Source organism: Parcubacteria group bacterium, assembly GCA_016181765.1.
Taxonomy (GTDB): domain Bacteria; phylum Patescibacteriota; class Patescibacteriia; order UBA2169; family UBA2169; genus CG10-46-32.
Genome location: JACOYR010000006.1, coordinates 1 through 106,147, shown reverse-complemented (window position 1 = coordinate 106,147; position 106,147 = coordinate 1). Strand labels below are relative to the sequence as shown.

The following is a 106,147-nucleotide window of genomic DNA, read 5'->3' as shown; positions in this document are numbered from 1 at the left end:
CGTTCGGACACTGGCCAGGCATCAGTCCCTATACATCAGCTTGCGCTTTCGCAGGGACCTGTGTTTTTGGTAAACAGTCGCTTGAAATCTTTAGCTGCGGCCCGCATTGCTGCGGGCAGGCCTTATCCCTAAGTTACGGCCGCTGTTTTGCCGAGTTCCTAAACGAGGGTTGTCTTGTACGCCTTGGTCTTCTCGACCTACTCACCTGTGTTGGTTTGCGGTACGAATGGTACGCGCTATGCCCGTATGCGTTTTCTTGGCAGCTCGCACGCCTGAATTGGAGCCGCCCGAAGGCTTTTCCTCTTCGCGCCCTGGCCCCGAAAGGCCGTGGCGCAAACGTTTCAATCCAAAAAAACGTTCAAGCAGTTAAAACTGCGTCAACATACGGAACGCGCGCACCAGGGACGGAATATTAACCGTCTCATCCATCGCCTACGCCCTTCGGCCTCGGCTTAGGATCGCCTCACCCTGGGTCGAATATCGTTGCCCAGGAACCCTTGAGTTTTCGGCGGACAGGGTTTTCACCTGTCTTTTTGCTACTCATGCCAACATTCTCACTTCCAGTCGCTCCACGCCACCTCGCGGTGTACGCTTCAGCGCAACTGAAACGCTCCTCTACCGCTCGCCGATAAATCGGCAAGCCCGTATCTTCGGTGCATAGTTTAGCCCCGTTAAATTTTCGGCACAAAAGGACTGGACTAGTGAGCTGTTACGCTTTCTTTAAAGGATGGCTGCTTCTAAGCCAACCTCCTAGTTAGATGACGGTCTGGGCTGTATCCCTTTTGACCAATGGAGCTTCGCCCCCACGGTCTGACTACGTTGCTCAAAGCCGCAGTATTCGGAGTTTGGTTAGGATAAGTAGGCTTGCGCCACCTCATCCCATTCAGTGCTCTACCCCTGCGGGTATACAACGTGCTAGTCCTAAAACTATTTCGAGGAGAACCAGCTATTGCCGAGTTCGATTAGCATTTCACCCCTAACCACAGCTCATCCCCTAGCGTTATACGACTAGTGGGTTCGGGCCTCCGCTGCTTGTTACGGCAACTTCACCCTGGCAATGGTTAGCTCACCCGGCTTCGGGTCTTGTACGTACTATAATAATGGAGCACCCATAAAATGCTTGCGCATTTTATGGGAACCCGCTTTCGCCCGTTAAGACTTGGTTTCCCTGTGCCTGCGCTCCAGAGGAGCTTAAGCTACAGTACGTACAAACTCGTTGGCTCATTCTTCAATAGGAACACCGTCACCCGCCTTGCGGCAGGCTCCGGCTCTGTGTAAGTAAACGGTTTCAGATACTATTTCATCCCCCTTCCGGGGTGCTTTTCACCTTTCCCGCCGGATTCCCACGGGGTTTCTCGGGCCCCGAGGTACTCGAGGGTTAGTATAAAGAGTGCTAACCCCTTTCGCGTACGGGGCTATCACCCGCTCTGGCCCTGTTTTCCAACAGGTTCTGCTAGGGAAGTTAAACAATGCTCTCTCTAAACGTTTGCGCGTTTAGAATATACTATCCTCACAACTCCAATCAGGCATGTGGCCGCAAAGCCTTCCATCGCGATCCGCTTACTAAAAGCAAGCTTCACGCAATTTCAGCCTGAAAGGTTTTAGCTTCTCCGCTTTCGCTCGCCGCTACTTACGGAATAGAACACGATCCTTTACCAGCAACTCATGATGCTTGCTGGTAAAAAATCGTGCGTGTGTTTCTTTCTGTTCCTCTGGCTACTAAGATGTTTCAATTCGCCAGGTTACCTTCAACTGCCCTATGTATTCAGGCAGAGATATCTAGATCTTCCATCTAGATGGGTTTCCCCATTCGGACATTCCCGGGTCAAAGGTTGCTTGGAACCTCACCGAGACTTTTCGCATCCTGCAACGTCCTTCTTCGGCTTCTTGTGTCGAGGCATCCACCGTTTACACTTGAGTGTGCGCAACCGCTTAAATGGTTAAGCAGATTGCTTTGTCCTGCGTGCGGCGCTATTGAATCGCCTCAAACAGGTAATCCTGCCGCTATGCCGCAAATAGCATATTGGCAGGTGATGCTCGTTTCCCGTAGCCTTCCATACTGGTTTATGATATGGAGGCTACATGAATTTTTAAACTGCTATCAACTGACTTCCACAGAGCAATCTTGCGCGACTATTCTCTAGAAATCAATTTTTTTATGGCTGGGACTAAAAAATCCGCTAATCTTAGCGGATTCTTACTATTTTTACAACAATAAGCACTCTTATCCGCTAAGCTTTTCGTTTAATGTTAGCCCTTTTCTCATATATGTGTTGATAAAACTGTGGATTACGCGTTGATAACTGCGTATGTAGATCAATATCTATGCATAATTATAGTTCAAGATAAGATAGATGTCAAATATGGACATTTTTGGCTAATTGTTGTATATTTTGATTGTATTTACGCGCCGGAGTGGTGAAATTGGTATACACGATAGGTTTAGGACCTATTGCCGCAAGGCGTGAGAGTTCGAGTCTCTCCTCCGGCACCAAAAAAGGCTCCATCATGATGGAGCCTTTTTTTTATTTAAACGCATGAGATGCGCTTACGCGGCCATGCGCTCTTCTTCGGCTGGAGCCTCCTCCGCCGAGCCTCCGCTTTCCTCGCTATCCTCGTCCACTTCCGTTCCTTGCCGCAAATAATCTCCTTCCATATCAACGCGGAACTTGGGGGTGCCATCCGGATTTAACTCCTCAACATAGTATTTGTCTCTCCAAAGCCTTTTCTTGGCGACCCGAATCCTCCTGCCGTCAGGAAGTTCAATGAGCTGGCCACGCGCGAACTTTTGCGTTTTCTTTAGTTCTGCGCTTTTTGCATCAGCCCCGGCCGGGGCTGATGCAAAATCAATTGTTTCGGTTTGTCGCTCCTGGTCCGGAGAGGCGATAAAACTTGGCAGTGCGCCTGGAACAACTTCGTCCGGCCTATATCGTTCTGCAGCCGGGGGCCAATTTTTTTCATCAAACGGATTAACGCCTTTGTTTTGGGATTCCTGGGGAGACCCCTGCGCTCCGGCTGGTTCGGCCGCCGCCTCGCCTTCACCGCGGACAAAAGCATATCTATCTGACTCTAGAGCATGGAGCAGGCTTTCCTGAATCTCTAGCGCCTTTTCGGCGCGTGTGCGGGCCGAACTCGTGGCCGCGCTTTTCTGCGTTTTTTCAAGCCGCTCAATTTCCGCGCGTGAAGCCTTAATGTTCCCGTCAAACCGGCGCACCGCTTCATCATACGCGGCTTCGGCCTGCTTGCGATCCCATTCTGCCATAAACGCGGCAGCTTGGTCGGTCCATGGCTCAATCCCGTTCCGCCTAAGCATGGCATCAACAGTTTCACCGGAAATCTCCTGGCTCCAACGCTTATCAAAAAAAATCTGCGCGGTCTCCGTTACGAACTGCGCCTTGCGTTCGGCTTCCTGCGCACGAACCTGCTCCGCGTTCTCTTCTTGGGCCACCATTGCATCCAACGCTTCAACCGAAGTAGAAGAGGGATCTGTCTTTTGCATGGCAACTTCCATCTGGCTCGGTAATCTACCCTCTTTTGCTGATTTTGGCCTGCGCACCGTGTCGGCCGGCGGCTCCGGAACATTAAAGCTCCTGAGTATGGCTTCACGCGCGTTCAGGATGTCTGGCGCGGAAACATATTCCGGACCAGACGCGGAAAGCGCTTCTTGGTTAATGGCATGTATTTCGGCCTCGCTCGGCCGGTATCTTTCTGTTTCCATATAATTTACGTTATATGCTCAATACCCCTTCTGATACGATAAGTATAACAAATCAAGACTACACGTCTATATTGGCCGGATGCTTTGTGTGGTACAATACGTATGGTATGGAAAATCATCGGACAAAGACACTGGCGCCGAGAAGCGCGCTTGTCCTGATTCTTGCGGGTGGCTTTTTTGTTTGGGCAGGCAGTGCTGCTGCCGCGGCAAGCGACATTGTATTCACGGAAATCATGTACAATCCGTCTGGCACGGACACTAAAACCGAGTGGGTTGAAATTTTCAACAGCGGCACAGAAGAGGTTACACTGATTGAGGGGAGCGGCAACGATTCATGGCGGTTCAATGACGGCTCCAACCACACGCTGACGCTCATCCAGGAAAGTTTGACCGTTCCTGCGGGAGGGTACGCGATCCTCGCAAGCGACGGGCAAACGTTCCTGGATGCGCACCAAGGGTACACTGGCACGGTGATTGATACGGTGATGTCGCTCAACAACACGTCTGACACCATACAGCTTTCCAGCGACAAAGGGGAAAGCTTTTTTAGCGGCGTGACATACGAAAACACGCAAGGCGCGGACGGGGACGGAAACTCATTGCAGTTTTTGGATGGCGCGTGGGTTGCGGCTTCTGAAACGCCGGGAAGCGGGGCGATTCCGCCAGCGCAAAACGAGCAACAAGAACCGCAGGAATCAACAGGCAGCGGATCATCCGGGTCATCGGGCGGAACGCCTGAATCATCAACATCCAAAGCCGCAACCCCGCAAGGCGACCCGGACAAAGTTAAAATCACTGAAATTTTCCCAAACCCGGAAGGAGACGAAAACAATGAGTTCATTGAGCTCTGGAACAACCAGGACAAATCAATATCTCTTGAGGGGTGGAAAATTGCGGATGCTGCGAAAATAAAAACCCTGGCAGGCATAACACTGGTTCCTGGGGAGTACTACTCGCTCTACCGCAGTTTGACCGGGATTGCGCTCAATAATGGAAGCGAAACCATCTACCTGTATGATGCAAACGGGAACCTGATTGACACGCACTCCTATACAAGCACCACTGAAGGATACTCGCTCTCGTATGACATCGCGAAAGACGCGTTCCTGTGGTCCGGCGCCAAAACCCCGTCCCAACAGAACAGCATCACCACGCCCAATGAGCCGCCCATTCCGGCAATTACGTTCAAATACAATCCCGTTGCCCCGCGCGAGCAGGCATACGTATCCGGCCTTGATTCAACAGACCCGGATGATGACAAGCTCTCGTACTTCTGGGCCATTGGTAAAAGCTTTCAGGCATCCGGACCGACATTCAGTTATGCATTTGATGAACTCGGAGAGCACCTCATCTATTTGATAGTCAGCGACGGGCAACATGACGCGGCCGCAACCGCCACCATTGACGTGTTAGACGCCGTTGACGTGGTGTCATTGCGCAGCACGCAATCACCAGGCAGCGTCTCGGCCGCTCAATCCCTGAACGCGGCCACAACCGGCCAGATCTTTATCACTGAAATTTTTCCGGATCCAGCGGGCGCAGATGACGCGGAATGGATTGAGCTCTACAACCCGAACGAGTTTGATGTCGTCCTGGACAACTGGGTGATTGATGATGAAGAAGGCGGTTCCAAGCCGCACACTCTTAGTGAACGAATCATCAACGCACAATCATATCTTGCGCTCGGCAAAGAGGAAACCAAGCTCACGCTCAACAACACGAGCGACGAGGTGCGATTGTTTGACCCAAGCAACGCGCTGATTGATAGCGTGCTGTATGAAGACGTGCAGGAAGACGAATCATACACAAAATCTGATGATGATTTTTGGTACTGGTCTGCGAACAAGACACCGGGCGAACCCAACACAGAAAGCGGCCGCGACGCTCCTGTCGGCGCGGACGTGTTCGATTTCACACTACCACCCCCTAACCCCCTCCTCGGTTATGAGGAGGGGGAATTGGTGGATATTGATCTTCCCAACATTCGCGAACTGGAGCTTGGTACTGAAGTGCGGGTGCAGGGAACTGTGGCTGTGGAGCCGGGAGTGCTTGCAAAAACCTATTTCTACATCACCGGAAGCCCTGGCATCCAGGTGTACTTTTCCAAAAAAGACTGGCCAAAGCTTGCGCTCGGGGATGTGATCGGCGTCATCGGCGAACTCACTGAAACCGGCGGCGAGATGCGCCTCAAGGTAACGGCAAAAGAGGATATTGCGGCGCTCTACGAATCTGAACCGCCCTTGCCGCAAGAAACCGCAACAGGAGATATCGGAGAACTCATGGAAGGCGCGCTCGTCCTGCTTACCGGAGAACTGGCGGAAAAAAAGGGCGCTAGCTGGTTCATTGATGACGGGAGCGGGGAAGCAAAAATCACGTTCCAAACAACTGCGGCAATCCAAAAGCCCGCCGCAAAAGCAGGCGACTGGCTTGAGGTGATAGGATTGGTGAGTGAAACCGCAGGCGGATATCGGGTGCTGCCGCGGTACCAGGATGACATCAAACTGCTGGACAAAACAGAAGTGGCAGAAACGAAGAATCCCCAGGTTCTGGGAGCAGAGACCGGGCCAGCCGATGAGTTAAGCCGGTTCCGCATTCCCGAAAACAACGAGCCGCAGAAGCTACTCATGTACCTGCTCGCAACTTCGGGTACACTTATTTTAATTCTCATCATCCTAATTGCGCGCATGCGGTCCGAAATTCAGAAGCGGCTCGCGGAACTGGAGAAAAAGCGTTAAAGCCGGATGCCGTGGATTTGCGCGAACTCGCGCAGCACCCCGGTCTCAAGCGTATACCGCGCAATGGTGTCCGCGATGATGATGACCGATGCAAACACCGCAATCATGAGAATGGTCAGTACGCTCTTCTGCGGCTTCGTGTAAGGCGACTGCCAAATTTTCGGCAAAAGGAAAATGGCATACCAGGACGTAAAGAACGGCACGAGCACGGTAATCATAAACACCACGCCCCACAACGCAAACTCCAGGCCGAGCTGGCGGGCGCTGGTTGAGAACGTGAAAAACGCGAACTTGAACGCCACGAACAAATTGTTCGCGTAAAAAATCACCAGATAGGCAACCGCAATCAAATAGTGCGCCGCGAGCGCGGTCTGCCACCGGGACTGGAAATAGAACTTCCAGATGGATTCTTGCTTCTCTTCGTCTGCCATACCATTTACTTTCTCCCCCCTTAGTCGGGGTCCCCAGAAACTGCCGAAGGCATTTCTGGGGTGATATGTAAGGGGGAGACTAAGAGGGGGTAGGGGGGTGGTTGATGTTGAACCTACTTGTTTATCATACCACACTATTTTTGTCAATAAAAAGGGGGCGGCCGTCCCGAAAGACGAACGCCCCCTTGTACCATACCGCCCTGAACGCTGTTCAGGCGGCAAGGTCGGTTAGTACCGCACGCAGTGCTCCGACTTTGTCGTCGGACTTCATGATGGGGCTTCCGCACACCACAGCCTTTACACCCGCCTCCTTGGCTGCCCGGGGCGTAATCTCCTCCGAGTGCCGGTCATCCGAATACCATGGCGGCCGAACACCTGGAACCCACGGGTCAATCGCAATGTCCGCGACCGCGCCAAGGGTAGTGCCTGGAAGTATGACGCCGCGACACCCGGCATCAAGGGCAACTTTCGCAAGGTGCCCCACGGTATCTAGCAGCGACCGGAGGAAGTGCCTACGGCAGTAGGCATCGTCGTAGTGCGTCAGCACGGTCAGTCCCAGCACCTCGGTGTTGGTTCCCTCGGCAGCCCTCACGGCGTGCGCCAGCTCCTTGTCCGCCAGGGCGTAGCCGTTCGTGTAAGCAACACCGAGCTGAGCTAGGCCCGCAACAACGGAAGCCATAGTCCTGCCGCCGTTCCACATCTTGAGGTCCACGAAAATCGGTCGGCCGAACTGCCCGACGGCAAGCACCGCAGCCTCACAGCCCACGGCAAGTACGTAGTCCAGGTTGATCTTGAACCCGAAGTCCCCATCAACAGCCATGAACAGCTCTACTTCTTCTAGTGTCTGTCTGGTCTTCTCCTTGATACCATCCAGCGCCACGAAGAGCTGGGTGCTCATCGGGTTCCCCCGTCTTTGACCGGCTCCAAGCCGTGGCGCGCCTGCCATCCCAGTGGATCCTTAAGGAACTCGCGGTAGATGTCCAACTGGTGCGGAGTGTGGGTGTGGTGAAGACCTGCCACGTCCAGAAACTCCCGCAAGGTGAACAGGTACACCATCTCCAACCCCGTCTCGCGAAGCGCCTCAACCGACTTGGGATTGCCGTAGAAGAGAATACAGCAGGCGTGGGTGACGTTGTACCCGCTCGCACGGAGCGCCTCGGCGCCATTGCATGTGGTCTGCGCGAAGTTCACGAGCTCCTCCACGACGACCGCGGTGCCACCCTCCACGACATCCGGATTGTCCAATCCAGTGATGAGCTCGCGCTGGCCTCCCTTCTTGCGCGTGTCCCGAATGTACACGAACGGAACGCGCCTACCCATGAGATTCTCCAGCGCTTCACTCAAAATCCAACCCGGAACCACGCCGCCGGACACGTTGCCCGCCACGAAGTCGAGATCGGGAACAGCTTCCGCGACCCTGATGGCAAGCTGGTACGCAAACGGAACGATGATGGACTTCTGCCCAACCTTACCCTTGATGGTCACATACCCGGGACCATGATTGCCGGAGGAATACAGAAACGCCTGCTCTCCGGCCTGCACGTCCCGAATCTCCATCGCGTTCGTCGCGAGCGCCGCGAGCATGACTCGCTCCTGGTACATCGGCCGACCTGGCATCGTTAAACTCCTCAATTGATAGAGAACAATGAACCCAGCCCCTCCTTGAGGCTGGGTTTTGTGAACTATTAAAACTCTAGACTATTTGCCCAAAAAACGCAAGCAAAAGAAAAAGCCGTGCCGCAGACCCTACATCCTGTAGTAGTCCGCGGCACGGCCGCGCAGCTTCAGAAGCTGCTAGTGGTTGCTGAATCCCCGGTGGTCCGAAGGGATGAACGCAACGCGCATCTTGTGTTCTGCGAAAAACGCCTTGACCTCGGCAAGCCTGACGCCATCCGCTTGAACCACGCCTCCTCTGCAACCGGCTTCAAACAAGAGCTCCGGCCCATCCGGCGGATCACTGTCGCGATTCCGTGTTGCGAACGGAAAGAACGCGTCCGAGGCAAAGAAGGAACCAGTGGTTGTGTGACCGGCGGCTTTGGCGCGCTCAATCCCGAGCTTGCAGCAGAAACGGCGGTCCTGCTGGCCCACGCCTGGGCCAATGAGCTTGAGGTCGCGCGCGAGCACCACGCAGTTGCTGTTGGAGCGCCACGCCACTGCCCAGGCCAGGATGATGGTCGCGAGGTCGTCAGACGAGAGCGTGGAACGGTCAAAGGCCCAGTCTATGCCTCCATCTCCGAACACATACACCGGAGCCCGCTGACACAAAGGTCCGCCGCGCGCCGGACGGAGGACCCATTCGTACCGCGGCATGAACGGCTGCCCTAGCGCCGGATTCACCAGCAGCCTGCGCTTTTCGCGCTTGCCCAAGAGTGCCACGGCTTCATCGTCAAACGCAGGAGCGAAAACCACGTCAGGCCCCCAGAACTTCCTGCCGACCGAATCCTGGAGGTGATCCGGAATCAGGTAGATGATCTCCGCGACCTCGCCAGTCACCGGAAAGTTGACCATCACCTCGGCGCCCATCACAGCGCTCGGGTCCCCGTCCATGGCCTTGAACACGGCAACCACCGGATCGCGCCAGTCAATGGCCGCGCCGCATGGATTGCCGTGCTTGCAGGCAATGGCGATAAACGGAAACTTGCCCGGGAACTGCCGCTTGAGGGCTTCGTGCATGAGGCACAGCACCTGCAGCGCGCGGTCGCAGTCCGCCATGTTGATGTAGCCCGGCGTGCCGGAGACGACGGCGAACTGGTGCAGGGCAAGCGGGTCATCGCTGCCGTCGGAGCACACGAACGCCGGGGACTGATCGCGGTTCTCGCCGTAGGCGAGCTCGCTTGCCACCCGGAACGTTACCGTGAACTCGTCGCCAACCTTCAGAGACTTGGGTATGACGCTCATGGCGCACACCTCCCTAAGTTTAGAGGGAACTGCTGTTTGGTTGCTACTGGCTACCTTAATTCCAATTCTGACGATTGTCAACCAAAAAGAAAAGCCGTGCCGCAGACCCTACATCTCTGTAGTAGTCCGCGGCACGGCCAAGGCGCTGGCAGAGCGCCCGCTAGACGTTCTGCTTTTCCAGGTATTTCGCGACAACGCCGTAGTACTCGGAAGCGTATCGGAGCCCGGTGGTAGCGAAACTCATGCGCCAGCGCAGCGGAACCGTGCCGCTATTCTGTTCCAGGAGGCACGCGACAGTATCGTAGTCTCCTGGGTCGGGAACAAGAACCACGTGCGCGTGGTTCTTGGCAGCGGCCGCGAGCATGGCCGGTCCGCCGATGTCAATCTGCTCCACCGCCTCCTCAAGCGTAGCACCTGGCCGCCCAAGGGTCTCCACGAACGGGTAGAAGTTCGCGACCACAAGTTCAATGGGCTTGATGCAGTGCTGCGCGAGGTCGCGCATGTGGCCTTCGTCATCGCGCTTCGCCAGAATCCCGCCGTGAATCTTTGGATGCATGCTCTTGACCCGGCCGCCGAGGATTTCCGGAAACCCAGTCACCTCGGAAACGTCGGTAACCGGAATCCCGGCTTCCCGCAGTGTTCGGGCCGTGCCGCCGGTTGAGATGATCCGGATGTCTAGGGCAACGAGCCGACGTACAAACTCCACGAGGCCGGTCTTGTCCGAAACGCTGATGAGCGCCCGCTCTACTCGGTTCATTCCACAATCCTCCGGTTTTCCGGCCAAATCTTGGCCTCGGTTAACAATGAACTGCGTGAATGTTGTTTTGCAAATCCTCATCAAACCCTACCTAAAAAACGCAAAAAGCGCAAATTGGTTGACGCAACCAATTCATTCTGGTATACCAATGGGTACCGCACATTGAATCCAACAACCAACCGACAAACAAACGACCATGAGGCACAGATGCGCCGGATAAAGATAGTGGAAAGGGAAAAAAGAGCTCTTGAAGCAACACTTGCGCAAGCATCAGGGGCGCTCCAAAAAGCGCAGGAACAAATAGCGCTCCTCCAACAAAAAGTGCGCACCCTGAAGGAAAGGCTGCGCACGGTAGAGGGCAAAAAGCTCTGGGAGCTTCTGGAGCAAACAGCCACACAAGGCGAGGATGGACGCCGAATCTATGAGTTGGCGCAAAAGCTGGAACTCACCGATACTGGCGCGCAGGAGCGCGAAGAACTGCGCGCGCGGCTTCCCAAGGCCGTACATGACGGCAGGGCTATGCAGTATGAAGACCGATTTCTGCGCGACCTGCAAGGCCTCCAGGAGCGCGAACGCCTGGAAGTGGTTGAAGCGCTACATCGGTTTGCCGCACATGGGGAGCAATACTCCTCGTTCAAGACCAAGCGGCGGCAAGGCCTGGACATAACCGGCATTCCGGGAGGAAGTTTTGAAAGCCGCTCAAACAGGGAGTACCGGTTCTTCTGGAAACAGGGCGACAACGGCATCATCATGTTTTTCCGTGTTGGCCACCACACGGAATTCAGCTCATCCGAATGGTAGTGCCCGTATCCGGGTACGCCGAACAGCCTCGCACGATGCTCCGTGCGAGGCTGCTTTTTTTATGTGGTGCCGGGAGCGGGACTCGAACCCACATGCGCATAGCGCACGACATTTTAAGTGTCGCGTGTATACCATTCCACCATCCCGGCACGCACCATCACTGTAGCCGGGAATTGAACCCGTATCTCCACCTTGGCAAGGTGGCATAATAGCCATTATACGATACCCGCTCGTCAGAGTCGGACTACAGCCTCCGCATGCTCACTGCGCGAGCCTGCTTCGGCTTTCGTCCGCCTCTTCCTCTCAAAATTTCCGTTAACTTCGCTTCGCTCAGCCCAACGGAAATTTTGTATATTTAAGACAAAAAAAGTATATCAAATCATGCCTTTTTGTAAAGGTATGCTGTCCGGAACTTCCAAAACTTTCTCACGCGATGTTTCGCCCCGGACAATGCGGATGCTTTGCCTGGAAACTCCCCACGCGTCCGCCAAAAACTCAACCAGGGCCCTGTTGGCCTTGCCCTCAACCGGGGGCGCGGTAATGCGCACGCGCAAGATGCCGTCTTTAAGCCCGATAATTTTGTTCTCTTTTGAGCGTGGCGTAACTTTTACCGTGATGCGTTGCGGCATAACCACCCCCTAACCCCCTCCTCAATACAGGAGGGGGAATAATTAAGAAACCTTTTCCGCCAGTGCCTTAAAAATTTTCCGGCTCACCAGCATGTTGCGCACATAGTCGCGGTAGCGCGGACTCTCAAGCTCTGCCGCCAGTTCGGGCTGGGATGCATACGCCTTTTTGGCGATGGCAAGCTCCCGCGCGACATCATCATCGCTGATCTTGATTTGTTCCCGCTTGCCGAGCTCGCGGCCCACCAGGCTGACTTTGACCCGATGCTCTGCCTGGGGCCGGAACTCGCGGGCCAAATCATCTTTTGGCTTTTTGATGCTCTCAAGATAATCCTCAAACTTCATGCCCTGGCGGGCAACATTCTGCTCAAGCTCGGCGAGCATCTTCCGTGCCTCGCGTGCAATGAGCTGATCCGGAATCTCGCCAAACTCCGACCGCCTGACCAGCTCGTCCATGGCCGCCATTTCAAAGCGCTCCCGCTCTTCACGCTCTTTTTCGTACTGCAGGCTCTCGCGGATCTGCGTGCGCAAATCATCCGCAGTCTGGCTGTGGCCAAGCTCTTGTGCGAATGCATCATCCATTTCGGGTACAGTGCGCTCAAATACTTGTTTGATGGAAACCGCAAACTGCGCAGGCTTGCCTGCCAAAGACTTCTCGTAGTACCCGTCCGGAAACATTAATTCAAATTCTTTCTTGTCCCCGGCTTTCAAGCCCATGATCTGCTCTTCAAATCCCGGGATGAATCTTCCCTCGCCCAGGACCAGCGGAAAATCTTTTGACGCCCCATGCTCAATGGCCGCGTTAGCGCGCTTCACTTCCAAATCCAAAACCACGCGGTCGCCGTGCTGTGCCGGCCGGTCCGCTGCGGCTTCTGCGGCGTGCAGTTCGCGCAAATTACTGATGACTTTCTCAACCTCGGCATCGCTTGCTTTTACTTCTTTTTTCTCAAGCGTAATGCTTGAAATATCCCCCAAGGTAACGCTCGGCAGTAGGACAATGGCTGCTTTGTAGGCAACACCAAAAGGCGGCACCATCTTGGTGATGCTGATGTCGGGCTCGCCTGATGCGTCCATATTCCGCTCGCGAACAGCCGCCCCCAGGGTGCGGCCTACAATGGACTGCAATGCCTCTTCGTAAATCTTTGCTTCCCCGCCGATGTGGCGCGCAAGCACATCATAGGGAGCTGTGCCTTTGCGGAAACCCGGAATCTCAATGTGCTCGGCGATATGTTTTGCCGCGCACTGCAAATCCTGCTCAATGTCGCCCCGCTCAAGGTCAAAAACCAATTCAAGAACCGATGCTGATAGTTTGTTCTCGCTAATCTGCATGAATGGCTAGCATACTCTACCCGCTGTATTCGTGCAAGCGGGGCCGCTTTCCGCACAATGCTCCAATGGCGGCCATGATATCGTCCGTGGCGCGGTACAAAAGTTCGCGCGTGACCTGCTTGCCGTAGCACGCGGAGAGGTCAACCGCGCGCCCGAACGACAGAGTGGCGGCATTCCGCTTGAACGCAAACTCCCGGATAACGTCCCAGACCGTTGCAATGGAGGGCCCGGCGTACCCGACCGGTATCACGGGCGCGGAGGAAGCGAGCGCCAAACGCGCCACGCCGGTCTTGCCCAATGCCAAAGCGCGCGCGTCCGTGTTGCGCGTCCCTTCCGGGTACATGCCGACCACGCCCCCCTGCTCAAGCACCCGTTCGGCCTCTTTGAGCACGGCGCTCGGATTGCGCCAATCAACCAAGAGCGTTGCGAGCGCGTTCTTAATAGGTTTTGTCCACCATGTGCCCCACCAGTAGTCATCCCGCGCAACATACCACACGGGCTTGCGGATCTTGCGATACACCAGAGCAGCCAAGACCCACTCAAGCGGGAATGTTATCCAGCCCGTGCGCAGACTTGAGGAAAAAAGCATTCGTGGCCGGGAATGTCCACGCTACGTACGGGTAGATTGTTTTTTCCATACTATACCAAAAATCCAACAATCAAAAGCGCGACAATATTGATCACTTTGATCATGGGGTTGATGGCTGGGCCTGCCGTATCCTTGTACGGGTCCCCAACCGTGTCCCCGGTGACCGCGGCCGCATGCGCTTCCGAGCCTTTGCCGCCGTGCGCGCCCGCCTCAATGAGCTTCTTGGCGTTGTCCCACGCGCCGCCGCCCGTGGTCATGGAAATGGCCACGAACAAGCCCGTAACAATGGAGCCGACAAGCATGCCGCCCAGGGCAACCGGCCCCAAGAGCCAGGCAACGATAACAGGAGAAAGCACGGGAATGAGCGCCGGCACAAACATCTGCCGCAAGGCGTCCTTGGTGACAATGTCAACGCACGTGCCGTAGTCAGGCTTGGCGCGGCCTTCCATGATGCCTTTGATTTCCTTAAACTGCCGGCGCACCTCTTCCACCACTTTGCCCGCGGTCTTTGACACCGCTTCCATCACCAGGGCGCCAAAGTAGTAGGGCAAGAGGCCGCCGATGAACAAGCCGATGATGACGAGCGGGTCAGAGAGCCTGAACAGGAGCTCTCTGCCGTGCAGGACAAATTCCTGGGAGTATGAGGCGAACAGGACAAGCGCGGCCAAGCCCGCAGAGCCGATGGCATACCCTTTGGTGACTGCCTTGGTGGTGTTGCCAACCGAATCCAGTTTGTCTGTAACGTCACGGACATCAGCGGGAAGGCCCGCCATCTCCGCAATGCCACCCGCATTGTCCGTGATGGGCCCGAACGCGTCAACCGCAACAATCATGCCGGCAAGCGAGAGCATGGAAACCGCCGCAACCGCAATGCCGTAGAGCTCCGCGAACGCGTACGAGCCCCAGATGCCGAGGGCAATCACAATCACCGGCAGGGCGGTTGCGCGCATGGACACCGCCAAGCCCGCAATGATGTTGGGGCCGTGCCCTTTGGTTGAAGCGTCCGCGATCCCTTTGACCGGGCCGTACTTGTCCGAGGTGTAGTAGTCAGTAATGGCAACCAAGCCGGCAGTCACCCCAAGCCCGACCAAAGCCGCGTAGAACACGTTCAGCGGCACAAAGTGCCCGTTTCCCTCCATGAGCCGGAGCGTTGCATAGTAAAATCCGGCCGAGGCAAGCACGCCGGTCGCAACCAGCCCCTTGTACAGGGCTGCCATGATGTTTTCGCGGCTTCCGAGGCGCACGAACAAGAGCCCGATAATTGACGCGATAAGGGATATGCCGCCCAAAACGAGCGGGTACAGGACCGCATTCTCAAAATCAGGAAACAGGAGCGTGCCAAGGAGCATGGCCGCAACCATGGTTACGGCATAGGTTTCAAACAAATCAGCGGCCATGCCCGCGGTGTCGCCGACATTGTCGCCGACATTGTCCGCGATCACGGCCGGGTTGCGGGGGTCGTCTTCGGGAATGTTCTTTTCCACCTTGCCTACAAGATCCGCGCCCACGTCAGCCGCCTTGGTGTAGATGCCCCCTCCGAGGCGCGCGAAAATGGAAATAAGGCTCCCGCCGAACCCGAGGCCGATGAGCGCGTTCACATCCTTATTCAAAGAGTAGAACCCGGCAACGCCGAGCAAGGCCAAGCCCGCAACCAAAAATCCGGTTACTGCCCCGCCGCGCACCGCGACTGCCATTGCCTTGGAAAGCCCGCGGCTTGCCGCGTGCGCAACCCGCACGTTCGCGCGCACGGCCACGTTCATGCCCGCATACCCCGCAACCGCGCTGAACACCGAGCCGACCAAAAAGCCCCACGCCATGTTCCAGGACAGCCCAAAGCCAATCGCGAAAAATGCCAGAAACGCCACAACCGCAATGGTCCGGTACTGCCGGTTGAGGTACGCCTTTGATCCTTTCTGGATCGCAACGGCAATCTCCTGCATTTTTTGGTCCCCTGCTTTGCGCCCGAGCACCCATGCCGCAAGCACGGTACCCGCAAAAATGGCGAGCACCGAGGACGCGAGTGAAAAAAGAAGATACGTAGACATAGTAGGTATCCCTTAATTATGTATCTGACGTTGGTTCCTCCTTTGGCTTGGGCACTTCCGGCTTGGGCACTTCCACGTGTTCGGCTTCCCCGTTTGAGCGTGCGGCCTCTTCTTTTTTTCCAGCCTCTTCCGGCGCTCCGGGCTCTTGGGGCCCCTTTGCCGGAGCTTCGGGGGCGGCAACGCCTTGGGCTGGCTTAATATCAATCCTCCATCCGGTCAAGCTGGACGCGAGCCGGACGTTCTGTCCCTGCTTGCCGATGGCCAAAGAAAACTGGTCAGCGGCCACGAACGCTTCCGCGGTCCGGGCTTCCTCGTGCAGAGCAACATCAGCCACCTTTGCAGGGGAAAGCGCGTTCTTAATGAACTGGATGTCGTCCGCGTCCCACTCAATAATATCAATTTTTTCTCCGCCCAGCTCGTTGATGATGAACTGCACGCGCGTGCCGCGCTGGCCCACGCACGAACCCACCGGATCCACATTATCTGCGGAGGTAGTAACCGCTATCTTTGAGCGGCTCCCCGGCTCGCGGGCGATTGACTTGATGAGCACGGCACCATCCGCGATTTCCGGAACTTCCATTTCAAACAATCGGCGCACCAGCTCGCGCGCGCTGCGCGAAACAATCACCTCGGGCCCGCGGCTTGAGGTTGCGACTGATTTGATGAAAAAGCGCAGCTGCGATCCGGAAGAGTAGTGTTCGCTCCGCACCTGCTCGGAAGGCGGCATGATGGCCGTTGCCTGGCCAATGTCAACCAACACGTTGCCCGCCTCAATGCGCTGGATCGTGCCGTTGATGAGCGTTCCCTCTTTGTCCTTGTACTCGTTGAACACGACCTCGCGCTCTGCCTCGCGCAGGCGCTGGATAATGACCTGCTTCGCGGTCTGCGCGGCCATGCGGCCGAACTCGCCCGGAACCTCAAGCTCCTGCACCAGCTCCTCGCCGAGTTCAGCGCCCGGCTTAATCTCGCGGGCTTGCGAAATCATAATCTGCGTCTTTGGGTTGAACCGCTCTTCTTCCTCTTCGCCCTCAATTGCCGCAGAAGCTTGGCCCTCTTTTTTCTCTTCGGGCTTCTCTTCCGTCTTTTCAATGGTCTCGCCTTCTGCGCCGATCACGTTCCCCTCTTCGTCCAGTTCCTGATCCTCTACCACGGTTTTTACGTCATAGACCTTGATGGCCATGGTTTCCGGATTAAAATCAACCTTCAGGTTCTGCATGCGATTCCCGAAGTCTTTGCGGAAAGCGGCGGCCAGCGCCTGCTCAATAGTGGAAAGCACGCTCTCCACGGAGATGTGCTTTTCGTCGCAAATGGCTTTGATGGCTTGTAGCACTTCTTTTGACATAGGCTTTTGTAGGTAGAAAAAATAGCTAGTCTACCTTTCGTATAACTAGCCTACTGGTATGGTAGCACGTTTTTGGGAAATGGCAAGCGCAACAACACGCCCCGCTCCAAGAGCGGGGCGTGTATTCATCAAAACATCGGCGGAGGCGGGGGAGGCAGGTCATCGGGCCCGTCAAACCGCGGGGGCATGTCATAGCGCGGCAACTCCGGGGGAGGCGGGGTATTATCCGGTTTTCTCTTTTCGCCTTCTTTCTTTTCCTCTTTGTCCCCGGGCAAACGGGTCACATTAACGTTTACGGACTCATCATCCTCCTTAAAAATGCTCACCACGCGCTCCCCGAGCTGGGAGCGCTTTTCCTGGATGTACCACACCAAAATAGAGAGCAAGAGGAATACAAGGATCACAATGCCGATAACCAGGGATGTGTTGAGTGTAAATTCACTTGCCGCGCCGTCAGTCTGCCGCACCACGGCCCCTGGCGCAATCTCCGTAACTTCATCGTCTTCGGCCCCAGCCTCTTCGTCCGCCTGCGCAAGCTCTTTAGGCCCATCCGCAGCGCCGAGTGAGCCCTCGTCATCAGCAATAATGCGGCCCGCGGGCGTTTGCGGGACCAATGGCGCCTCGGGCAGTGCATCCGGAACAACCGGCTGTTCGGGCTCTCCGGGTTCAGCCAGCAGATCAGTCACCGTCAAAGGGGTTGGTTTCTCGGGTTCGGAAACCGCAATCGGGGACTTTGGCTCCTCGCCCTGGTTCTCTGTTGCCGCAGGCTCCTCGGCTGGCACAGGCTCCTCATCATCAATTATGCCTGCGCTCGGCACCGCATCGCCAACCTGCCAGTAAATCGGCAATGAATTATTGGAGAGTTTGCCGCGGTCAGACGCGAACGTTTCAATGGTGTGTCTGCCCAAACCGAGAGCAAGCCGCGGCTGGTACGCAAAGCTGATAACCCCGGATGGATCCTGGCCGAGCGGGATCTGCTGCAAAATTTTTCCGTCAACCACGATTGAGACCACAAATCCGTTCTTTGCGATCCCCGTGATAAACGGCCGCTCAATGCCTGAATCAGCGTTTACAACGGGCCTGAACAGGACCGGCGCCGGGGTGGGGGGAAGGATGTTGATGGTGAGCGCATGTGACGCGAAGCTCTCTTTTCCGCGGGAATCGCGGGCAACGGCAGTGATGGCGTGCTCCCCGAGCCCTAAGCCCTTGAGCTCTGTCCCGAAGCTTGCGGTACCGGATGCGTGGTCTTTGGCCTGGGTGCGGGCGCGCTCAACCCCGTCAACCAAAATCCGGACCAAGGAGCCGTTAGCCGCAACCCCGCCGACCCATGCGCGGTCAGCTCCGAGCTTGGCTCCTTCTGAAGGGACCAAAAGCGCGGGAGATGGATTCGGGATAACTGTAATGAGTGTTACCAGGCTCAACTCTGAAAGCTCTCCGCTTGCCGCATCGCGCGCCTGCAGCTGGATAGCATGCCCGCCTGACCCAAGCGGCAAAAACGGGACATACAAAAACCGGCTGTCGGTGACTGTTGCGGCGCCATTGAGTACACTATCTATGAACACCAATACCTCGCTCGCTCCCTGCGCGGTTCCCGCCAAAACCGGCGCCGGGGCGGTGAAGCTCTGCCCCTGCTCCGGGCTTGCCAGAATCGGTGCAGAAGCTGCCTCTACTCCCTGGGATCCGGACAGCGCAAAAACCGCGCTTGCGATTATGGCGAGTCCTGCTGCAATTAGAGTATGTTTTGCGCTCCTGTTGGTAGAGCCCCAAAACCGTGTGTGCTGTTGTGGCGTGGCCATAGTGTGGCCGAATGCTCATGCCTCTTCCTGTTTCTGATTGATGAAGAGAAATGAGGTCTAGGCTGCTTGCCTCCTGCGTACAAGCTATGGCCGATTGAATGAACTTAAGTATATTGTAGCGCAAAAAACCAAAAAACAAAACATCAAAAAAATATCCTAAAACAAGGGGTGTGGGTAATTCTGTGTATAGCCTATGGAAAAGTCCCCTTAAAAATCCAGCGCCTCGCACTGCGCCCTGTGGTGCCTGATATTCAAGGTCTTTGGCGTTGATCCGGGGCTGATTGTCACCACATCAACCCTGAAATCTTCAATTTCTTTTAGGCTAATGTAAGCGGAAATAATCTTTTGGAGTTTTTTTTGTTTTTCGGAGTTAATAGTCTGCTCCGGCAAGCCGCGCATACTTTTTAAACGCACCCTCACTTCCACGAACACGGTCTGCCCAGCTTCCTCGGCAATAAGATCAATCTCGCCGAACCTGTTCTGGAAGCGCCTCGCGAGTATCCGAAATCCTGCCTTGACCAAATACCAAGCAGCAATGTCTTCCCCGCGCGATCCGAGGTTTTGAGTTGGGGAGCCCATTACTCAAAATAGTCCCGCTTGTTTGATTCACGGCTAACCTGTTTTCTCCGCATAGGAACAGTATTGAACCTATAATTAAGCGCCAAGGTTAGCCAAATTACCGCTATAATCCCCCAGATCAGGATAAAAACAGGGGCAGACAGATACAGCACATTTATCTGTCTGAATCCGTACAAAATAATGCCGATAAGCCCCATGGTCCAGGCAAGGGAATTGAACTTTGATGCTGCTTTTTTGGCGAAAATATCACCTTTTTTAGATAAAATTTTAACCAGGACGGCAAGCGCCAAGAGCCCGATATTGAACCACAAAAACACGTCCGCGAGGTTTGAAGTGAATGGCCCGTGATTCTTGTTGAACAAATATGCCGGGGAAAGGAGATGAAGTAGAATGTCTATGCTCATTGTTGTTTACATACTATTCCGTAGTGAAATTTTCCTGCGTCTATATCCGCCTGTTTTTCAAACCCCGCGCTTTGGGCAAGCTGCAGCGCCTGATCCGCGCCCACGCGCGCATCCGGGGCAGGGCCAATGCCGGTTGCGCCAGGCAGCCAGTCAACCACGAGCAGAGTGCCTTCTTTTTTAAGCAGGCGTTTCGCTTCCTTAAACACCGCGGCCTTGTCTTTCACTAAAAACAGTATATTCACCAGGAGCACCGCGTCAAGGGATGCGGCCGCAATCTGGGTTGCCCCGGGCACTTCCAGGTCTGACCAAATGGCGGTGATATTGGAAATGCCCTCAACCCGCACCTCTTTCTTTACTTGTTCAAGAACCGCCTTTTGCACGTCAACCGCATACACCCTGCCCTTTGCACCCACGGCGCGGGACGCGGCAAATGACATGTAGCCGGTTCCGCAGCCCAAATCGCCGACCTGGGAGCCGGGAGCAAGCTTGAGCTGGCTCACTATGCTGTCTGGATTCAAGAATGACGCATCCTGGTTTGGCATACGCATTTAGTATACAACAAATGAACGCCAAAAAACAGAGAACAACGAATCATCCCGCGCATACCGGCGCTATTGCATCGCCTCAATGATCCGGCGGACCGCAACCATGAACGCGGCTGTGCGCAGATCAACATTGTGTTCCTTGTGCGCGTCCCACACTGCCCTGAATGCATCTTTCATCACTGACTCAAGTTTGGCGAACACTTCCTTCTCGCTCCAGTGTTCGCCCTTGAGGTTTTGGTCCCACTCAAAGTAGCTCACCGTGACTCCGCCCGCGTTTGCAAGCACGTCCGGGACCACGTAGGTTTTTTTTGCCCACAGGATCGCGTCCGCTTCCGGAGTGGTGGGGCCGTTCGCGATTTCAAGAACCACCTTAGCCTGGATCCTGCCTGCGTTCTCTTTGGTGATCTGGTTTTCAAGGGCAGCAGGCACCAGGATGTCGCACGCAAGCTCCAAAAGCTCGCGGTTTGAAACGCTGGTTCCGGCATCGCTCGCAACCACCGAACCCCGCTCTTCTTTTGTTTTCATGATTGCTTCAATGTGCAAGCCATCCGGATTATAGATGCCGCCCTTGGAATCAGAAACCCCGACAATGCGGCAGCCCGCGGCAGAGGCGAGCTGGCTAAAGTGGTAGCCCGCATTCCCAAACCCCTGAACCACAACCCGCTTTCCGGCTAGCTCCATGCCCAGGGCAGCCATAAGCTCCCCCAGCACGTAAAAAGCACCCTGGCCGGTTGCGGTGCCCCGGCCCTCGCTTCCGCCAGCCTCAAGTGATTTTCCGGTAAATGTCGCGCGTGTTTTCTCGCCGGTAATTTTTTCGTACTCATCTGCCATCCAATCCATAATCTGCGGATTGGTGTTTACGTCCGGGGCGGGCACGTCCTGGTGCGGGCCAATGTGCGGAGCCATGTGCGCAACCCACGCGCGCGAAAGCCGCTCCAGTTCGGCGCTTGATAGCTCTTTGGGGTTGACCGAAACCCCTCCCTTGCCGCCTCCCATGGGAATGTTTACGACCGCGGTTTTGATTGCCATCCAGAACGCCAGGGCCTTCACCTCGTCAACATCAACCTGCGGATGGAAACGGATGCCGCCCTTGTACGGGCCGCGGCTGTTATTGAACTGCACGCGATAGCCTTTGAATTTTTTCTCTGAACCGCTGTCCAGCATCACGGGAATGTCAAACTCGTGGATGTGGTTCGGCTCTTTGAGCTTTGCAACCGCGCCCGGGCCAAGGTTAAGTTTTTGTGCGGCAGCATCCAGCTGCTGCATTGCGTTCTCAAATGCGGACATAGGGCGGTTTTCTTATTATGGTTCTTGTTTTTCCAACCAGCGCTCTGCGTCTATTTCAGCGGCGCAGCCCGCCCCTGCCGCGGTTATTGCCTGGCGGTATTCGTGGTCATGCACGTCTCCTGCCGCAAACACGCCCGGGACGCTCGTCATCATGCCGTTTTTGAGCACCACATAGCCTTTTATATCAAGCTCAAGCTGGCCCTTAAAAATATCAGTGTTCGGCGCGTGGCCGATTGCCACAAACACGCCCTGGCATAGGATCTCCGACTCCTCGTTGGTCTTGTTATTTTTAACTTTCACGCCGGACACGGAATTTTCTCCAAGCACCTCAACAACTTCGGTATTCATTAAAAATTTTATCTTCGGATTTTTCTCTGCTTTTTCCTTCATGTACGTGCTCGCGCGGAATGAGTCTTTGCGCACCAGCACTGTGATGCCCGCAACAAACTTAGTGAGAAATATACTATCCTGCAAAGATACATCGCCGCCGCCGACCACCACCACGTCCTTGCCCCTAAAGAAAAACCCATCGCACGTGGCGCAGCTTGATACGCCCTTGCCGCGCAAACGCTGCTCCGAAGGAAGGCCGAGCCACTTGGCCGAGGCTCCGGTTGCAATAATCACTGCGTCTGATTGGTACTGGTCTTCCCCAGCCCACGCCGAAAACGGGCGGCTCTTAAAATCAACCCCATCAACCGCCTTATCAATAATGTTAGTGCTAAACCGCTCTGCTTGTTTGCGCATCCTTTGAACTAGTTCCGGCCCCTGAATGCCTTCTGGGAACCCGGGGAAGTTTTCCACATCAGTGGTGAGTGAGAGCTGGCCGCCCGGCTCAAACCCGGTAAACAAAATCGGCTTAAGCTGGGCGCGTGAAGCATAAATCGCTGCAGTATATCCCGCGTTTCCCGAACCAATAATAATGAGTTTTGATATATTAGCCATACTACATTTTGGCTAATATTAGCTATTTTTTACTATATCAATCTTTGCCTGTATATCGTCTTTTTTATGTAACCCAACTAATATTTCTATTGGTTTGCCGTCTTTGAATATAATGATTGTTGGAATACTCATAACTCCATATTTTGACCCGGACTCCTGGTTTTCATCTACATTGAGTTTTGTTATTTTTACATCTTTGGCCTGATCCGCAATTTCATCAATTATGGGGCCCTGGATTTTGCACGGCCCGCACCACGGCGCCCAAAAATCTACAAGGACCACTCCCTTAACTTGCTCAACCTCTTGATTAAAATTTTGGTCCGTAAGTTCTAGCGCTGGCATATTTTAAGTGTTTATTTAAAGACAAAGCATGATTTATTATATGTTCATTTTAGAATACTGTCTAATATTAATAACTATAATACTGTGGAATAGGTGAATAAGTAAAATTTAAGGCTAACACTAGTGTTTATTTATAAAAATATAACACTAATAACTCTTATTTATTTATTCGCATCTTATTGAGTATGTGTGTATAAAAATTGTCAGGATTTTTCCTGACAAGTGATGATAAGCGTATATGCACAATAAATAAACAAATAAGTGATAAGTTATTCACATAGATTTAATTTGGCTAATATTAGCCTTTCTCACAGGAAATCCACAGGACATGTGAATAACTCAAATACATACTATTAACAACAAATGTTGTCAGGATTTTTTAAACAATACTTGTCTGGTGGACCTGAGGAGATTTGAACTCCTGGCCTCCACAATGCGAATGTGGCGCTCTACCAACTGAGCTACAGGCCCTCGTCGTAGTCGCGCTGCGGGTTTCTTCTGTGCCTTACAGCACTGACTACACCCTCCGCACGCCTACTCCTCTCAAATTTTCTCTTAACTCGCCTGCGGTGAGCCCAAGAGAAAATTTGTAAGAAAGAGGTATTTTTAAAGTTTAACACTGAACAATTTGTCTGGTGTCCTTACCAGGACTTGAACCTGGATCAATGGCTTAGGACGCCACTGCTCTATCCAATTGAGCTATAAGGACGCGTCAGATTCATAATTTTTGTTCAACCCATGTAAATTTTGTTCAACCCATCATGAAAAAGTTGACAATTTTGACAAATTATGGTGGACCCTACCGGATTTGAACCGGTGGCCTCTTCCATGCCATGGAAGCGCTCTAGCCAGCTGAGCTAAGGGCCCGCGTCAGAGTTGGGGTTTGGGGTTCCGCATCCGAGCAAAATATAGGCGAATTATACCGTAATAGCGTTATTTTTACAATGCATGCCCATTTTAGTATACTATAGGAACCTATAATCATTAAAAGGGGCACTATTATGGCAATGTTTAACGGACGCGACAAGGGAGAAAAACAAAAAAGCTTTGAAATGAAAGAGGGGGAGGTGGAGACCATTATTGGGCCGAGCGTTAAAGTTGAGGGAGATTTTAAGAGCGACGGGGATGTGCTGGTGCAGGGGATTGTGAATGGGAGCCTCAAGACCAAAGGCAACCTAAAAGTGGAAGAAGGGGCTAAGATTAAAGCAAATGTGGAGTCTGCGAGCGCAATTGTGCGCGGAGAAATTGCCGGAAATGTGACCGTCAAAGACAGCCTTGAGCTCGGCGGATCCGCAAAAATTACCGGAGACATCATTACCAAAATACTCTCCATTGAGCCCGGCGCAGTGCTGCACGGCCATTGTTCGGTGTCCGCGACCGAGGTTGAGGCAGGGGAGAATGAACCTGCCCCGGTCCAAAAACCAAAAAAAGAAACATAACGTGTTATGTATGCGTATTTTATTGATGACTGGGCAAGTAATTCGCACCACAGGCTCTTAGACAGGCTTGATTTACTCTCCACCCAGCAGGGCATTTCGGGCCGCAAGGTCCGGCTTTCGCGCCTCTCAAACATAACCTCGGACATTAGGGAGTGTCTGGGGAGCGGCATTAAGACGTTTGTGGCAGTGGGGGATGATGCGACCGCGAGCAGAATTTTAAACCACGCGCTCATCCTGCAGTCCAAAGAACCCTTTTCTTTTGAGTTTTGCGCAGTGCCGCTTGCCGGATCCAATGAAATCGCCCGCCTTTTTGGCATTAACAGCATACCAGAGGCAGTGGATGCGCTCGCCGGGCACCGGACGCACGCGTTTGACTTGGGTGTTTTGAACCAGCGCCACTACTTTGTAACTGCCGCCGTGTTCCCCAAGCAGAGCGCGCTGCGGTTCAAATCATACTCTGTGAGCTCCCTGCACCAGGATCACCACATCAGCGTGTGCAATGCGGATATTTACCGCAGCGCGGCCGGCCCAAAAAAAATCACCCCAGATGACGGGGTGCTGGAGGCGGTGATCGCGTACCGTCCGCGGTACTCGTTTTGGGACCGGATCCGGGGGAGGGAGCCCAACACCAAGTATGTGCCTGAAAGTTTTTTCCCCATAAAAAAAATTACCATAAGAGGAACATCCAAGACCGTATCTATTTTCGCGGACACCGAAAAACAGCTCACGAGCCCCATTGAGGTGGAGGTCAAAGCCCGCGGACTCACCGCGATCGTGCATTCCTAGCGCACGCTACCCTCCGCTCTGTGTCGCGTGATGGCTTCCACAGCCCCAAGCTGTGGCTTATTTTTTGCAAGCGCTTCGCTGGCTTGCACGGCCGCTCTGACGCTGTCTTCCACCACCATTTTTTCCTTGGTGATAGAGATCACTTGGTCGCGGTGGATGAGGAGTCCCGCCGTATCAAATAAGTGCGATATGCCCGCAGGCTTAACTTGGTACTGGTAGAGGGCCTGTGTTTCAATTTCAACAACCACTGCCTCCACTTTGCCGAGGTGCGTGCCACTTTGTGTTTCAACCGGAAGGCCTAAAATGCCTTTGATATCAATAAGCATATGGTTATGCCGCGCGTGCCGCGGGTACAGCGCCCGCGTGCTTGCGGAAGACCGCAATCTGCTGGATGAGCGTGGTGAGCGTGTTAACGGCCCAGTACAGCGTCAAGCCTCCGGGCAGGGTTGCGCCGAAGACGACTGTGATGACCGGGGCAATGTACATCATCTGCTTGTTCATCATGCTGGTCATACTTTCGTCCGCTGCCCCCGGAACCAAGGGCTGGCGCTTGTGCACGAGCATCCGGGTCTGCCAGAACTGCAGTGCGCCGGCCGCGAGCGCGATTATGATGCTCGGCGATTCTAGGTTTACGATTCCCAGGAACACGGTGTTGATTGTTTCGGGAATAGCGACAAAGGAGTAGAGCAGGTCAAGGTTGCCGGTTGCAACCTCATCCCGCAGGACCTGGAAGATGGCGAGCAAGAACGGCAGTTGGACCAGGAGCGGCAGGCACGAGGAGAATGGGCTCACTTTTTCCTTCCGGTAGAGCTCCATGAGCTCCCGGCCCTGGCGTTCCCGGTCGTCTTTGTATTTTTTTCGCAGCTCATCAACTTTGGGCTGGAGCTCCTGCAGGGATTTTTGCGAGCGCAGGGATTTTGCGGACAGCGGCAACAAGATGATTTTTATGAGCACCGTGAGGCCGATGATTGCCCACCCGAAATCATCGCCCGGAATAATGTTGTGCAGCCAGACCAGGAGGTTCAAAATCGGTTGGTAGAACAGGATGACAAACGGATTCATAGGTTATTGTACTGGATCATAGCCGCCTTGCGCCCAGGGGTGGCAGCGCACAATTCGTTTTGCCCCCACAGCAGACCCCTTCAGTATACCAAATGATTGGATTGCGTCATATGCGTATTCTGAACACGTGGGGCGGTACTTGCACGCGCCATGCGGGAAAAATCCCTGTACGAGCCCGTGGTCCGGGGAGAGCGTCTTTTGGTAGAGCTTGATGAGCGCGAGCGCCAGGCGTTTCATATGAGGCGTGTTTTTTTGAACAGGCTGATGGTGAGCGTCCGCAGTTCAGCGAATGCCATTTCCAGGAGCGGTTTTCTAGTGAGGATAATACCGTCAAAACCCGGGGCAACCCTGGGCATGATTTCCCTGCGGAGGATTTCCCTCAAGCGGCGCTTGAGCTTGTTGCGCTCCGTGGACCGCTTGGAAATTTTTAAGGACGTGATGATGGTGAAGCGCGAAACCTTGAGGCTGTTCTTTGCGAGCCGCACACCGAGGTTCCCGACAAAAAAAGACCTGCCGCGTTTGTGCACGGCGAGAATGTCGGACCGTTTGGCAAGGCGGTTGCTGGCTGCGAGCATGGGTTTAAACCGTCAGCCGCTTTCTTCCTTTTGCCCTGCGCCTTTGGAGCACGTTGCGGCCTCCTGGTTTGGCGGAGCGCTTCCGGAATCCGTGCACCCGCGCGCGCTTCTTTTTTTTCGGCTGGTAGGTTCGTTTTGTTGACATAGTGTTTGTGAAATGAGTGACAGATACAGAGTAACACGCGAACACCGTTGATACAAGCACGAACTATATCATGAAATACAGATGCTTGACAAGACGCATAGTTTTGTGATAAGATGCAGTCTTCGCGTAAAATTGCGAAGTGTTCCCAACAACCCCTAGCGAAAGGCTAGAAACCATGAAGGTGAAGGCAGTGATTTCCAGAGAAGCCCCTATGACGCTGTTCGCAGCGTTCAGCAGCGCGGCATTTGCCAGGACCTTCCTCCAGAACGTTGTGAGCGGCTGTCTCGGTGTGAAGGACCCAGCCGAACGTCCGGCCGAGTACTACGTCCAGGAACCCGACCCCATGGTCGCGGTCGGCGGGTACCTCGGCGTGGAGCTGCGGCTCACTGGCGTTTCCCGGAACGGACGCACAGCAAAGCAGTTCCACGACGCTCTGAAGACGCTCAAGGATCTCGCTGCGCGAACCATCACCGAGAACCTCACGGCCGGGCGCGTCCAGCTCTTTGTGGTCATCGTGCTGGACGGCGACGTCGAGACCAAGCCCGGCTCGGGCCAGTACAGCAACGTGCTGGAGTCCGACGCCATCTGGGTTGAGACCAACTAGCCCAAGTCGGCATAACCTTCTGGCTCCGCCGACCGCACCCTTCTTTCGCAGATGGCAACATCGTCTGCGGGGGAGGGTGCTTTTTTATACAAAAACAACCCATCGGATTGGTGGATTGTTGGCTTAGGATTTGTGTTTATAAAGTGCTAAGAAGTGGGATTGTCTGTGCCCGAATCTGGGTCTTCGGGATAGAACCTACTTTTTTGTCTAATTTGAAACTGTTTGTTTTTTTCTTTTAGTTTTTCTATATCTGTGGCTGAAATTTCTTGAAATGTTTGAGTTGATGAGAAAGTATAAACTCTGGTGGCGCCTCCTACGCGCGCATCTTGGTCTTCAGTTTCTTGAATACACAATATACACAGCTCTTCCCCTGCGTCTACTTTTATTTCAGGCTCGTAAAGGCGGTTTAACAAGTAGTCCGCAATATACGGTATGCCTATACACTCGAAACCCGTAACAGCTTTCCTGGGTACAAAGTTGTCTGTACTATTCAATTTATAAATTTCTGCTTTTGGTGTAGGATCATTTGTATACCCAGCTAGAAGTAGTTCGAGATGAGGACGTTTTTCTAGCGGCGAGCCCTCAAAAAAATCGTTGAATTTTTCCTTTCCCTTGATCCGTATTTGTTCTGCTAAATCTAAAATTCCTGTGCCGTGATTTAACCCACTTTTTATTTGGTCGAGAAAATACATTGCAAGACCACCGTCTCCTGCAATACCAACAGCGCTATGGTTACCTAATTTGAAAATTTTTTGTACGGTACTATTGCTAGTTATTTCAGAACTAGCTTTACTGTCAGAGGCAACAACAATCCCGTTTTTTGATTTTAACCCCATTACTAAAGTCATTTTTGATTAATTTAGGTTTGCTTCTACATCCAAAGGACTTTTTGGCTCTTCGGGGTTGTATTCTGGAATATAGTGTCTGTACATCTGTTTCTCAATAGCTTGTTGTATACTTCTGTCCGGCACTAGGGCATATCTGAAAACAATATCTCCTCCTTGTGATAAATATTTTTGTAGGCGAATATTTTTTTCTTCACTGGATTGATGGTGTAACAACTTATTTTTTATGTTTTCAGCACTTCCAACAAAAAAAACATAATATTTTCCATCATCTGCTTTTTTGGAAATACGGTAAACTCCCCCAACACTTCCTAACTTTTCTATCTCTCCCGTATTAAGAGAGATAAGCTTTGACCAATTTATATCAATTTTTGCCATATTGCGTTTTCTTTGACTTGAGTAATCGGTGATATTTCCTTTTAGTGTCATCTATTTTATAATTTTAAATATATTGTAGCACACTCTTTTCCATAATTTTACACCAGCGTCACATTTGCCACGCGGTCTCCGGGCTGCTTGAAGCGCATGATGCGCACCCCCTGCGTGGCCCGTCCGAGCTTGTTGATGGACTTTAGGGGCAACCGGATGGTTTGGCCCTTGGCGGAAATGGCGAGCACATCCGTCTTTTCATCCACGGTCGCGGGATCAAGCAAGCGCGCGCCCACAACCTCGCCGGTTTTGGCGGTGACGTTCGCGGTTTTAATGCCGGATCCGCCGCGGGACTGGACCTTGTATTCCAAAACCGGGGATTGCTTGCCATAGCCTTGAGCCATGACCACGAGGAGGGTGGTGTCTTTCTGGGCCTTGGGATTAAAAATGTCCATGCCAACCACGTGGTCGCCTTTCTTGAGGCGGATGCCGCGCACCCCGGCCGCGGCGCGGCCCATGGGGCGCACGTCCGCTTCTTCAAACCGGATTGCCTGGCCAGCCTGGGACACGAGCATGATTTCGTCATCCCCGCCCGAGGGCTTGACCCAGCGCAGAGAGTCGCCCTCTTTGAGCTTGATGGCAATGAGGCCGCTGCGGCGCACGTGGCCAAAGTCATTGACGTCAACTTTCTTGATGGTGCCCCCGCGCGTGACCATCACCAGGAACTTAGCGTCTTTCATGTCATCCAGCGACAGCACCACATTCACCTTTTCTTCGCCCGCAATCTGCAGGAAGTTGACGAGCGACGAGCCCTTAGCCGTGCGGCTTGCTACCGGAATGTCGTAGCCCTTGAGCTGAAATACTCTTCCGCGCGTGGTAAAGAAGAGGATGTCTGAGTGCGTTAAGCCCGTAAAGAAGATGGACACTTCGTCCTCCTCCTTGGTGGTCAGGCCCACCACGCCCTTGCCGCCGCGGCCTTGGGTCTTAAAGGTGTCCGGTGCCATGCGCTTGATGTAGCCGTCCCGCGTGATCATGACCACCATTTCCTCATTCGGAATCAAATCTTCCTGCGAAAACGTATCAACTGCACCGGCAACAATCTTAGTGCGACGCTCTTCGCCGTACGCTTCCTTGAGCTCTTTGAGCTCGCCCTTGATGATGGAAACAACTTTCTTGGGGCTTGCGAGGATTGCCTCAAGCTCCGCAATCCAGGCGCGCTTTTCCTTGAGTTCGTCTTCCAGTTTTGCGCGCTCCAGGTTTGCAAGCTGGGACAGGCGCATGTCAAGGATGGCATTGGCCTGCAGTTCCGTGAATTTGAACGCCTTCATCAATCCCGCCCGCGCCTCGTCCCGGTCCTTGGATTTTTTGATCAGGGCAATCACTTTATCAATAATGCCGATTGCCTTAACCAAGCCTTCCAAGATGTGGGCCCGCGCTTTGGCGCGCGCCAAATCAAATTCGGTCCTAGCCTTGATGACGGTTTTGCGGTGCTTGATGAACTCTTCAAAGATGCTCTTCAACGTGAGCACGCGCGGCTGGATGCCGTCCACCAAGGCGAGCATGTTTACGTGGAAGGTTGCCTGCAGGGCAGTGAGCTTAAAGAGGCGGTTTAAGATTTTTTGCGGGTACGTGTCTTTCTTTAGTTCAATCACCACGCGCACTCCGTCCTTATCGGACTCATCCCGCAGGTCGCGGATGCCCTCAATTTTTTTCTCCTTTACGAGTTCCGCGATTTTGGCGATCAAATCAGCCTTGTTCACCTGGAACGGAACCTCGGTGATGATGATGTCGTGCGTACCGCCTTTGGACTCCACAATGTCCGTGACTCCGCGCATGACAATGCCGCCCTTTCCAGTTGCGTAGGCCTGCTTGATGTCGTCTCTGTTGTAGATGATGCCGCCGGTCGGGAAGTCCGGACCTTTTACGATTTTGGCGAGTTCATTGATGTCAATGTCAGCGTCATCCAGCACCGCGGAAATGCCGAGAGCGAGCTCGGAAAGGTTGTGCGGGGGAATGTTGGTTGCCATGCCCACGGCAATGCCCAGGGTGCCGTTTAAGAGCAGGTTCGGCAGTTTTGCCGGCAAAACGCGCGGTTCTTTTTGGGTGCCGTCGTAGTTGTCCGTGAAGCTGACGGTTTCTTTTTCTATATCCGCCAAAAGCTCTTCCGCGATTTTAGAAAGTTTTACTTCGGTGTAGCGCATGGCAGCTGCCCCGTCTCCGTCCATGGACCCGAAGTTGCCCTGGCCGTGCACCAGAACCTCGCGCATGGAAAAGTCCTGGGCCATGCGCACCAAGGCGTCGTACACCGCAACGTCCCCGTGCGGGTGGTACTTGCCCAATACTTCTCCCACGACGGTTGCGCTCTTGCGGAACTTGGCGGAGGACTTAAGCCCGAGCGTCCACATGGCGTAGAGGATGCGGCGGTGGACCGGCTTTAAGCCGTCCCGCACGTCCGGCAAAGCGCGCGACACGATCACGCTCATGGCGTAGTCCAAATAGGCGCGCTGCATTTCGTCCACAATGGGTTGCGGCTCTATGGTGCCGATGGGGTTTTGGGGTTTTGCTTGTTCTTCCTTTTTAGGCATATCACTCGGCGCGTTCTATGGCGTCTCCGAACACCCGGCTGCGCAGATCGTCAATGTTCACCTTGTTTTCGGTTTTTTGCGGTTCGGGCGCGAATACGGAAAATGATTTCAAGATATCGCGCGTAAAATTTTTAAACGACGCCCCGTCCGGAGCCGAGGCACTTTGGCGCGGAAAAAACCAGATGCTCCAGGCAGATACAATGACTGCCATGGCAAGGACGATGACGAGCAGCATGTAACGGGAGTGCTTTGTGCGTTTGCTTGTTTTCATATGATATAGAGCACTTCCAGGGTATCTATAGGGAGGTCTTTTTTGGCGATTTTTACGCGCTCTTGGGGTTGGGGGGATGCGCCCATTTCTTTGAAGAACTTGGATGCGTCATCATACGGCGTTTTTACGGCTTTGTGCTTTGCGTGCATGGGAATGACGATTCGGGGCTCTATCTTTTCAACGATTGTTTTTGCGGCCGCCGCACTCAGCACGCCGTTGCCGCCAACCGGGAGCATGAGGATGTCGGCGCCTTCAAACAATTCAAGCTCACTCTCCGAGAGATCGCGGCCAAGCCCGCCTAAGTGCACCACAGCCATGCCCTCAATGGTTGCGCGGGAAAGCAGGGATTGCGGCCCGCCTTTTGGCGGATTGGCGAGACAATATACAAAAATTCCCCCTGCCTCAAATTCGCCGGGAGCCTGTATGGCCAGGAGCTTTTCGGCCCGGGGCTCCACGTTGATTTCGTCCGACGGGTTGCCGAACACCACTACGTCAGCCTTCATGCGGCTTGCACGCAGCTCGCTTTTTGCAGAGGGCGGGGCAAACAAGACAACGTTCTCTCCGGCCTGGATTTTTGCGCCCGACAAACCGAGCAATTCAATAATCATACATCATCAATAATGCAAGTAAAAAAGTGCCCTCAAGGCACGGTAATACTACACAAAAAAGGGGCAAAAGTAAAGGCTGATTTTTAGCCTCTATTTCCGCTCTCCGGGATGTTGAGGCTTATGCGCGCGTTCTGGGTTTGGGCCATGCTGATTGATCCGCTTTCCGTAGCCGGGCTGTATAAATCCAGGCGCGTTTTAGCCGGGGCTTTTTTGTTTTCGCCTTTTATTCCAGGTGCCGGCTTCTTATTTGGGGCTTCCGTGCGCTTGAGGATGGCCTGGCGCTGGCCGTAGGCGCCCCTACTGTACCCCTTGAACTGCATTCCTTCTTGCCCGGCTTTCTGTATCACCGCATCAAGGAGTTTTTTCTGCTGTTTTTGGTTGAGCTGTTTTTTGAGCTTTGAGGCGGCTCCGGCTTCCTGGAAGAGGCTGTATACATCATCTTTTGACGCTCCGCCAGTGCGAACGCCTTGGGCTGCGCGAAGCAGGTCCCCTGGTGTTGTGTCGTGCTGCATAGGCTTTAAGTATACCACCACCAGCCACACTTGCAAAAAACGCCGATTTTGTATATAATTAGCTCTGTTCTAATTTTCCCCGGTTTTATTAGTAATTTTTAACAGTAACCCTTGCGCCCCGGGAACGCAGGGAACTTAAACCCATACTATGATTGACGTTCAAGCGGGCGCTGATAGTGCCGTTGCATCACCGAAACAAGCGAACACCAACACCAAAAGCCACAACGCGATCATGAGCTTTCCGCACGCGTCCGAAGAGACCAAGCAGGTGCTTTCGGAAAGCGCGCATTTTGCCATTCCCAAAGTGGGAGAACTCATATCCGGGGAGGTGCTTGATATTTCAAAGAACGGCATTGTGGTGACTATTGGCGGCGTCCTGACCGGACTGGTGCGTGGGAAAGAACTGGATGACGAATCCGGCGTGTACTCAAAACTTTCTGTTGGAGATTCCGTGGAGGCTACAGTGCTTGACATTGAGAACGAGCAGGGCATGCTTGAGCTTTCGTTTCGGCAGGCTGGGCACCGCAAGGCATGGGACTTGCTTGCGGCCCTCGCTTCAAGCGGGGAAGTGGTTGACGCGAAAATCATTGATGCGAACAAAGGGGGACTCATGGTGAAGGTGGGCAACGTGGAAGGGTTTTTGCCCGTGTCCCAGCTTACGGTTGAACACTACCCGCGCGTTGAGGGCGGGGACAAGAACCGGATTCTTGACCGTTTGCGCGCATACGTAAACCAGATATTCCGCGTGAAGGTGATTACGGTGCGCGAGCGTGAGGAAAAGCTGATTGTCTCCGAGAAAGCGGCCTGGGAGCGCGAGCAGCACGCCCAGCTTGAAAAGTTCAAGGTCGGGGATGAGGTTACCGGGCGCGTTACCGGGGTGGTTGATTTCGGGGTATTCGTTGAATTCGGCGAAGGCCTGGAGGGGTTGGTGCACATTTCCGAGCTCGCGTGGCAGCGCATTGACAACCCCGCTGATCTGGTAAAGGTGGGGGACTCCATCCGCGCGAAAATCATTGCCATTGATAACGGAAAAATTTCCTTGTCCGTCAAAAAACTCATTCCTGACCCCTGGAAGCAGGCCGCGGACAAGTACAAGGTCGGAGATACGGTTTCGGGCACCGTGCTCAAGCTGAACCCGTACGGCGCATTTGTGGAGCTTGATCCGGACATCCACGGCCTTGCGCACGTCTCTGAACTCACCAAGGGCGGAGAGCAGGATTTGAGCAAACTGCTCTCGGTCGGAGAAAAGCGGGACTTCAAAATCCTTTCCATTGAGCCTGCGGCCCACCGTTTGGGCCTCGGGCTTGGGTAACCATGCGCTCACTCCTCAAAAACTTTGTGATCTTTTTTCTCGCATTCCTGGTGATTGCCGGATTTTTGAGCGCATTCTCGTCCCCGTTCAGCGCGGACGAGGAAGCCGGATTCGCGTCTGTGGTTGGGTCCGTCAAAGCCGGCGAGGTTGAGAAAATTTTGGTTGAGGGCGACACGCTGTATGTGTCGTACGCGGATGGAAGCGAGAAGAAGTCGCGCAAGGAGACCGGAGAAACGCTGGCCGGGCTCCTCGGCATCTACGGCGTCTCCGATGCGGAGATGGCGCGCGTTTCCATTGAGAGCAAAGAGCCGGGCGGCTTAGCGCTCTGGGCTTCGGCGCTTGCCCCGTTTTTGATCCCGCTCTTGTTCATCGGGTTTTTTATTTGGTTCATGATGCGCCAGGTCCAGGGCGCGAACAACCGCGCCATGATGTTCGGGAGCAGCACGGCGCGCGAGGATCAGGAGGCCCGCAAGAAACAGCAGGGCAAGAAAACCACGTTCGCTGACGTGGCCGGCTCAACCGAAGCGAAACAGGAGCTGGAAGAGGTGGTTGAATTTTTGCGCCAACCCCAGAAGTTTGCGAAGCTTGGGGCCCGCATTCCGCGGGGCGTGCTCTTGGTGGGGCCGCCGGGCACGGGCAAGACGCTCTTGGCCAAGGCGGTTTCCGGAGAAGCCGGGGTGCCGTTCTTCCACATGTCTGGTTCTGAATTCGTTGAGATGTTCGTTGGAGTGGGCGCCTCGCGCGTGCGGGACCTATTCCGCAAAGCAAAGAAGAGCGCCCCGGCAATCGTGTTCATAGACGAGATGGATGCTGTGGGGCGCCAGCGCGGTGCCGGGCTTGGCGGTTCGCACGACGAGCGCGAGCAGACCTTAAACCAGATTCTGGTTGAAATGGACGGCTTTGAAACCGGCACCAATGTGATTGTGATGGCCGCGACCAACAGGCCGGACGTGCTGGATCCGGCACTCTTGCGGCCAGGCAGGTTTGACCGCAGGGTAACCATTGATTTGCCGGACATCAAAGAGCGGGAGGCGATTTTGAAACTGCACGCCCAGGACAAGCCCCTGGCCCGCGACGCCAACCTGCGGGCAGTCGCCGAGCGCACGCCCGGCTTCTCTGGCGCTGATTTGTACAACCTCCTGAACGAGGCCGCCATTCTCACGGCGCGCAAGAACCGGACCCAGCTTGCGCAGGACGACATCCTTATCAGCATAGAAAAGGTGCTGCTCGGCCCGGAGCGCAGGTCCCACGTGCTTTCGGAAAAAGAAAAGAAGATCACCGCATACCACGAGGCGGGGCATGCCGTGGTTGCGCACGTGCTGCCTGATGCTGATCCCGTGCACAAGGTTTCCATTGTGTCGCGCGGCCGCGCCGGCGGGTACACCCTGAAGGTTCCGAGCGAGGACCGGCGGTTCCACTCCCGCAGCGAGTTTGTCGCGGACCTCTCGGTGCTGCTTGCCGGGCACGCCATTGAGGCAAAGGTGTTCGGGGACGTCACAACCGGAGCGGCGAGCGACCTCAAGCGCGCGACCGGGCTTGCCCGCGCCATGGTTACGGAGTACGGCATGAGCGAGAAACTGGGCGCGCGGACGTTCGGGGACAAAGAAGAGCTCATATTTTTAGGCAAAGAATTCGGAGAGCAGCGCGACTACGGCGAAGCCTATGCGGGGCTCATAGACGAAGAAGTCTCCGGGCTCTTGCGCGAGGCGTATGAGCGCGCCGCAAAGCTTATTGTTGAGCACATGGGCCGCATTGAGCGCGTGGTGGCCGCCCTGCTTGAGCATGAGACGCTGGAGCGCGAGGCGTTTGAGCGGCTTATGGCATAGGCGTGCACCCGCAGCTCGGGTGTGGTATACTGGAAGCATAGAGCGGAGGAAAACAAAATTACCTATGGAACCAACTTCTCTGTACCGTAAAACCTTGAGCCGCGCGTGGCGCACCACGCGCACGCATCCGCACGTGTGGGCGCTCGGGTTTTTGGCCGCGCTTTTGGGCAATGGCGGGGAATTTGAGTTTGTCATCACCCAGTTCAACCGGTTTTCAACCGGAGACGTGTTCTTCGGGGAGAGCCTCCTCGCCATGTTTGGCACCGGCGGGAGCACGGTACTCAATATGGTCGCTTCCTTGCTGGCGCGGGCCGCAGAGAATGCCACGGTTCTGGGCGGAGTTTCGTTTGTGGTGGTGCTCGTGTTTTGGCTCGTGGTTTCGGCGCAGGGCGCGCTCATCCGCGCCGCGGCAAATCCCGGAAGCGGCACGCTCGGGTCCCACTTTGCTGCGGGCAGAAAATCATTCTGGCAGATTCTCGGGATTCTCGTTGTTACCCGGCTCGGGGCGTTTTTCGTGCTCGGAGTGGTGGGCATGCCGCTCACGGCGCTCCTTCTGTATTTTGTGGACCCCCTTAAGTCCCTCACGCTCATCAGTTTTGCGCTCGGTATTCCGCTCCTCATGGTAGCGTCCATCATCAGCAAGTACGCAATCGCGTACCGCATGCTGGAACGCCGCACGCTTGGAAACTCGGTGGTGCGCTCCCTCTCGCTGTTTTTTGACCACTGGCTGGTGTCGGCAGAGCTCGTGGTGACGCTGTTTGCGGTCAATATTATAGTCGGCGGGGCCGCCATTTTTCTGATCCTCGCGCTCGTTGCTCCATTTTTGATGATTGCCAACACCATTGCCGCGGGGGTGGGGAGCAGTGTGTTTTTGGCGCTCGGCCAGGCGGTCGGATTTTTGCTCCTGGTGGTTATGGGGAGCATTCTGGCCACGTTCCAGTATGCGTCCTGGACCGAGTTGTTTTTGCGCATCAGCCGCGAACGGCACACCAGCAAAATCGTGCGCATCATTATGGGCTGGCACGCAAAGTACCGGTAGCGGGTAACGTCTTGGGGATAGCCTGTGGAACGCATGTGCGTTCCGTTTTTGGCATGGATGCGATACTATTACTGCATGAAGCTCTCATGCACCCAGGAAAACTTAGCGCACGCTTTGGCCAAAGTTGCGCCGATTGCGGCCAAAGGCGGGACCTTGCCCATACTCTCAAACGTGCTGCTTGAAGCCCGCGAGGGAGCGCTCAAGCTTTCGGCCACAAACCTTGAGATAGGCATCACCGCAACCATCCGCGGCAAAATTGAGCAGGAAGGGACGTTTACGGTGGCAGGGCGGCTGTTCAACGACTACGTCGGATTGCTTGAGAGCTCTGCGGTGTCGCTTGAGCTTTCCGGGGAGCACCTTGAAATCCGCTCCGGCAACGCCCGCACCAAGATTCACGGTCTCCCCGCGGAAGAGTTTCCCGTGATCCCTGTTTTGGACGGAACGCCGACTGCCGTGATGCCCGGGAGCGATTTTTTCGGAGCACTCTCGCAGGTGCTGTTCTCGGTTTCGGCAAGCGATGCGCGGCCCGAGCTTTCGGGGGTCCTGCTCTCGTTTGAGGGGAACAAAGTGACTCTAGTGGGCACGGATTCCTACCGCCTCGCGGAACGCTCGGTAGCGCTCAAGGCTCCTTCCCAGAAGACCCAGAGCATTATTGTGCCGGCGCGCGCCGCAAGCGAGCTCGGCCGCATCCTCTCCCGCGAGGAAGGTGAGCTCACCTTAAGCGCAAGCGAGAACCAGGTGCTGTTCTCTATTGGCGACGTGGAGCTCTTGAGCCGCCTGATTTCGGGCACGTTCCCGAACTACCGGGAAATCATTCCCAAGGCCAGCACCACAAAGGTGGTGATTGACAAGGAGCCGCTGGTGCGGGCCATCAAGTCCGCGTCCCTCTTCTGCCGGCAGGGCTTAAACCACGTCAGCTTCCAGTTTTCTTCGGACCGCATCATGGTGTCCGCATCCGCCTCGGCGCTCGGCGAGAACACGGTTGAGCTGCCCGCCAAGATTGAGGGCGGGGACGTTGACATTGTATTTGATTATCGGTACGTGCTGGACGGGCTTTCGGCCATCCATACCAGCGAAGTCGCAATCCAGCTTTCGGGCTCCGCAAGCCCGGGAGTGTTTACGCCCAACAATGACGAGGGGTATTTGTACCTGGTGATGCCCATCAAGCAGTAATCCATGTGGGAACCTGTCGGCAATCTTGTCCCAAAATCATTGCGCAAGGCGGGCATTTCCCGCGCGGTTTCCGATGCGCTCGTGTGCGAGGAGTTTGACGCAATTGCCAAGCACGTTCTGGGCGAGGCGGCGAGCAAGTGCCGTGCTGTCTACGTAAAAGACCGCTGCCTGTGGGTTGCGGTTCTTTCCAATTCCGTCTCAAACGAGCTCAAAATGTGCGAGCAGGATATTATCGCCGCGCTCAAAGAGCGCTTTGGGAGCGGCCGTGTCAGCGAATTGCGGTTTATGGTTTGATAGTTTTGCTAATATTAGTTAAAATATGGCAACTCTATGAAATAGGGCGTTTTTGTGCTATTGACAAGATTTTTTAGATGTGGTATAATGATATTATAGTAAACACCAAAAAAGTACCTTACCTTTACATTCCAGCTATCATTTTGCTAGTCTAATACTGGCTTGCAGGATGATGGCTGGAAACTCCGGCCAACCGCAGTTCTGCCCGCTTGAGGGCGTAAAGCATGTCTCAGTAATTCCACGGAGATAACCTACAGGAGGCCGCAATGGCCGCAGCCACATGGATCATGGTATGCCGTGGTCCAGACACGGCAAATACGTCGGACGGGTGGGAGTTCTGTGAAGAGTGCTCGTCCGAGGGAGAAGCTCTCCTCGAGATCCCACAAAACCTCGGGGGCAAGTACGACGAGGCCCTCGTCTACAATGCGAGCGGCCCGCGCACCGCGGGGACGGTCGTGTCCAAGGACATGACCGTCAGTGAATTCGGAAGTGTGCTCATTTGCGCTTCCGATCGCGCCCGCCGGGCCGCTCGCGGCGTCGCGGCCTAGCCAGCCGCATCGCCTGCGTGCCGCAGCCACGCAAGAGTTCTTTCATCAAGTTGAGCGCTACGGGCTCAACTTGCAACACAACCCCGGGTTCTGCATGAGCCTGGGGTCTTCTTTTTGTCTCGTCAGGCGAGGGTTTTGATTTCAAGCTCCGGAATTCCCTCAAAGTGCTTGATGTTTCTTGTTACGAGCGTTGCGTTGACCGAGAGTGCGGTTGCCGCTATGAGAGCATCAATAATTTCAATTCCGTATATTCGGCGCATCTCTCCCGCGCGTTGCGCGATGCCATCATTAACGGCTATAGTTTCAAACTTTGAAAGCAAAAAGTTCGCCTCTTGCCGGTTAGTGAGGCTGTTCATTGATTGCCCGGATTCAATTTCAGCCAGTGTTAAGGTTGAGATATGCAAACCATAGCCCTCCTGCTCCGCCCGCGCCATAAACGGCTCCATTGAGGCGTGGCGCCTCAAGTGATCGATGAATATGTTTGAGTCTGCTAGGTATTCCCCCATGCATCTTTGAAATGCTGTTCGGCTTCTTCTCTTATTTTGTTTTCGTATTCAATGCCGGTTTCTTTTTCGTTTCCCCACGCCCCGAATGTCCTTTTCGCGGCTTCGGCTAATCCTCTGTTGGCCCCTCTTTTCGGAAAGTAGGTGACAGTAACATTTCCGAGCTCAAAGTCCGGCTTTGTGTCGGGCACGATAATTCCCTCTTTTTCTTTATAGGTTGCTCTTGTGGTGACCGGAGGCATAGTAAGAAGAGTATATCACGTTTGGCATTGTTATTCAACGCCCTCCGGCACGTCAACCACAACATCCACCCCGGCCACGCGGTGCGGGGTGTTTTGGCTGTCCCAGAGCACGGCATAGATTTCGTAGTCCCCGCCGAGCGGCGGTATGGCGTCCCAGGTGGTTTTAACGGTTGTGCTGTTCGGGGAGAGTGTGCTGATGAGCGCGTACTGGCTCGGTTTTGCTTTGGGCGCGGCAAAGAGCTCCACTTGGGCAATGTCAGCGCCCGGAAGAGTGAGCTCAATGGCAACCGGGAAATCAAACTCGCTGAATACGGCATTGCTCTTTGGCGCGGTCCAGCTCGCGGACAAGGCAGTCTTTTGCAGGAGCAGGTTGAAGTTTGCGGACACGCTTTCGCTGTTGTCAATGTCATCATACGCGACGGCCCGCAACGCGTGGAAGCCGTTCGCAACTGAAGGGTTCGGGATGTAGCGCCCGGTGTACGGCGCGCTCCGGCTTTCGGCAACCAGCTCATTATCAACATAGAACTCCACGCGCGAGATGCCGCGCGGAGCCGAAGCCTCAACGCGGAAAAAGATGATGTCCCCGCTTACGGTCTGGCCGTCGCTTGGCTCAATAATTGAAATTGAGGGCTTATTTTCAAACACGTGCAGGTTGTCATATTCGGTCGGAATAGAACCTTCATCAGCTTTCCAATCATTCTCCGCCATCCAGCGCTCCACCGCGACTTCCCACTTGGGGTAGGCAGGGTCCCGGTCGCCCTCGGAGGGAGTTGGCCCAAGCGGGTCCTCCGGGTCAACGTAGTACAGGATGGAGTGGCCGGTGCGGAATATTTTTTCTTCAATAAAGGATTCAGGAGTCATCTCGGTTGCGAGCAAGCCGCTTGCGCGGTCAATGCGGACCGGGGTGCCGCCCTCAAGGTCCCCACGCAACACCGGCTTGTTTGGGTACTCAATCTCCGGCTTGGGGAAGTATTCAATGGGCCTGCCCTCAAGCGCTGCGCGCATGAACCGGTTCCAGATGGGGGCCGCAACCACGGACCCGTCCGCCCCGCGCTTCATTTCGGAGAAGTCGCTGTTGCCGACCCAGACCCCTGCCGCAAGGCTCGGCGTGTAGCCCAAGGTCCACGCGTCCCGGTAGTCATTGGTGGTCCCGGTTTTTGCGGCAACCGGGCGCCCTCCGAGGGTGAGGTAGTTGCTCGCGCCGAACACGTACGCGCGCGCATCATTGTCCGAGAGCACGTCAGATAAGAGCCGCACCACCTGTTCGCCCATAACGCGCGTTCCCTCTTCTTCCTCGTGCTCCTGGAGCACTTTGCCGCGTGCGTCTTCCACTTTGAGTATGGAGACCGCGGGTTTTGCGATCCCGCCGTTCGCGAGCATGGCATACGCCTGCGTGTGCTCAATGAGCCTTACCTCGGCGCCTCCCAAGACCAACGAGAGCCCATAGCGATCCGGGTCTTCAAACGTGGTGTACCCGATTTCTTCGGCTTTTTTAATCACGTTTCCGGGCCCGACCAAATAGAGCATTTTGACTGCCGGAATGTTGATGGAGCCCTGGAGCGCGGCTCTTACGGATAGCGGGCCGTGCTCTTTGAGGTCATAGTTGTGGGGCACGTATTCCCTCCCGTCCGCGCCTCTGCCGAATTCGGTCACCACGTCCCAGAGCGTGGTTTTATCGGTGTAGCCTTTCTCAAACCCAGCCGCATACACGAACGGCTTAAAGGAGGAGCCGGGCTGGCGCGCCCCCTGGGTTGCCACGTTGAAGTTGCCGTCAATCTCTTCGTTAAAGTAGTCGCGGGAGCCGACCATGGCAAGGATGTGCCCGGTTTTTGGGTCAAGCGCAACCAGGGACGCGTTCGTGGCGTTGTATTGTTCCGCGTTCCGTTCGGCAAATTCCGCGACCGCGGCTTCGGCTTGCTGCTGCATGTCCCAATCAAGGGTAGTAGTCACCTTGAGGCCTCCCTGCTCAACCTCCCGCTCCCCGTACTTGGAGGCCAACTCTTCGCGCACCCCGATCACGAAGTGCGGGGCGCGGTTTAAGAGGTTTGATTTTTCGGCGAACACGACCTCCTCATTTTGCGCGGCCTGGGCCTCTTCCTCGGCGAGGTCCCCGGCATCCAAGAGCAGGCTGATGATGTGGTTTTTCCGGTTTTTCAAATCCTCCAAATGCGAGCCGTACGGGGAGTAGTACGTGGGCGCCCGCGGCAGCGCCGCCAGGTACGCGCCTTCCGCGACTGTGAGATCTTTGGCGCTCTTGCCCAGGTAGAACTGGCTCGCGGACTCAATGCCGTACGCGCTTGAGCCGTAGGGGATTTCGTTGAAGTAGAGCTGGAGGATCTGGTCTTTGTCAAACTTGCGCTCAATCTGGTACGCGAGCACGAACTCCTTGATCTTGCGGGAGAACGCTTTTTCGTTCGTCAGGATGGCGTTCTTGATGAGTTGCTGGGTGAGCGTTGAGCCGCCCTCTGCCTTGCACAAGCATGCGAGGTTTTTAACGACCGCGCGCAGGATGCCCTTGGTGTCAAACCCTTTGTGGAGGTAGAAGTTTTTGTCTTCAATCAGGATAGTCCCTTTCCGTACGTGCTCCGGGATCTGCTCAAGGGGGATGATGGTGCGGCGCTGGGTGTCAAACGCTTCAAACAGGACGTGCTCCCCTGTAGAATCGTAAATTTTAGTACTTTGGGCGACTGATCTGTCAATAATTTTGTCCGGGGTGGGCAGGTTTCGCGAGTACCACGCAAACAGTGCCAGCACAAAAAGGATGCCCAGGGCCGCGGCAATGAGGGCATAGGGGATGAGGAATGCGATGATTGCTTTTACGTTGCCGCGCTTAAAGCTGGGCATTCTTCTAGCCGGTGTACCTCCGAGCTTGTTCTGTTGGATGCGTCGCTGGGAATACCGGGGGCGGCTGTTCTGGTCGCCCCAGGAGCGGCTGTGTTTGAAATGCGGAATGGGCATGAGGTTTATCCGGAGTACTCAACGTCTGCGAAAGACGCTCCTATTGTCTCGGGAGTGTCCTGTGTTAAATCTATTTTAGCAATAATTTTGAGAGGGGCGTGTGATTGATGCCATCCAAGCGCTTCGTCGTTGACTTGGTCGGTGTTTGACCCTTCAACGGTGTATAGGTACTTTGCTTTTTTTCCGTATAATGTATCCGGCGAGGCGGTATAGTGGATTGTGCCGTCGCTTCCGGGCCGTAAAAAGTCGCCCACATTCAGGTCAATATCCGAAGTATGGTAGCCGCGAAATGCCTCGTAGCCTTCTTCTTTCCGCGCATCAAGCACTTCACTGATTTGTTTGATAGATGCATCTTTCCAGTGTTCTTGAAGTTCGGATGGAAGCTGTTTGAGCAGGGTTTGTTTGACGCTCTCCAGCACTTCAGACCGCACAGCGCTCTCTGGTTCTGTCTCTGGATTATGGTGCGGCATTGACTCTCTGACCATAGTGTTATTCCAATTATTTTGCTAAAATGAATCCATCAGTGGTACCTATACCATACTTATTTTATGGCAAAAAAGCAAGCAAAAACTTACGAACTCCTCACCCGAGGCGTCGCGAAAGCGATCCCGCAGAATCTTGCCGAGGAAAAGCTCGCATCCGGCAGGAAGCTTCGCGTGTATTGGGGTATCGATCCCACGGGAACGCGCATGCACCTCGGCCATACGATTCCAATGCGGAAATTGATGCAGTTTGCGGACGCGGGCCACGAAGCCATTCTGATCATCGGAAGCTTCACAGCCATGCTCGGGGACCCGTCGGACAAAGACGCCATGCGCAAACCACTCACCAGAGAGCAAGTGCAATCGAACTTTGAGACATACAAGAAGCAAGCGGCGAAAGTTCTCGATTTTTCAAAAATCGACGTGCGCTATAATCATGAATGGCTGGAGAAGCTCACGTACGAAGACATCATGAAACATGCGAGCCTCTTCACCGTGCAGCAGATGGAACAACGGGACGCATTCGAGTGTAGAATAAAAAAAGGCAATCCGCTCGGCATCCATGAGTTTTTGTATCCGATGATGGTGGGCTACGACTCCGTCGTATTGGATGTCGATTTCGAAATCGGCGGGACGGATCAGGAATTTAACATGCTTGCGGGCCGGACGATGCAGAAAGCATTCGGCAAGCGCGACAAATGCGTCTTGACCACACCTCTCATCGAAGGCACAGACGGAAGATTGATGAGCAAGACGTATGATAACTGCGTCTACTTGGATGACGAGCCCGCTGACATGTACGGAAAAATCATGTCGCTTTCGGACGGGCTTATCGTCACCTATTTTGAATTATGCACGGATGTGCCTTTGGATGCTATTCGGCAGATTGAGCGCGAACTCAAGAAAGGCGAAAATCCGCGCGACGCAAAAGCGCGCCTCGCGCTTGAAATCGTTGGGATGTACCATGGCGCCAAAGCGGCACAGGCTGCGGAGAAAGAATTCAATGCAGTGTTTCGGTCCGGCGCCTTGCCCTCGGACATCCCAAAAAAGAAGGTTTCCGGCAAACAAAAACAAGCGGACGAATTGCTTGTTGCACTGGGGCTTGCGCAATCCCGGTCAGAAGCAAAGCGCCTCATTGAGCAGGGCGGCGTGCGGGTGGACGATGCGCTGGTAAGCGACTGGAAGGCGAAAATTGACGTCAACAAGGGCGCCATCATCCAAGTGGGCAAGCGCAGGTTCGCGGAAATTTCATAATGTCATTGCGAGGGAGCGATAGCTCCCGCGGCAATTTCGTCGTTCACGGGATTGCTTCGCTTATGCTCGCAATGACAACGAATGGTTTGTTTGCCCCGCGCAAATGGCAATAGCGAGCGCATCTGCCGCATCATCGGGCCGGGGAATTGTTTTGAGCGCGAGAATGGTTTTTACCATGCGCTGGATTTGCGATTTGCTCGCCGCGCCATAGCCGGTGATGGCCTGTTTTACCTGCAGGGGGGTGTACTCCCGGACTTCGCATCCCGCGCTCTTTGCCGCGAGCAGGATGACTCCTCGGCCGTGCGCCACGGTAATCGCGGTTTTGGCGTTCTTGGCAAAAAAAAGCTGTTCCACGGCAATGCGCTCTGGCTTGTATTTTTTGATGAGCCCCTGTATCCCATCAAAGAGTTCCTTCAGCCGGTCCGTCAATGCGTCTGTTTTCCGCGTGGCAATAGTCCCAAAAGCTTGGGCGCGAAACGAGTCGTTCGTTTTTTTGATTACTCCAAATCCGGTGTCAGCTATTCCTGGGTCTATGCCAAGGATAATCATACCGCATTGTCGTAGAAGTCGTTTATGTCTTCCAGCTCTCCGAGCGCGCCAGCGAACGCCTCAAATTTTTCCTTGGCTTCCGCATCAAGCGCAATCGTGCTCCTGGGAACGTACTCGCCGTTTTTGAACTCAAAGTTCCACATCACTGATCCCGATTTTCCAAGCGTCCCGCCGTGCTTGTTCAAAATGTGCCGCAAATCAGATACCGCGCGGTTGGTGTTGTCCGTAACCACCTTGACGATGAGCGCGACCCCGGCAGGGCCATAGCCCTCGTACAGAGTTTCGGTGAGCTGTGACTCGCTGCCCGTGCCGGTTCCGCGGTCAATGGCGCGCTGGATGTTGTCTTTGGGCATGTTCACGTTGCGGGCCTGGTCTATGGCCAGCCGCAGCTTGGCGTTGGTTTCCGGGTCTCCTCCGCGCTCGCGCGCCGCAATGGTGATATTGCGGGAGACGCGCGTAAAAGCAGCGCCCTTTTTGGCGTCAGCCGCCGCTTTTTGGTGCTTGATTGAGTGCCATTTTGAGTGGCCTGACATAGGGTTATGGTATCAGAAAAGCGCAAAAAAATCAACCGAACACAAACAGCAGTTTCTCTCTTATCTTTTGGAATTCATCGTGAGATATGCTCGTTATTTTTTTCTCTAATCGCTGTTTGTCAAGCGCGCGTATTTGATGGACGAGCACGACCGAATCATAGTCAAGCCCTGATACATCCTTAGCTAGGAGATAGGTGGTAAGCTTTCCTCGGGCACCAAGATTTGTGGTGATTGGCGCTATGATGACCGTGCTTAGGTGCTTGTTGAGGATGTTGGCTTGCATGATCAACACAGGCCTAAAGCCCGCTTGCTCGTGCCCTCTGGTCGGATTGAGGTTTGCGAGCGCTATGTCGCCTTGGTGGAAATCCATAGGTTAATTGATGGATGGCTGTATGGCAACCCATTCGTCTTCAGACGGCAGATCATCAAAATGCATCCGCGCCAAATCTTTTGCGTCTTCAGCGAGTCTTTTTTCCAGCGCGCTATCCGATCGGGTAAGCTTCTCTCTAATGGGCGCTGACTGCAGGGCGTTATCAAACATGCGCTCCTCAAGCTTGTCTATGAGCGTTTGTTCGTTCTGCACAAAATTCTGGAAGAACAGATTCGTGAGTCCCGAAAGCGTAAGGCCTCGCTCGCGCGCTTTTTGGGCTACTCGTTTTTTGATTTTGGCGTTTGTCCTGATGTTGATGGTGGTGTCTTTAATCATGGGATTGATGTGATTGATGATGCGGTCAGTATACACAATGTGTATACAAAAGTCAAAACGCTCAAAAACAGCCCACCTTGGGGGCGGGCTGTTTTTGACGCATTGCTACTCAATTACAGGGCGCGTCGCTAAGCGCTCCACTCTTCCTTTCGCATGCATTTTCGGTCATAATAAGGCAGTTGTTTGCCCCGCATCCGCTTGCGCACCTGCAGTAAGTCTGCTTTTCGCACTGCGCGTTATAGGTTCCCCCAAGGGTTTGGCACTCTGATTCTGACCGAGGTACGCAGAACATAAGCCCGCCGCCAACATCAAATTCACAAAGTCCGCTGATGACGTTTCCCCCTCCTCCTCCGCCCTCGCCCACACCCACGGTTTCCGAGAGCTTGTTCACGGTAAAATTGACAATTACGAACGCGAGCATAATAATGACAATGCCGATGACCGCATTGCGGATATGGCCTTTGGCTTCTTTTATTTGCTCCTCGTTGCCGCCGGCTGTCATCCACTTAAAGCCCGCGTAGATGATCATGATCACCCCGATGAGCGCTACAAACCCGAGCGCTATGTTCACAATTGCCGCGATTTTTTCCGGAAGACTTGAGTCCCCTTGGGTGCCGAGCCCGGTTTCGGTTCCGATGATGCCGAGGTTGTTCTTGAGCTGGTTGACGCCGGATACCGCGTGCGCCGGAGCCGCGGCTGCGAGGAGGCCTGTTAAGGCAATGGCTGTGAGAAAGATTTTCATAGGGAAGTTTTTAGCGTCAGCCGCCGATTACGTCAATGAGTGATTTGGTGACGAAATTGGTGATGACAAACGCGAGGAATATAACCACCAAGCCGATGACCGCGTTCCTTATGTTTCCGCGCGCTTCGGTAACCTGTTCCTCATTGCCGCTTGCCGTAATCCACTGGATTCCCGCAACAATTATATAGATGGTCGCAATTACGCCCGCAAACCCGAGCAGGATATTGATGACTGCCGCGATTTTTTCGTACAGACCAGCGTCAGTTGAAACGTCAACCCGTCCCAAGCCTGTGATTGAGCCAATGGCATTGAGTTTTCCACGGGCATCGCCAACCGCGCTCGCGAGTTTGGTATCAGTATTTTGGGCATGAGCCACGACTTGAAAAGAAAACAGAGTTATAGACAGGGTTGCCAAGAATAGTGATATTAGAGCGGCGTATTTCATAGTATATTAATACCAGTCGTGCAAATCAGGGTCGCCACAAGCCGAAGCAGCGAGAGTCATGCAAGCATTTTCAGATACATCACTTTGCAGGTCAGTCCACCCGGTGTTTCCGGCATCACATTCGCCGCTTTTTGGATAGATGCATGTCCCAAGCGGCGGAGGTAGTTCGCCGAAATTTAAGTCTCCGCCCGGGGCATCTAAACTTGGGTCATAGCTCTCATCTTCAGGGGGCAACCCGGATGGCCGCGTGGGCCCAGTGATGCTTGCGATTTGATTCAAGGTAAAGTTCGTAACCACGAACGCGGCAAACACCACCGCAATGCCGATGACTGCGCTCTTGATGGTCTGCCTGGCTTCGGTTACGACCTCCTCGTTGCCGCCGGACGACATCCACCTGAAGCCCGCGTAGAACATCTGGACAAAGAAGATGATTCCCACGAATCCAAGGATGACGTTGATGATGTTGCCCACAATGCCGAGCACCGCGTCCTCACTGCTGAATCCCGCGTTTTTGATGCCGCTTGAGAGCCCGCCCTTTTCCGCGGTCGCATCCAAAAAATTGAGCGCGTTTTCCCCGGCGGCGCTGCGCTGGGCAAATGCCGGGTGCGGGCTTGCCGCGAATCCCGCCAATCCGGAAACGAGGAGTGCTACGATGAGAGTGCGGCGTGCGGTCATACGTGTTGCGTAAGCGGCCCGGGGCCGGTTAGTTTTCAAGCTGGACCGCTCTGCCGAATTCTCCGGTGACGAAGTTTATAATGACCCAGGCTCCCATGATGATGATTAAGCCGATGACCGCCTGCAAGAGCATTTTTCGGGCTTCGCCCACCTGCTCTTCGTTTCCGGACGCGGTCATCCATTTGAATCCCGCATACATGATGATGATGACCGCAAGGATTCCCAAAAATCCGAGTACTACGTTCACGATGTTCGCAATGGCAAATTTAAGGTCCCGCTCTTCGCCCACGTTGATCCTGGCCGCATCTTCCACGCCGAACGGGTCGGTTTGGGCGAGCGCCGGAACCGGCGCGAGAATCGCGAATGCGAGCATGCCCGCCGCGACGATCAGGTTGATTCTTAAGGAAAACGATTTAACTATCGGCATAGCATTGTTTTATTAGCGACGTAGAGCGAGTGATATGAAAAAGTATTCTTTTTCATATCCGAGCCGAGGAGCTTACCACAAAGCTCGCGATTGCCCATGCCATGAATATCACCAGCAGTCCGACCACGCCCCCCACGATCAGCTTCCGCGCCTCTCCCACCTGCTCCTCGTTGCCTGCCGCAGTCATCCACTTGAACCCTCCGAACATCACGATAATCACGGCAATGATGCCAAGGAACCCGAGCGCTATGTTGATGACGGTCGCTAGAGTCCCCTTAAGGTCATCCTCTTTGCCCAGGCCGACATTTGTGAAGCTGCTGGCGCTTCCCAGGCCATACTGCTGGTCCGCAGCCCGGGGATCCGCAACTTGCGCGCCAGTTGACGAAGGTGCCGCGATTGCAACAGCGAGCAGAACCAGCATGCTCGTGGCAAGCATGCATTTTGCGGCTTGAACGGCGCGTGGCGTCATGGTGTGGTGCATATGGTTGTATAGCGAGGCGTAATAATACCACAAAGCTCGCGATTGCCCATGCCATGAATATCACCAGCAGTCCGACCACGCCCCCCACGATCAGCTTCCGCGCCTCTCCCACCTGCTCCTCGTTTCCAGCCGCAGTCATCCACTTGAACCCCCCGAACATCACGATAATCACGGCAATAATGCCAAGGAACCCGAGCGCTATATTGATAATGGTCGCCAGAGTCCCCTTAAGGTCATCATTTTTGCCCAAACCCAGGGTTGTGAACGTGGATTGTTCTCCCAACCCGAAACGGCAGTTGTCTGACCCCGGCGCACAACACACTCCTTGGCCCGCGGCGCTTGTCGGCGTTTGTTCGCATACCAAACCCGGCCCGCATGCTTCGTCTGCGGTAACCGGAAAAAGCTGACAGACCCCATCTTCATCAACAGGAGCGGCATTTGTTGCCGATGGCGCAAGGAGGAGCAGGATTGAAAATGCGGCCCCAGACGCCAAAATGCTTATAGTTTTCATCATAGACCTTTGTGGATAATAACAGTGTGTATAGTATACCAAAAACAGGATTTGGACGCAACAAACAACCCCCGCTGATTTGGCGGGGGTTGTGCATAGGCAGGAGAGAGGGGGGAGGCGGCTAGGTGGTTGCTGATTGGAGGTTGGAAACCACGAAGCTCGCGATTGCCCAGGCCGCAAACACCACCACCAATCCGATGATGCCCTGGATGATCATCTGCCGCGATTCGCCGACCTTGTCCTCGTTGCCTCCGGCTGTCATCCACTTGAATCCGCCGGCCAGGATGATGATGACCGCCACAATCCCGAGGAATCCGAGGATGATGTTGATGATGTTCGCGATAGAGCCCTTGAGGTCCTGGGTCTGGCCGAGACCGACATCAGTAAACTCGCCTAAACCATACTGGGTGGCCTGCGGGGTGGTGCAGACGAAAGAAAAGGCATCAGTTGCATCTCCGGGAGTTCCGTCATTAGCGTTGCGGATGCACACTTCTCCCCCGGTGGGGCACGATTTGGTGTCCGTGCAGTCGTCACCTACGGCGGCAGACGTTGTAGCCGGAACAAGCGCGAGCGCCAGGAAGCTTGCGGAAAACAACCCGCTCAAAATCATTTTCCATGCCAGTTTTGTTGTTCGCGTAATCATAGTATCAAAGTTTAATAAATAATTGGTTTATGATGCATGAATTATACAACACTGCGGCATTTTTTGCAAAATCACTCTGTTGATAACTACGCGCCGGTCGGGGTGATGATGATCTCCAGCACGAACCGCAGGATGATGTAGCTTGCGAACGCCACGAACATGCCGATGATTGCCCAGACCAGCGTGTCCTTGCCCATTTTTACCTTTTCAGGGTTCCCTTGGGACATCAAGAGTATAATGCCGCCGATGATGAAGTACCCGAGCGCGCCGACCCCAACGAACCCGAGGAAAAATTGCAAAAAGCGGCCATAGAGCTCCTGCGGGCCCTCAATTCTTCCGAGCGGATTGAGATCGGCACTGCCGTAGCTGTTCTGTGCCAGGGCTTGTGCCGCGGGGAGCAGGATAGCGAGGCTGGTGAAGAATAGTTTTGTGATCATAGGCTCTCTAGGGTTGGTTAAAATTCTACGTGTAAGTGGCTTGCAGTACCACAGCTTACAGCCTGGCCGTTGGTGTCGCAGATGTACCAGTTGGAGCCCCTCGCATAGCCGTTTGAAAACGAGGTCATGCGCACGAGCCCCATCTGATCCAGGGCATCTCGCGCCTCTTGCTTGTTGCGGATATCAACCACGTTCTGATTGCCGTGCGTGGTGTTTTGGGCATGGGGGCCTCGCTCGGTCCCTCCGGTAATGTAGATGCGCCCGTTGTATGTGGTGTGGGCTTCAATCAGTTTATTAACCGTGCTCTGCGACAGTCCGGCGACTGACGTGCAGTCGGTTGAGGTAAGGATGTCCGGACAAGGGGCTTTATTGACTTCTATGCCCGCATTTCCGAGTGTCGTGCGGATTGCCATTTCATCACCTCCAGCTCCGGGTACTCCGGGCGCCGTTGGAACCAAAACCTCTGGGGCCGCGGTTGGCCGCACCCGCGGGGTGAAGGTGGACGGCTCGCAGCACACTGTGCCTCCGGGAGGGCAGAACCCCTTTTCTATTTTTTCCGGATTGCATGCGGCATTCGGCTGGCACGAGTAGTTTTCAAACACGCGGTCAACCGCGGCCACATAGTCGCACGCGGACGGGTCTGTTGGAAGGGGGTATCCGCCGAGCGCGGTTATGCTCGCCTGAACTTTGCTGTCTCCGACTGGCGTGCACGTTCCGCTCAAGCAGATGCTCTTGCGGTTTGTCTTGCAGGGCGTGCCGTCTCCCCAGTACTTGCAGTCCGCGGTTATATTGTCCGCGGACCTTGCTCGGTCGCCGTTTGCGCGCAAATCAGCCTCGCTGCACAGGTTCCACCATGCGGTCCCGCCCAGAAAACCGGCCAAGCCTCCGGTTTCGGCAACCGCGGCATCGGACGGATTTTTTGCGTACTTGAACTGGTTGGAGGGGTTTGCGAACGCAATGACAATCCACATCACCAAATAGAACGCCGCGAACACCAATCCCACTCCGAGCACGGACCACACGACCTGTTTTTTGGCTTCCCCTATTTTTTCCGGGTTTCCGGCGCTCGTTGCGAGCCCGACTGATGCCCACACAATCACCACCAAGGCTAGTCCGGCTGATCCGGTAATGAGCCACTTGCCGAGCGTGACTGCGGTTGCCACCACATCGCACACCCCGCAGTTGCCGGTTGCGGTGCAGATTCGGAGCAGGGAGTCTGCTGCTGCGGGTTCGGGAACCAGCAGTGCGAGCAGCGCTACGATGGGCAGGAGGTACGGCATGTCAGTACGTTAAGCCGACATTTTGGGCGGCCTGGTCAATGGCGGCGTCAGGCTCCAGGCTCCCCGCGACCACCTGGCTAATGGCGGTGCGGAGCGCTTCTTCCATGGCAGCGGCGTTTCCGCCGTGGTACCAGTTTTGGGCCGTTAAGAGCTGGTCCGCAAACGGGGCCAGTTCCGGATTGGCCCGCTGGCTGGCAATGAGGCTGCGCAGGGCGGTCGGCTTGCCGGATTTTGCGAGGAACAGAGCCGCGCCTTGTTCTGATGCGGCGAACTGGATAAAGCCCCATGCCTCGTCCTTATGTTCGGACTGCTTGGTGACGCCCTCAAACCAGTAATTGGCAATGTTCACCTGGCGGCCGGCGGCTGCTATCTGGGGGAGTTTGGTGATGCCAAGGTCAATGCCCGGAGCCAGGGAACGGATGAGCGGCAAGTGGTAGGCATACCCAAAGAAGAGCGCGAGCTGGCTGTTTGCGAATGCGTCCAAAGACTCGGGCAGGTTCTCGTTCCAGGCGTACACTTCCTTGGCTGGGGACGCGAAGTCCGTGTAAAAGCGCAGCGCGTCCCGCCCGGGCGCCACGGACGAACTTGAGAGGCTCGCCGGAACTTCGTTAAAGGCGACGCGGCCCGACCGGGTCATCTCCGTGCCGTTCTGCATCATAAGCGCCGCGAGGATGTCCGGGCTGCGGTTGATGTTGCGCGCCCCTCCCAGGGCTGCGCCTGACTGGATGATGTTGCCGTTCTGGTCCTGGGTGGTGAGAACCTTGACCGCTTCCTTAAACTCCTCCCATGTGCGGGGAGCTGCGGGGACGTTTGCCTGGTTTAAGAGCTGGCGGTTGTAGTAGAGCACCATAGTGTCAACCGAGAGCGGCAGGCCGTAGATTTGCCCGCCCAACATGACGTCGGTTGCGACGGTATCAATGAATGCGGTCCGCAGGTCTTGGCTGCTCGGCAGTTTGACGGTTTGGAGCATTACAGACCTCTTGTTGTTGTTCTCAATGATGGTTGCGGGCAGGGTGGCGCTTTGCGGCATAGGGGAGAGCAGATTCTGGTACTGCTTGAGCTGGGCCGCGTGCACAGAGATGATGTCCGGCCCGTTGCCCTCTGCCAGGGCGCGGATGATGGCATCTTCGTACTCCTCAATCCGCAGTTTGCGCACGCTTACGTTGATGTGGGGGTAGGTCTGTTTGAACGCGGCGATCACGTCCGTAAAGTCGCTCGGTTCATCAAACACGCGCCAGTACTTTAACGTTACGGGCGCAAGCGCGTCTTTGGATACGGTTCCCGACCCTTTGCACCCGAGGCCCAAGAGCGGGAGCACCAGGAGAAAGGCGAGGAGTTTGGTTGTTTTTATTTTTGCCATGCTCTACTTTATTCTAATACTTTTTAGGTATTTTGCGAAGTCACGCTTGAGCTCCGGGTGCGCGAGGCCGAACGCGACCGTTGCTTTGAGGAATCCGAGTTTAGAGCCGCAGTCAAAACGTTGGCCTTCCAGTTCGCAGGCGTAGAGCGTGCGTTTTTTGAGCAGGAGAGCGAACGCGTCCGCAAGCCTGATTTCCCCGCTCTTGCCGCGCTTCATGTTGGAGAGGATGCCAAAGATTTCGTGCGTGATGATGCACTTTCCGATCCACGCGAGGTTGGAGGGGGCGTTTTTGGGGCTCGGTTTTTCCACAAAGCCTTGTATCTCATGCGTTTTTCCGTTGCTTGACGCAACATCAATAATGCCATAGCTTTCCACCTCGCTCTTTGGCACGCGGTCAACGGCCAGGACCACGTCTTGGTATCTTTCGTATACATCAATGAGTTGTTTTAAGGCAGGAGTTTTTCCCACCACGATGTCGTCTCCGAAGAGCACGGCAACCGGCTCATCCGGGGCAACCAGGTCTTTTGCCTGCAGAACGGCGTGCCCGTCTCCGAGCGGGGTCTTTTGGCGCACGTAGTAGAAGTTCGCGAGGTTGGTGATTGCCTCCAGCTCATCCAGGGCTTCAAACTTCCCTTTCTGCTTTAAGCGGTACTCCAGTTCAAAGTTGCGGTCAAAGTGGTCCTCAATGGCGCGTTTGTTCTGGCCGGTGACGAGGATGATGTCCGTGATGCCCGAGGCAACCGCTTCCTCAACAATGTATTGGATGACCGGCTTATCAACCAATGTGAGCATTTCCTTTGGCTGGGCCTTGGTTGCGGGCAAAAATCGCGTGCCAAACCCTGCCACCGGGATAATCGCTTTCCGTATGGTCTGCTGTTTTTTCATAAGTGCAGTATATGATAATCCGGCTCTTTTGTCCATGTTTTGGGTTGCTTTTTTTTGGTTTTTTAAGTATTCTTGCAGTAGTCTTTTTCAGTTTTGCGCTTGGGCCGACCGCAGGTCGGTTAAGCGCAAAACTGTGAGGAAAAGGCGGACGACAGCTGAAGTGGCCGAGTTTCACTCGGACACGGAAGCTAGAGTCCGACTGTGACGAGGAGAGGTGGCTGAGTGGTTGAAAGCGCCGCTCTCGAAAAGCGGTAGGGCTGCAAAGTCCTCGTGGGTTCAAATCCCACCCTCTCCGCCACTACATCCATGAAGCCAAAGAAGAACATCAAGCTAGCTGATTTAACCACTATAAAACTCGGCGGAATTGCCGAGGAATTTGTTGCGGTTGAAACGATTGATGAACTAAAGAAGGCTTTGCAGTATGCGGACAAGAAGAATATGCCGGTGTGGATCCTCTCCGGCGGCAGCAACACCGTCTTCAAGGACGAGGGGTTTAACGGCCTGGTCGTCAAAGTTGATTTGAAAGGCGTCAAATTCAAAGCCAGTGACGGGTACACGTTTGTTGCCGCGGCAGCGGGCGAGATCTGGGATGATGTCGTGAAGAAGGCAATTGCCAAAAATCTTGTGGGCATTGAGGCACTTTCCGGCATTCCGGGTTCGGTAGGCGGAACTCCCATCCAGAACGTGGGTGCGTACGGCCAGGAAGTTTCTGACGTCATTTTCCACGTCAAAGCCTTGGACCGCAGGACGCTCAAAGAGGCGAGCTTCACCAACGGGCAGTGCGAGTTCGGGTACCGGATGAGCCGGTTCAAGGGGTACAGCAAGGACAGGTACATCATCACCGAAGTCACGTACCGCCTATTCAATGGGGCAAAGCCGGTTGTCCACTACGCCCAGCTTTCAGACAAGCTCACGGGCCTGTTTGGCACATTGGATGTCAGCCTGAAACAGATCCGCAAAGCGGTGTTGGCGCTGCGCAAGTCAAAATCAATGGTGCTGGATTCGCGCGACCCGAACTCGCGTTCCTGCGGGTCGTTCTTCACCAATCCTGTACTCTCGCAGAAAGAATTTGCCGCGCTCTCGGCGCGGTGGCACGCAAGCCGCAAGCAGGTTGCCGAAGAAATCCCGTTTTTTGAAACCAGCGAGCACCGCATCAAGGTTCCGGCTGCCTGGCTCATAGAGCATGCGGGCTTCCAGAGGGGGCATGCGCACGGAGCGGTCGGGATTTCCGAAAACCACACCCTGGCTTTGGTGAATCGCAACGGCACTACAGAAGAGCTTCTGGAGTTTGCCGGGGTTATCCGCACTGCGGTCCGCCAGAAGTTCGGCATCACCTTGGAGTTAGAGCCGATTATCGCGGAGTAAGCGTATACTATAACAGACCCGTGCGTTCGGGCTTTTTGTGGTTGCGGAAATTTAAAAATATGGTATGGTAATTGTCCGATAGGCATGGAAAGTTCATTCACTTTTTACGCGGGAGAAATCCCAGATGATACCCATGGCGTTTTGCGCTTCCGGCGGCGGAACCACGTTTCAGGCTATCATGCAGGCGATCGCGAGCGGCAGGATTGTCAACATTGAGCCCCGTCTGCTGTTGGTGGACCGGCCTTGTGGAGCGTGCGACAAAGCGCGCGAACTAGGTATGGCGGCGCAGGACATCGTGATGCTCCGGCGCAAGGACTACCCGAGCCACAGGGCGTACGGCGAGGCCATCATCGAGTCCTTCCACGCGCGCGACATTGCGTGGTATGGCCAGTACGGCTGGCTCCAATTGACTCCGCCGGATGTGGTACGCCTGTATTCGGGCAACAACCAGCACCCGGCTCCGCACTGGTTCGGCGGCAAGGGCATGTACGGCAAGCGGCCGCACGCGGCAGTCCTTGAGTTCAGGCGGCTGCTCGCGGAGCGCGGGGGCAGGATGGTTAACCACACCCTGGTGATATCCCAGCGCGTGCACGAGAAGTTTGACCGGGGCGAGGTCATCAGGTGCGGCATGGTTCCCATCCACGACGGCGACACGCCCGAGACGCTACAAGCGCGCGCACTGCCCATTGAGTGGGAGGTGCAAATTGAGACGCTCCAGATTCTTTCCCTGCGCTGCCGCTTGTGGAGATCAGAGCGGTACTACGCTGAGCCGTTCGTGCGCCCGGGCGAAGAGGGCCTCGTAGGGCAGGCCAACGCGCCCGCGCTCAAGATCAATCCCTGACTCATCATCTCTTGGAGGACGACATGAGCATTCGCGGGGCTCTCAAGAGGGTTTTGAGGATTCTCGTTATTGGCAAGGGCGCCCGAGAGCACGCCATCTGCTGGCTGATTCAAAAGCAGCGCCCGGAGTGCGACCTCTACTGCGCGCCGGGCAGTGATGGCATTTCTCAAGTGGCGAGAGTGCTGCCGCAGTTCAGGCTAGACATCCCGTTCTCCCGGCTCACGGAACTTTGGGTTGAGATCGGCAAGTTGCGGGACTGGGCGCTTCGGCAGGAGATTGACCTCGTCATCGTGGGGCCCGAAGATCCGTTGGCCGCAGGTATTGTGGATTCGTTCCAGGCGGTCGGGCTTCTGGTGTTTGGTCCCACCATGGCTGCGGCCAGGCTTGAGACTGACAAGGGGTTTGCCAAAGGCCTCATGCGTGAGATTGGCGTTCCCACTGCTCCGTACGAGCTCGTCGAGAATCCCAACCCGGCAGCTGTCCGCCGGGTTGTGCGTCGGTTCTGGGACGCGGGTTTGGTGGCCGTGGTAAAGCCATCTGGTTTGACTGGCGGAAAAGGCGTTTTTCCCGCGGCCACCGATGAGGCGCTTGAGCACGCCATCACCAAACTGCTGCTTGAGCGCGTCCACGGCGGTGAGGCGGTTCATTCAATCGTCGTGGAGAAGTTCATGTCCGGCGAGGAAGCATCCTTGTTCGCCATCTGCGACGGGGAGGAGTTTGCGACCCTCATACCGGCACAGGACCACAAGGCAGTCGGCGAGGGCGATACTGGCCTGAACACCGGGGGCATGGGTGCATATGCGCCAGCTCCAGTGATGACTCCGGCCTTGGTTGCCGAGGTCGGGGAGCTGATCATTCATCCGGTGCTGGCGGAAATGCGGCGGCGCGGCACGCCGTACCGCGGGGTGCTGTATGTCGGGCTCATGATTACGCAAGACGGGCCCAAGGTGGTTGAGTTCAACTGCCGGTTCGGAGACCCCGAGGCCCAGGTAGTGCTCCCGCTGCTTGAGTCTGATCTCGCGGGGCTGTGCCTGGCAGCGGCACGCGGCTGGCTGTGTGAGTTTGGTCCCCTTGAGCTGGATCTGGATCGTGCGGCCGCGTGCGTGGTCATGGCATCCGGCGGGTATCCGGGCGCGTACCAGAAAGGCAAGCCCATCTCCGGTTTGGGGGAGTTTGGCACGTGGGGCGACCTCATGGCGTTCCACGCGGGCACGTCTTTACGCGATGAGACGTGGGTAACGGATGGCGGCCGGGTGCTCGGCATCACGGCTCTGGCTGATTCCATTCCCTCCGCAGTCCAGCGCGCGTACGAGGGAGTAGCCCGCGTTTCGTTTGCAGGCGAGTATCATCGGCCCGACATCGGGCACCGGGCGCTCGCTCGGCTCGGTGTGGCCGCGGAGTAAGCGGCACTGTCGTTTGGAGAACAGGCGCTGGTCCTACGGGATCAGCGCCTCAATTTTTTTCCGCACGGCATCCGGACTAAACCGCTCCGCAGCGAATTGCGCGGATTCGCGCCCCAATTCAGCCAACCATTCCGGCTTGCGGCCAAAGTTGATGAGGGCCTGGGAGAGCATATCGCTATTAGCATCCTTAAGCAGGATGCCGTTTTTGCGGTGAACCACAAATTCGCGGTGATTGAGCGCGTCATTAGTGATGATGGGCTTGCCATATGCCAGGGCGTGCGCCAAGGAAAGCGGAATCTGGCCACTGCCATTCCGCATGAACAAAAATACGTCACCCTGCGCAATCCAATCATACCCCCGCGCGGGCACGAGCTTGAGCGAGTCCGAGAGCCCAAGTTCCTTGGCAAGCCACTCAATGCGGCCGCGGTCAGTGATGGTGCCGCCGATGACGAGCCGTATATTTCCGAGGATGTCTTGGGCGTCCCGGACAGCGCGCATAATCATGCCCAAACCATACTCTATGCCGGTTTCGCCGTCGCAAACAATGGTAAATGCGTTACCGTCCTTGTGCGCATCAAGCGTTTCAGTTTCGCACGGGGGATAGATGAGTGAGAGTTTTTTGTCAGAAATCCCGGCTTTCAGATACTGGGCTTCAATTGCCTGGTTCGGGGCGAGGATTGCATGCGCTGCGTGGCTTGTAATGCGCATGAGCTGTTTTGTTATTAGCGACGTAGGGCGAGTGAAATGGAAAAGTAATCTTTTCCATTTCCGAGCCGAGGAGCTAACACAGGGTTTAATACCCTTTATGCCGGCAGGTGCGTTGTGGCTCCCCAGCCAGAGAATCCGGTAACCGGCAATCCAGAAAAACAGCGTAGCAAAAATTTGCGCCGCGCTTCCGACAAGCAGGACCGTTTTTGTTTTGGCCGCGCCCGGAATACTCGCCTGTACGGCCTGCGCCCACGGGTCGCGCGTTTTACCGATGGTCCGCATGCTCATACCCGACAAATGAGAATTGCGACCGCATTACCCACACCCCAAGGCCGTACACGGCAGTACCCGCGAGCAGTGCCGCCAGCACATTCTGGCCCGCGAGCGCGTACAGGACTGCTCCCATCACAGTACTCGCACCGAGTGATGCTAACAATCCTCTTAGAGAAAGCTTGAACCAGGATGCGCGCCACACCATGATTCCTGCTGCCAGGGCAATCAAAAACTCCGAGAGCACGGTTACGCCTGCCGCGGCATAGTAGGTGTAGGCCGGAATGTAGATGATGTACAAGATCACAGCCAGAGCGGCCGCGAGCGCGTAGTACTTAATCATCTGCTTCTGTTTTCCAATGGCAACCACGGCGTGAGCAAACAGGCTGCCCAAAAAGATGAACCCCGCAGCCACAATAAGGATGCGAAGAACGCCGGCTGAAGGCTCGTATCCGCTGCCCGCGATGAGTGTCATTATGGGTTCAGCAAGGATAAGGGTTCCCACCACCAGGGGGACGGTCACTAACACCAGCGCGTCCCATGCCTTTTGGATGGTGCTGTTGAATCCTTTTGTATCATTCTGGCTGAACTGCCGCGAGAGCAGGGGTAATACCAAGCCCATGAACAGGATGGGAACGGTTATCAGCACTTCCAGGATTTTGTACGCTGCCCCGTAGATGCCCACATCCTGGTACGGCCTGGTCAACGAGAGGATGATAGCATCACCCTTAAAGTAAATGGTCGTGAAAATCACAGACAAAGCGATTGGCCAGGTTTTTGATATGATGCGCGCCCAGATAGCTCGGTCAACAACCAGTTCCAGTTTGATGGCGCGGGCCGTAAACCGCACCAACACCCAGAATTGGGTTAAAGAGCTGGCAACAATGGTGAGCATGATTTCAATAAATGAGAACCCAAAGTAAATCGCTGTCATAGTTGTCATAAGCAGCGCAACCCGCCCCACAAGTTCCGCGAACGCGACTTTACCTGCCTGCAGTTCTTTCTGGAAATAACTCGCAAGCACCTGGAACAAGGAAGACGTAAAAAACAGCACCGATGAAATCAAAATCGCGTTCTTGACGGTTTGTTCATACGGGAACGCAAGCAGAATAACCGGCAGCAAGAGCGCCAAAACAATGTTCACCAAGAGGCGCAAGGTGAATATCGCGGAAATGGTCCTCTCAACATCAGTGCCGGGCAGTGAGATGTCCTGGGTGGTGGTAAGGTTCAGCCCAAAATCAACAAACGTGCCGAAGAGCAGGATAAATGCAAGCACTGTGGTGTACCTGCCGTAGTCATCAACCGACAGATACCGCAAGAGCAATGCCACGGTCAATACGCCGAGGCCGGTTGAGAGCACCTTTCCTGTGGCCAGGTACAGGGTGTTTTTTGCGATGCGCTGTTCAGTCAGCATGGCTACACCATACCTAAATTCTTGACTTTTGTCTAAAGGTGTGCTATACTTCCTTTAGGTATGTTTCCTACCAGGCACTTCGCAACCCGTGAAGTGCCTTTTCGTATGCTCATATTCTAGAGATGAGCATAGGTAGCAAACGCCAATCATCTACGCGCCAATTATGGCCAAAAATCAAAACAAATAGGATGATTATAATGCCCGGCGGCATCTGCGCCGGGACAGAATTGTGTTCTTTCAAAAACCAACGGAAAACAAACAAGACTGCCTCTGGAGAAAGATGCGAGGCAGTCTTGCTCTCATCAAGCACGTAGACCTTATGCTATGTTATTACGAAATAATACGTCATAGAAAAAGAGAAGAGTATACCAACATACGCTCCCCAGCAGGGGGAGCGTATGTTTTTTGTTTATACAAACGGCAGGTTGCTCGGGGCTTGCCCGTGGTGCGATGCTGGCGCCTCCTGGACTGTGGCGGGGCGGGAATGCGCGCCTTGCGCGGGCTGTGCGTCCAGGGACGTGCGCAATGTCCGGGGCCCCCCTTCCACGGGCAAGGAGACAGGAGCTGACCCGCGCTTGGACAGGGTGCGGGAAACGAGCGGAGCCTTTACCACCTCGGTCGGGAAGTGGTAAAGCGTTGCCAGCTCCTCGGTGTTCAGCACAATGCCGTTTGAGCCGGCGCTGCGGGCCCGCTCCTGGTACGCGCGGATGAGGTTGTTCTGTCGGCGCGCCACGCGCTTTTCCACCATCATATAATATAACCCCCATGTTTTGGTATACCTGTGCGGCTTGAGCGTGTTCAGATTGAGCGCGCTGAATTGCTTCATGGCGCCGGTAATAGGCGCCAAACCCCGCGCCTTGGAGGCAATGCCCTTTTTTGCGATGTAGATGTACCTGAATTTTGTCCAGAAGCCGTGCTTGTCCGCTTTCATCTGGATTGCTTCAATCCGGCGCTGCTCGGCCGGGGTCAGGTGGAGCATTAAGCTCGGCAGTTCCCGATCCAGCTCTCGCGATTCCTCGCTCTGGTTGTAGAACGGGAACGCCGCAGTGCCGATTGCGTCAATGAGGCTGACGAGGGCGCCCACTGCTTTATCAACCACATTTTCCGAAGCCTCTATTTTTTTTCCGGCGATTTTCATAGCCTCCCGGTTTGATGCGACCTGCCAGTTTTCGTCGTACTCCGGGGTAATGACCCACTGGAACCAGAATTGCTCCCCGGGGCCGATCTTGTTCATGCTCTCAAGCAGTGCGGCCATGGGGTCTTTGAATTCCTGGGAGAGTGAATGTTCAAAGTCTATGTGCAAGCGGATAGGGTACACACTTGGCCGGGTAGACACGAATTCACAGCCGAGCAGATCGTACTCCTTGCTCGGGAAGACAATGTTTCGGAACTCCCCGTTTTGGCCGTACACGTAGTCTTCCACCTGCGTGATTTCGGCGTCCGGGTACTGGGAGTAGAACGCGCTCTCCACCATGTCGCGGTACTCTTCCTGCGTGTACACCAAAAACTGGACATAGCCCTCAATGGACACCAGCTCAACGCTGAAGTAATCCGGAGTTTTTCCGAGCCACCACTCTTGGTACTTGGTGTTGTGGCCCGGGAGCGCGCCGTGCAGCTGCGTGAATATGTTTTCCACGGCTTTGGGGGATTGCTCGTTCAGGCGGGGCACGTCAATGGCGAGCAGGATGAAGCGCCGCCTGGCATCGTGGTATACGCCCATTCGCCATTCCTGCCACGCGATTTTCGCGTTCGCGAACATGATGAACACAATCGGAATCCAGAGCCCGTTCACTACAAGAATCAGAGCAGCGTAAAAAGGGTCGCCCGCGAGCTGGAGCTCTCGGTACACATCAAGGACAAACGTTAGCACCGCGTCAAAAATTGCCATGGTACCATATAGTATACCACACATGGCGTGATGTAGTGAATTGCGCGGATGCGCTTAGCGCTTTTGCAGGTAGGGCTTTATGGAGACGAGCATGAGCGAGCCCACCGTTGAGATGGACACCACAGCCACGATGAGCGCGTGGAATCCAATGGTGTACGGCGCGGTCAATGTGCCGCGTAAAGATTGCCATGAACGAGGGGAAGGTCATGGCCGTAAAGAATCCGAGCACCACCTGCACCACGTAGAGGTGCCAGGGTTCGCTGATCGCGAGGTACAGAAGCGGGGTCAAGGACATTAACAGAGAGAACAGCACCAGGATCACAAAATCGTCTTTTTCCCCCCGGATGCGGTCAATCATGGTTGCAACCGGGATCTGGAACAGGCTCTTGGTGATGAGGAAGAGGGCCACTGCAACGCCAGCCACCTGCTCGTTGCCCCCGCGGATGTACCCCTCAATGAAGAGCGCGAAAATCGGGGCGAGCATGGCCGTGCCGCCAACGATCAAAATGTCCGACACAATGATGAGCCGGATGAGGGGGTTGATCTCCTTGAGCAGGTAGTACTTGATTCCGATGGATCGCGTGTTCATGGGTTCGCTCTACACTACTTTTAAGATGCTCGGCCGCGGCAGAACGCGGCAACCGCGAGTACTGTGGCAATGGGCACGGAGAGCACGAGCGCGATTGAGCCGGCGAGCGTGCGCATTGGTCGTAAATCACGAAGAGCACCAGGAGCGGGAGCGAGACGCCCGCGTACGCGAGGAACAGGGTATTGATGATGGCGTTGATATGGTCCGTGCCCACCCGCATGGCTGTCTTAAACACAGCCGCGCGCCGCATGTCCGGCTTTGCTTTGACGAGTTCCTTGACGAGCGAGACCTGGCTCACCACCGTGTCATCCAGAACACCCAGGGCTCCAATGACCATGCCCGCAAGCAAAAGCCCGCGCAGGTTGAACGCGTACTCCCCGACGCTCATGAGGTACATTGCCTCTTCGGTCGCAACGCCGGAGAGTTTGGCAAGAGCGGTAAACCACTCCGAGAGGCCGATGACCGCGAGCAGCGCGATCAAAATAGCTCCGAACGCGACCCAGCTTTTTTTGCTGATGCCCTCGGTGACGAAGATGGCGAGAAAGAGGATGCTGATTGATCCGAAGATGCTTACCGCAAGCGGGCTTTGGCCCGCAATAATCTGGGGAATAATAAGTTTGATGATAATGGCGAACGTGGCTGCGAGCACCACGAGCGCGCGCAGGCCCTTCCATCGCGCGACAACCAGCACTGCTCCCGCAAAGAGCGCGGCCATCCACCACAAGGACTTGGTGCGCACGTGGTCCATCACAAAGAACCGATCTTCCTGGTTCGGCCGTATGCTCTGGTTGACGTACACGGTTTCTCCAACGTCGTGCGTCTTGCTCTCGGAGATAATCACGTCCGAGATGCCTTCAGTCTCGTACTCCGCATCTTTCCACTCGCCCTCAAGGCCTCTCACGCGGAGGTTCTGCTGCATTGCGTTCGTGCCCGTGTACTCATCGGTGATTGTCTGTTCGTCAAGAATTTCAATCACCCGGGCTTTGAAGATTTTGTCTTCGTATCCGGGTACGGTTTCCTGCGCGGCCGCAGCATCAGCCGCGAGCGTGGCTGCCGCGAGTATGGACAAGGTGAGCAGTGCTATATTTTTGCGCATGCATTCAGTATACACCTTTTTACTCGTTCCCCGCCACTTGGCCGATGGCATACAAGATCAGAATTCCCAAACCAACCCACACCAGCTGCATCCAGACTTTACGGGGGTTCTGCTCGTGGTGCAGTTCAGGAACCAGATCTGCCATGGCAAGGTACAGGAAGTTTCCGGTTGCAACCGCAAGGAGTATGGGCACCAGGCTCTCAACGGAGTCGGAAAAGACGAACACCAGGATTGCGCCGAGCACGCTCGTCAGGCCGAAGAGCAGATTGTAGAGCACTGCTTTGAGCCGCGACATTCCGGCATACACCAGAATGGAGAAGTCGGCAACTTCCTGCGGAATTTCATGCAAGGCAACCGCGATCGTGGCGCTGATGCCGAGCCGTACATCCACCAGGAACGCGCTCGCGATAATAGTGCCGTCAACAAAATTGTGCAGTCCGTCGCCGATGAGGTTGTTTATGATGAGGTGGGTCTTGCGGTGCCCTTTTTCCTCGTCATCGCACATGCAGTGGTGGTAGTGGATTGCTTTTTCTATGGCAAAGAACCCCACGATTGCCGCAAGAATAATCAGAGATGCGGTGTGCGGCTCATCAAACGATTCCATGGCTTCGGGCAGGAGGTCAAAAAACACGGCTCCGAGCAGGGTTCCGATGGCAAGCCCGATGAGCCTCTTGATCCATGTTTTTGCGTGCGCCTCCTTTGCGAGGAGCAGGATGCCGGTGAGCGAGATGAGGCTTACGGCGAGTGTTGCGATGATTGCGTAGGCGAGCATAAGACTGCGATTATTTTTTCCCCTCAATAATTTCAACCACATCCCGCGCCGAGTGTTCGCCGATAGCGCCCGTAAACAGCGTAAGATTGTCTAGTTGTTTCAGCAGGGCCACCACCACCAGGATGGATACGATGAACGCGGCCTTTACGGCGGAGCCGAGCACAATCGCCGCTGACGGGATCGCGGAAACCGTGAGCACGAGAATTGCGGTAAGGATGCAGATGAGCATCCATTGGAATCCCGGAATCCTTTCTTCGCGCAGGGTAACCAGATTTTTTCTCGTTTTTTGCTGTTCCTGCAGGCCTACTATAATCCGGGATGCGGCCATGCTTGCCATGCTGCCGCCCGTGTTTTTGTCGGTGGTTTTTTCAAGCAGAGCATGCAGGTCGGTGATGGTGGTTGTTTTATGGGTGAATGAGTAGTCCCAGCCGTTTTTGGTTATTTTTTTGTAGTACTCTTTGATGATGCCTCCGGACGCGTGTTGCGCGTCTTTTCCCAGATGCTGGAACAAGCGGTAGATGCCGGACATGTTGCCGTCAAAATCAGCGGTCAGCCTGCGTATCTCACCATACCGGCTGGCTTGGCGTGAAATAAAAAATCCGGTAAAGAGCGCGAATAGGAATGTTGAGAGGGTCAGGAACGTCTTATCAATGTCCGTGCTTTCTCCCAGCAGCTTGTAGTAGTACGCAACGCCGAAGAGCGGGAAGAGCAGGATAAATATGGCTGACAGCATTTTTTGTTTCATAGGAGTTTGTGATTATGCATGTATGGTAGCATACCTTAAACATGTCCATCAATAAAACCTCGCCAACCCGTATGAAAATTTAGACAAATAAAAAAGAGCAGTTTTAAGACTTGCTCGGGTCTGTTGAATTTATCGCTCGACGAGGTTCCCCTCGGCGTCGATGTGGAGCTTTATGAGGGCTTTCTCGATCTGTGTGATCTCGAACTCGATACCCTCCTCGTAGCTTGCGTGCTTTCCGGAGCGAACTTCCTCCAGCAGGTCTTCGTAACAACTTTGCACGAAGACAAGGGCGCCCTTCACGGCTTTCTCACTGAATCCACTTGGCGGCATAACAATCTCCTTTGTTTGCGGTTTGTACTGCTCACTATGATTTTTTCACGATTAGCCAATTCGCGTAATAAAAAAAGAAAAAACGCCATGAAGGCGCCAAATAAGTCAGTAAATACAAGGAAATTTAAGGTATAAAAGTTGTAAGTTTCTTTACAACATTTTTATTATTTGAAGGGTTTTGCGACTTCCCAAAGAGTATTAAACATTATGCGATAGGATTGTGCCAACATATGGCTTTCAATCCAAATAGCAATTTCGTCGTGAAAAGAGACAATAAGAACAGTATTATTGAAAACATCAATATTTACTTTAAGAGGAAAATCCTGAAGCCACCGAGTTTCTCGTTTGTATCGTTTGTCATCCTCGGCGGTCTTGCGAGCAATATCAGAATTGTGGACTAGCATCCGACTTCTTGAGTCATGTTTTATAAATTTTTTATTCCACTTATCCCAGTATGATTCAGTGAAAAATTCAAAAATATTGTCAATTGAACCGGCAAGAGATAAAACTTCTGTATTTTTAGAAGCCGCCAATTCTTCTTCATACGTTTCTTTAATTTTTGGCAAACCCTGAAAATATTTCACAACAACTTTATTTTTCTTTGGTTCTGAAAAAGCCTCAAATTCAGGCAAGATTACCGACAACTTTGTTAAAATTTTTTCGGTCTCATCAATTTTTTTCTTTCCAACTTTTACTAATTTCGCTGGATTTGCGGGGATATATTTTCTTCCTTGCTTCCGCGTCAGCTCGTAAATTCCAAGATCAACTAATTTTTCTGCTTCTGAGTAAATTTGTTGTCTATTTATCTTGGTGATTTTAGATAATTCCAAAACAGATAATATTCCGTGTTTTAGCGAGGTTAAATACAAAATCGCCTGGATTTTACTAAGTCCAAGCTCTGTCAAAATTTCTAACTGTTTTTCATTAAAAGATGTTTTCATTTTGGCGCGCCGTCACCGAAATGGTCGGCAAATTTAAAAAAAGTTTTATTGTGGAGCGGGTGCGTTTAATTAATACACCTCATCGTGCGTGCCGGCCTTGATGTACAACACACTTCCGTTGTCGTTGAATAAAAATTTAACCCGATAACTATGATCTATGGAGTATGCCCAGGCCTCGCGGTTTTTGCCGTGCAATTTATGCGTTTCAAGACGGGTGTCAAAAGCGTTATTCTTAAAAATCAACTCCCGCGCCTCCAGCTTTGTCTGAATATGGCGGGGGAGTTTTTTGGCTGATCGTAAAAATTGCGGACTGTATTTAATCCTTGATACCTCCTTGTGCATCATAGACTGACATTGCTTCACGTATTGAAGAAGCCTCTATTGTCTTGCCTTCCCGGTCTTCCTTGAGGGCCTGTTCCACCTCGCGGTCCAATTCTTCCGCAGCGGCTCCGGTAAGATGGTAGGTGGGGATTGCCGCGCTCTTCAGCGCCTCGTACTCGTCCAAACCCAACACTACAAATCCTTTTTCACGGATTTTTTTTGGCACCGCCACTGTTGGGGATGTTTGCACTGCAGTTTGCATAACGCGGTAAATGTATCACAGATCAGTGATGAAATCAATGGAATCCTGGAGCGGGTAGGGGGAATCGAACCCCCGGCAACAGCTTGGAAAGCTGTGGTATTGCCACTATACGATACCCGCTCGTCTCGTCGTAGTCGGATTGCGGGTTGCGCGTGCGAGCTTGCGCTCGCCCGCTCCACCCTTCATCCGCCTACTCCTCTCGGTTTCTCGCTTAACCCTCGCTACGCTCGGGCCCAAGCGAGAAACCGCAAAGACAAAACCATTTTAGTATCATCTTACCATCCCGTCAATTGTCAAAATAGTAGCTGCGCATGGCTAAGGTTTGGTAGTAGTAATCGCTGAACTGGTCCGGATCATATTCAATGGCCTGCACCAAGAAGCGCTGGCCGCTCGGGAGGTTGTTTCGGGAGTACGTATACGCGGCGAGGTCATAGTAGTACTTGGCCACAAGGGAGCGGTGGTAGAGGCTGTCATTCACGCTCGGCAAGTACAAGTTGTCTGCGGCATAGTTTTCCGGGGCCGTGGCAGGGATGCCGTCCCGTGGTTGCGGAAACGTGGCGCTGACGTCTTCTGGGGCGTAGCGCTCATCAAGGTACTGCTTGAGTATTGGCTCATAGTTTTGTTTCCGATTTTCACCAAGCGGAAAATCGTCCGGCGGAGGGAATACCGGCGTCAGAGAATAAATGGCAACATCATCCCGCACTCCGGCCACATACTGCTGGTACGCCAGGCCAAACACCAGCGTGTCATTTAGAATGTGGTCATGGTGGCTGTACAGCGTCCCGTCTGCGGGGAGTGATTCAAGCAGTCCCCGCGTGTAATTTTCCATGAGCACGTAGTCCGAACGGTCATTTTTTAGGAACCGATTGCCGAGGTCAATTGCGGGCCACGCCATAATCGCAAGCAGAGTAGTGTAGAAGATGATGAGCCTATACGTGCTCTGTGCTAATTGTTGCAGGAGCCATCCAATAGGCAGGAGCGACATAAGGAGAAAGGGGACATAGAGCGTCTGGTAGAACTGGCTCTCAAACTCGGCGTAGGGCCTGCCGTTTGTCAAAACAATCACCAATCCAATGGAGAGCAGGGCGAGTACCGCGAGGAGCCAGAAGCGCGCCGGATGCCGGTAGCGCACCATCACTCCGATCCCGGCAACAAATGCGGCAATGCCGAGCATCCCGAAACTTATGTTCATCTGGTGCGCAACGTCAGCGAGGTACGAGAGCGTGTGTTCGTTCAGGCGCCAGCCGTAGGCGATATTGTAAGTGAGGATTTTTTCCGCGTTGCCGCCGAACCAGGAGAATGCGGGGTCCATCTGGTTCCGGATGGGAATGTAGAGATAAGGGACAAGCCCGAGAAGCCATGCGCTGAATGCTTTGAGGTAGAGTACTATGCTTTTGGTCAAAGGACGCTCCTTGAGGAGCCAGATGATAATGAGCGGCGAGAGAACAAGCGGCAAAAAGTGGTTGGTGAGGCTTAATCCGTACACAAAGAAAAACAGGCACAGCCGTTTGTTGGTCTTACGTTTAACGTAGCAGAGCCCTGACCAGAGCAACAAGACGAAAAAAAACGTGTTCAATGAATACACTTCCGCATAGGTTGCCTGTTGCCAGACCATTGGGCTTGTGGCGAAGAGGAGCGCAAGCGAAGAGGCGATGAGGCGGCTCGCAAACAGCCCTGCCAGGGCATAGTACAAGAGCACCGCGGCCGCGATGGTCCAGATGGCGGACACGAAATTGACGCGTTCAACAACCGTAGGCAAAAACGGAACCAGTGAGGCGAGTTTTGCGGTCAGAAGATAGGTCGGATACCCGGACGGGTGCGGGATGGAGAGCGTGTGGCTCGCCGCCACAAACTCTCCGCTGTCCTCTAGAGCGCCAGCAGGAATGCGGCGAGTGCGAGCGCGGGCGCGTGTTTCATAGGGTGAGTCTAGCATAATTGCGGCTCATCTGGTATACTCCATGCGCATGAAAATACTGTTTTTAGGCGACATAGACGGCAAGCCCGGCCGCAGGGCCGTGGCCCGAGTATTGCCCGCGTGGAAAGTAGCGCATGATTTTGATTTGGTGATAGCAAACGGCGAGAACATGGCGCACGGCAAAGGCTTTAGCATGTCCGGATTTGAGGAGATGCAAAAGGCCGGGGTTGATTTTTTTACGAGCGGCAACCACTGGCCCGACCAAGACGATGGAATGATTCTGTTCTCCGGCAAAACACACCCCGTCATCCGTCCCGCCAATTGGCTCGGCCGCACCCCGGGCCAGGGGTGGCGCACCATTGAGGTTGGAACCACCAAAGTCGCAATCATAAACCTCATCGGGCAGGTGTTCGTGCGCACGCAGAGCAATTCTCCGTTTGAGGCGCTGGACAGGATTCTTGGCGAGATCGGATCCAAGGTAAAGGTCGTGGTCGTTGACTTTCACGCCGAGGCAACGAGCGAAAAGCAGGCATTCGGCTGGCACGCGGATGGCAGGGTCTCCGCGGTCATTGGCACGCACTCGCACGTGCCGACCGCAGACGCGCGGCTCCTTTTGCAGGGCACTGCATACGTCACGGACGCAGGCATGTGCGGCATGCGGGATTCGGTAATCGGCGATTCTCGGGAGAGCCGCGTGCGGCAGTTTCTGGACCAGATGCCCGCCAAGCACGAGATAGACGAGCACGGCGTTGGGCAAGTGAATGCCGTGGTGCTTGAGGTGGACGCAAAGACCGGCACAGCCTCCTCCATCGTCCGTTTGGACGCGGAGGTTGAGGTCTAGGCCGCCCGTGTTGCCAGGCGCGGCCGGTTGGTATACAATGGAGTTAGAATTATGGCTAACCCAAACAAAATCAACAAAGATCAGCTGCTGGAGAAAATCGCGTCCCGCGCCAATGTTTCGCGGAAAGAGGCCGAAGACGTGATGGATGCTTTTGTGCATGTGGTCATAGACGCCATGCGCGCGGGCAAGGAAGCCGTGCTTACGGGCTTTGGTTCGTTTATTTCGCGCACGCGCGGGAGCCGCATGGGCGTGAACCCGCAGAAGCCGAGCGAGCGCATTAAAATTCCTACGGTCATTGTCCCTAAGTTCAAGGCAGGCAAGACGCTGAAAGACGCGCTCAAAGGGGCGCCCCGCGCGAGCTCGCCGCTTGTTGCTGCGCCATCCTCACAGCCGCAGAACCCGCCCGCGGCCCAATAATTTGAAATCAAAAAACACCCGCCGGTAAGGCGGGTGTTTTTTGGTGCCCCCACTAGGACTCGAACCTAGGACTTCCGGTTAAGAGCCGGCTACTTTACCAACTAAGTTATGGGGGCGTGGTGCACCCTGAGGGATTCGAACCCCCGACCTACTGGTCCGAAGCCAGTCGCTCTAATCCGCTGAGCTAAGGGTGCGTGCCGGGGGAGAGGGGTACGCGCATCAAAAGTACATCATACCGTATCATACCATAATAGAAAAATCAACCGCTACATGCCCACGTACTCGCGCTTGAGCTCTTCCTGCGCCCGCTTCTCCTGCCGGGTGCGCGCTTCTTCCAGCGCAAACGCGATCTGGCCCGCAATGATGGCGAGCATCAAGCGGTTCTGGTTGGAAAATTCGCCGCGGGCCTTATCCGCGAGCACGAGCAGGCCGATGTTTTCGCCCTCAATGCTGATGGAGCGGCCGAGCAGGTTCTTTTTTGCGTAAAAGACTTTTTTCTGTTTTTCGTATCGGCCCGAGGGGACCGCCAGTTCCCCGTCCTCGGTGTGCAGTTTGTGCAGGTACGCGTCGCTGTCAATGGGCAGGGTCATGGGCAAATGCTTTGGGGTGACGTTGATGCCGGCAACGATGTCCACAAGCTCCCGGTCCTCGCGCTTGTACAGCCCGAGGAATGCGGTGTGGCTGGGAATGGCGCGTATGGTTATGGCAAGTATTTCGCTCGCCAGCAGCTTGATGTTATTGAGATGCTTGGGGTCGGTAATTAAATCACTGATGGCCGAGATGATGGCAATGCGCGTGGTGTCTTCGGTGAGGCGCTCCGAGAGCACGGATGCGATTTTTTGGACAATGCCAAGCGCGGCTTTCGGGTGTTCTTGTTCAAGCGCCAAAAAGTTTTTTCTACTCAAAGAAAGGATTTCCGTGTTGTCGGTTTCGGCCCGCGCCTCGCTCTGGTGGGTCTGGCTTGCCTTGAGGAGCCCGGCCTCCCCGAAAAAGTACCCCTCGCCTAATCGCGCCAGGGTTACTATGCCTCCATCCAGCTGGTGGGTGACCACCACGCTGCCCGAAGCCACCACATACAGGCGCTCGCTCAGTTCTCCGGCGCGGTACATGCTTTGGCCCAGGGAGTACTCTCGGCGCTCACACAGCGCCTGCACGGCCGCGAGTTCCTCGGGGGAGACGCCAGCAAACAGGGGGATGGATTGTAGGGCGGCGGTTTCCATTACGTAGAAAGAGTCCGCGGGTCAAGCATGTTGCTCGTTGCAGTTTCTTTGGAGATAGCTCCTGCCTTATAGAGCCGTTTGATGTCCTGGTCCATGGTGACCATGCCGAGCTCCGCGGAGGTTTGGATGACAGTTTTGATCTGCGCGATTTTGTTCTCGCGGATCAGGTTTGCAACGGCCGAATTATTAATGAGAATTTCGCGGGACGCGGTGCGGCCGCCGCCTTGCTTGGCGAGGAGCCGCTGGGAGATGACCCCGCGCAAAGACATGGAGAGCTGCACCCGGATCTGGTCCTGCTGGTACGGCGGGAACACGTCTATGATGCGGTCCACGGTCTGGGCCGCGTTGATGGTGTGCAGGGTGGCGAGCACCAAATGCCCGGTTTCCGCCAATGTCATGGTGGCGGCAATGGTTTCCAAATCCCGCATCTCGCCCACCATGATAACGTCCGGGTCCTGGCGCAGGGTGTGCTTGAGGCCCGAGGCGAACGTGAGCACATCGCTGCCGAGCTCGCGTTGCTTGATGATGGAGTCGGTCGGCTCAAAAATGAACTCAATGGGGTCCTCCAAGGTCACGATATGCGCGTTGCGCTCCGCATTGATCAAGTTGATCATTGCCGCCAAAGTGGTTGACTTGCCGCAGCCGGTCGGCCCGGTCACGAGGATCAATCCGTCATTCAATCGTGCGAGCTGGTAGGCTGCCTTGGGCATGGTAATCTCCTCCATGGTAGGAATCCTGCGCGTGACCACGCGCGCAACAAGCCCGAGGTTCCCCTTTTCCCAATGCATGTTCACGCGGAAGCGCGCCAGGCCCTCTATCTCATACGACATGTCCAAATCGCGCTGGGTCAGGAGTTTTTGTTTTTGCGGCTCGCTCACAATGGCGAACAGGAGCGCCTGCATGCGTTCTTGGGCGAGCGTTGGCTGCCCTCCTATGGTTTTGAGCGCGCCGTCCACGCGGATGATGGGCGGGCGACCCACCACCAAATGCAAATCAGAAGCTTTTTGCTCCACCGCTGTTTTGAACAGCGCATCCAACGAGCTGGTTGTTTGTATTTTTATATCTGTCGGCATACCCCCTTTTTTGTCAGTATATCACAAGTTGCCGAGCGCGGCATCCAAGAGTAATCGCATGTCGTCCCACTGGCCGCCCGGCGATGCTCCGCCCAGGGTGATGGCAATCACCTCGCGCCCGGCCTTGTTCCTCGCTTTCATGATCACGTTGCGCCCGGCTTCCACGGTGTAGCCGGTTTTGGAGCCGATGACCACGTATGGAACGTCAATGGCTTTATTGGTGTTTTCCAGCACGTGCCGCTTGCCGGAGTTTACTGCTGCGATGGTGAGCGCTTTAGGGGTGGTTGCCTTGAGGAACAGTATGTCCGAGAAAACGTGCCGCGAGAGCGCGTAGAGGTCCTGCGCCGTAGAGACGTTTTCAGCAGAGAGCCCGGTTGGCTCCGAAAACGACGTATCCTGCATGTCCAAGGCTTTGGCTTTCTCGTTCATGCCTGCCACGAATTCGCCGCTTGAAAGCCCGGTTGAGCGCGCGAGCGCCCGCGCCGCGTTGTTTGCGCTTTTAAGGAGCGTGGCATAGAACAAATCGCGCGCCGTAAACACGTCTCCGGCCCGAGCGTAAATTTTTGCGGGGATGGTGTCGTCCGAAGCAACCATTGCCACGCGGGAGTCCCAGCCCGGATTGTGTTCCAAAAATTCAGTCGCAGTCATGAGCTTGGTGAGGCTCGCGATGGGCCGCTTTACGCCACTTGCGCGCTCCAGGAGCACTTCTCCGGTTTTGGCGTCCGCCACCAGTATGCTTGGCGCTCCCAGCTTTTCCTTGAGGTACTCGCCCTGGTCCAGGTGGTCCGCGAACACCGCAATAAATCCGCTTGCCCAGTCCGTGGATGCGGCCACGGTGCGCATCAACGGGTCAATCGTGCCGGCGAGGTGCCGCCACTTTCCAAGCTCCTGGTTGTAGAGGTAGATTTCTTTGAACCGCGCCTCGGTTTCCGGGTAGGAGAACTCAAGCGTAATGCCGGCAGAGAGCTTGTTTCCGCTTGCCGGAAGGAGCGCGTAGTGGTAGACCCGCGAGACGAGGGATTTATCAAGCGGCAGGGCGGGGTAGTACTCCGGTGCGATGAGCTCCGCGAACGCGCCGTGCGTGATGGTGTCGGGCGCAACTGCGGCGCGGGCATCGCCCGCAGGCGTTTGCATGGCGAAGCCCTGCGCGAGCGCCTGCTTTGGCACGTACTGTGAGAGAATGGTTTCGGATTGCGCGCGCGCAGCAAGCGGCAGGCACGCCGCAAGAAGCGCCGCTCCCAGGATTGTTGCATAGGTTGTGTTGGGTTTGGCCATATCCGCGTACCAGTATACCATACTCTCGCGTTTTTTCCGATTTTGTGGTAGTTTTTCGGTATGATTACAGGCGCCATTACTCAAGAAATTCGGAGAGCGTTCAAGGCTGTTTTCATCTGGGAGCCGGATGAGATTATTTTGGCGAACCCAGATCCAGGGTTCGGGGATTTTAGCGTTGCGTGCCATGGGTATGCAAAGGAACTGAAGAAATCTCCGCAGGATGTTGCGGCCCAGCTCGCGGCCGCAATCAAACACCAGGCAATCACCAAGGCGGAAGCAGTGGCCGGATATTTGAACATCACGGTTGCGGGCAAGGTGCTCGCGCAGGAGGCAGTGTCAGAGGTTATCAAACAAGACAAGCGCTACGGCGAATCACGCGGGAGCGCGCACAAGCTGCTGCTTGAGTATTCATCCCCCAACACCAATAAGCCTCTGCACTTGGGGCACGTGCGAAACAACGTGCTTGGCATGTCATTTGCGCGTCTTTTGGCATCCCAGGGCGTGAATGTCACCAAGGTCCAGATCATCAACGACCGCGGCATCCACATCATCAAATCCATGCTCGCATACCAGAAGTGGGGCGCGGGCGCAACTCCGGAAGAGGCGGGCGAGAAGGGCGACCACTTTGTGGGGAAATTTTACGTGATGTTTGAGCAGGAGTTTGAGCGAGAGTGGCAGGCATTTTTGAAAAACAATCCCGAAGTTCCCGGGCTTTCCAAAGAAGACGCGGCCAAGCGGCGGCAGGAATTTTTTGGCGAGTCGGAAATCGGCCAACAAGCGCAGGAGATGCTGCGCACGTGGGAGGCGGCCGATCGCGAGGTCATGGCCCTGTGGAAGCAGATGAACGAGTGGGTGTATGCGGGGTTCGGGGAAACGTACCAAGCGCTCGGCAGCGCGTTTGATAAAAACTACTTTGAGAGCGACACGTATCTTTTGGGGAAAAAGATTATTGACGAAGGATTAAAGCGCGGCGTGTTTTTTGAGGAGAACCGGGCCATCTGGATTGATTTGGCCGATGCCGGGCTTGATAGGAAGCTGGTCAGGCGTTCTGATGGCACGAGCGTGTACGTGACCCAGGACTTGGGCCTTGCGGTTTCCCGCCAGAAAGAGTTCGGGTTTGAGCGTCTGGTGTACGTGGTCGGCCATGAGCAGGAGTACCACTTTAAGGTGCTGTTCGCGATTTTAAAAAAACTCGGGTATGAGTGGGCGAAGAACCTCCATCACCTCTCGTACGGCTTGGTGTTCCTGCCCGAAGGCAAAATGAAGTCACGGGAGGGCAAGGTGGTTGATGCGGATGATATCATTGCCGAAGTGAAAGCGCTCGCGGCCGAGGAAGTCAAAAAGCGGTTCCCGGATATTACGGATGCGGAACTTGCGGACCGCGCGGATGCCATCGGCATGGGCGCTTTGAAATTCTTTTTGCTGCGCGTGACCCCAACGCAGCCCATCCGCTACAATCCCCGCGAAGCCATCAGCTTTGAGGGCTCAACCGGCCCGTACGTGCAGTACGCGCACGCGCGCATCTCAAGCATTCTTGCCGAGGAAACCGCGCTTTCGCCGGAAGACGTTGATTTCGGCTTGCTCAAGGCTTCGGAGGAGAAGATTTTGGCGCTCAAGCTGCTGCATTTTCCGGACGTGCTTAAGGACGCCGCAACCCAGTACAACCCGAGCCTTTTGTGCACGTACTTGATTGAACTCAGCCACAGCTTTAATACATTCTACCACAGCCACCGCGTGCTTAAGGCCGAATCCGAAGAACTCAAGCATGCGCGGCTCGCGCTTATCCAGGCGGTGCAGATTGTGCTCGTGAACGGATTGGCGATGCTCGGCATCAAAGCGCCGGAGAAGATGTAGCTATCGGGCGTATGGCGGCAAAGAAAACGCGACAATTCAAAGCCCGCGCCGCAGTGAGGACCGGGCTTTTTGTTGCGGGCCGAATGCTTGCGACCGCACTCTTGTGCGTGGTGCTCGCGTGGTCTGTTTCCGGCGCATTTGCCCAGGGTTTACATGATGAGGAAACGCCGGATAGGCGCATATATGCGCGCGTGATTGATTGGGCGCAGGAGAAGAGCATCGCAATCGCGGGCTGGATCAAAGACGGGTTTTCGCGATTTGCCTTGCTCTTTGGGCGTGACAGGCCGCAGCTCGCAGCCGCAAACACTCCCGCAGCCAGCCCCCAGGTGCTTGGCGAGAGCGCGTTTTCGGAGGATATTCCGCTTGCCGAATCTCCTCCTGGTGAAGTTATACCTGAATCCGCGCCAGATGAACCAGTTGTTGAACCTGTTGCAGAAGAACCGAGCGCGCCCGCGCCAATTGTCCAAGAAGAGAGTCCGGAGCAAACAGCTGAGGTCGCACCTGTTGCTGCGCCCGATGTTGAAGAAGAAACCATAGAAGCTGCGCCTGGGGCTCAACCCGAAAGTATTCAGCCCGCAGAAGAGAAAAAAAAATCCTCTGATGTTATTATTGTGCACGGCATAGACGGCACGCCCCCGCAGTCAAGCGCAACGGCGCTCGCCGCAACCACTACAAGCGCGTCTTTTGACATTGCTTGGACCGGACAAGACAATCTTCGCGGGGACATTACATTGCGCTATGACGTGCAGTACCAGGTTGATTCCGGCGACTGGACTGCCTGGCTTACGGAAACCGTGCTGCTGTCATCTCTATTTACGGGTGAGGATGAGAACACATACGGCTTCCGCACCCGTTCGCGCGACCCCGAGGGGAACTGGGAGGAGTATCCCAGTGAGGCGGATACAAGCACCTACCTCAACCTTTCCGTGCCGAGCGATCCAGCAGTAACGTCCCACGCAACATCAACGGTTGAGACTGTCACAGGAGATGACGACGAAGACGCGGGAGTTGCTGATGTGCAGGTGACTTTGTCCGGAACCGGGGATGCGAACGACACACTGGTCATCACGCTCGCTGAAACTTCAACAACCGCAACCACAACCATAAGTAGCGCAGGCGCATGGTCCCAGCAGTTTACGCTTGCCGAGGATGACAACACGTTCAGCCTGCGGGCGAGCGAAGCGGACGGCGACTCATCCAATACGGTCAGTTTCAGCTTGGCCTTGGAGCTTGTGCCCACGCTTGACGTGGTCATCAACGAGATTGCGTGGATGGGAACTGCGGCTGATTTCAACGACGAGTGGCTGGAGCTCTATAACGCAAGCTCTACTGCTATCAGCTTGGCTGGTTGGACGCTTTCCGCGAAAGACGGAACTCCAGACATCACATTATCCGGCACTATTGCGGCCAAAAGTTACTTTGTGCTGGAGCGCACCGCAAGTACCACCATATCAGACGTTTCAGAAGATTTAATCTACACTGGCGCGCTTGGCAATACTGGCGAGCTTCTTTCATTGCGCAATGCATCAAGCACACTCATTGATAGGGTCGGTTCTTCCACTGCGGACTGGTTTGCCGGAGACAACGATACTACTCCCAAGAAGACTATGGAGCGGATTAACCCGACATCAAGCGGAACTGAATCGTCAAATTGGGCAACGAACGACGGTACCCTAGTCAACGGCCTTGATGCGGACGGCAATAGCCTCACCGCAACACCGGGAGGCCTGAACAGCGTAAATACCACCATACCCCGCACTATCACAAACCTTACGTTCCAGTACATTTATACGTCCGACTCATCCGTGCGCCTGTACTGGACCGCGCCCAAAACCGCGAACTTGGCAACCACCACCGCCGCAACTTATGACGTGCGCTATAGAAGCGCGGGTCCAATCACGTCCGCAAGCTGGGGAGCGGCAACCCAGGCCGCAGGGGAGCCCACCCCATCATCCACCCAAGGAACGGTGCAGACATTTGACGTAACCGGGCTCACGGCAAGCACCACGTATTATTTTGCGGTTAAGACCAATAACGGAGTGGAAGATTCCGGAATCTCCAACTCTCCGGACACGCACACCTGGCAGGCCAATGGCGCAAGCTATACCTCGCTTGCCACGACGTACTCAAACACTACCACCATTGCCTCTTCCACAGGCCCGTACCTGGTGACCAATAACATCACCATCAATGCCGGAGTCACGGTTACGGTTGAGCCGGGTACGGTGATTAAGATGAACACGGACGGAACTTCAACCGGCTGCGACCTCTCTGCGCTTGCGTGCAAGATTACTGTCAACGGCACGTTGGTACTGGGTTCAGCGTCAGACAGCATCAACGGCGTGGTCATCACCTCGCGGGATGATAACACGTACGGAGGCACGGTCGCGACGAGCGACAACACGCCTGCGGCAGGCGATTGGGGCAGGATTGTGGCAACCGCCGCCACCTCCAACCTTGATTTTAATAACGCCATCATTAGGTATGGAGGTTTAACCGCTAATATGATTCAAGTCTCGGGCGGAGCCCACGCGACCACTACTACCTCTATTATTGGGCATAGCAACAGCCATGGTATTATTGTTGGAGGTAGCACGTCAAACCTGGTTGTTTCCAACAGCATTATACATGACAATAATGACGTGGGCATCGGCGTCACCAGCTCGGCTCCCGCAAACATCCAGGGGTCCACGTTTACGGGCAACACCAGGGGCATCAGCGTTGATACGCCTGCTGATGAGGCCAACATCACCATTACCGGAAACAACTTCTACTCAAACAACGGCACTTCAGGCTCCGTCAAAGCAGGTTTGCAGTATGCCGACACCGGAACACTCACTGCCACCAACAACTGGTGGGGTTCTTCGTCCGGGCCTACGACCATTGATAATGACGGCGATAGCACGCGCGATGCCGCGTACACCGCGACTGGCACCATCACTTATACCCAGTACTCAAGCACGCAGTTTGATGTCCTGCCGAGCAACCTCTAAGCTTCTGCTTTTTACGTTTAGATTCTATCGCGAAGTTTATGCCGAGTACTCTCGGCCTCCAGAATGACGCTCATACGCGTAAGTCCTGCTAAAATAGCGCGTATACGCGATTTTTGATATAATCTAACCATGCCATTTTCCAGCAAATCAAAACAAAGAGCCTACCAGCGCGAGTACCAGCGCAGGCGCAGAAAAGAAAAAAGCTCTGCATATGGCTACGATGAGGAGGCGCCTATTTCTCCGGCCATAAAAATGGCCATTATTATCATCATCCTCTTAGTGGCGGCAACCCTGTCCGTGCTTTCGTTTTTTGACCTTGCGGGTCCGTTCGGGGTGCAGGGGAGGGCAGCGCTCTCGCGGCTTTTCGGCTGGGGCGCGTACGCGTTTCCGGTTGTATTGGCGGTTATTTCGCTTCTGCTCTTGAAGGAAATCCAGTACCAGCTTAATAAGTGGCAGATCGTGGGAGTGATCCTCTTCTTCGGCGCGCTGCTCGGGGTGCTGCACCATGCGGCCGGATTTTCGGATGTGCGTGCCGCCGCGGGAGCGGGTGAGGGAGGTGGGTATGTGGGATTCGCATTGCTGTATCCTTTCAGTGAGATTGCGGGGTATTGGGGGGCCTGGGTGTTTTTGGTCGGCATTGGCGCCATTGGCATCCTGCTCTCGCTTTCCAGTTTCTTGTTCGGCGCGGGTGAGCCTGTTGATGAGGAAGGCGGGGAAGAAGAGGAAGTTCCGGGCGAACTTGACGCCGCTCCATCGCAAGGACTCGTGGGGCGCCTGCTTGAGCGCATGCGCGTGTGGAAGTACCGCAGGGAGTACGGTAGCGATGGCGTTCCGCAGGAAGAGCCTGAAAGGCTGGGCGGGGAGCCAGCCGGGGCCCCTCCGGCGCTGCGCGAGGATGCCGAACAGCAGGAAATGTTCCCGGGCGAGGAAGTAGGCGCTTCCGAAGAGCAGGCCGTAGTCACCAAGCGCGCGCGCAAGCGCGTGGTTATTCCCATTGATTTGCTTGAGCCAAGCACCGAGAAGCCGAGCGCCACGGACATAGACTCAACGCGCGACAAAATCCAGAAGACCCTGGCAACGTTCGGCATTATCGTGGAGATGGATGACGTGAATGTGGGCCCGACCGTGACGCAGTACACCCTGCGGCCTCCGGTCGGCGTGAAGCTTTCGCGCCTGACGGGCCTTGCCAACGAGCTCTCGCTCGCCTTGGCCGCGCACCCGTTGCGCATGGAAGCCCCCATCCCGGGCAAGTCCCTGGTGGGGCTTGAGATTCCGAACGCAGCAGCCGCTAAGGTCAAGCTCAAGGACATTATGCTCTCGGACGCGTTCAAGAAGCGCGCCTCAAACCTCACCATCAGCCTGGGCAAGGACGTGTCCGGCAAGGCGCACGTCGGGGACCTCGGCCGCATGCCGCACCTGCTCATTGCGGGCTCAACTGGATCCGGCAAGAGCGTTGCCATCAACACCATCATTATAAGCCTGGTGTACCAGAACTCGCCGGATGACCTGAAGCTCGTCTTGGTTGACCCCAAGAAAGTTGAGCTCGGAGCATACAACGACATTCCGTACCTCCTGACGCCGGTCATCACGGACGTAAAAAAGACCGTGAATGCGCTCAAGTGGGTGGTTTCCGAAATGGAGCGCAGGTACGTGCTGCTCTCAAACCGCGGCAAGCGCAACATAGACGCGTACAACGCGGCCAACAAGAGCGAAACCATCCCGCACATCGTGTTTATTATAGACGAACTGGCCGATTTGATGGCGGTCGCGGCCAATGAGGTTGAGGCGGCCATCGTGCGCTTGGCGCAGATGGCGCGCGCTGTGGGGATCCATTTAGTGCTCGCTACCCAGCGGCCGAGCGTAAACGTCATCACAGGCCTCATCAAGGCCAACATCCCCTCCCGGATCGCGTTTGCCGTGCCCTCGCAGATTGATTCGCGCACTATATTGGACACCGCGGGCGCGGAAAAGCTTTTGGGCCGTGGCGACATGCTCTTCACGGCCTCGGACGCGAACAAGCCGCGCCGCTTGCAGGGCGCGTTCCTTGAGGACGCGGAAATTGAGCGCGTGGTGAATTTCCTGAAAGAAGAAGAGGGCGCGGTTGAGTACCGCGACGAGATCGTTGAAAAACAGCGGGGCACTACCCTGCTTGGCGGGGAGTACGAGAGCGCGGGAAGCTCTGAAGATGATTTGTACGATGAAGCGCGCGATCAGGTGGTGGCTGCCGGAAAGGCGTCCGCTTCGCTCCTGCAGCGCCGGTTGCGCATTGGTTATGCCCGCGCCGCGCGCTTGCTGGATATTTTGGAAGGGGAGGGAGTCATCGGCCCCGCAGACGGCGCCCGGCCGCGCGAGATTCTCAAAGGCTTCGGGGAGCAGGATTCCGGGTTTACCGAAGGGGAAGTGCCGGATGGCTCCGTGGACGCCGCTGAAGATGAAACAATAATCAGGTAGTGCCATGGCTTCATTCGTGTCAAAACCAATACTCACGAGCCAGACCATCGGAGAGCAGCTCTGCAAAGCGCGCGAAGGCGCGGGGCTTTCGCTTGCCGACCTCTCGCGCACTCTGCGCATCAAAGCCGCGTACCTTGAGGCCATTGAGCTCGGTTCCTACTCGGAACTGCCCGGCGAGATTTACGCGCTTGAGTTTACCAGGCGCTACGCAGCAGCGTTGCGCATGGATCCGGGCCGGGCCGTGGAACGGCACCGGCTGGAGCGCGCAGCGGCTATACCCCCCAAGCAGGCCTGGCACGCGTTCCACCGGCAGCCTCTAATGCGCTTTAAGGCGCAGCGGCTGTTCCGCGCCGGCGCCGCTTGCGTGGGCGCTGGTGCTATCGTGTATGCCTTTGTGTTCGGAAGGGCGTTTTTCGGGCCGCCCGAGCTTGAGATCGCAACGCCTGGGAAGTATCAAGAAATCGGGGATTTCAGGGTCGTGGTGCAGGGCCAGGCCCGCGGCGCGCAACAAGTGCTTTTGAACGGAGAGCTGGTCCAAGTGCAGCGGGACGGCTCCTTCACCCAAGCCTTGACCCTGCCGCGCGGCTACCATGTACTGCGCATCACTGCTCTGGGCCGCGGGGGCCGCGCGGCCACGGAATTCCGGGTAGTACGGGTGCGCGCTGATGCCCCGGACAACTTGGTTTTGCATAACAATAATTGATGCTATAATTCATTTCCATTAACTCCATTAATGAAACGCGTATGCCAACCAAAGAAGACCACGAAGGCAAGAGCCTGGTGATTGAGGAGGCTGTAAAACAAATAAAAGACCGGTTCGGCGAGGGCATTATCATGCGCTTCGGGGAGGCAACGCACATGGACGTGGACGCAGTTTCAACCGGGTGCCTTTCCTTGGACATGGCTTTGGGCGTGGGCGGCGTGCCGCGCGGCAGGGTCATAGAAATCTTCGGGCCCGAGGCAAGCGGCAAGACCACGCTTGCCCAGCACATTGTGGCGGAAGTGCAGAAGCTCGGGGGCACGGCCGCGTTCGTTGACGCGGAGCACGCGCTTGACCCGGACTATGCGCGCAAGATCGGCGTGAAGGTTGATGACCTGCTCATTTCACAGCCAGACTCCGGGGAGCAGGCTTTGGATATTGTGGAGACGCTCGTGCGATCAAACGCCATTGACATCATCGTGGTGGACAGCGTTGCCGCGCTGACTCCGAAAGCGGAAATTGAAGGGGAGATGGGAGACCACCACATGGGCTTGCAGGCGCGCCTCATGTCCCAGGCATTGCGCAAGCTTACGGCAATCGTGTCCAAGAGCCACACGTGCGTCATTTTCATCAACCAGATCAGGCACAAGATCGGCATCATGTTCGGCAATCCGGAGGTGACTCCCGGCGGCAACGCGCTCAAGTTCTACGCGTCCGTGCGCATTGAGGTGCGCCGAGCCGCGCAGATCAAGCAGGGGGACAAGATTATCGGCAACCGCGTTAAAGCAAAGGTGGTCAAGAACAAAGTGGCAGCCCCGTTCCAGACCACGGAGTTTGACATCATGTACAACCAGGGAATTTCCAAAGAAGGGGATCTTTTGGATGTGGGCGTGGAACGCGGGGTGATTGCGAAGAACGGAAATTCCTACTCCTACGAGGAAGAGAAGCTGGGCGTTGGCCGCGAGAATGCCAAGCAGTTCTTGCGCGGAAATCCCAAACTGTACGAGAAGATCAGGAAGCAGGTGTGGGACGCGTTCGTGAAGGAAAAAGAGGTGTAAAAATCAAACACACCCGCCGAATTGGCGGGTGTGTTTTAACCACCCCCTAACCCCCTCCTTAGTAAGGAGGGGGAAGTTATGCTATTCAACCACAAACGGCATAAAGCCCATGATGCGGCTGTTCTTGACGGCGTTCGCGATTACGCGCTGGTGCTTGGCGCAGGTGCCGGAGCGCTTCTTGGGCATGATCTTGCCGTAGGCCGTGGTAAAGCGCTTCAGCAAATCAACGTCTTTGTAATCAATGTCCTTGATGGTGTTCTTGCAGATAAAGCACCCTTTTTCCTTAGTTTGCTGTTGTGGTACGGGCATGGCTTAAAATGGTATGTCTTCAACGCTGATTTCTTCTTCGGTGCTCTGGGGCTTGTTCGCAACCGGAGGCTCGGGCTGCGCATAGGACGGCTCGCTATTGGAAGGCCCGGTATTCTGTCCTTTGCGGTCCAACATGATCATGTTGTCCGCAACCACCTCGGTGCGGTAGCGCTTGTTGCCGGACTGGTCGTCCCAGCTGCGGGTCTGCAGGCGGCCTTCAATGTACACCTTGGAGCCTTTGTGCAAGTACTGCCCTATGATTTCCGCAAGCTTGCGCCACGCGACAATGTTGTGGAATTCGGCTTTCTCCTGTTTCTGTCCTTGCTGATCGGTCCATACCAGATTGGTGGCGAGGCCAAAGCTCGTGACCGAAATGCCGGTCGGCGTGGTGCGCACTTCCGGGTCCTGGGTGATGTTGCCGATGAGCATGACTTTGTTGAGGTCCATATGTTTTTGCGGTTAGTGATTACCTTTACAGTTTATCACTATCCAGAATTTCATCAAGCTTCTCATCCAGTTCTTCCAGGCTTACCTTTTTCTCTTCTTTTTTGTGCTCGCTCTTGTACTCGCTTCCCGAAATGGCGGCGCGCGGCGCCGCGGTCGGGCGGGGATGCCTCTCCTCGCGCACATCCTCTGTTTCCTCGCGCGCGATTGACTTGCCCGCTTTGGCGTCCTGCAGGTTCTTGATGCGCTCCTCAATACTTACGTTCTCAAGCTTGGTAACTACGCTGCGCAGCACAAATCCGGCCAGGCGCAGCTTTCCGGAGAGCGTTTGCACGGCTTGGGGTTCCGCCTCAAAGAGCCATACTGCGTACTCGCCGTGGGCCTCGCCCGCAATGGCATAGGCAAGCTTTTTTCTGCCCATGGCATGGGTATGCTTTACTTCTGCTTTAATTTCTACGAGCAGGCCGTCTACTTGTTTTTTGCGCTCCTGGATCTGGTCCGGGCCGTTAGACCCTGCGAAGAGCGCGCATAATTCATAGGGTTGCATAACCCAAACCCTACCACAGTCCCAAGAAATATGCAAGTATACCCATATGGCAGAATCTTATTTAATTCTGGGCGCGCATCCGGGCATCTCGTTTGCGGAGATTTTCCAGGCATCCGGGAGTAATCCCGGCCTGGTTTCGGCTTTTGGCAGGCAGGCTGTGGTTTTAGGTGATGAGGCGCTCGGCCGATCCGCGCCGCTTATTCTGGGCGGGGTTCCCAAGTCAGGGGTGATTGTTGATGAAGCACCGTGGCTTGATGCCTCCCGGATCGCATCAATCCTCAAGGAATATGTTCACGAAGGCCGGAAGTTCCACTTTGGGTTGAGCTTCTACCGCATTGACGGCGCTGGCATAAGCCCGCAAAAGCTCAAAGCCCTGGGGCTTGAAGCCAAGAAGCTCTTGAAAGAGCGCTCCGTGTCCGTGCGTTTGGTTGAATCCGGGTCAGGAAACCTCTCGTCAGTTGACGTGGAAAAGAACAAGCTGATTGGCAAGGGAGTTGAGCTGTGCCTGTTTTCGGTTGGCGGGAAGTTTCTGATTGGAAAGACCCTGGCGGTCCAGCCGTTTGAAGAGTACAGCGAGCGCGACTACGGCCGGCCGGGCAGGGATGCGAAGCGCGGCATGCTCCCGCCAAAGCTCGCGCGCGTGATGATTAACCTTTCTGCCGCGCCTCAAGGAGCTTTGATTCTTGATCCGTTCTGCGGCTCGGGCACTGTACTGCAGGAAGCGCTTTTGCTCGGGTACCGAGCAATCGGCTCTGACATTGATGAGGGCGCGATCGCTGACACCAAGAAAAACATTGAGTGGCTTATCCGCGAGCACGGAGCAGAACTGCCCGAAGCAAAGATTGAACCCATGGACGTTAGAAAGTTGGATGAAGCAGTTACTGAGTCTTCGGTTGATGCGATTGTGACTGAAGTTGATCTTGGCCCTCCCTTGCAGGGCGGCGAGTCCGAAGCAAAGGTGTTGAGCATTGAAAAGAGCTTGTCCGAGTTTTATGCCGAAGCTTTGGGATTGATGAAATACGCGCTCAAGCCCGGGGCGCGGGCCGTGATCGCGTGGCCGTACTTTATTGAGCGCGGTATTGCGATTTCTGCGTTTGACGAACTGGAGCGTGGCGGCTGGAATGTGGTTGAACCCTACCCCGCGCAATTCCAAAAGGAGTATCCCCTGTCAGCACGGGGCACGCTCTTGTACGGCAGAGAGGGCCAGCACGTGTTCCGGGAGATTGTTATTTTGAAAAAAAAGTGAGCCGGTCGGTGGGGAACCGTCCGGCTCGTGGCGTACAAAAAGGCTTTCGCCTCAAGGGGTTTCAACCCGCCTCTTCGGCGGGCCTAGGGGGTATTAGCCCCACCCCAAGCAGGGGATCACCCCCTTTCAGCGAAGAGAGGGGGTGCGGGAGAGTCGCGGAGTCATCTGCATGGCATGGCACGCCTTGATCCTCAAGAGCTGGTACATCCGGAGCCTCCATTGGTGATGTGGGCGGTTGATGAACTGCTGCCTCTGCGCCACAGGCCACTCCACGGCTAAGAGTGAACAAGAAAAGGGCAAACGCCCTCCATGTGTTGTTTGTATTATAGAACGCCGGAAGATTCTGCAACAGTGGAAAACTAGGTGGCGAAGCGGAAGTGGCACACGTCCCCGTCTTTTACGATGTACTCTTTGCCCTCCAAGTTCATTTTGCCTTTTTCCTTGGCCCCTGCTTCCCCGTTGCAGCCAATAAAGTCCTGGAAGGAGATGACTTCCGCGCGGATGAAGCCTTTCTCAAAGTCCGTGTGTATCTTGCCTGCTGCCTGGGGAGCGGTTGAACCATTCTCCACGGTCCAGGCACGCGTCTCTTTGGGCCCGCTCGTAAAGAAAGTGATGAGATTCAACAGCCGGTAGGAGGCGGCAATGAGCCTATCAAGCCCGGAAGCGTTGAGCCCCAAATCAGCCATCATGGACTGCGCATCCTCACGCGCAAGCTCGGCGAGCTCGGATTCAATTTTTGCGGAGATCACCACTTCGTTCTCATGGGACGCAGGCCGCCCTACCTCGCCCTCATCCACGTTCAGCACGCGCAGCATGGGTTTCGCGGTGATGAGTTGGAGTTCGCGGGTTGCATCGCGCTCATCGCGCGTCAGATCAGCGCCGGATGCGGGCTTGCCCTTGTCCAGTTCTGTTTTCACTTTTTCCAGGGCCGAAACCGAGCGGAGCGCTTCCTTGTCCCCGCGTTTTGCGCCCGCAGCCGCGTCCTTGAGCCTGCGCTCAATTGTGGCGAGGTCTGCCATGGCAAGCTCCAGCATGATGATTTCCTCATCGCCTTCCGGATCAACGCGGTTCTCAACATGGATCACGTTCCCCGCCCGGAAGTCCCGCACCACGTGCGCGATGGCGTCCACCTCGCGGATGTTGGCGAGGAATTTGTTTCCCAACCCTTCGCCCTTATGGCTGCCTTTCACCAGGCCCGCGATGTCCACGAACTCAATGGTGGTTGGAATGATTTTTTCGGATTTGGAAATTGCGGCTAATCTTTCCAGCCGCTCGTCAGGCACCGCAACCACGCCCACGTTGGGGTCTATGGTGCAGAACGGGAAGTTTTCAGCGGGCACCTGCTTTTTGGTGAGTGCGCGGAACAGGGTTGATTTGCCCACATTGGGCAGGCCCACAATGCCGATTGCGAATGACATATCAAAGTGAAGTGGTATGATTAAAGATACAGTATATCGCGTAATAGTATGGTTGACAAGCGGCACGATACGTGGTATTAGTTCATTCTGGTCTTTGAAAATAAGCATTACGTGCAATTCCAACTGTCAATCTCAATTGGGCACCAAAGGTTTTCCACCCGATTCCTCGCAAGGAGGAAGCAATGAGCCAAGCAGTGGCTGTTGCAAAGCGGGCGGGCATAGAGCTCGTCCTGAACGGCGGCAAGCAGGCGATGGATTCCCCGACCATTCCCGTAACCTGGGTGTTTGACGATGGCGCCATCGCCCAACAGCCCGTGTACCTGGTGTTCGTGGAACAGCACGAGAGCGAGTCTTATGGTTCTTTCGAGAGGCCGCTTCCGAACGCAGGTCGGCGGTACTTCTGCCGCGTGGACCGGGGCGTGCAGTTCATCCCTGTCTTTCGTCCCGGCCTACACCGCCTTGCAGTGCTCGCGTTTTCCGAAGCGGAAGCAAAGATGGCCCAGGTTTTTTTGAGGCCATTTACAATATCCAGGGCCTATTACAACTACGCCGCGGACATTCATTGGGACGATCTTGAGCACGGCGTCGCGGGCCGCTACCGCGCAATTGCCGCAACCACCGTGGAGTTTGAGGTGCCTGAAGCGCTCTTTGAGCCAAAGCCCGCGACCAGGTTCAGCAAGCTGGTCTGGGAGTGGGCCAACTGGCTGCACAAGCGCGAGCCCAGGGACAAGTGTGAGTACCGGAGTCGTCTTACGCTTGCGTTCACGCTCAAGATCCCGATTGGATTGCTCGTCTTGGTCGGTCTTGCGACCATGTTCACGATCGGGATTCTGTACTCGTTCATTGGGCCTGCAGTCGTGTTCTTGGCTGGTTTCCGTCCGCGCAGTCCGTTTGCGGTGTGGGAGAAATTCCCAGGGGAAGGGCAATGCGTGGTCTATAGGCACAGCCAGTACCGGCTATGGAACCTGTATGGCCCGGGCGGCAAGCGGGTGTATATGCCAATAACGCCGATTGAGGTGATTGGCTTGGTCGGCGCTCCGGTTCTGGTGTGGTCCCTGCTTTTTCCGTGGCATACCGAGCCCAGCTGGTCAGGGCTTCTGGCTGCCGCCTGCTTCCTTGTTTGGTTGGTGGCGCTGTGCGTTTTGGTACTCCGGGTCCAGGACCGTTTGCGTCCGGCGCTCTCTGCGCGGCTTCAGATGTGGCTCCGTGCCGAGCGCGTCCAAGATGCCGAGCGCGTCCAAGCCAAAGCCCGCCGCGCCCAAGAGCGCAATGCGCGCGAGCTGGAAGCAGACCAGCGCCGGAGCGCAGAGTACCGGCAGTGGCTGGGAGAGCACTACAGCACAGCGCACAAGCCCGTGGCGGTTGACCTCGCCCACATTCCCCCGGCGCACAAGGGAAGGGCCGTACAGCGGCTGTACGTGAGCTTTCACGCGCTCAAAGCGCGGGTGTGCAGGCCCTACGCGAAGTAGGCAGCCGCAGGGAGGTTGGAGAGGTAGAAGTATGTGAGGGGGATGATGCCAGATGGCGTTGTCCCCCTTCTTTTTATCCTTGATTTTTATTTTTGCCTGCGATACTATGTTGGTATATGAAGGCACGGGTCCATGCAACGCATCGCAACGCGCGGTTGCCCCTGGTTGTTGAAAAAGACGAGGCTGGATTGTATGTGGTTGAGTGCCCGGTTTTTGAGGGCTGCTACAGCCAAGGCAAAACGCTGGATGAGGCCCTCAAAAATATCCGCGAGGTCATTGCGCTGGTTTTGGAGGAAAGGAAGAACAGGACACTGTTGCGATCGTACTGCCTGGTTTAACAACTTCATCTGAAGATAGAGAAGCAGGATTCAGGAAGGGCAAAAATTATCCGGGAGACCGGGTCATTAGTGCGCGAGGCAAAGCACGCGATTTTTAAGCTGCACCGCGGCGAAGCCAAAGAGGCGGAGCGCGCGCTCGCGGCGGCGGGCCGCGAACTCAAGGCATTGGTTCAGTATGCGGAAAAAGCGGGCTTGCGCGGCGAGGCAACGCTCTCGGCCGCGGTTGAGGAGTTTTTGGAAGCATCATACTTTTTGCGCGTGATGCAGAAGAAGGCTTTGTCAGTGGCGGCTGGGTTCAAGACGCAGGCGGACGAAGAGCTCGCGGCGCTCTCGGACCTCACCGGCGAGCTCGTGCGCGCCGCAACACTGGACGTGACCCGCGGCAGCCTGAAATCAGTCAAGCAGTTTCGGGATGCAACCGAGGAGCTGTTCGGGGTTTTGCTCTCCATGAATCTGCGCGGAAGCTTGCGGCAGAAGCGGGATGACGCGCGCCGCAACCTCAAGCGCTTGGAAGAAATACTCTATGACGTTTCCCTCAAACAAAAGAGCTGAACGCCTGTTTGCGTCTATCAAGCCGGATGCGGGCAATCCGTATGTGTTCAGCGCGCACAGGATTGCAGCCCCAAAAGCCAGCCGGGGCCTGCGCCGCATTGCGAGCGAGCTGGATATGGTGCGCGAGCAGCACCAGACCCTTTTTGAGTACGATGAGGCCATACAGGAGATTTTCGGCGGGGACTTTGAGGAGTATTTTAAGGTGATTGAAAATCCGGAGCTCTTGGGCGCGCGCGCAAGCGCTCCGACATTCCCGGAGCTTGCGGAGATGCTGTCCGAACCAGACGATGCAGAGGGAGAAGGGGACGCGCTTCCGTTTGAGAGCGATGCGCTGTACCTGCAGGCGGCCAACTGGGCCGAAGGCCTGCACGAGCTCGGGCACGCGCTCTATGACCACCGCGGAGTGCGCGACCCGGACGTGTTCCGCGTGACCATTAATTCACTTTTGGTGTCGTCAAAAATCGCCTATGCCCTGGACATAGACGAGGAAGAGCTGGTCCGCGAAGACGCGGAGGTGTTCCGTGCGGAAATGGAAGTGAGCATGCGCGCGTACACCCTGGCCGCCATATTTTTGCAGCGCGTGCGCGAGTCCCTCAAGCGGCTTGTGCGCAAACGCGTAGCCCCGGCCCGGGAGTGGGCCCGTTCGCTCGGAACCACAGACGCGCTCGCCGCCGAAATCACGAGCCGCATCCTCGGGCTCTCGCGGAAATTACACCACAGCGCGGACTAAATAGTAGAGCCCGATGTAGCGGATGACTTTGCCGGCGAGCACGTACACCGTGAATTTGGCAAAGCTGTACCGCACAATGCCGGGCACGAACGTTATTGTGTCTCCCACAACGGGGAGCCAAGAGAACAGGAGCACGGCCCCGCCGAACTTATCAAACCACCGCTCGGCGCGCGCGAGGCGTTCTTGTTTGATGTGGAAGTACTTGCGGACCAGGCGCGTCCCGTGGTGCCCGATCCAATAATTGAGCACGTTTCCGGCAAAGTTTCCCGCGCTCATGACTGCGATGCTCGCAACCACGGGCAAGCCTGCGGCCCACACGGCAACAGCTGCGGCTTCCGGGGAGCCGGGCACCAGCGTGTCAACCAAGAGGTGGTAGAAGAACAAGGCGGGGTACCCGCCCGGGCCCAGGATGAAGTCTATAAACCAGGTTTGGAGTGATTGGAACATGAGGTTGTTTAAGGAGGTGTTCGGGGATGTAGATTTTTCCGCATCCCCTGCACACCTTACTCCACTATCATACCATATTTCAGCGTTGTTTTTTAGCCTCAATACGGTAGAATACAGCTATGGCAAAGATTCAGAAGAAATTCATCATTATTGACGGGAACGCGCTCCTGCACCGGGCGTGGCACGCTCTGCCGCCCCTCACCACCAAGGACGGCACCTTGGTGAACGCGGTGTACGGGTTTGCGTCCATCATGCTCAACATCGTGCGTGAGTTTAAGCCTGACTACGGGGCGGTCGCGTTTGACCCGCCCGGGGGCACGTTTCGGCACGAGCGCTACCGCGAGTACAAGGCAACCCGCGAAAAGCAGCCGGATGAGCTGTACGAGCAGATTCCCCTGGTCAAAGAGGTGGCGCGCGGCTTCGGGTTTCGCATTGAAGAGAAGGAAGGGTACGAGGCTGATGACGTGATCGGCACCCTGGCCCGCCAGGCCGCGAAGCACGATCTCAAGACCGTGATTGTGACCGGGGACATGGACGCCCTGCAGCTGGTTGACGCGAACACCGTGGTGTACACCATCAAGCGCGGCATCAACGATACCATCACCTATGACGTTGCCGGGGTCAGGGAAAAGCACGGGTTCGGCCCGGAGAAAGTGGTGGAGTACAAGGCCCTTGCAGGGGATTCGTCCGACAACATTCCGGGGGTTGTCGGAGTCGGGGAGAAGACCGCAAAAGAGCTTCTGGAAAAATTTGATTCCCTGGACGAGATTTACGCGTATGTGGAAAAGCAGGGCACCACCCCCTCGCCCCCTCCTCAAAGAGGAGGGGGAATTAAGGAAGCTGTTGCCAAGAAGCTTCTGGCTTCAAAAGACAACGCCTACTTGTCGCGCGATTTGGCAACCATCAGAAAGGACGTCAACATAACGTTCAACCTCAAAGACTTAGCGGTTGCGCCGGCCCACGAGCAGGACCTGCTGGAGCTGTTCCGCAAGTTTGAATTCAGGTCCCTGGTCTCGCGGGCCCAGGAGGTGTTCGGGGGCTACTCATCGCGCGCCGCACAGGGGCAGGGGTCTCTGTTCAGCGGGGGCGCAAAGGAAGCGCGCGAGGATTTTGAAATCCGTGAAGGATACCACCTGGTTGACTCAAAGCAGGCAGTTGCGTCATTATTGGAAAAACTTGCGGGCGCAAAAGCCCTGGCCGTTGATACGGAGACAGACGCGCTCGGCGCGCTCACCGCGGGCTTAATCGGCATCTCATTGGCGTGGAAGAGCGGGGAGGCGTACTACATTACGGCGCCATACATTGCCGCGCTCAAGGGCGTGCTGGAGGACCCTGACGTCAAAAAGTTCGGGCACAACATCAAGTATGACCTTGAAGTGTTCCACCGCGCCGGGATTAAACTTAGCCCTCTTTCATTTGATTCCATGATTGCCTCGTACCTCCTGCACCCCGCGGGCCGCAGCCACTCATTGGATAACCTTGCGTTCGTGGAGCTCGCGCACCAGATGGTGCCCATCTCGGACCTCATTGGCCCGCGCGGCAAAGGCCAGCTCTCCATGGCAGACGTGGACGCATCTCGGGTCGCGGATTACGCTTCCGAGGATGCGGACTACACCCTGCGGCTTTCTCTGAAGCTCGCCAAAGAGCTGCAGGAGGAGGGCCTTGGCCAGGTGATGCGGGACATTGAGATGCCCCTGGTGCCGGTTTTGGCGGACATGGAAGAGGCCGGGGTCAAGATTGATTCAAAATTTTTAAACGAAATGTCAAAGGCGTTGGGACGGGACATTGCAAAGCTTGAAAAAAAGATTTTCAAGGCAACGGGCGTTGAGTTTAACGTGGCATCCCCGCAGCAGCTCAAAGAGGTGCTTTTCGGTAAACTCGGCCTTTCCACAAAAGGCATCGGAAAAACCAAGACCGGATTTTCCACGGCAGCCGGGCAACTTGAAAAGATGATAGAGAGCCACTCCGTGATTCCGCTCATCTTGGAGCACCGGGAATTGTCAAAACTCAAGAATACGTATGTGGATGCCTTGCCCAGGCTTGTCAACAGAGAGACCGGCCGCGTGCACACGAGCTTCAACCAGACAGTGGCGTCAACCGGCCGCTTGTCGTCATCCGACCCAAATTTTCAGAATATTCCCATGAGATCCGAGCTCGGCCGCTCCATCCGCAAAGCGTTCATCGCGGAGCGCGGGAATGTGCTCCTTGCCGCTGACTACTCCCAGATTGAGCTGCGGATTGTAGCGGATTTGTCCGGGGACAAGCGCTTGCTTGAGATTTTTAAGCAGGGCAAGGACATCCATACCTCCACTGCCGCGTTTGTGCACCAGATTCCGGAATCACAGGTCACGCCCGAGATCCGGCGGACCGCCAAGGAAGTGAACTTCGGCATTCTCTACGGCATGGGAGCGCGGGGCCTTTCCCAGCGCACGGGCATGCCATACAAGCGGGCCGAGGAGTTCATTGAAAAGTATTTTGAAGAATTTTCAGGGGTGCGTGATTTTATTGAGGAGAACATTGCTTTGGCGCGATTCGTGGAAACCAAGTTCGGCCGCAGGCTCGCCATTCCGGACATCAACTCCGGGGTGGCGCAGGTGGCTGCCGCAGCCGAGCGCCTGGCAACCAACATGCCGGTGCAGGGCACTGCGGCTGACATCATGAAAATGGCCATGATCGCGATTCACGCTGATTTGCCGAACGTCAGCCCGAAGAGCAGGATGCTTTTGCAGGTGCACGATGAGCTGGTGTTTGAGGCGCCCTCCAAGGACGTTGCGCGGATCTCGCGGTTTGTGCAGGAGACTATGGGGTCGGTGGCGAAACTGCGCGTGCCGTTGGTCGCGGAGGTGCATTCGGGCAAAAATTGGCAGGAGGCGCACTAAACCGATTCAATAGGTGTTCGGGGGCTACATTTCTCCGCTCCGAAGGGTCGTTTCGCTCCATCATTCTCGCTACGAAATGTAGCCCCCTGCACACTTTAAATTCTATGCTGATTTTGATTCACGGCGAGGATACGTACTCGTCAAAACAATACTTGGAAAAACTGGTTCATGGATTCAACGCGAAGCACGCCGCATCCGGCGGGGCGGTGGAGGTGTTTGATGCTGAAGAGGGGACATGGGAAGAGCTTGGGGCGCGCCTGACCGCGGCCGGGCTGTTCTCATCCAAAAAGCTGGTTATCGCAAAGGGACTATTGGAGAACAAAGAGGTGCGTGATTCACTCACTGATTTTTTGGACACGCACGAGATTGGCGCTGGCACGAGCCTGATAGTCTATCACGCGGGCGCGCCTGACAAGCGGCTCAAACTGGTGGCGCGGCTTGCAAAGGAGCAGTACTCAAAAGAGTGCCCGCTCCCGAGCGAGCGGGATATGCCCGCGGTTATCCAGAGAGTCGCCCGCGAGCTCGGCGCATCCATTGAGCCCGCGGCCGCGCGTTTGCTTGTGGGTATGATTGGCACGGACACCTGGCGCGCCGCAAACGAGCTTGCCAAGCTTTCCGCAGGCAAAGGCACGATCACGGCCCGGGCGGTTGGGGCCATGGTGCACGCGTCAACACAGGAGAACATCTGGAAGTTTGTTGACGCGCTCTCAAGCGGCGACAGGAAAACCGCTCTCGGCCTGGTTGATGCGCAGCTGGAAGCGGTTGAGGCGCCCCAGCAGTTTTTGGGCATGATCATCCGGCAAACAAGGCTTTTGCTTGCCCTGCACGGGGCCGAAGGGTCAGACGCATCCCTTGCTTCGGAGCTTAAGTTGAATCCGTTTGTGGTGCAAAAGACGCGCGCCCAAAGCAGGCGCTTTACGGTCAAGCGCCTCATCGGGATGTACCACGCCTTGGCCCGGCTGGACCGCAGCCTCAAGGAGAGTCGCGGCGAACCCAAACTCCTGTTTACGGTGCTGGTTGATTCAATTGTCCGCTAACCAAAAGCCCCGCCGGTGCGGCGGGGCTTTTTAAGTTACTTTTTGGCGGCGGCCCGTTTGATGGCCGCGAACAGGCGGGACTTTTTGCGGGATGCCTTGTTCGGGTGGATGATGCGGCGCTTGGCAGCCTTATCAATCATGGCAACCACGTTCTTGGCAAGGACTTGGGCCTCTTCAAGATTCTTGACGGTTAAGGCCTTTTGAATCTTTTTCATGGCGTCCTTGATCTGCTTTTCGCGGATGGAGTTGAACCGGGTCCGAGTTTTGGTCTTGCGCAGTTCCTTGAATGAGGATTTCTTAATCGGCATAGATAAATAGATGGATAATAGGTGGATACTAATTGAATCAGGCGTTGTTGTCAAGGAAGCCTTCTTGTTTAAGAATTTCAGCTACCTTGTCAACGGCCTGATCCAGCTTGCCCTCTTCGTTAATGACTTCGTAGTCATAGAGCGCCTTGTGCGTGAGAAAAGCGCGGCTCGCTTCAAAGCGTTCTTGAATATCCTTTTCGTTTTGTTGCCCCCGTTCACGCGAGCGTTCAACGAGCGTTTCCATGTTCGGCGGCAGTATGAGGATGGCTACAATGTCAGGATACTGTTTTTTGGCGGTAGCGACTCCCTGCCAATCCATTTTCCAAACGCCGATTTTATCGCGTATGTTTTTGATGCGCTCCAGCTCCTGTTTGGTAATGCCCGCTTTTTTTCCGTAGACTACTGCCCATTCAGATAACCTGTTTTGCCGGATGAGCTCGTCAAATTGCTGTTCGGACACAAAATGGTATGGTTTACCTTCTGCTTCGCCCGGGCGCATGGGGCGGGTAACGGTTGATAGGGGGCGTACAATCGGCACTCCGCGATCAACCAAGCCTTGGATAACGCTGTCTTGCCCGGAACCCGAGGGGCCGGAGATGATAACCAGGTTTGTGCTGTGCTTCATAGTGATGACAGAAAGTCTTGGAGTTCTTTGGGGAGCTCGGAAGTGTAGGTGTGCCGTTCGCCGGATGCATCGTCAAAAGAAAGTTTTGATGCGTGCAGGAAGATGCGGCCCAGATCTTTATGCTTGACGCGCTTGTTGGTGTACAATTCGTCCCCGACCACGGGGTGGCCGATTGAGTGCAAGTGTACACGGATTTGGTGCGAACGTCCAGTGTGGAGCCGGATCTCAAGCAGGGTGTAGTTTTTTACGCGCTCGCGCACGAGGTACTCGGTCTGCGCGTTCCGGTCGCCCTCGCGCTCCTGGGTGTGTGCCGCCATTTTGCCTGACTTCGTCTGGGAGCGCCCAATGGGCGTATCAATCATCCCGCGCTCTCCTTGGACCCTGCCGTGGACCAGGGCACTGTACTGCTTTTCAACTTCGCGCTCCCGGAACTGTTGCTTGAGGCTCTCAAACATGGCTTGGGTGCGCGCGACCACCATCAATCCGGATACGTCCCTATCAAGCCGGTGCACGATTCCCGGGCGCAGCTTGTCTTCGCCGACACGCGCGAGATCCGGGTACTTCGCAACCAGGCCGTCAACGAGCGTTGGTTCGGACACGCCGGGGGCAGGGTGCACCACCAGGCCTGCGGGCTTTTCAATCACCAGGTAATTTGGCTGTTCATCAATGATTTTGAACGCGACGTTCGGGTCGGGCGCAAGTTTCGGCGCCTCCTGTTCAACTTTGGCAACCTCAATCACGTCGCCCGGCTTTGGCGTGTAATGCGCATAGGTTGGGCTGTTGTTTACGGTCACCCTGCCGCGCTTGATCTGGCGCGCCACGAACGAGCGCGTGGCGCCCGCGAGCTTTGCGGCAAGGAACTTATCTAAACGGTCAAGATTGTCGGTTGCTTCTACGGCCAGTTTCATGGTTGTTTGATATACTCAAGCGCCGCAGATTTTGAGGTGAGTTCTCCGGACAGCTGTTTTGAGCGCACGCGTTCCAGTATGTTGCCGATTTCGGGCCCGGGCGCAAGTTTTAACGCATCCATCACATCTTGTCCGGAAATCAGGGGTTTGGCAAGCTTTAAGCCGTGGGACCCGGTCTTCTGCTTTATCTCGGCGATGCGCTCGCGCATGCGTTCGTAGAGTCCGGTCATGGGCTTGCCCTCGCGGCTTATGGTTGCAGCGCCGTCCGCATACAAGAGCTTCAAAAAGTTGCGCGAGGGCCGCTTTTGGCTGAAGAAATACTTTTCTATGGTATCCGGCCGCAAGGTCTCGGGTTCGCCGTGCACGAGCAGCATATGATGCTCAACCATCCAGACTACGCGCTCCGCGTCAACCCCGACCTCCGGCGGCGCGGACACGCGCAAGCGGTTCAGGGCCTCTTTCGCGACCTTTGCGCCGACCTCATCATGCCCGTCAAAGCGCACCCTATCAACCCCGTCTTTTTCCGGGGTCTTTAAGGTGTAGGGTTTGCCGATGTCATGGAATAATACGGCAAGCACGAGTTCCAGGTCCGGCTTCTCATCATTAAATTCTTTTTTGAACGCATCGTTTGAAATTTTTTCCAACGCCAAGAGGGCGTGGTCCCACACGTCGCCCTCGGTGTGCCAATTGTCGGGCTGGACGCAGCCTTTCATTTCCAAAAGTTCGGGGATGGTTTCCGTTAAAGCGCCGGTTTCGTCCCAGCGCTTGAGCGCTGTCACTGGGTTTGCGGCAAGGGACTTCAAAAACTCTTCGGCGATCACTTCATAGGGCAGGGCCCGCTTTCCATCAATCGTTTTATTGATGTGCGGGAGCATGGCTCTGATGGTTGCGAGCGTCTTATCCTCAATGCCAAATCCAAGCTGCAGCGAGAACCTAATGGCGCGCAGCATGCGGGAGTAGTCTTCCTGGAACCGATCTTGCGCCTTGCCCACGCTGCGGATGAGTTTGCCCGCGAGGTCCTCCGCGCCCTGGTGCGGGTCAATGAGCTTTTCATCAATCAGATTATAGGCCATGGCGTTCACCGTAAAGTCGCGGCGGCAGAGGTCCTCCTCTACCGGCAGGCGTGGGTTGGTCTTGACTTTGAAGTCGCGGTAGAGCCCCTGCTTGTGCAAGGAGAACTCGGTGCGCGGCAGGGCGATGTCGTACACCTCGTTGCGGGGACGGCCGATTTCGTTGAACTTCCAGACCCCAAACTGCTTGCCCGCGAACACCACGCGGCCGTGCCGCGCCAAAAAATCACCGAGCTCCGAAGCGGTGATGTTGCGGACCAGGAGATCTATGTCCGTGATTTTTTTCCCGAGCAGTATGTCCCGCACCGCGCCCCCCACCAAAAACACCTCTGTTTTGGGGAATTCCTCCACCAAGGAGGCAAGCGCCGGAAACGCCGTGAGTTTCGGGAATTGCGGACTCATACGGTTCACATTCATTATATCACAAAATAATACAAAACCCGCCGTGCGGGCGGGATGGTAGGCCCGGGTGGATTTGAACCACCGACATCCACCTTATAAGAGTGGCGCTCTAACCCCTGAGCTACGGGCCTTCGTCAGGGTCGGACTGCGGGTTGCGCGTGCGAGCACGCTCGCCCGCTTCACCCTCCGTCCGCCCCTTCCTCTCGCTCGCGAATCTTGCGATTCGCTCGCGCATAACTCAATATAGCTCAATGAGCACCAAAAATCAATCCGCGAGAAGCTCCCTGATGTACGCGATTGCCTCATCGCTGGTGCGCGCTTCAATTTCGCACGACACCAGATTGCGCGAGCCGAACGCGCCGAGGCGGGCCAGTGCGCGGCGCAGATCCAGCGAAGGCTCGTGCGTGTGCACCACGGCGCGGAAGTCTCCTTCAGCCGGATACACAATGGCAATGGCGCGCGATAGGGGCGCATGCTGGAGCACCTCATCCAGCACATCAAGCAGGTCCTGCTCGCTCGTTTTCGTGCGCTCAAAGTCTTCGGCGGACACCGCGACCCAGGTGAGGCGCGCGTCCGCATCCAGCTCAAGGCTCTCAAGCATCCTGCCCCACAACTGCAAGGTTGCGACCGGCTTGTTGTAGTGGAGCCTGCGCATGATCTCGGCGCGGTCCGCGCCTAAGCTCACCAGTTCGCTTGCCACGGCCAACGTGCGGGGGGTGATGTTCGGGGCCTGGAAGCTGCGGCTCTCGTGGATGATGCCGGCAAGCAAGCAGGTGGCGAGCGGCCCGTCCACGAACTCGGGCCCCAGGTGCTGGGCGAGCGTGAACAGAATTTCGGACGTTGCAACCGCGTTCATCTCCACCAGATTGATCTGGCCGAAGTGCTCGTTCTCGGGCTGATGGTCTATGTTGATGATGTCCGTGTGGTAGAAGAACTCCGTGTGCTCATCATACACTTTTCCGAGGGACTCAAGGTCGCAGGAATCCAGCACCACGATTGCGTCGTAGGGGTAGTTTGCCTGGCGCTGCTTTACCGGCCCGATCACAAGTCCCGGCTCTTTGGGAAAGATGCGGAGCAGGAGCTTTCCTGCGTGCGCATCGTACGTCAAACCGCGGATTATGTCATGATTCAGATCAAACTCCAGAGTGATGTCGGACTCGCGGCCGAGCTCATGCCTGATGGATTCGTACTCCGGCAGAAAGCCGAACCGCTGCGGCAGCTGGAAGCGGGTCGTATCAATGGCAATGGCCGCCTTTTTGCCGAGGCGCCGCGCAAGCAAACAAAAAGCCAGAGCGCTCGCGAGGCAGTCCCCGGATGGGTTGGCTCTGGTGGTAATCAAGAGGTGCTTTTTGGTGCGCAGACTGCGTGCGATCTGCTGGATGGCTTCAAGCGGCATGTTGGTTTGGTTTCGGTAAGGGGTTATGATACTGCGGATTTGGGATTGTGTCAATCAAGGGCGCGCGGTTAACGTTCGCATCAAGGCGAACGTTGATTTTCCGCGAGAAAAGGCGTACCGTAGGTGTATATGGGAGGAGGCAATCGCAGTACTATCGGACTGATGTTCCGCGACGCTATTTTTATGGTCGGGTTTTTTGTTGCTGTCCTGCTTTTTGGAGTTCCGGCTCGCGCGGCTACCACGCTCCCGCTTCCGAATAACCTGATTCCGAACGGGTATGTGATGACCGCCGCAGGCAGTCCGTACCTGACAAACGCAACCACCCTGCGCGTAGGTTCAAATACAACCGTTACCATGGAACCCGGAGCAGTGCTCAAGATGAGCACATCGCTCGGCTCGCCGGTGCAGATGATTGTTGACGGAACGTTCCGCATGTCCGGTACCGCGGATAATCCGGCGGTTATCACCTCGGACAAAGACGACAACTATGCGGGAGACACGAACGGCGATGCAGATGATACGATTCCTTCCCCGGGAGACTGGTTCCGGATTCAGGTGAACGGCGTTTTTGAGGCAGAGCGCTCAATCCTGCGCTACGGAGGAAAGTACCAGTGGCCCATTCTGCTTGCGGCTGGCGGCGAGGTTACACTGGACCACGCGGTGGTTGAGCACAGCGTGTGGGAGGGCATTAAAAACACCACCACCGGGAGCATCATTTCAATCACCAATTCAGAGATCCGCTATAACGCTGAAACCGGTCTCCGGTTGCAGAGTGATGCGTTCGTGACGGTTACTGACACGCTGTTTTACGGCAACAAAGTCGGCATGCTGGCCGTTGGCGGCGCGGTGGCGCCGGCGCACGTGTCCGTCTCCAACTCCGGTTTTTACGATAACTCCCAGAGCGCGGTGTTCTATTCCGGCGTTGAACCGATTAGCATGCTCAACAACTGGTGGGGCGATGATTCCGGGCCGTACCACGCGGCAAACAATCCGTCTGGCCAGGGTGATGTGATTGAAGGAAACGTGCTGTTTTATCCGTGGACTGTGCAGACGCCGATAAATACAGCTCCGGTGTTGTTGTATACGGGTTCAAGCGGCTACACTGTTGACGGCGTTGCGCCGGATATAAGTTTTGTCGGGCAGGGCGCGCCCGCATTTAAAGTAAAGTTCACTGATCCCGAAGGCGATCTTCCCGCGTACGTGCGGCTCGTGGTGGGGGATGATGCGTTTGCCATAGCAACGAGTACTGGCGGGGTGTTTGAGTTTGATGGGGCTCTCGGCGGTTTCGGCAAGGGCGTGTACTCATACCACTTTGAGGCTTCGGACGGGGTTGCTGTTGCCCGCCTGCCCTCAAGCGGGGAGCTTTCCTTTGAGGTGCGCAATGTGCCGGTCATCCTGGTGCCGGGGATTATGGGGACGGAGTTGTGGAGAGGGGATGATTTGATTTGGCCTGATATTGGAAAGATGTTTAGTGATATAGGCGATGATTTTATGGATGTTTTAGCTATGGATGTTAATGGATTGGCTACAAATAACCAGATAACAACTGGTGATATTGTAAGAAAACCGATTGTTACAAAAGATATATTTGAAGGCTTGGTCAATGACTTTATAGATTTGGGATACGACGAAGCTGTTGATTTGTTTGTATTTCCATATGACTGGCGGCTTGATATACAAACAACCAGTGATGAGCTCAAAGATAAAATTGATGAGGTCTTGATCCAGACAAATAACAGTACCGTTAATATTATAGCGCACAGCATGGGCGGACTTTTGACTAAACAATATATGTTGGACAATGGTTCAGATTCAATAAACAAGCTGGTTTTCATCGGTACTCCTCATTTGGGCGCTCCAAAAGCAGCCAAGACTTTGTTGTTTGGGGATAATTTGGGTGTAGAGATTGTTTTTTCCTTTTTGAGCGCCGAGAGGGTGCAATATATTGCTCAAAATATGCCTGCTATTTATCAGTTATTGCCGAGCCCGGAATACTTCACCCAAGTCGGACCGTATTATAGTGAGTTAGGCGGTCTTGGATATGGTTATTCTGCTATGAACCAATATCTTGTTGATTCAGGGCTGAATTCTGCGTTGATTGCGGATGCGGAAGATTTTCATTCCACGGCAATGGATGATTTTGATATTATTGGTTTTGATGCATACAATATCAATGGTTGCACCACACCAACCATCAGTTCCATCATCAAGAGAACGGATTTTGGTGATGAATATTCAGCTCTCATGTTAGCTGGCGATGGCACAGTGCCTATTGGCAGCTCCAAAGCCATAAGCACAGATAACAACAAGACCTATTATTTTAACGGTATTGATCATACTACAATGCCCAGCGCTGACGGCATCCGTGAGTTGATCGCGCAAATTATTATAGGTGCTGATATTATTTTGTCGGATAATGCGACACAGGATTCATCCCAGTGCGTCATTGCGGGCAAACTGGTTTCTGTGCACAGTCCGGTGAATCTGCACATCTACGATTCAGACGGCAACCATGTTGGCAGAGGAGAGAACGGGGATATTGAGTACAGCATATCCGGGGTAGCGTATGAGGAGATCGGGGAAAACAAGTTTGTATTCTTGCCGGAATCAGGTGTCGTTTCGTACCAAATTGAGTTGGACGGCACCGGAGAGGGGACATTCAGTTTGCGTGTTTCAAAAGTGGAGGACAACGAAGTTACGGAAACCGCGTACTACAATGACTTGCCGGTTTCAACCGCAACCGAGGCAACGCTCACTCTGGCGGCTTCCGCGTCTGCAACCGTGTTAAGCATAGACCAGAGTGGGTCTGGTAATTTTACAACAGCCAGCATTAGCGCGGTTTTGGATAGCGAACAGTCAGCGGACACGACCAAGCCAAGCACGAGCATCAGTGTTTCGGGCGGGGCATCTTCGGCTGCGTTTGAACTTTCTGCGAGCGATGACAATTCAGGGATTTTAAAGACAGAGTACAGTTTAGACGGTGGCGGAACGTGGTATACTTACCAAAACCAGGTTATACTTACTTCAATAGGCGAAACTATTGTACGCTATCAGTCAAAAGACAGGGCAGGGAACTTGGAGGATTACCAAACTAAAACTATAACCGTGTATTCTCCTGCAGTGATTCTTCTTCCTGCACCGAGCATTCGCAACAGCGACAGTACTGGAATAGATCATCAACTTGATTCAGAATCTATTCCAGAGCCGGAAGTCCTGGGAGAAGGAACAGAGCGCCCACGGAATGAGCGATACACCGAAAGAGAGATACTGGACGCGCTCGTAAGCGCGGATATAACAACCTTGCTTGATTACCTCGGCAGAGCGCGCGACCTTTTTCTGGAGCAAAGTGTTAGCGCGAAGTATGGAGCCAAGCTTGGGCTTACTCCGGCAATGACGAACTTCATCGCCTATGGCACCAAGAGCACGCAGATTCTCGGAGTAGGCGAACGAGCCGGAGTGTTATACTCATTCCGAGAAGCGTTCGGCCGATTGCCGCAAAGCGCCACTGATTGGAATGATGTGGTGAAAATTTCAACAAACCAGCCGCCAAGCCAGCGCAGTGTACAAGCCGAGCAGAGGGCAAAAGATGCGGGTGCTGATGATGTGCAATCTGTTATGATGATTGCGTATGGTTTGCGGCCAGTGATTAGAAGTTTAGAGCTAGAACAGCAGGGGATAGTCAATTTTATTGAAGCTTACGGTCGGTTACCAAGTTCTACATTGGATTGGAATATTTTAAGAAGTATTGTTTATTAAGATTAATTGAACTATATGAATAAGCAGAATAAGGCGTTAATTTTTTTATCTTTTTTTATCGTTCCAGAATTGATTTGGTCTCCAGTAGCTACGATATTTTTGAATTTTTTTACTTACAAGTACGTTTTTAGAGCTACATCTTTTTTTGATTTCCCTGAATATCTAATGGCAATAATAGTAGCTTTACAAGCCGTTGGTATGATTGGTTTTTCTTTTTTAATGATTAAACAAATTCGCCAATCGTCACATCTAAAGAGATCTGGAATAATTCTATTGAGTATTTTAGGTTTAGTTTTGAGTATTATTTCTTTATTTGTGCTCCTTGTTTTGACCTCTTTGGGGAATATTGGTTTTTAAATTCATGCCCTATGAAAAAGTTAGTCTATAGAAATATAGTTTTGATAATAATATTCCTTGTATCACCTTGGTTTCTCTATGAAATTTTTTATCGGCCAGGCATGCCGGATAAGTATGCAAACTCATTGATTTATTTTATGCTTTTAGGGGCCATATACCTGGTTTATATGAATGTTAGGTCTTTAATACAACTAAAAGGCAACGCCCGAAAAGCCTCGATAGCATTCATTATTCCTCCCACATTAATTCTCCTCTATTTCATTTTAGGCTATTTTGCTTTTGGTGGTTTTACTGGCTTCTAAACCCTCCACCCCTCGGACCGTTTAGCCTCGCCTAACCCATGCCTAACAAGTACCTAAGAGAAATCCACTAAAGGGGAAATTAAGGTCTTCTAGTTCCTTTTCACTCATAGGAAAATTTGCTAAGATATAATGATAAAGTTTAATTTGTATGATATGAACAATGAGCTTTACGAGGTAATAAAAGCATACGCCACTAAACCCCACAAAGAGTTAACCTTACTACTTTTGGATAAGTCTAAAGATCAACTTATTGCTCTTTTTAATGGCTTAATCACAATTTATATTAACGACAAAAATTCCTCGCTTCTTCGAGAATACATTACGGTATCCTTGGCGGGTTATACACCCACAAATACTAAAATTGGATACAATGGCTTTAAGCAGTCAACCCAAATTGGTGGTAAAACCGTAGCCTGCGAGGCCAAGCCGCAAAATCTTAATACTGAAGATAATAAGAAAAGAAAGAGTCCGCGTCGTTTAACTGGTGGCGGTAATTTTACGGATTACACACATAAAAGGCTGGCAAAAGACAAAAAAGAAAATCCTAGTATGCTTATTAGTGGTTTTGTAGATGGGGAGTTGATTTATGTTTTAGAATTTCCTTTTAATTATTTGTCTTTTGTTGAAAGATTAAAAATTCAGCTTAAAAAGAGATTTCCAAATGGTGACAAGTCTGGGGAATTTTTACGTAGCGCAAATTTTACCTTTGAGCACTATAAAAATTGTAAAGAATTGAAAATAATTTATCTTGAGAAAGATAAATTAGAGAAGCACAAGAAACAACTCACACAAAAATACTACGAATTTCTATTGGAGAAGGCAAAACATGAAGCCAAAAGATAAAATTATTCAGGGTGATGCTCTTGATATTTTAAAAAAAATTGATGACAATTTTATTGATTTAGGCGTTACCTCGCCACCATATAATAAAGGCGAAAAGCACAAAGGTTGGCTGGTAAAAAATGTAAAATATAGTGTGGCAAGTGATAACGTCCCTGAAGAAGTTTATCAAGATCAACAAATCAAAGTGTTGAATGAAATTTTTAGGGTCACAAAACCGGGAGGCTCATTTTTCTATAATCATAAAACAAGATGGATGCAAGGCAAGATGATGCACCCTATTGAATGGATTCAAAAGACAAACTGGACAATCAGACAGGAGATAATTTGGGATAGAATGATAGCGGCGAATATCAGAGGCTGGCGATTTTGGCAAATCGACGAAAGAATATATTGGCTTTATAAACCGATTGACGGAAATAAAATTGGCAAGGAGTTGAAATCAAGGCACGCATTATTAACCTCAATCTGGCGATTTCCGCCGGAAAGAAAAAATGGACACCCTGCGCCGTTCCCGCTGCTTTTACCGGCAAGAATAATTTATTCTATTTTAGATGGTAAAAAAGGAATGGTTTTGGATCCTTATGTTGGGAGCGGAACAACGTGTTTGGCAGCAAAATTATTAGGTTCAAATTATGTAGGCATAGATATCTCAGAAGAATATGTAAAAGATGCGGAAAATAGATTAAAAAATTATTTACATTACAAAAATATAGTAGATGAAGAAATATCTAAACATATCGTAGAAAAAACATTTGCGGATAGAAAAAATAATAATGGAAATACCGGAAAATATAGAAACGGAGAATTATCATCTCAATCAAAACTTTTGTAATCATACTCACAATCAATTCATTTAGAGAATGATGTTGTATGTACCACCTCTACATTCTCACCTGCGCGGACAGGACTTTGTACACAGGCATTGCCGTTGATTTGGAAAAGCGCGTCAAAGAGCACAACGCGGGAAAGCTCGGTGCAAAGTACACGCGCTCGCGCAGGCCCGTGAAGCTTGCATACTCCCGCAGGTTCAAGAGCCGCTCCAACGCGCAAAAGGAGGAGGCCAGGGTTAAGGCGCTGTCCCGGAAAGCAAAGCTTGCGCTGATTAAGAGCTGATTGTGTGGTATACTGGTGCTATGCTGAAAAAAGTTCTCATCGCAATCGGAGGGTTGGTGCTGCTCTTGGTTGCGGCTGTGCTTGTTTCTTTGGCACGCGCACGGGCCGTGCCTGCACCTACCATCATTGCCAATGTTACGGAGCTGGACAAGATAGAGAAGATCTCGCGGTACCGCAGCTGCGCGGGCCACGTGACGGTTCCGCAGGACGGCCGCGAGGCGCGCAGGAATATGAAACACTACTTCTGGGTCAAGCCCGAGTATAACCGGAGCAACGAAGTCGCGATTTACTCCCCGTACGACGGGTACGTGTCCATCAAACGCTCCGAGCCGGAACTCAAGTTGGAGGGGGAAATTTGGATTGCCCCGAAGAGGATGTTCGCCTTGCTGCCGCCGGTCGGCATGTGGAACTTCAGCGTCCAGCACATAGCTGTCCGCGATGATTTGCGCGTGGGGGACAAGGTTATGGCCGGGGAGCTCATCGGCTATGCCGCGCTCTCCGAAGAACGCGGCGATTCGTTTGACATTGTGTACGCCAAACTCGGCTTCCCTCCCAAGAGGATTGATAACTGGACCGCGCCGTTTGCTGACCTGGACTCCATCTTTAACCACATGTCAGGCGAGGTTCTCGCCGAGTA

The 106,147-nt window shown here is 54.7% G+C and carries 105 protein-coding genes, 10 tRNA genes and 1 rRNA gene; 36 read left to right on the top strand and 80 right to left on the bottom strand.

Features of this window, described 5'->3' with window-relative positions:
• Positions 1-1,919 (bottom strand): 23S ribosomal RNA (locus tag HYT31_05085); the annotation flags it as partial.
• A gap of 490 nt (positions 1,920-2,409) precedes the next feature.
• Here HYT31_05085 and HYT31_05080 point away from each other — a divergent pair.
• Positions 2,410-2,494: transfer RNA gene (locus tag HYT31_05080), tRNA-Leu, on the top strand.
• A gap of 54 nt (positions 2,495-2,548) precedes the next feature.
• Here HYT31_05080 and HYT31_05075 read toward each other — a convergent pair.
• On the bottom strand, positions 2,549-3,718 hold the full coding sequence (locus tag HYT31_05075) for a hypothetical protein (protein MBI2051136.1): 1,170 nt from the start codon (positions 3,716-3,718) through the stop codon (positions 2,549-2,551).
• A gap of 107 nt (positions 3,719-3,825) precedes the next feature.
• Between HYT31_05075 and HYT31_05070 the strand changes: the two genes are divergently transcribed.
• Complete coding sequence (locus HYT31_05070) at positions 3,826-6,453, top strand: lamin tail domain-containing protein (protein MBI2051135.1); 2,628 nt, start codon at positions 3,826-3,828, stop codon at positions 6,451-6,453.
• Here HYT31_05070 and HYT31_05065 read toward each other — a convergent pair.
• The 5 genes from HYT31_05065 to HYT31_05045 form a co-directional block, all read right to left on the bottom strand.
• Positions 6,450-6,884: a hypothetical protein gene (locus HYT31_05065; GenBank protein MBI2051134.1), complete on the bottom strand. Its 435-nt coding sequence runs from the start codon at positions 6,882-6,884 to the stop codon at positions 6,450-6,452. The two genes, HYT31_05070 and HYT31_05065, sit on opposite strands and share 4 nt — an antisense overlap.
• A gap of 211 nt (positions 6,885-7,095) precedes the next feature.
• Positions 7,096-7,782, bottom strand: a complete 687-nt coding sequence (locus HYT31_05060) for an orotidine 5'-phosphate decarboxylase (GenBank protein ID MBI2051133.1) — start codon at positions 7,780-7,782, stop codon at positions 7,096-7,098.
• On the bottom strand, positions 7,779-8,486 hold the full coding sequence (locus HYT31_05055) for a hypothetical protein (GenBank protein MBI2051132.1): 708 nt from the start codon (positions 8,484-8,486) through the stop codon (positions 7,779-7,781). Before HYT31_05055 ends, HYT31_05060 begins: the two co-directional genes overlap by 4 nt.
• Positions 8,487-8,678: 192 nt before the next feature.
• Positions 8,679-9,782, bottom strand: a complete 1,104-nt coding sequence (locus tag HYT31_05050) for a hypothetical protein (GenBank protein MBI2051131.1) — start codon at positions 9,780-9,782, stop codon at positions 8,679-8,681.
• Between the two features lie 160 nt (positions 9,783-9,942).
• The gene (locus tag HYT31_05045) at positions 9,943-10,539 is read right to left on the bottom strand and encodes an IMP cyclohydrolase (protein ID MBI2051130.1); all 597 of its coding nucleotides are present in this window, start codon (positions 10,537-10,539) and stop codon (positions 9,943-9,945) included.
• 225 nt (positions 10,540-10,764) lie between these two features.
• Between HYT31_05045 and HYT31_05040 the strand changes: the two genes are divergently transcribed.
• Positions 10,765-11,340, top strand: coding sequence for a hypothetical protein (locus HYT31_05040; protein ID MBI2051129.1), 576 nt, complete (start codon positions 10,765-10,767; stop codon positions 11,338-11,340).
• Between the two features lie 64 nt (positions 11,341-11,404).
• Here HYT31_05040 and HYT31_05035 read toward each other — a convergent pair.
• The 16 genes from HYT31_05035 to HYT31_04960 all read right to left on the bottom strand — a co-directional run bounded on the left by HYT31_05035 (position 11,405) and on the right by HYT31_04960 (position 24,033).
• Positions 11,405-11,489, bottom strand: a tRNA-Leu gene (locus HYT31_05035).
• A gap of 225 nt (positions 11,490-11,714) precedes the next feature.
• Entirely contained in the window at positions 11,715-11,969 is a 255-nt protein-coding gene (locus tag HYT31_05030) for a YggU family protein (protein MBI2051128.1), read from the bottom strand.
• 42 nt (positions 11,970-12,011) lie between these two features.
• Positions 12,012-13,295, bottom strand: a complete 1,284-nt coding sequence (gene tig, locus HYT31_05025; protein MBI2051127.1) for a trigger factor — start codon at positions 13,293-13,295, stop codon at positions 12,012-12,014.
• Positions 13,296-13,311: 16 nt separating this feature from the next.
• Positions 13,312-13,884, bottom strand: a complete 573-nt coding sequence (locus HYT31_05020) for a 1-acyl-sn-glycerol-3-phosphate acyltransferase (GenBank protein ID MBI2051126.1) — start codon at positions 13,882-13,884, stop codon at positions 13,312-13,314.
• 50 nt (positions 13,885-13,934) lie between these two features.
• A complete protein-coding gene (locus HYT31_05015) occupies positions 13,935-15,929 on the bottom strand; it encodes a sodium-translocating pyrophosphatase (GenBank protein ID MBI2051125.1) in 1,995 nt (664 codons plus the stop codon).
• A gap of 16 nt (positions 15,930-15,945) precedes the next feature.
• Positions 15,946-17,271: a transcription termination/antitermination protein NusA gene (gene nusA, locus HYT31_05010; protein ID MBI2051124.1), complete on the bottom strand. Its 1,326-nt coding sequence runs from the start codon at positions 17,269-17,271 to the stop codon at positions 15,946-15,948.
• Between the two features lie 128 nt (positions 17,272-17,399).
• Entirely contained in the window at positions 17,400-19,067 is a 1,668-nt protein-coding gene (locus HYT31_05005; protein ID MBI2051123.1) for a hypothetical protein, read from the bottom strand.
• A gap of 207 nt (positions 19,068-19,274) precedes the next feature.
• The gene (locus HYT31_05000) at positions 19,275-19,646 is read right to left on the bottom strand and encodes a YraN family protein (GenBank protein ID MBI2051122.1); all 372 of its coding nucleotides are present in this window, start codon (positions 19,644-19,646) and stop codon (positions 19,275-19,277) included.
• The gene (locus tag HYT31_04995; GenBank protein ID MBI2051121.1) at positions 19,646-20,008 is read right to left on the bottom strand and encodes a hypothetical protein; all 363 of its coding nucleotides are present in this window, start codon (positions 20,006-20,008) and stop codon (positions 19,646-19,648) included. Before HYT31_04995 ends, HYT31_05000 begins: the two co-directional genes overlap by 1 nt.
• A gap of 38 nt (positions 20,009-20,046) precedes the next feature.
• Positions 20,047-20,592, bottom strand: coding sequence for a class I SAM-dependent methyltransferase (locus tag HYT31_04990; protein MBI2051120.1), 546 nt, complete (start codon positions 20,590-20,592; stop codon positions 20,047-20,049).
• A 69-nt stretch (positions 20,593-20,661) separates the two neighbouring features.
• On the bottom strand, positions 20,662-21,882 hold the full coding sequence (locus HYT31_04985; protein ID MBI2051119.1) for a Glu/Leu/Phe/Val dehydrogenase: 1,221 nt from the start codon (positions 21,880-21,882) through the stop codon (positions 20,662-20,664).
• A 15-nt stretch (positions 21,883-21,897) separates the two neighbouring features.
• The gene (trxB, locus tag HYT31_04980; protein MBI2051118.1) at positions 21,898-22,824 is read right to left on the bottom strand and encodes a thioredoxin-disulfide reductase; all 927 of its coding nucleotides are present in this window, start codon (positions 22,822-22,824) and stop codon (positions 21,898-21,900) included.
• An 18-nt stretch (positions 22,825-22,842) separates the two neighbouring features.
• Positions 22,843-23,166, bottom strand: a complete 324-nt coding sequence (trxA, locus tag HYT31_04975) for a thioredoxin (GenBank protein MBI2051117.1) — start codon at positions 23,164-23,166, stop codon at positions 22,843-22,845.
• 395 nt (positions 23,167-23,561) lie between these two features.
• Positions 23,562-23,637, bottom strand: a tRNA-Ala gene (locus HYT31_04970).
• Between the two features lie 162 nt (positions 23,638-23,799).
• A tRNA-Arg gene (locus tag HYT31_04965) sits at positions 23,800-23,875 on the bottom strand.
• A gap of 81 nt (positions 23,876-23,956) precedes the next feature.
• Positions 23,957-24,033: transfer RNA gene (locus HYT31_04960), tRNA-Ala, on the bottom strand.
• Positions 24,034-24,167: 134 nt separating this feature from the next.
• On the opposite strand from HYT31_04960, the gene HYT31_04955 reads away from it, so the two are divergent.
• The gene (locus HYT31_04955) at positions 24,168-24,605 is read left to right on the top strand and encodes a polymer-forming cytoskeletal protein (protein ID MBI2051116.1); all 438 of its coding nucleotides are present in this window, start codon (positions 24,168-24,170) and stop codon (positions 24,603-24,605) included.
• Between the two features lie 6 nt (positions 24,606-24,611).
• Positions 24,612-25,391 (top strand): hypothetical protein, encoded by a 780-nt coding sequence (locus HYT31_04950; protein ID MBI2051115.1) that lies wholly within the window; start codon positions 24,612-24,614, stop codon positions 25,389-25,391.
• Here the strand turns inward: HYT31_04950 and HYT31_04945 are convergent.
• From HYT31_04945 to rpmH, 5 genes are read right to left on the bottom strand one after another with little or no spacing between them, the layout of a single operon-like run.
• Positions 25,388-25,717, bottom strand: a complete 330-nt coding sequence (locus HYT31_04945) for a PRC-barrel domain-containing protein (GenBank protein ID MBI2051114.1) — start codon at positions 25,715-25,717, stop codon at positions 25,388-25,390. The two genes, HYT31_04950 and HYT31_04945, sit on opposite strands and share 4 nt — an antisense overlap.
• A 4-nt stretch (positions 25,718-25,721) precedes the next feature.
• Positions 25,722-26,453, bottom strand: coding sequence for a membrane protein insertase YidC (locus tag HYT31_04940; GenBank protein MBI2051113.1), 732 nt, complete (start codon positions 26,451-26,453; stop codon positions 25,722-25,724).
• 3 nt (positions 26,454-26,456) lie between these two features.
• Positions 26,457-26,690, bottom strand: a complete 234-nt coding sequence (gene yidD / locus HYT31_04935) for a membrane protein insertion efficiency factor YidD (protein MBI2051112.1) — start codon at positions 26,688-26,690, stop codon at positions 26,457-26,459.
• Positions 26,687-27,028 carry a ribonuclease P protein component gene (rnpA, locus tag HYT31_04930; protein MBI2051111.1) on the bottom strand — a complete coding sequence of 114 codons (342 nt, stop codon included), beginning with the start codon at positions 27,026-27,028 and terminating at the stop codon, positions 26,687-26,689. The genes yidD and rnpA overlap by 4 nt, the downstream gene beginning before the upstream one ends.
• Before the next feature lie 4 nt (positions 27,029-27,032).
• Positions 27,033-27,173 carry a 50S ribosomal protein L34 gene (rpmH, locus tag HYT31_04925; protein MBI2051110.1) on the bottom strand — a complete coding sequence of 47 codons (141 nt, stop codon included), beginning with the start codon at positions 27,171-27,173 and terminating at the stop codon, positions 27,033-27,035.
• 175 nt (positions 27,174-27,348) lie between these two features.
• Here rpmH and HYT31_04920 point away from each other — a divergent pair, with 175 nt between their 5' ends.
• Positions 27,349-27,777, top strand: a complete 429-nt coding sequence (locus tag HYT31_04920) for a hypothetical protein (GenBank protein MBI2051109.1) — start codon at positions 27,349-27,351, stop codon at positions 27,775-27,777.
• Between the two features lie 146 nt (positions 27,778-27,923).
• Here HYT31_04920 and HYT31_04915 read toward each other — a convergent pair whose 3' ends face one another.
• From HYT31_04915 to HYT31_04890, 6 genes are all read right to left on the bottom strand, one after another.
• Complete coding sequence (locus HYT31_04915) at positions 27,924-28,613, bottom strand: hypothetical protein (GenBank protein ID MBI2051108.1); 690 nt, start codon at positions 28,611-28,613, stop codon at positions 27,924-27,926.
• A gap of 18 nt (positions 28,614-28,631) precedes the next feature.
• Complete coding sequence (locus HYT31_04910; GenBank protein MBI2051107.1) at positions 28,632-29,000, bottom strand: GIY-YIG nuclease family protein; 369 nt, start codon at positions 28,998-29,000, stop codon at positions 28,632-28,634.
• Positions 29,001-29,098: 98 nt separating this feature from the next.
• Entirely contained in the window at positions 29,099-31,576 is a 2,478-nt protein-coding gene (gene gyrA, locus HYT31_04905) for a DNA gyrase subunit A (protein ID MBI2051106.1), read from the bottom strand.
• A 1-nt stretch (position 31,577) separates the two neighbouring features.
• Complete coding sequence (locus HYT31_04900; protein ID MBI2051105.1) at positions 31,578-31,847, bottom strand: hypothetical protein; 270 nt, start codon at positions 31,845-31,847, stop codon at positions 31,578-31,580.
• Positions 31,844-32,455 carry an MBL fold metallo-hydrolase gene (locus tag HYT31_04895; GenBank protein MBI2051104.1) on the bottom strand — a complete coding sequence of 204 codons (612 nt, stop codon included), beginning with the start codon at positions 32,453-32,455 and terminating at the stop codon, positions 31,844-31,846. The genes HYT31_04900 and HYT31_04895 overlap by 4 nt, the downstream gene beginning before the upstream one ends.
• A gap of 83 nt (positions 32,456-32,538) precedes the next feature.
• Positions 32,539-32,967 carry a hypothetical protein gene (locus tag HYT31_04890; GenBank protein ID MBI2051103.1) on the bottom strand — a complete coding sequence of 143 codons (429 nt, stop codon included), beginning with the start codon at positions 32,965-32,967 and terminating at the stop codon, positions 32,539-32,541.
• A 148-nt stretch (positions 32,968-33,115) separates the two neighbouring features.
• On the opposite strand from HYT31_04890, the gene HYT31_04885 reads away from it, so the two are divergent.
• The 5 genes from HYT31_04885 to HYT31_04865 all read left to right on the top strand — a co-directional run bounded on the left by HYT31_04885 (position 33,116) and on the right by HYT31_04865 (position 38,611).
• Positions 33,116-34,279 (top strand): S1 RNA-binding domain-containing protein, encoded by a 1,164-nt coding sequence (locus HYT31_04885; protein MBI2051102.1) that lies wholly within the window; start codon positions 33,116-33,118, stop codon positions 34,277-34,279.
• Positions 34,280-34,281: 2 nt separating this feature from the next.
• The gene (hflB, locus tag HYT31_04880; protein MBI2051101.1) at positions 34,282-36,105 is read left to right on the top strand and encodes an ATP-dependent zinc metalloprotease FtsH; all 1,824 of its coding nucleotides are present in this window, start codon (positions 34,282-34,284) and stop codon (positions 36,103-36,105) included.
• A gap of 64 nt (positions 36,106-36,169) precedes the next feature.
• Positions 36,170-37,144, top strand: coding sequence for a hypothetical protein (locus tag HYT31_04875; protein MBI2051100.1), 975 nt, complete (start codon positions 36,170-36,172; stop codon positions 37,142-37,144).
• 75 nt (positions 37,145-37,219) lie between these two features.
• Positions 37,220-38,317 carry a DNA polymerase III subunit beta gene (dnaN, locus tag HYT31_04870; GenBank protein ID MBI2051099.1) on the top strand — a complete coding sequence of 366 codons (1,098 nt, stop codon included), beginning with the start codon at positions 37,220-37,222 and terminating at the stop codon, positions 38,315-38,317.
• 3 nt (positions 38,318-38,320) lie between these two features.
• Positions 38,321-38,611, top strand: a complete 291-nt coding sequence (locus HYT31_04865) for a DUF721 domain-containing protein (protein ID MBI2051098.1) — start codon at positions 38,321-38,323, stop codon at positions 38,609-38,611.
• A gap of 670 nt (positions 38,612-39,281) precedes the next feature.
• On the opposite strand, the gene HYT31_04860 is transcribed toward HYT31_04865, so the two are convergent.
• From HYT31_04860 to HYT31_04845, 4 genes are read right to left on the bottom strand one after another with little or no spacing between them, the layout of a single operon-like run.
• The gene (locus HYT31_04860; protein ID MBI2051097.1) at positions 39,282-39,623 is read right to left on the bottom strand and encodes a PIN domain-containing protein; all 342 of its coding nucleotides are present in this window, start codon (positions 39,621-39,623) and stop codon (positions 39,282-39,284) included.
• A gap of 26 nt (positions 39,624-39,649) precedes the next feature.
• Positions 39,650-39,904: a hypothetical protein gene (locus tag HYT31_04855; GenBank protein MBI2051096.1), complete on the bottom strand. Its 255-nt coding sequence runs from the start codon at positions 39,902-39,904 to the stop codon at positions 39,650-39,652.
• A gap of 30 nt (positions 39,905-39,934) precedes the next feature.
• Positions 39,935-42,862 carry a PBP1A family penicillin-binding protein gene (locus HYT31_04850; GenBank protein MBI2051095.1) on the bottom strand — a complete coding sequence of 976 codons (2,928 nt, stop codon included), beginning with the start codon at positions 42,860-42,862 and terminating at the stop codon, positions 39,935-39,937.
• A gap of 5 nt (positions 42,863-42,867) precedes the next feature.
• On the bottom strand, positions 42,868-43,347 hold the full coding sequence (locus HYT31_04845; GenBank protein ID MBI2051094.1) for a hypothetical protein: 480 nt from the start codon (positions 43,345-43,347) through the stop codon (positions 42,868-42,870).
• A 63-nt stretch (positions 43,348-43,410) separates the two neighbouring features.
• Here HYT31_04845 and HYT31_04840 point away from each other — a divergent pair, with 63 nt between their 5' ends.
• Entirely contained in the window at positions 43,411-44,598 is a 1,188-nt protein-coding gene (locus HYT31_04840; protein MBI2051093.1) for a tyrosine--tRNA ligase, read from the top strand.
• A 60-nt stretch (positions 44,599-44,658) separates the two neighbouring features.
• On the opposite strand, the gene ruvC is transcribed toward HYT31_04840, so the two are convergent.
• The 14 genes from ruvC to galU all read right to left on the bottom strand — a co-directional run bounded on the left by ruvC (position 44,659) and on the right by galU (position 54,272).
• A complete protein-coding gene (gene ruvC / locus HYT31_04835; protein ID MBI2051092.1) occupies positions 44,659-45,147 on the bottom strand; it encodes a crossover junction endodeoxyribonuclease RuvC in 489 nt (162 codons plus the stop codon).
• Positions 45,144-45,680, bottom strand: coding sequence for a YebC/PmpR family DNA-binding transcriptional regulator (locus HYT31_04830; protein MBI2051091.1), 537 nt, complete (start codon positions 45,678-45,680; stop codon positions 45,144-45,146). Before HYT31_04830 ends, ruvC begins: the two co-directional genes overlap by 4 nt.
• Positions 45,681-45,711: 31 nt before the next feature.
• Positions 45,712-46,050 (bottom strand): type II toxin-antitoxin system PemK/MazF family toxin, encoded by a 339-nt coding sequence (locus HYT31_04825; protein ID MBI2051090.1) that lies wholly within the window; start codon positions 46,048-46,050, stop codon positions 45,712-45,714.
• A 3-nt stretch (positions 46,051-46,053) separates the two neighbouring features.
• The gene (locus tag HYT31_04820) at positions 46,054-46,422 is read right to left on the bottom strand and encodes a hypothetical protein (protein ID MBI2051089.1); all 369 of its coding nucleotides are present in this window, start codon (positions 46,420-46,422) and stop codon (positions 46,054-46,056) included.
• 73 nt (positions 46,423-46,495) lie between these two features.
• Positions 46,496-47,128 carry a hypothetical protein gene (locus HYT31_04815; GenBank protein MBI2051088.1) on the bottom strand — a complete coding sequence of 211 codons (633 nt, stop codon included), beginning with the start codon at positions 47,126-47,128 and terminating at the stop codon, positions 46,496-46,498.
• A gap of 16 nt (positions 47,129-47,144) precedes the next feature.
• Positions 47,145-47,504, bottom strand: a complete 360-nt coding sequence (locus tag HYT31_04810) for a hypothetical protein (GenBank protein ID MBI2051087.1) — start codon at positions 47,502-47,504, stop codon at positions 47,145-47,147.
• Positions 47,505-47,579: 75 nt separating this feature from the next.
• Positions 47,580-48,248 carry a hypothetical protein gene (locus HYT31_04805; GenBank protein MBI2051086.1) on the bottom strand — a complete coding sequence of 223 codons (669 nt, stop codon included), beginning with the start codon at positions 48,246-48,248 and terminating at the stop codon, positions 47,580-47,582.
• 28 nt (positions 48,249-48,276) lie between these two features.
• Positions 48,277-48,675 (bottom strand): hypothetical protein, encoded by a 399-nt coding sequence (locus HYT31_04800; GenBank protein ID MBI2051085.1) that lies wholly within the window; start codon positions 48,673-48,675, stop codon positions 48,277-48,279.
• A 52-nt stretch (positions 48,676-48,727) separates the two neighbouring features.
• Positions 48,728-49,156 (bottom strand): hypothetical protein, encoded by a 429-nt coding sequence (locus HYT31_04795; GenBank protein MBI2051084.1) that lies wholly within the window; start codon positions 49,154-49,156, stop codon positions 48,728-48,730.
• Positions 49,157-49,788: 632 nt separating this feature from the next.
• Entirely contained in the window at positions 49,789-50,310 is a 522-nt protein-coding gene (locus HYT31_04790) for a hypothetical protein (protein MBI2051083.1), read from the bottom strand.
• 86 nt (positions 50,311-50,396) lie between these two features.
• The gene (locus HYT31_04785) at positions 50,397-50,747 is read right to left on the bottom strand and encodes a hypothetical protein (GenBank protein MBI2051082.1); all 351 of its coding nucleotides are present in this window, start codon (positions 50,745-50,747) and stop codon (positions 50,397-50,399) included.
• A 17-nt stretch (positions 50,748-50,764) separates the two neighbouring features.
• Positions 50,765-52,027, bottom strand: a complete 1,263-nt coding sequence (locus HYT31_04780) for a TrbC/VirB2 family protein (GenBank protein MBI2051081.1) — start codon at positions 52,025-52,027, stop codon at positions 50,765-50,767.
• 1 nt (position 52,028) lies between these two features.
• Positions 52,029-53,387: an extracellular solute-binding protein gene (locus HYT31_04775; protein ID MBI2051080.1), complete on the bottom strand. Its 1,359-nt coding sequence runs from the start codon at positions 53,385-53,387 to the stop codon at positions 52,029-52,031.
• 3 nt (positions 53,388-53,390) lie between these two features.
• The gene (galU, locus tag HYT31_04770; GenBank protein ID MBI2051079.1) at positions 53,391-54,272 is read right to left on the bottom strand and encodes a UTP--glucose-1-phosphate uridylyltransferase GalU; all 882 of its coding nucleotides are present in this window, start codon (positions 54,270-54,272) and stop codon (positions 53,391-53,393) included.
• Positions 54,273-54,480: 208 nt separating this feature from the next.
• On the opposite strand from galU, the gene HYT31_04765 reads away from it, so the two are divergent.
• The 4 genes from HYT31_04765 to purD all read left to right on the top strand — a co-directional run bounded on the left by HYT31_04765 (position 54,481) and on the right by purD (position 57,881).
• A tRNA-Ser gene (locus tag HYT31_04765) sits at positions 54,481-54,570 on the top strand.
• An 8-nt stretch (positions 54,571-54,578) separates the two neighbouring features.
• Positions 54,579-55,637, top strand: coding sequence for a UDP-N-acetylmuramate dehydrogenase (locus tag HYT31_04760; protein ID MBI2051078.1), 1,059 nt, complete (start codon positions 54,579-54,581; stop codon positions 55,635-55,637).
• A gap of 133 nt (positions 55,638-55,770) precedes the next feature.
• Positions 55,771-56,478: a hypothetical protein gene (locus HYT31_04755; protein MBI2051077.1), complete on the top strand. Its 708-nt coding sequence runs from the start codon at positions 55,771-55,773 to the stop codon at positions 56,476-56,478.
• Positions 56,479-56,531: 53 nt separating this feature from the next.
• Positions 56,532-57,881, top strand: coding sequence for a phosphoribosylamine--glycine ligase (gene purD / locus HYT31_04750; GenBank protein MBI2051076.1), 1,350 nt, complete (start codon positions 56,532-56,534; stop codon positions 57,879-57,881).
• A gap of 33 nt (positions 57,882-57,914) precedes the next feature.
• Here the strand turns inward: purD and HYT31_04745 are convergent, their stop codons facing one another.
• The 12 genes from HYT31_04745 to HYT31_04690 form a co-directional block, all read right to left on the bottom strand.
• Complete coding sequence (locus HYT31_04745) at positions 57,915-58,589, bottom strand: glycosyltransferase (GenBank protein MBI2051075.1); 675 nt, start codon at positions 58,587-58,589, stop codon at positions 57,915-57,917.
• A gap of 265 nt (positions 58,590-58,854) precedes the next feature.
• Positions 58,855-60,273, bottom strand: a complete 1,419-nt coding sequence (locus HYT31_04740) for a flippase (protein ID MBI2051074.1) — start codon at positions 60,271-60,273, stop codon at positions 58,855-58,857.
• Positions 60,274-60,682: 409 nt separating this feature from the next.
• Positions 60,683-62,161: a hypothetical protein gene (locus HYT31_04735; GenBank protein MBI2051073.1), complete on the bottom strand. Its 1,479-nt coding sequence runs from the start codon at positions 62,159-62,161 to the stop codon at positions 60,683-60,685.
• 452 nt (positions 62,162-62,613) lie between these two features.
• Positions 62,614-63,846, bottom strand: coding sequence for a YibE/F family protein (locus HYT31_04730; protein ID MBI2051072.1), 1,233 nt, complete (start codon positions 63,844-63,846; stop codon positions 62,614-62,616).
• A 19-nt stretch (positions 63,847-63,865) separates the two neighbouring features.
• A complete protein-coding gene (locus HYT31_04725; GenBank protein ID MBI2051071.1) occupies positions 63,866-64,618 on the bottom strand; it encodes a ZIP family metal transporter in 753 nt (250 codons plus the stop codon).
• Positions 64,619-64,628: 10 nt separating this feature from the next.
• Positions 64,629-65,363 carry a hypothetical protein gene (locus HYT31_04720; protein MBI2051070.1) on the bottom strand — a complete coding sequence of 245 codons (735 nt, stop codon included), beginning with the start codon at positions 65,361-65,363 and terminating at the stop codon, positions 64,629-64,631.
• Positions 65,364-65,492: 129 nt separating this feature from the next.
• Positions 65,493-65,693: a hypothetical protein gene (locus HYT31_04715; GenBank protein MBI2051069.1), complete on the bottom strand. Its 201-nt coding sequence runs from the start codon at positions 65,691-65,693 to the stop codon at positions 65,493-65,495.
• A 164-nt stretch (positions 65,694-65,857) separates the two neighbouring features.
• On the bottom strand, positions 65,858-66,634 hold the full coding sequence (locus HYT31_04710) for a hypothetical protein (GenBank protein MBI2051068.1): 777 nt from the start codon (positions 66,632-66,634) through the stop codon (positions 65,858-65,860).
• A 69-nt stretch (positions 66,635-66,703) separates the two neighbouring features.
• On the bottom strand, positions 66,704-66,979 hold the full coding sequence (locus tag HYT31_04705; protein MBI2051067.1) for a type II toxin-antitoxin system mRNA interferase toxin, RelE/StbE family: 276 nt from the start codon (positions 66,977-66,979) through the stop codon (positions 66,704-66,706).
• The gene (locus HYT31_04700; GenBank protein MBI2051066.1) at positions 66,951-67,217 is read right to left on the bottom strand and encodes a hypothetical protein; all 267 of its coding nucleotides are present in this window, start codon (positions 67,215-67,217) and stop codon (positions 66,951-66,953) included. Before HYT31_04700 ends, HYT31_04705 begins: the two co-directional genes overlap by 29 nt.
• A 46-nt stretch (positions 67,218-67,263) precedes the next feature.
• A tRNA-Gly gene (locus HYT31_04695) sits at positions 67,264-67,337 on the bottom strand.
• 166 nt (positions 67,338-67,503) lie between these two features.
• Positions 67,504-69,150, bottom strand: a complete 1,647-nt coding sequence (locus tag HYT31_04690; protein ID MBI2051065.1) for a DUF2723 domain-containing protein — start codon at positions 69,148-69,150, stop codon at positions 67,504-67,506.
• A gap of 31 nt (positions 69,151-69,181) precedes the next feature.
• Here HYT31_04690 and HYT31_04685 point away from each other — a divergent pair, with 31 nt between their 5' ends.
• Positions 69,182-69,973: a YmdB family metallophosphoesterase gene (locus HYT31_04685; GenBank protein ID MBI2051064.1), complete on the top strand. Its 792-nt coding sequence runs from the start codon at positions 69,182-69,184 to the stop codon at positions 69,971-69,973.
• A gap of 51 nt (positions 69,974-70,024) precedes the next feature.
• A complete protein-coding gene (locus HYT31_04680) occupies positions 70,025-70,390 on the top strand; it encodes an HU family DNA-binding protein (GenBank protein MBI2051063.1) in 366 nt (121 codons plus the stop codon).
• Between the two features lie 41 nt (positions 70,391-70,431).
• Here HYT31_04680 and HYT31_04675 read toward each other — a convergent pair.
• The 5 genes from HYT31_04675 to HYT31_04655 all read right to left on the bottom strand — a co-directional run bounded on the left by HYT31_04675 (position 70,432) and on the right by HYT31_04655 (position 73,958).
• Positions 70,432-70,506: transfer RNA gene (locus HYT31_04675), tRNA-Lys, on the bottom strand.
• Between the two features lies 1 nt (position 70,507).
• Positions 70,508-70,584, bottom strand: a tRNA-Arg gene (locus HYT31_04670).
• Between the two features lie 72 nt (positions 70,585-70,656).
• Positions 70,657-71,610, bottom strand: a complete 954-nt coding sequence (locus HYT31_04665) for a cyclic nucleotide-binding domain-containing protein (protein MBI2051062.1) — start codon at positions 71,608-71,610, stop codon at positions 70,657-70,659.
• On the bottom strand, positions 71,610-72,683 hold the full coding sequence (locus HYT31_04660; GenBank protein MBI2051061.1) for a type IV pilus twitching motility protein PilT: 1,074 nt from the start codon (positions 72,681-72,683) through the stop codon (positions 71,610-71,612). Before HYT31_04660 ends, HYT31_04665 begins: the two co-directional genes overlap by 1 nt.
• A 21-nt stretch (positions 72,684-72,704) precedes the next feature.
• Entirely contained in the window at positions 72,705-73,958 is a 1,254-nt protein-coding gene (locus HYT31_04655) for a D-alanyl-D-alanine carboxypeptidase (protein ID MBI2051060.1), read from the bottom strand.
• 60 nt (positions 73,959-74,018) lie between these two features.
• Here HYT31_04655 and HYT31_04650 point away from each other — a divergent pair, with 60 nt between their 5' ends.
• From HYT31_04650 to recA, 5 genes are all read left to right on the top strand, one after another.
• The gene (locus tag HYT31_04650; GenBank protein ID MBI2051059.1) at positions 74,019-75,812 is read left to right on the top strand and encodes an arginine--tRNA ligase; all 1,794 of its coding nucleotides are present in this window, start codon (positions 74,019-74,021) and stop codon (positions 75,810-75,812) included.
• A gap of 11 nt (positions 75,813-75,823) precedes the next feature.
• On the top strand, positions 75,824-78,805 hold the full coding sequence (locus HYT31_04645; GenBank protein MBI2051058.1) for a lamin tail domain-containing protein: 2,982 nt from the start codon (positions 75,824-75,826) through the stop codon (positions 78,803-78,805).
• 129 nt (positions 78,806-78,934) lie between these two features.
• The gene (locus HYT31_04640) at positions 78,935-81,256 is read left to right on the top strand and encodes a DUF87 domain-containing protein (protein MBI2051057.1); all 2,322 of its coding nucleotides are present in this window, start codon (positions 78,935-78,937) and stop codon (positions 81,254-81,256) included.
• A 4-nt stretch (positions 81,257-81,260) separates the two neighbouring features.
• Positions 81,261-81,959 carry a helix-turn-helix domain-containing protein gene (locus HYT31_04635; protein MBI2051056.1) on the top strand — a complete coding sequence of 233 codons (699 nt, stop codon included), beginning with the start codon at positions 81,261-81,263 and terminating at the stop codon, positions 81,957-81,959.
• Between the two features lie 41 nt (positions 81,960-82,000).
• Entirely contained in the window at positions 82,001-83,014 is a 1,014-nt protein-coding gene (gene recA, locus HYT31_04630; protein MBI2051055.1) for a recombinase RecA, read from the top strand.
• An 81-nt stretch (positions 83,015-83,095) separates the two neighbouring features.
• On the opposite strand, the gene HYT31_04625 is transcribed toward recA, so the two are convergent.
• From HYT31_04625 to rpsF, 3 genes are read right to left on the bottom strand one after another with little or no spacing between them, the layout of a single operon-like run.
• Complete coding sequence (locus HYT31_04625) at positions 83,096-83,323, bottom strand: 30S ribosomal protein S18 (GenBank protein ID MBI2051054.1); 228 nt, start codon at positions 83,321-83,323, stop codon at positions 83,096-83,098.
• 3 nt (positions 83,324-83,326) lie between these two features.
• A complete protein-coding gene (locus tag HYT31_04620) occupies positions 83,327-83,770 on the bottom strand; it encodes a single-stranded DNA-binding protein (protein ID MBI2051053.1) in 444 nt (147 codons plus the stop codon).
• Between the two features lie 25 nt (positions 83,771-83,795).
• Positions 83,796-84,314: a 30S ribosomal protein S6 gene (gene rpsF / locus HYT31_04615; protein ID MBI2051052.1), complete on the bottom strand. Its 519-nt coding sequence runs from the start codon at positions 84,312-84,314 to the stop codon at positions 83,796-83,798.
• A 46-nt stretch (positions 84,315-84,360) separates the two neighbouring features.
• Between rpsF and HYT31_04610 the strand changes: the two genes are divergently transcribed.
• Entirely contained in the window at positions 84,361-85,560 is a 1,200-nt protein-coding gene (locus HYT31_04610) for a hypothetical protein (protein ID MBI2051051.1), read from the top strand.
• Between the two features lie 359 nt (positions 85,561-85,919).
• On the opposite strand, the gene ychF is transcribed toward HYT31_04610, so the two are convergent.
• Positions 85,920-86,978, bottom strand: a complete 1,059-nt coding sequence (ychF, locus tag HYT31_04605) for a redox-regulated ATPase YchF (protein ID MBI2051050.1) — start codon at positions 86,976-86,978, stop codon at positions 85,920-85,922.
• Between the two features lie 182 nt (positions 86,979-87,160).
• Here ychF and HYT31_04600 point away from each other — a divergent pair, with 182 nt between their 5' ends.
• From HYT31_04600 to HYT31_04585, 4 genes are all read left to right on the top strand, one after another.
• Complete coding sequence (locus HYT31_04600; protein MBI2051049.1) at positions 87,161-88,447, top strand: hypothetical protein; 1,287 nt, start codon at positions 87,161-87,163, stop codon at positions 88,445-88,447.
• A gap of 116 nt (positions 88,448-88,563) precedes the next feature.
• Positions 88,564-88,785, top strand: a complete 222-nt coding sequence (locus HYT31_04595) for a type II toxin-antitoxin system HicB family antitoxin (protein MBI2051048.1) — start codon at positions 88,564-88,566, stop codon at positions 88,783-88,785.
• 69 nt (positions 88,786-88,854) lie between these two features.
• Positions 88,855-89,337 (top strand): hypothetical protein, encoded by a 483-nt coding sequence (locus tag HYT31_04590; GenBank protein ID MBI2051047.1) that lies wholly within the window; start codon positions 88,855-88,857, stop codon positions 89,335-89,337.
• The gene (locus HYT31_04585) at positions 89,309-90,067 is read left to right on the top strand and encodes a hypothetical protein (protein ID MBI2051046.1); all 759 of its coding nucleotides are present in this window, start codon (positions 89,309-89,311) and stop codon (positions 90,065-90,067) included. Before HYT31_04590 ends, HYT31_04585 begins: the two co-directional genes overlap by 29 nt.
• Here HYT31_04585 and HYT31_04580 read toward each other — a convergent pair.
• The gene (locus HYT31_04580) at positions 90,047-90,514 is read right to left on the bottom strand and encodes a DedA family protein (protein MBI2051045.1); all 468 of its coding nucleotides are present in this window, start codon (positions 90,512-90,514) and stop codon (positions 90,047-90,049) included. The two genes, HYT31_04585 and HYT31_04580, sit on opposite strands and share 21 nt — an antisense overlap.
• Positions 90,515-90,633: 119 nt before the next feature.
• On the opposite strand from HYT31_04580, the gene polA reads away from it, so the two are divergent.
• Together polA and holA are read left to right on the top strand one after the other, a co-directional pair.
• A complete protein-coding gene (gene polA, locus HYT31_04575) occupies positions 90,634-93,393 on the top strand; it encodes a DNA polymerase I (GenBank protein MBI2051044.1) in 2,760 nt (919 codons plus the stop codon).
• A 104-nt stretch (positions 93,394-93,497) separates the two neighbouring features.
• The gene (holA, locus tag HYT31_04570; protein ID MBI2051043.1) at positions 93,498-94,430 is read left to right on the top strand and encodes a DNA polymerase III subunit delta; all 933 of its coding nucleotides are present in this window, start codon (positions 93,498-93,500) and stop codon (positions 94,428-94,430) included.
• A gap of 35 nt (positions 94,431-94,465) precedes the next feature.
• Here the strand turns inward: holA and HYT31_04565 are convergent, their stop codons facing one another.
• The 6 genes from HYT31_04565 to HYT31_04540 form a co-directional block, all read right to left on the bottom strand.
• Complete coding sequence (locus tag HYT31_04565) at positions 94,466-94,738, bottom strand: 30S ribosomal protein S20 (GenBank protein MBI2051042.1); 273 nt, start codon at positions 94,736-94,738, stop codon at positions 94,466-94,468.
• A gap of 37 nt (positions 94,739-94,775) precedes the next feature.
• Positions 94,776-95,363 carry a hypothetical protein gene (locus tag HYT31_04560; protein ID MBI2051041.1) on the bottom strand — a complete coding sequence of 196 codons (588 nt, stop codon included), beginning with the start codon at positions 95,361-95,363 and terminating at the stop codon, positions 94,776-94,778.
• Positions 95,360-96,271, bottom strand: a complete 912-nt coding sequence (locus HYT31_04555; GenBank protein ID MBI2051040.1) for an RluA family pseudouridine synthase — start codon at positions 96,269-96,271, stop codon at positions 95,360-95,362. The genes HYT31_04560 and HYT31_04555 overlap by 4 nt, the downstream gene beginning before the upstream one ends.
• Positions 96,268-97,743, bottom strand: coding sequence for a CCA tRNA nucleotidyltransferase (locus HYT31_04550; GenBank protein MBI2051039.1), 1,476 nt, complete (start codon positions 97,741-97,743; stop codon positions 96,268-96,270). Before HYT31_04550 ends, HYT31_04555 begins: the two co-directional genes overlap by 4 nt.
• A gap of 55 nt (positions 97,744-97,798) precedes the next feature.
• Positions 97,799-97,874: transfer RNA gene (locus tag HYT31_04545), tRNA-Ile, on the bottom strand.
• Between the two features lie 134 nt (positions 97,875-98,008).
• Positions 98,009-99,139: a hypothetical protein gene (locus HYT31_04540; GenBank protein MBI2051038.1), complete on the bottom strand. Its 1,131-nt coding sequence runs from the start codon at positions 99,137-99,139 to the stop codon at positions 98,009-98,011.
• Positions 99,140-99,268: 129 nt separating this feature from the next.
• Between HYT31_04540 and HYT31_04535 the strand changes: the two genes are divergently transcribed.
• The 6 genes from HYT31_04535 to HYT31_04510 all read left to right on the top strand — a co-directional run.
• Entirely contained in the window at positions 99,269-102,895 is a 3,627-nt protein-coding gene (locus HYT31_04535; GenBank protein ID MBI2051037.1) for a hypothetical protein, read from the top strand.
• A 15-nt stretch (positions 102,896-102,910) separates the two neighbouring features.
• A complete protein-coding gene (locus tag HYT31_04530; GenBank protein ID MBI2051036.1) occupies positions 102,911-103,252 on the top strand; it encodes a hypothetical protein in 342 nt (113 codons plus the stop codon).
• A 455-nt stretch (positions 103,253-103,707) separates the two neighbouring features.
• Positions 103,708-104,397, top strand: a complete 690-nt coding sequence (locus HYT31_04525; GenBank protein ID MBI2051035.1) for a hypothetical protein — start codon at positions 103,708-103,710, stop codon at positions 104,395-104,397.
• Complete coding sequence (locus tag HYT31_04520) at positions 104,381-105,229, top strand: site-specific DNA-methyltransferase (GenBank protein MBI2051034.1); 849 nt, start codon at positions 104,381-104,383, stop codon at positions 105,227-105,229. Before HYT31_04525 ends, HYT31_04520 begins: the two co-directional genes overlap by 17 nt.
• Positions 105,230-105,267: 38 nt before the next feature.
• Positions 105,268-105,510: a GIY-YIG nuclease family protein gene (locus HYT31_04515; protein MBI2051033.1), complete on the top strand. Its 243-nt coding sequence runs from the start codon at positions 105,268-105,270 to the stop codon at positions 105,508-105,510.
• A gap of 20 nt (positions 105,511-105,530) precedes the next feature.
• On the top strand, positions 105,531-106,147 hold a 617-nt coding region (locus HYT31_04510; GenBank protein ID MBI2051032.1), incomplete at its 3' end, for a hypothetical protein.

Bases quoted from the DNA above. Each gene is read 5' to 3' on its own strand.
- HYT31_05075 (MBI2051136.1), bottom strand. From the start codon at position 3,718: ATGGAAACAGAAAGATACCGGCCGAGCGAGGCCGAAATACATGCCATT.
- HYT31_05070 (MBI2051135.1), top strand. From the start codon at position 3,826: ATGGAAAATCATCGGACAAAGACACTGGCGCCGAGAAGCGCGCTTGTC.
- HYT31_05065 (MBI2051134.1), bottom strand. From the start codon at position 6,884: ATGGCAGACGAAGAGAAGCAAGAATCCATCTGGAAGTTCTATTTCCAG.
- HYT31_05060 (MBI2051133.1), bottom strand. From the start codon at position 7,782: ATGAGCACCCAGCTCTTCGTGGCGCTGGATGGTATCAAGGAGAAGACC.
- HYT31_05055 (MBI2051132.1), bottom strand. From the start codon at position 8,486: ATGTACCAGGAGCGAGTCATGCTCGCGGCGCTCGCGACGAACGCGATG.
- HYT31_05050 (MBI2051131.1), bottom strand. From the start codon at position 9,782: ATGAGCGTCATACCCAAGTCTCTGAAGGTTGGCGACGAGTTCACGGTA.
- HYT31_05045 (MBI2051130.1), bottom strand. From the start codon at position 10,539: ATGAACCGAGTAGAGCGGGCGCTCATCAGCGTTTCGGACAAGACCGGC.
- HYT31_05030 (MBI2051128.1), bottom strand. From the start codon at position 11,969: ATGCCGCAACGCATCACGGTAAAAGTTACGCCACGCTCAAAAGAGAAC.
- tig (MBI2051127.1), bottom strand. From the start codon at position 13,295: ATGCAGATTAGCGAGAACAAACTATCAGCATCGGTTCTTGAATTGGTT.
- HYT31_05020 (MBI2051126.1), bottom strand. From the start codon at position 13,884: ATGCTTTTTTCCTCAAGTCTGCGCACGGGCTGGATAACATTCCCGCTT.
- HYT31_05015 (MBI2051125.1), bottom strand. From the start codon at position 15,929: ATGTCTACGTATCTTCTTTTTTCACTCGCGTCCTCGGTGCTCGCCATT.
- nusA (MBI2051124.1), bottom strand. From the start codon at position 17,271: ATGTCAAAAGAAGTGCTACAAGCCATCAAAGCCATTTGCGACGAAAAG.
- HYT31_05005 (MBI2051123.1), bottom strand. From the start codon at position 19,067: ATGGCCACGCCACAACAGCACACACGGTTTTGGGGCTCTACCAACAGG.
- HYT31_05000 (MBI2051122.1), bottom strand. From the start codon at position 19,646: ATGGGCTCCCCAACTCAAAACCTCGGATCGCGCGGGGAAGACATTGCT.
- HYT31_04990 (MBI2051120.1), bottom strand. From the start codon at position 20,592: ATGCCAAACCAGGATGCGTCATTCTTGAATCCAGACAGCATAGTGAGC.
- HYT31_04985 (MBI2051119.1), bottom strand. From the start codon at position 21,882: ATGTCCGCATTTGAGAACGCAATGCAGCAGCTGGATGCTGCCGCACAA.
- trxB (MBI2051118.1), bottom strand. From the start codon at position 22,824: ATGGCTAATATATCAAAACTCATTATTATTGGTTCGGGAAACGCGGGA.
- trxA (MBI2051117.1), bottom strand. From the start codon at position 23,166: ATGCCAGCGCTAGAACTTACGGACCAAAATTTTAATCAAGAGGTTGAG.
- HYT31_04955 (MBI2051116.1), top strand. From the start codon at position 24,168: ATGGCAATGTTTAACGGACGCGACAAGGGAGAAAAACAAAAAAGCTTT.
- HYT31_04950 (MBI2051115.1), top strand. From the start codon at position 24,612: ATGTATGCGTATTTTATTGATGACTGGGCAAGTAATTCGCACCACAGG.
- HYT31_04945 (MBI2051114.1), bottom strand. From the start codon at position 25,717: ATGCTTATTGATATCAAAGGCATTTTAGGCCTTCCGGTTGAAACACAA.
- HYT31_04940 (MBI2051113.1), bottom strand. From the start codon at position 26,453: ATGAATCCGTTTGTCATCCTGTTCTACCAACCGATTTTGAACCTCCTG.
- yidD (MBI2051112.1), bottom strand. From the start codon at position 26,690: ATGAAACGCCTGGCGCTCGCGCTCATCAAGCTCTACCAAAAGACGCTC.
- rnpA (MBI2051111.1), bottom strand. From the start codon at position 27,028: ATGCTCGCAGCCAGCAACCGCCTTGCCAAACGGTCCGACATTCTCGCC.
- rpmH (MBI2051110.1), bottom strand. From the start codon at position 27,173: ATGTCAACAAAACGAACCTACCAGCCGAAAAAAAAGAAGCGCGCGCGG.
- HYT31_04920 (MBI2051109.1), top strand. From the start codon at position 27,349: ATGAAGGTGAAGGCAGTGATTTCCAGAGAAGCCCCTATGACGCTGTTC.
- HYT31_04915 (MBI2051108.1), bottom strand. From the start codon at position 28,613: ATGGGGTTAAAATCAAAAAACGGGATTGTTGTTGCCTCTGACAGTAAA.
- HYT31_04910 (MBI2051107.1), bottom strand. From the start codon at position 29,000: ATGGCAAAAATTGATATAAATTGGTCAAAGCTTATCTCTCTTAATACG.
- gyrA (MBI2051106.1), bottom strand. From the start codon at position 31,576: ATGCCTAAAAAGGAAGAACAAGCAAAACCCCAAAACCCCATCGGCACC.
- HYT31_04900 (MBI2051105.1), bottom strand. From the start codon at position 31,847: ATGAAAACAAGCAAACGCACAAAGCACTCCCGTTACATGCTGCTCGTC.
- HYT31_04895 (MBI2051104.1), bottom strand. From the start codon at position 32,455: ATGATTATTGAATTGCTCGGTTTGTCGGGCGCAAAAATCCAGGCCGGA.
- HYT31_04890 (MBI2051103.1), bottom strand. From the start codon at position 32,967: ATGCAGCACGACACAACACCAGGGGACCTGCTTCGCGCAGCCCAAGGC.
- HYT31_04885 (MBI2051102.1), top strand. From the start codon at position 33,116: ATGATTGACGTTCAAGCGGGCGCTGATAGTGCCGTTGCATCACCGAAA.
- hflB (MBI2051101.1), top strand. From the start codon at position 34,282: ATGCGCTCACTCCTCAAAAACTTTGTGATCTTTTTTCTCGCATTCCTG.
- HYT31_04875 (MBI2051100.1), top strand. From the start codon at position 36,170: ATGGAACCAACTTCTCTGTACCGTAAAACCTTGAGCCGCGCGTGGCGC.
- dnaN (MBI2051099.1), top strand. From the start codon at position 37,220: ATGAAGCTCTCATGCACCCAGGAAAACTTAGCGCACGCTTTGGCCAAA.
- HYT31_04865 (MBI2051098.1), top strand. From the start codon at position 38,321: ATGTGGGAACCTGTCGGCAATCTTGTCCCAAAATCATTGCGCAAGGCG.
- HYT31_04855 (MBI2051096.1), bottom strand. From the start codon at position 39,904: ATGCCTCCGGTCACCACAAGAGCAACCTATAAAGAAAAAGAGGGAATT.
- HYT31_04850 (MBI2051095.1), bottom strand. From the start codon at position 42,862: ATGCCCATTCCGCATTTCAAACACAGCCGCTCCTGGGGCGACCAGAAC.
- HYT31_04845 (MBI2051094.1), bottom strand. From the start codon at position 43,347: ATGGTCAGAGAGTCAATGCCGCACCATAATCCAGAGACAGAACCAGAG.
- HYT31_04840 (MBI2051093.1), top strand. From the start codon at position 43,411: ATGGCAAAAAAGCAAGCAAAAACTTACGAACTCCTCACCCGAGGCGTC.
- ruvC (MBI2051092.1), bottom strand. From the start codon at position 45,147: ATGATTATCCTTGGCATAGACCCAGGAATAGCTGACACCGGATTTGGA.
- HYT31_04830 (MBI2051091.1), bottom strand. From the start codon at position 45,680: ATGTCAGGCCACTCAAAATGGCACTCAATCAAGCACCAAAAAGCGGCG.
- HYT31_04825 (MBI2051090.1), bottom strand. From the start codon at position 46,050: ATGGATTTCCACCAAGGCGACATAGCGCTCGCAAACCTCAATCCGACC.
- HYT31_04815 (MBI2051088.1), bottom strand. From the start codon at position 47,128: ATGAAAATCTTTCTCACAGCCATTGCCTTAACAGGCCTCCTCGCAGCC.
- HYT31_04805 (MBI2051086.1), bottom strand. From the start codon at position 48,248: ATGACCGCACGCCGCACTCTCATCGTAGCACTCCTCGTTTCCGGATTG.
- HYT31_04800 (MBI2051085.1), bottom strand. From the start codon at position 48,675: ATGCCGATAGTTAAATCGTTTTCCTTAAGAATCAACCTGATCGTCGCG.
- HYT31_04795 (MBI2051084.1), bottom strand. From the start codon at position 49,156: ATGCACCACACCATGACGCCACGCGCCGTTCAAGCCGCAAAATGCATG.
- HYT31_04790 (MBI2051083.1), bottom strand. From the start codon at position 50,310: ATGATTACGCGAACAACAAAACTGGCATGGAAAATGATTTTGAGCGGG.
- HYT31_04785 (MBI2051082.1), bottom strand. From the start codon at position 50,747: ATGATCACAAAACTATTCTTCACCAGCCTCGCTATCCTGCTCCCCGCG.
- HYT31_04780 (MBI2051081.1), bottom strand. From the start codon at position 52,027: ATGCCGTACCTCCTGCCCATCGTAGCGCTGCTCGCACTGCTGGTTCCC.
- HYT31_04775 (MBI2051080.1), bottom strand. From the start codon at position 53,387: ATGGCAAAAATAAAAACAACCAAACTCCTCGCCTTTCTCCTGGTGCTC.
- galU (MBI2051079.1), bottom strand. From the start codon at position 54,272: ATGAAAAAACAGCAGACCATACGGAAAGCGATTATCCCGGTGGCAGGG.
- HYT31_04760 (MBI2051078.1), top strand. From the start codon at position 54,579: ATGAAGCCAAAGAAGAACATCAAGCTAGCTGATTTAACCACTATAAAA.
- HYT31_04755 (MBI2051077.1), top strand. From the start codon at position 55,771: ATGGCGTTTTGCGCTTCCGGCGGCGGAACCACGTTTCAGGCTATCATG.
- HYT31_04745 (MBI2051075.1), bottom strand. From the start codon at position 58,589: ATGCGCATTACAAGCCACGCAGCGCATGCAATCCTCGCCCCGAACCAG.
- HYT31_04740 (MBI2051074.1), bottom strand. From the start codon at position 60,273: ATGCTGACTGAACAGCGCATCGCAAAAAACACCCTGTACCTGGCCACA.
- HYT31_04735 (MBI2051073.1), bottom strand. From the start codon at position 62,161: ATGGCAATTTTTGACGCGGTGCTAACGTTTGTCCTTGATGTGTACCGA.
- HYT31_04730 (MBI2051072.1), bottom strand. From the start codon at position 63,846: ATGCGCAAAAATATAGCACTGCTCACCTTGTCCATACTCGCGGCAGCC.
- HYT31_04725 (MBI2051071.1), bottom strand. From the start codon at position 64,618: ATGCTCGCCTACGCAATCATCGCAACACTCGCCGTAAGCCTCATCTCG.
- HYT31_04720 (MBI2051070.1), bottom strand. From the start codon at position 65,363: ATGAAACAAAAAATGCTGTCAGCCATATTTATCCTGCTCTTCCCGCTC.
- HYT31_04715 (MBI2051069.1), bottom strand. From the start codon at position 65,693: ATGCCGCCAAGTGGATTCAGTGAGAAAGCCGTGAAGGGCGCCCTTGTC.
- HYT31_04710 (MBI2051068.1), bottom strand. From the start codon at position 66,634: ATGAAAACATCTTTTAATGAAAAACAGTTAGAAATTTTGACAGAGCTT.
- HYT31_04705 (MBI2051067.1), bottom strand. From the start codon at position 66,979: ATGATGCACAAGGAGGTATCAAGGATTAAATACAGTCCGCAATTTTTA.
- HYT31_04700 (MBI2051066.1), bottom strand. From the start codon at position 67,217: ATGCAAACTGCAGTGCAAACATCCCCAACAGTGGCGGTGCCAAAAAAA.
- HYT31_04690 (MBI2051065.1), bottom strand. From the start codon at position 69,150: ATGCTAGACTCACCCTATGAAACACGCGCCCGCGCTCGCACTCGCCGC.
- HYT31_04685 (MBI2051064.1), top strand. From the start codon at position 69,182: ATGAAAATACTGTTTTTAGGCGACATAGACGGCAAGCCCGGCCGCAGG.
- HYT31_04680 (MBI2051063.1), top strand. From the start codon at position 70,025: ATGGCTAACCCAAACAAAATCAACAAAGATCAGCTGCTGGAGAAAATC.
- HYT31_04665 (MBI2051062.1), bottom strand. From the start codon at position 71,610: ATGGAAACCGCCGCCCTACAATCCATCCCCCTGTTTGCTGGCGTCTCC.
- HYT31_04660 (MBI2051061.1), bottom strand. From the start codon at position 72,683: ATGCCGACAGATATAAAAATACAAACAACCAGCTCGTTGGATGCGCTG.
- HYT31_04655 (MBI2051060.1), bottom strand. From the start codon at position 73,958: ATGGCCAAACCCAACACAACCTATGCAACAATCCTGGGAGCGGCGCTT.
- HYT31_04650 (MBI2051059.1), top strand. From the start codon at position 74,019: ATGATTACAGGCGCCATTACTCAAGAAATTCGGAGAGCGTTCAAGGCT.
- HYT31_04645 (MBI2051058.1), top strand. From the start codon at position 75,824: ATGGCGGCAAAGAAAACGCGACAATTCAAAGCCCGCGCCGCAGTGAGG.
- HYT31_04640 (MBI2051057.1), top strand. From the start codon at position 78,935: ATGCCATTTTCCAGCAAATCAAAACAAAGAGCCTACCAGCGCGAGTAC.
- HYT31_04635 (MBI2051056.1), top strand. From the start codon at position 81,261: ATGGCTTCATTCGTGTCAAAACCAATACTCACGAGCCAGACCATCGGA.
- recA (MBI2051055.1), top strand. From the start codon at position 82,001: ATGCCAACCAAAGAAGACCACGAAGGCAAGAGCCTGGTGATTGAGGAG.
- HYT31_04625 (MBI2051054.1), bottom strand. From the start codon at position 83,323: ATGCCCGTACCACAACAGCAAACTAAGGAAAAAGGGTGCTTTATCTGC.
- HYT31_04620 (MBI2051053.1), bottom strand. From the start codon at position 83,770: ATGGACCTCAACAAAGTCATGCTCATCGGCAACATCACCCAGGACCCG.
- rpsF (MBI2051052.1), bottom strand. From the start codon at position 84,314: ATGCAACCCTATGAATTATGCGCGCTCTTCGCAGGGTCTAACGGCCCG.
- HYT31_04610 (MBI2051051.1), top strand. From the start codon at position 84,361: ATGGCAGAATCTTATTTAATTCTGGGCGCGCATCCGGGCATCTCGTTT.
- ychF (MBI2051050.1), bottom strand. From the start codon at position 86,978: ATGTCATTCGCAATCGGCATTGTGGGCCTGCCCAATGTGGGCAAATCA.
- HYT31_04600 (MBI2051049.1), top strand. From the start codon at position 87,161: ATGAGCCAAGCAGTGGCTGTTGCAAAGCGGGCGGGCATAGAGCTCGTC.
- HYT31_04595 (MBI2051048.1), top strand. From the start codon at position 88,564: ATGAAGGCACGGGTCCATGCAACGCATCGCAACGCGCGGTTGCCCCTG.
- HYT31_04585 (MBI2051046.1), top strand. From the start codon at position 89,309: ATGACGTTTCCCTCAAACAAAAGAGCTGAACGCCTGTTTGCGTCTATC.
- HYT31_04580 (MBI2051045.1), bottom strand. From the start codon at position 90,514: ATGTTCCAATCACTCCAAACCTGGTTTATAGACTTCATCCTGGGCCCG.
- polA (MBI2051044.1), top strand. From the start codon at position 90,634: ATGGCAAAGATTCAGAAGAAATTCATCATTATTGACGGGAACGCGCTC.
- holA (MBI2051043.1), top strand. From the start codon at position 93,498: ATGCTGATTTTGATTCACGGCGAGGATACGTACTCGTCAAAACAATAC.
- HYT31_04565 (MBI2051042.1), bottom strand. From the start codon at position 94,738: ATGCCGATTAAGAAATCCTCATTCAAGGAACTGCGCAAGACCAAAACT.
- HYT31_04560 (MBI2051041.1), bottom strand. From the start codon at position 95,363: ATGAAGCACAGCACAAACCTGGTTATCATCTCCGGCCCCTCGGGTTCC.
- HYT31_04555 (MBI2051040.1), bottom strand. From the start codon at position 96,271: ATGAAACTGGCCGTAGAAGCAACCGACAATCTTGACCGTTTAGATAAG.
- HYT31_04550 (MBI2051039.1), bottom strand. From the start codon at position 97,743: ATGAGTCCGCAATTCCCGAAACTCACGGCGTTTCCGGCGCTTGCCTCC.
- HYT31_04540 (MBI2051038.1), bottom strand. From the start codon at position 99,139: ATGCCGCTTGAAGCCATCCAGCAGATCGCACGCAGTCTGCGCACCAAA.
- HYT31_04535 (MBI2051037.1), top strand. From the start codon at position 99,269: ATGGGAGGAGGCAATCGCAGTACTATCGGACTGATGTTCCGCGACGCT.
- HYT31_04530 (MBI2051036.1), top strand. From the start codon at position 102,911: ATGAATAAGCAGAATAAGGCGTTAATTTTTTTATCTTTTTTTATCGTT.
- HYT31_04525 (MBI2051035.1), top strand. From the start codon at position 103,708: ATGAACAATGAGCTTTACGAGGTAATAAAAGCATACGCCACTAAACCC.
- HYT31_04520 (MBI2051034.1), top strand. From the start codon at position 104,381: ATGAAGCCAAAAGATAAAATTATTCAGGGTGATGCTCTTGATATTTTA.
- HYT31_04515 (MBI2051033.1), top strand. From the start codon at position 105,268: ATGTACCACCTCTACATTCTCACCTGCGCGGACAGGACTTTGTACACA.